Below are 115,343 nucleotides of genomic sequence, written 5' to 3'. Positions count from 1 at the left end.
TCGACCCTGGTTGTTGCATTATTGTCGAGATAGATCGCTCTCATGGGTCAATCTCGGCTGAGGGGACGCGGTGATAATGCATCAGCGTCTTGTACATGCTGTTGTTTGCTGGCCTCGGGCGGCCAGCGCGGGCTGGAGTCGTGCGATGGCGCGTCGCGCGATCTTGTTGGCGTCGATAATGTCGCATCGCCGCCATCAGCAGAAAGGAAGGAACGCTTTGCGCTCGCGCCGTTTCCAATGGCTGGATTCGCCGCGGCGGCTTAACTAGGTGGGTCGTCAGCCTAGCTTGTCGCTGAGAACTGAACTGTTGCAGGCGGCGGCGATTTTTTGACCCTGCCCGACGCGATTGTCGGCTACAACATCGAGTTCGACCCTGCCAACTTCTTAAGGCCTCAGATTTCTGTTGTGGCGGTCTGATGGTCCTCTTCTGCCGGAACGAGGCTTTCGACGACCAGTACTGTATAAACCCCTGACACGTCTTCGACGGCTTAGACGAGTGTCGTCCGGCTACAGCCAGACCTAGCGAAGTGAGCGACTTGGTGATGAAATCGAGCTTCTTGACACGCACGCTTCTTCGCTCACCCTTCATCGGCACGGAACTGTTTGAAGATGGGGCGTCACCTTCGTGATCCTTGCCCGGATGTCCGCCACGAAATTTTGCTGCCTCAGGATAATCCGTGGATGAGCAGACGTTTTTCTCCGGCAGCAAACAGTCTAAAAAGCCTGCTGTCTCCTGACGGACGGTCCGAGGCGCTTTATCAGCGGGCTTTCGGGTTATGAGTTCGGCCAGCGCTGACGAGGAGGCGGTCGCTGGGTTGCCACGCAAGGACGACGGTGTCACCGGAAACGCTTCCACCTTTGGGTCGACTCCGATGATCAATTCAGGCCCTCTACCATCGGCTGCCCCGGTCTCAATGACGGGATTTTCCTGCATGCCGTCGTTCTTCTGATTGAACAAGGAAATCATGACCGTTTCGCTATAATTCCACATGGGCTATCTCCCTTTCCCGGTGATCAGCCGAAAGATTTGCCGCAAGTGCACTTCTGTTGCGCATTGGGATTGTCGAAGACAAAACCGGAGGATTCGGGCGCCGTCACAAAGTCGATCGTCATGCCGTTGATGTGTGCTTGGGAGCCGGCGTCAACGAACACCTTGACCCCATCTGTTTCGATCACCGCGTCGCCCTGGCCCTGGACGCTCTCCAGCCCCACCAGGTATTTGTAGCCGGCGCACCCACCTGCCTCGACCGCGATGCGAAAGCCTTCCGCCTGCTCGGCTCGGGAAAGCGCGACGTTCATGATGGCAGCGGCATTCTCTGTGAGCTTGATCATGGGATGATTCCTTTCTGTTCGATGGCGCATTTCGGATTACCGTGCATGCACCGTGCCAAGCGGTGAGGAGACCAAGAGCTCCACCGGCCCGTGTGTTGTATTCCTGCGTCGTCGAACATCGGGCATCCCGAAAACGCGTCAACTCCAGAACGTCTGCCCGCGTCGCTCCGTTTGTCATTCCGGTTGGGGCTCTCGTTGCCGCCGCACCGAATTCCTAGCGGTTCGGCGAAAAATGAATGGGAGCCGACAACTACTTTCAGATTTGTCGATTGCGCGACATCAAAAATCGGCACGAGCCTCGTGATTAACCGCTTAGCCGCCAAAGCGCTTGAGCTATGGAACAGACATCTAATCTTTTCTAGAACTTCTTAAGCAGCCGGCACAACTTTTGAAGCTCCCCGTGACGAGGCTGCGGTCGCCAGCCCATATCAAATCGATCTATGGAGAAGGACCAAAGCATGATGTCACAGGTGTGTCAGGTTTGCGGATTGTGGGAAGGGCATGACCCATGGTACGAAGGCCATTATCCCTCAGCGGCCGCCAGTACAAACCGTTTCTCCCGCCGGCGTTGCGCGGACGAGGGGATGTTCATCGCCTCGCGATATTTGGCGACTGTGCGGCGAGCAATGTCGACGCCAGTTTCCTTGAGCCTCGCAACGATGCCATCGTCGGACAGCACATCATCGAGCGTTTCTGCGGCAATAATTGCCCTAATCTGATGGCGCACAGCTTCGGCCGAGTGCGCGTCACCGCCTTGTGACGAGGGGATCGCAACTGTGAAAAAATACTTGAGTTCGAACACGCCGCGGGGCGTGAGAATATATTTGTTCGACGTCACCCGACTTACAGTGGACTCGTGCATGTCGATCGCGTCAGCGATGGTCTTAAGATTGAGAGGCCGAAGATGGGCAATGCCATCTTCCAGAAAGACATCCTGGTGGCGCACGATTTCGGTCGCCACCTTGAGGATTGTCGTAGCGCGCTGATCGAGACTCCGAACCAACCAGCTCGCGTTCTGGAAGCATTCGTTGAGGAACGACTGATCTTTCGAACTTTGGGCGGTTAGGCGAGTAACTTGCGCAAAATAGGTTTGGTTGATCAGTACCTTGGGCAGAACCTCCCGATTAAGTTCGACTTGCCATCCGCCTCCCGGCGAGGGCAGGACGAAGACGTCGGGTATGATGGATTCCGACCCTGCGGACTGGAACTGGTTCCCAGGCTTTGGGTCAAGGGCACGGATTTCGTTCAACATATCGAGAAGATCGTCTTCATCGACCCGGCAACGTCGCTTCAGTGCTCGAAAATCGCGTCGCGCAAGCAACTCGAGATTTGCGACCAGAGCTGCCATGGCCGGGTCGAACCGGTCTCGCTGGCGCAGCTGAATCTCGAGGCATTCGGTCAGACTTCGCGCAAAAATGCCCGGTGGGTCAAATAGCTGCAAAGCCTCAAGAACCAGTTTCACTCTAGCCTCAGGGCTATTTAGCCTCTCTGCTAGCTCCAGAAGGTTCACTTGCAGATACCCAGTGTCATCCAGATGATCGGCAAGCGCGCCAGCAATCAGCCGCTCCTGGGGTGTGAAGGCGGTGAGGGCGATCTGATGGGCGACATGTTCGTGCAATGTCTCAGTCGAGGCGGCGAACTCATCCAGAGAAGGCCTTTCCCCCGGCGAAAGGTTGCCTGTGTCGCGGATTGATTTCCAGGGACTCGACAGCTCAGGCATGTCCGTCCTGGCCGGCCCATCAACGTGGTCTTCGCGCGCGCTAATGTTTTGATTATCCGCCACAGTCGGCGATACGTCGCCAGAAGCCCCGCTGTCATTCGACGCCAGGTCGAGAAATGGGTTCTTCTCGATTTCCTGTTCCACGAATTGATTCAGTTCGGTGTGCGCCAGCTGCAGCATGCGAATAGACTCGATGAGCTGGGGTGTAATAACCAGCGATTGCTGCTGACGCTGATGAAGGCTTGTAAAGGACTTCATGGTTCGAGCAAACTCCTATCGTTCGGCGCAGGTGTGCGCGACAAGTGGTAGCTGCTGGTCGTTGGCTTCTCTGCTCATGCGAAGGCTGGGGTCTTGAGGCATTTCAAAATGTTTTGCGGTGAAGAGACGCCATACGGATCGGTTGCGCAGTTGTCGCCAAAGCCTTCCTCCTCGAACCACTCCTCCACGACGCCATTATTGATCACGGCAGCGTAGCGCCAGGAGCGCAGACCGAATCCGAGATTGTCCTTGGCGACGAGCATACCCATTTTGCGAGTGAATTCTCCCGAGCCGTCCGGGATAAGCTTGACATTTTTCAGCCCCTGGGCCTTGCCCCAAGCATTCATGACGAAGGCATCGTTGACGGAGAGACAGTAGATTTCGTCAATGCCCTTCTTCTTAAACTCGACATAAAGACTCTCGAAATCGGGCAGTTGGAAAGTGGAGCAGGTGGGGGTGAAGGCGCCTGGCAGGGAAAAAAGGATTACCCGCTTACCGCTGAAATAGTCGTCGGTTGTCTTGTCTTCCCAGCGGTAGGGGTTGGGACCGGATATAGACTCGTCGCGAACCCGCGTGCGAAAGGTGACAATAGGGACCTGCTTTTCCATGGTCATCAATGAAGCTCCTCTAGGAAGATTTATGTGCGGCCTCTCGGTCACGAAACAAATCCGACCTCGGCCCACACGCCGGGGGAGCAAGCGTCATGCCATTTGACCTGAAGGAACTGGACTTGCGGTCAGCACAGAGCCTTCGTCGCCGTATTCGAGCGCTTGCCTATGCGGGCAAGGTGAATTGTGAAGCCTTTGTCCCGCGCTGGCGGCAGGGCGCTGTGTTGGCTACTTCCGACCGCATCTCGATCAGGGTCTCTGCCGCCTACCAGAACTTTAGCATGCTGCCCGCCGATCCGGTCGCGGCGGGAAACGAAGCCGGCGCGGGTCACGGTGTTTGAGGTTCTGCTCGTGCGTATGTCTACCCGCGCACCTTTTCTTGTCTGAAACTGGACAAGAATGTTTGAGGCCCGACAAAAAGGGGTCGCCAGGCTCGGACCGTGCATCGAAAATGGTGAAACGCAAACGGTGCGCGAATAGGCACGCGACTTGCTCCGATGATTTCGTCACGCAGACGGCGATGGCCAATATCGCAGGGCGCGGCGTGAAGAGCTCGCAGCCGCCAATATCGATCGGCTGATGCCGATCGGCACCCGGGTCGCCGTGGCGCGCGATGTAGTCTTTGGCCTACGAGCATATGTTGCTCGGCTGGCGGCGCCGCGGGGCTGAGATTTTGCTCCTCTCACCGCTCGCTGGCGACGCCGGCCGCCGATGGCGATGCCATCTACCTGCCCGGCGGCTATCCCGAACTGCAAGCCGGCGGCTCCGGGGCTAAAAGTTTTGTGCCGGAATGCTCGATGTTGCGGCGCGCGGCACGTCCGTCTGCATCCCGACAATGCGGCCCAGTGCCTTACACTGGCGCGCCAAGCCGGCCTTGCCAATATGCGGGTGGTAATTACCCGCTGATTTTCTTTGCGAGCGCATCCATGTCGGGCACGGTGATATGCCGGATGTTCTCGATGCGGATGACGCCACTTTTGCGCAGCCGGGTCAACTGGCGGCTGACGGTTTCGATCGTCAGCCCGAGGAAATCGGCGATTTCGGCGCGCGATAGCGACAGGTCGAAGGCGGTGCTCGTCGCCGTCGCCGTCTCGGCGTGGGCGGCAATGAGGTGGAGCAGGCTTGCGACCTTCTCCTCGGCGGTCCGCCGGCCGAGCGTCAGCATCCATTCGCGCGCGGCATCCAGCTCGATCAGCGCCTGAGCGTGCAGGCTACGCTGCAATTCCCTGGTCTCCAATATCATGCGTTCGAGCAAATTGCGGGGGAACACGCAGATCTCCGCGTCGGTCGCGGCCTCGGCCGACAGCGTGCTTTCACGCACGAAGGGCCGGCCGACGAAATCGGGGGCGAATTGCAGGCCAACGATCTGCTGGCGCCCGTCCGGCATCACCTTGCAGAGCTTCACCACGCCGCGCATGATGTTCGAATAGAAAGAGTTTTCCGACCCTTGTGCGATGATCTCGCAGCCCGCATCGACCTTGCGGTGCAGCGAGTGGCGGCCGAGTTCGCTAAGCTGGCCAGCCGACAAGGCGCCGCAAACGACGCCGTGCCGCGCCTGGCAGGAACGGCAAGCGACGGGAGTGCCAATCTCGAGAACCTCACTGCGTGCGACGTCCATGTCCTGATCCCTTCGAAAACCGCATATGCCGGGCATGCCGAGACGACTAGGCGGTCGTTGCGACTTCGGCTATCCCGATTTCTTCCAGCGCGTCTTTGATGCCTATCAATTTCATTGGGATTGCGATTTGATCCAGATCAAGTCTTCATACCTACTCTCTTGCCGTGCGAGGCAGGGCCGTTTGTGGATTTTATTCGGACGGCATCTTCGCCCCGCCGGCTGAGCGGGCTTTCTGCGGCCATCGCCTCACGTTTCGGCTGACGGCAAAGGCCACCATTCCATTGCTGTTGGGCAACACCCAATCGGCAAATTGCCGTCGCGATGTCCTCTCAGGGTGGCGTCGCCGGGGCTGGTAGAACTGACATCCGAGGACAGAGGAGTTGCACGCGTCGAGCTGTTCCCCGGAATCGGCCGCTTAGCTCGATGCCGCAATTCAAAGCTACCACAGCCTCAAGCTATCCCACTGCATCGCTGTACATCAGCGCATCGTTATGCGTCGCGCTGCAGGTCTCTGGCTACCGGCTGTGGTGGCTGGAAAAACGAGTCGCACCTGAATAAATGGCATCCGACACCTGATGTCGGGTTTTGTTAAATACGCGACACGGGCCTGAGCAGCCAATCTTTGTTCTGGCTCAAGCTAAATAGCTGGGAAAGCAATCAAAAAGTTTTTGCCGGCCATATCAATCAAATTGGCACGAACTTTGGAAGTTCTTCTTGAGGGGCGGCAAGAGCTGTCGGCTCCGTGTGGCAACGAAAGATATCAATTTCGAAGGCGCGCCGATCCGTAAGGGGGACTTCGTTTCCTGCGCCACAATGATTGCCAATCGTGATCCGGCGGAATTCGAGCATCCGAACACGATCGATTTGGCACGAGAAGACAATCGCCACACCGCTTTTGCGTACGGTCCCCATCGTTGTCTTGGATCACACTGCCCGGCAGGAGATCGTCATCACCCTGGAGGAGTGGCTGTCCCGCATTCCTGACTTCCTTATCAAGGATGGTACCGCGCCCATCACCTATGGTGGCCACGTGTTTGGAATGGAGAATCTGATCCTGGACTGGTCCTGATAAGTGAGAGGAGGAAAGACATGGAGTACCGCATGCGCATCATAGTACACACTGCCAAATGCCAAGGTCATGCAAGATGTTGGGCCCAAGCGCCCGAAATATTCAATCTTGACGACGAGGGATACATACTCCCCGGTGCAATCGATGTTGAGGAGAAGGACGAATTGTTCGCATCGCGAGGCGCTCGATCCTGCCCCGAACGTGCGCTGGAGATAGATTGCACTTCCGATGCGTTGCTTGATCGCCTTTTGTTCAACCAACATTGTGGGGGTTGAAACGCAACGTAACTGGTGCATGACGGCGCCGTCGCTGTCCAAACACCTTACCCGCAGCTCTCCCAGGGGTGTCTACTTCTAGGGCAGTTGTTTACATGCATGCCTAAGCAGAGAGAGGGTTTTTCCTTACGTCAGCCGAGCAGTTGAAAGCTGGCTGCGTCACTGGTTGGGTAAGCGCCCCCGATATCAGATGTGCGATAAGCGATGAAACACAAAAAGAAAATTACCGAATTGCTCGACCGCGAGGCGATCCGCGACTGCCTCTATCGGTATTGCCGCGGGATAGACCGCGCCGATGAAGGGGCGCTGCGCAGTTCCTACTGGCCCGATGCACGTGACAATCACGGGGCCTATTCCGGTTCGGCCGAGGGTTTCATCGAGTTCGCCCTCGGTGTCTTCAAGACGGGACCGCGCAACATCCATCAAATCACGAACATTCTGATTGAGTTCAGCAGCCCGGAAAAAGCCGCCGTCGAAAGTTACTTCGCCGCACTGCAACGCGCACCCGACAAGGCCGGAACGCTAAGTCAGGCCCTGATCTGCGGCCGCTATTGCGATCTGTTCCTGAAAAAGGGAGGGGATTGGAGAATTGCCGAACGGACGGTGGTCTATGATCTGGTTGAGGAGCAGATCTTGGCCGCGGCATCCGAGACTGAGCAGTTCGGCCGCCGGCAGCCGATCGGAGCATCATGTCCCGATGACCCCGTCTACGCAATTAGGAAGACTGCATTCCTTCAAGAAGATGAAAGTGAGGCTTGATCGATTAGGATTCACAACGTTGGTCAGGGAACTTTTATCTCATGAAACAAGCCGGACGTATCGTCATCATCACAGGCGCTGCAGGCGGGATAGGCCATGCCCTGGTGGACACTCTTGCCGCAGGCGGGGATACTGTCGTCGCCGTGGACCTGCCTGGCAGCGGCGTGCTTGAACTGGCCCGTGGTCTCGGGCCTGCCCATCTTGGGCTAGAGTTCGATGTCTCGCGAGAGGAGGATATCCCTGCGCTTTATGATCGGATCGAACGACAATTCGGGCAAATCGGTGTGCTCGTCAACAACGCGGCCATCGGCCCTACTATGGCTGCGACCGTTAATACGACTATCGACGGCTTCCGACGCATCTTGGCAGTAAATCTGATTGGGCCCATTGCAACGGCCCGCGAAGCAGCGCGACGGATGAGCTCAGGCGCTGTCATCGTCAATGTCGCCTCGCTGGCCGGCGTGCTCGGCAATCCCAAACGCAACGCCTACGCTGCCTCGAAGGCGGGCCTGATCTCGTTCACGAAATCGCTGGCATGGCAGTTTGCGTCGTGCGGCATTCGCGTTACGGCGGTAGCACCCGGGTACGTACGCACGCCGATGGTTTCGGAACTTGAACGCGCGGGCAAGATAGACCTCGCCGCGGTGCGCAGCCGGGTGCCAATGGGTCGCGTGGCGCGTCCAGACGAAATTGCCCGAGCGGTGCGCTTTCTCGCCAGCGCGCAAGCCAGTTACGTCACCGGGTCTGTGCTGACCGTCGACGGTGGCTGGAGATCTTTCAATCAACCGGGCGAGGCGCACCCGCCAGTGCCCGGGACGCCACGAGCCGAACTCTTCCCTCCTGCCGAGGACTCCACCGCGCGAATTGCGCTTGTCATGGGCGGGGCGGACTGCATAGGCGCTGCCGTTGTGCGCCGCTTTGCGGAAAACGGCGACGCGCTTGTAATTGCCGACAAAGATGGCGCTGCAGCGGCAGAGCTTGCCGGTTTCCTCGGTGGCAAGCATATCGCGAGGTCCGTTGACATCGCCGTCGAAAGTGACGTGGTGGCGCTGTTCGAGGAATTGCGAAGGCACTTCGGCCGGCTAGGCGTCCTCGTCAATAATGCGGCCAACAATCATGTGTCAGAGGTCGAACAAATGCCGACAGAGATCAAGCCCGTACTCGATGTGAATCTCACCGGCGCCTTCACCTGCGCGCGAGGCGATCAAGGTAATGCGTCCGGGAAGCCTTATCTTAAATCTGGGACCGAACAACACATTACTGCCCTTTGCACCGCGCCACGCCTACGATGCTTCCGGAGCGGGCGTGGAAATCCTGACGCGATGCATGGCGGCCGAACTTGGTCCGGTTGGCATTCGCACAGCCACCGTCGCTCCGGGCTACATACACACGCCTGCCGTCGCGAACATGCAAAAGCTCGGCCACGTCGATCCGAAAGCAATCAGGCGGCGCATCCCGATGGGAAGGATGGGACGGCCGGAAGACGTCGCTGACGCAGCGTTCTTCCTTGCATCGTCTGACGCATCGTACGTGACCGGCTCTACCCTTTACGTTGACGGCGGGTGGACCTCGGCCGGGGATGCGGCATTTGCCGGCGAACTTCATCATTTAGCGGAGGCTGCACAATGATCGTCGACTATCCACAAACAGCCGGCTGCGGCCCATCGGAGCCGACAATGTCGTAGGAGAGCAACTCCAGTGCACGATGCTCCCAGAGCGCTTCCGATCGAGGCACTGCATTCATCGAGAAGCGAAACAGACGGACGCGTTCGAGCTTTCTGAGTTTGCCGTGTCGGCGAGCGGGGTGAGGAGCGGATAACCGACACGCCACTTCTAGTTGGCGAACCCCGGTCGCAAATCTGCCGCAAAAGGAATCATCATGGAATTTGCAACGTTCCTCCTGGCCGCGCGGCGCGGTTATCATCAATCATCCGGAACTCCATCGAACAGGTAGTTCTTTCAGAGCAAGCTGGCTTCCAAACTGCATGGTTTGCCGAGCATCACTTCAACAATTACAGCCTGGTTCCGTCGCCCTTGATGATGGTGGCGCACTGCGCCGCCCTGACGAGCATCATTCGCCTCGGCACCGCCGTCTGTGTGTTACCGCTCTATCAACCGCTTCGCCTGCTCTCCGAGATTGGATTGGCCGATATCGTTTCCAACGGCCGGCTCGAGCTCGGCGTCGGCTGTGGATACCAGCAGTTCGAGTTCGAGCGCTTCGGCGTCAATGTCGAAGAGGTGCCAGCTGTTTTTTCGGAATGTTTGGACATTCTTGTCAAGGGTCTCAATCAGAGGATCTTCGAGCACGACGGACGGTTCGAAAAGATACCTCCGACAGCGATTTCCGTCCGCTCGGTCCAGAGGCCAATGCTGCCAATCTGGATCGCTACGGCGTCCGGAAACAGCATGGGGCGGGCCTATCGTGAGGGACACAATCTGTTGATCACAGCATTCCACGACGGCTTGGACAGTTTGAGCTCGCTGCGCGAACGCATCGAAGAAGCCGCAATTTCTAAAGGGAAGAATGTTTCGGACGCGAAGATATCACTGCTGCGCTGCTGCTATGCCAGCGATGAGGAAGCGGAGATCAACAGCTATCTCGATAATGCCCGCTTCCAACGGCGGCTTTCCGAAGTATTGCTTCTGCGCCGCCAGCAAAGCCTGGATGGCTATCTGCTGCATGAAACACCGACGCGGCAGGACCTCTCCTTCGAGACGATGCGTGAGAACCTGCCGATTGGTAGCGTCAATCGCGTCATCGATCGGCTACTGGAAGAGATAGATATCGTGAAACCAACCCAGATCGCGATCCAGACCCAAATGGGAGATTTCGACCAGAAGACGATGCTGCGGCAAATCGAGCTCTGGGGAGACAAGATCATCCCGGAGGTCAACAAATCGCTCGGGCCTCGGCCTGACGTGGCAGAGTAACTGCTTTTTCGGCGGTGTGATCTGCGATCAAAATTACGAAGGGATAACCGCAATAGATCCCCCCTCGAAGCTAGATGACCCTGAGATCCTTTGTCTTCGACCCGAAGACATCGACCACAAAGGCCCTTTGCCTGGGCGCCCACCGATCGAAGAAACCTCTGGTCGGTCTTCGTGGGCCGGCCTACCGCTGCACCCGCAACACGCTTGGCACTCACTCTCGGCTGGCAGGTGTCCCGATTACCCGCGGCGGTCGACACGTCCACCGTTTCCGGCGAGATGCGCCAAACAGCAGGGGAACAGGACGACGTTGCCTGCTGCCCAACGGCAGGGCCTAGAGGTCGTTCACGGCTTATTCCCGTTGCGGCAAGCCGAGAAGAGGAAATGTTGGACATCGCGTCAATCGAATCGGAGAAATGCGGAAGTGCCGACCTCCGCTCGCGTGTGGCGGCGGACGCGGTCGCGCATTGCAATTCGTTCCTGTAGGCTGCTCCCCCGCCGACGGTGTCATCTCGAGGCTTGGCCAACGCTATCGTTCTGATGTGAACTGACGTCTAATCGATTTCACGTCACGCGCGGCTGCTCATTGTGAATTTCTCCAATGTTATAGACCAATTGCAACAGCGAGGAGCCAGAACCGCCCGTCCAGCTTGCTCCTGCCTCAAGGTGCGCAAGTACCAGAACACCGCCGGAGCTGCTCGGAGTTTTCTCCCTCGTCTGCGGTTGACTGGCGCATGCGGCGCTGCCGATTTGTTGAAACGCGACGCGATATTGTTCGGGCGCTGTTGACGCAGTCGCATCTTAGGCCCTGAACAAATCGGAAATCTTTTTCTGAGGCTCTTTTCGCAGCTGGCACGATTTTTGGATCTCCCACATGCCGAGGGATTGGAGTTTTGTTTGTCAGCAATTGGTCGCCGAGTCGACCGTAATGGTGAAGTGGGGCTTCATACGACCGTATGGGCCTCCCGAAGCCGCCTTAAGGGATACTCTTGACAAGCTGGAAAATCGCCAGCGATGGGTTGGGCCAATGAAAGGCTCGAAGAGGAGGAAAAGAGCATGAACCGCATTATGTTTCGGACCGTCCACCGCGTTCTGCCATTGGCGAAGAAGTCGCCAAACTGCAACAAGGGCGATGGTGTGTCTGTCCCGGCTGCAAATTCAGTTGCGATGTCGCCCCTCGTACCGAGTGAGGTCCCTCGTGCACTACTTTAAGCCGTTATTAAAGCGTTCTCATCAGGTGTTTGTAGCCGAGGACGGGAGTATCTGGATCGGGAAGGAATCCCGGAAATCAAGAAAGATCATCCAATCTCCTCCGCCTTGGGTCGCCGGTTTGGTTTCGAAACTGGACGGCGAGCATACACTACCAAGGATACTGAGCGAGCTTAAAGCAGAACGGTATGACGTCACCAAATGCGACGTTCACGATTTCGTCTCTGCCCTTGCCAGCTGTGGGCTCATTGAAGAGAGCTGAGCGACTTAAGTTGGAGACTGGGGTCAATCGGGCAATGGTTGCCCCATGTCCGGCCGCGGCGTTGGAACTGGCTAAAAGGGTTTTTTCATCAAGGGTGATCACGCAACGAGCGTTCGACGACATGATACTCGTCCTCGAATGCGGCCGTCGTCGGTCAAGCTGGTGACTCGACCGAGCGCCAGAGTGAGCGTCGCAGATTCCTTAGGGCGAACACCAGATTAAGCGGTTCGCAGTCAGTTGATCGAGTCCCTGTGGCCCGGGCGACCAGGCTTTGTTTGCTTCCAACGATTGCAAAGGAGCTGCCGTCGCTGCGGGCCGTGGTGAGCTTGAGCGGCGGTTTTTATTTGAAGAACTTTTGTCCACGCCGGCTGGGCAGCCGCGCAACACTTCCGCGCCATTCCTGAGCGGTTTGGGGCCGAGCAATATTGCGGAAAGTTTGTCGTTCCCTGGCGGGCTTACCGTTCGTGGGCGACCTGGCAGGGGCGGAAACTGCCCGATGATCAAGTCGCGAGGCGTCTTCCACTCAAGAAAGAAGCTCGGGCGCAGGACGGGCCTATTCGAATACTGTTCGCGATTTGATCGCCCTCGACGTTTTGCGGGATCGAAAGCTTCACCATTTTTCGATTGGGAGCTGGGTGCGATTGTCTCCAGTTTTCGGAGCTTCGTTTGATCCTGCTGATAGTCGCGGTCGCCCTGCCGCGCGGTCGCCCTAGCGGTGCAAGTGATGCCCTTACGACACCGTCTGTCGGCTTTGTCTTGTCGGCGACATTAGGGTTGGTTGGCCAGTTTCCTGTGCTGGCTCGGGCTAACTTCCTGAAACCCAACAAAAAGATCTTTCCTTCGGCTCGATCGGCCCACATGGCACGGGTTTTGAAGATTGCCCTGGGAGGCGGCGCGAGCTGCCGGCCTTTTACTCAGCGATGGATGGAACGAAAGAAGGAAGGCGATATGTCAGATTTGCGTCAAATCGCATTTTACGGCAAAGGGGGGATCGGCAAGTCCACCACCTCCCAAAATACGCTCGCAGCGCTTGTCGACCTCGGGCAGAAGATCCTGATCGTCGGATGCGACCCGAAAGCCGACTCCACCCGGCTGATCCTGAACGCCAAAGCACAGGACACGGTTCTGCATCTGGCAGCACAGGAAGGTTCGGTGGAAGATCTTGAGCTCGAGGACGTGCTCAAGGCCGGCTACAAGGGCATCAAGTGTGTGGAGTCCGGCGGTCCGGAACCGGGCGTCGGCTGCGCCGGGCGCGGCGTCATCACCTCGATCAATTTCCTCGAGGAGAACGGCGCTTATGACGATGTCGACTACGTCTCCTATGACGTGCTCGGCGATGTGGTGTGCGGTGGCTTCGCGATGCCGATCCGTGAGAACAAGGCCCAGGAGATCTACATCGTGATGTCCGGCGAGATGATGGCGCTCTATGCCGCCAACAACATCGCCAAGGGCATCCTGAAATATGCCCATTCCGGCGGCGTGCGGCTCGGCGGCCTGATCTGTAACGAGCGCCAGACGGACCGCGAGCTCGACCTCTCCGAGGCGCTGGCTGCCAGGCTCAATTCCAAGCTCATCCACTTTGTGCCGCGTGACAACATCGTCCAGCACGCCGAGCTCAGGAAGATGACGGTGATCCAGTACGCGCCGGACTCCAAGCAGGCCGGGGAATATCGGGCGCTAGCCGAGAAGATCCATGCCAATTCGGGCCAAGGGACCATTCCGACCCCGATTACCATGGAAGAGCTCGAAGACATGCTGCTCGACTTCGGCATCATGAAGAGCGACGAGCAGATGCTGGCCGAACTACAGGCCAAGGAGTCAGCGGTGGCTGCGGCTCAATAACTGCCGCTGTCGACAGGACGCGCTGGCCCTTGAGCCAGCGCGTCCTTCCACGAAAGACGCTTCGTCGACGACGACATAACCCGAACCTTGAAAGGGGCAGGGGCCCATGAGCCTTGATTACGAGAATGACAGCGTTTTGCATGAAAAGCTCATTGCGGAAGTGTTAGCGCAATATCCAGACAAGGCGGCAAAGCGCCGCAAGAAGCACCTCAGCGTCGCAACGAGCGGCGACGAGCCTGGCGATGAGCCGAAGGCGCTTTCCGAATGCGACGTCAAATCAAACATCAAGTCCATTCCGGGCGTGATGACGATCCGCGGCTGCGCCTATGCCGGCTCCAAAGGCGTGGTATGGGGGCCGGTCAAGGACATGGTCCACATCTCGCACGGGCCGGTCGGTTGCGGTCATTATTCCTGGTCGCAACGCCGCAACTACTACGTCGGCCTGACGGGCATCGACACGTTCGTGACGCTGCAGTTCACCTCAGACTTCCAGGAAAAGGACATCGTGTTCGGCGGCGACAAGAAGCTTGAACAGGTCATCGACGAGATCGAGGCGCTTTTCCCCCTCAACAACGGCATCAGCGTGCAGTCGGAATGCCCGATCGGGCTGATTGGCGACGACATTGAAGCGGTGTCGCGCAAGAAGGCCAAGGAGCACGAAAAGACGATCGTGCCGGTGCGCTGCGAGGGCTTCCGCGGCGTCTCGCAATCGCTCGGCCACCACATCGCCAACGACGCCATCCGTGACTGGGTTTTCGACAAGAACGAAGTCGAGTTCGAGACCGGCCCTTATGACGTCAACGTCGTCGGCGACTACAATATCGGTGGCGACGCGTGGGCTACGCGCATTCTATTGGAGGAGGTGGGGCTGCGCGTGGTCGGCAACTGGTCGGGTGATGCCACGCTCGCTGAGGTCGAGCGCGCGCCAAAGGCCAAGCTCAACCTCATCCACTGCTACCGCTCGATGAACTACATCTGTCGGCACATGGAGGAAAAGTACGGCATCCCGTGGATGGAATACAATTTCTTTGGTCCGTCCCAGATCGAAACCTCCCTGCGCGAAATAGCCAAGCACTTCGGTCCGGAAATCGTCGACAAGACCGAGGCTGTCATCACCAAGTACCGGCCCCTGGTCGATGCTGTCGTCGACAAGTACCGGCCGCGCCTCGAAGGCAAGACGGTGATGCTCTATGTCGGCGGCCTGCGTCCTCGCCACGTCATCACGGCCTATGAGGACCTCGGCATGCGGATCGTCGGCACCGGCTACGAGTTCGCCCACAACGACGACTATCAGCGCACCGGCCATTATGTGAACAAGGGTACGCTGATCTATGACGACGTGACCGGTTACGAGCTGGAAAAGTTCATCGAAGGCATCCGCCCCGACCTTGTTGGGTCCGGCATCAAAGAGAAGTATCCGGTGCAGAAGATGGGCATCCCCTTCCGCCAGATGCACTCCTGGGATTATTCGGGCCCCTATCACGGCTATGACGGCTTTGCCATATTCGCCCGCGACATGGATCTGGCCATCAATAATCCGGTGTGGGATCTCTACGACGTCCCCTGGAAAAAAAAGGCCGCGCCAGCTGAGGCGGTTGCGGCCGAATGAGAGCTTGGCCTGTCTTGGGAAGGGGCAGGCCAGGCCCTTCCATCGGCCTTGATCCGCACTCGTGACAGATGACATCCCATTGCCGCCACCGGTGCGGCGCGATGAAAAGAAAGGTGCTTACTATGCCGCAGTCGGCGGAAAAAGTTCTCGATCATGCTCCCCTGTTCCGCGAGCCGGAATACAGGCAGATGCTCGCCGAGAAGAAAGCCAATTTCGAATGCCCCCACCCGGATCAGGTCGTTGCCGATCAAAACGACTTCACGAAGACCTGGGAGTATCGCGAAAAGAACCTGGGCCGCAAAGCCCTGGTCGTGAACCCGGCCAAAGCCTGCCAGCCGCTCGGTGCCGTCTTCGCAGCCGCAGGCTTTGAGCAAACGATGTCCTTCGTCCACGGCAGCCAGGGCTGCGTCGCCTATTACCGTTCGCATCTGTCGCGTCACTTCAAGGAGCCTTCATCGGCGGTCTCGTCCTCGATGACGGAGGACGCGGCGGTGTTCGGCGGGTTGAAGAACATGGTCGACGGGCTCGCCAATACATACAAGCTCTACGATCCGAAGATGATCGCCGTCTCGACCACCTGCATGGCCGAAGTCATTGGAGACGACCTTCACAGCTTCATCGAAAACGCAAAGAACGAAGGGTCGGTCCCGCACGACTTCGATGTTCCTTTCGCTCACACACCTGCCTTCGTCGGCAGCCACGTCGATGGCTATGACGGCATGATCAAGGGCATTCTGGAGAACTTCTGGAAAGGCAACGAGCGGAAGGAGGTTGCCCAAGCCATCAACATCATTCCCGGCTTCGACGGCTTCTGCGTCGGCAACAACCGCGAACTGAAGCGCCTGCTCGACATGATGGGCGTATCCTACATCTTCATCCAGGATGCCTCCGACCAGTTCGACACGCCGTCTGACGGTACGTACCGCATGTATGACGGCGGCACGAAGATCGAAGACGTGAAAACGGCGTTGAACGCCGAAGCGACCCTGTCGCTGCAGCACTATAGCACGCGCAAAACGCTGGAATATTGCAAGGAGGTCGGTCAGGCTACGGCCTCGTTCCATTATCCGCTGGGTGTCCAGGCGACCGACGAATTCCTGATGAAGGTCTCGGAGATTACCGGCAAGGAAATTCCTCCGGCACTCGGCCTGGAGCGCGGCCGTCTCGTCGACGCTATGGCAGATAGCCAGGCCTGGCTGCACGGGAAGAAATACGCGATCTACGGCGATCCTGACTTCGTCTACGCTGTTGCCCGGTTTGTCTTGGAAACCGGCGGTGAGCCGACCCACTGCCTTGCTACCAACGGCACGTCGGCCTGGGAAGCCGAGATGAAGGCGTTGCTCGCATCCTCGCCCTTCGGCAAGGCTTCCCAGGTCTGGGCGGGCAAGGACCTGTGGGCGTTGCGCTCGCTGCTCTTTACCGAGCCGGTAGATCTTATGATCGGCAATTCCTATGGCAAGTATCTTGAGCGCGACACCGGCACCCCATTGATCCGGCTGAGCTTTCCGATATTCGACCGGCACCATCACCACCGTTTCCCGCTCATGGGCTACCAGGGCGGCCTGCGCGTCGTGACGACGATCCTCGACAAGATCTTCGACAAGCTCGATCGCGAGACGAGCGAGCCGGGTGTGACGGACTATTCTTACGACCTGACCCGCTAGGAGCGGCGGCGGTCGGCCTTGCGAGGCCGGCCGCCTTCATCTGAACTTGGAGACCGCAATGCCCTCGCTCAATGCTAAAGTCCAGGATGTCTTCGACGAGCCTGCCTGCGAGAAGAACCGCAGCAAGGATTCCAAGGCGCGTAAGAACGGCTGCTCGAAGCCGCTGATCCCCGGGGCGGCAGCCGGCGGATGCGCTTTCGATGGCGCCAAGATCGTGCTGCAGCCCGTCACCGACGTCGCGCACCTGATCCACGGGCCTCTCGGCTGTGAGGGCAATTCCTGGGACAACCGAGGATCGGCTTCCTCAGGTCCAACGCTCTGGCGAACGAGCTTCACGACCGACCTCACTGAAACCGAAGTGGTGATGGGGCACGGCGAGCGGAAACTTTATAAAGCAATCCGCGAGATCAAGGAGGCCTATGCTCCACCGGCGGTCTTCGTCTATTCGACCTGTGTGACAGCATTGATCGGCGACGACATCGAGGCCGTCTGCAAGCGGGCCGCGGAAAAATTCGGTCTTCCGGTGGTGCCGGTCAACGCACCGGGCTTTGCCGGCTCCAAGAACCTTGGCAACAAGCTCGCCGGTGAAGCGTTGCTCGATCATGTGATCGGTAGCGTAGAGCCGAACGACGTGACCGCCTACGACATCAATATCATTGGTGAGTTCAACCTATCCGGCGAGTTTTGGCTGGTGAAGCCGCTTCTTGACCGGCTGGGGATCAGAGTAAGGGCCTGCATTCCAGGAGACGCTCGATATCTTGACATTGCTTCTGCGCATCGCGCCAAGGCGTCCATGTTGGTGTGCTCGACAGCACTCATCAACCTCGCCCGCAAAATGGAGGAGCTCTGGGATATCCCATTCTTCGAAGGCTCCTTTTACGGAATTACCGACACCTCGGAAGCACTCAGACAGATCGCCAAGCTGCTCGTGACGCAGGGGGCGGATCCCGAAATCCTCGAGCGCACCGAGGCATTGATCGCGGAGGAGGAGGCGATTGCCTGGATGAAACTCGCAGCATATCGACCAAGGCTTGAAGGCAAGCGCGTGTTGCTCAACACCGGCGGCGTCAAGTCCTGGTCGGTTGTCCATGCGCTGATGGAGGTGGGCATCGAGATCGTCGGCACCTCGGTCAAGAAATCCACGCCTGAAGACAAGGAACGTATCAAGCAACTCCTGAAAGACGAAAACCACCTGTTCGAGTCGATGGCGCCGCGCGAGCTTTATAACATGCTCGCCGACGGTAAAGCCGACATCATGTTGTCTGGCGGGCGCACGCAATTCATCGCGCTGAAGGCCAAGACACCTTGGCTCGATATCAACCAGGAACGCCACCACCCCTATGCCGGCTATGACGGCATGGTGGAGCTCGTTCGCCAGATCGATCTTGCTATTCACAATCCGATCTGGATGGAGGTGCGGGAGCCGGCACCGTGGGAATGCCAGCATGCGGTGGAAGAAGAACTGACGAATACCAAGAGCGAGAACGAGACTGGGTACGCCTTGCAAAACTTTGTCGGCGCGGTCGCCGGCAGCTTCGGCAAGCGTTGAGGAAAGCCGATGGTTCAAGTCTTTCCCCAGACCAAATCAGCTGCGGTCAATCCGCTGAAATCGTCGCAGCCGCTCGGCGCCGCGCTCGCCTTTCTTGGCGTCGAGCGTGCAGTGCCGCTGTTCCACGGCAGCCAGGGCTGCACCAGTCTAGCTCTCGTACTTTTAGTCCGGCACTTCAAGGAAGCCATTCCCTTGCAGACAACGGCATTGGACGCAGTGGCGACGATCCTCGGCGGCGCAGGCAATCTGGAAGAGGCGATACTCAATCTCAAGAGGCGCGCAAAACCAAAGTTGATCGGAATCTGCACGACAGCCCTGGTGGAAACCCGCGGCGAAGATTTTGCAGGCGATCTCACCAACATCAGGCGGGATCGTGCCGATGAGCTTGCGGGTACGGAAATCGTGCTGGCGAGCACACCGGATTTCGAGGGAGCGATCGAAGAGGGATGGGCTAAGGCCGTCACCTCTATGATCGAGCGCATCACAACGCAAGGCGAGCAGAGCCGCGACCAAAAGAAGATTGCGATCCTACCAGGATGGCATGTGACAGTCGCCGACATCGAGCTTCTGCGCGAAACGGCCGAAAGCTTCGGTCTGAAGCCGGTAATCCTGCCGGACATTTCCGGCTCGCTCGACGGCACGGTGCCCGACGATCGTTGGGTGCCGACCACCTATGGCGGTACTCCCGTCGCCGAGATCCAAGAGCTTGGCACGGCGACACAATGTATCGCGATCGGCGAGCATATGCGCCGCCCCGCAGAGTTACTGCGGACCCAGACGGGAGTGCCCTACGTATTGTTCCAGTCGCTGACCGGATTGAAAAGAGCCGACCGGTTCGTCTCGTTGCTTTCAAGGATCTCAAGTGCGCCGGTGCCAGCAAACATTCGCCGTCGCCGAGCACAGCTGCAGGACGCCCTGCTCGACGGGCATTTCCATTTCGGTGGCAAGAAGATCGCAATTGCTGCGGAGCCGGACCAGCTCTACCAATTCGCTACCTTCTTCACCGGCATGGGCGCCAAGATTACGGCGGCAGTCACCACGACCGGCACTTCAAAAATAATCCAGGAAATGCCGGTCGAATCGCTCCAGGTGGGTGATGTTGGCGATCTCGAAGAACTTGCCGTCGACGCTGATCTTCTTGTTACGCATTCGCATGGACGACAAGCGGCGGAGCGCCTTGGCATTCCGCTTATGCGGGTGGGCTTCCCGATTTTCGACCGACTCGGCAGCCAGCATAAGATCACAAGTCTCTATCAGGGAACGCGCGACCTGATCTTCGATGTTTCCAACATCTTCCAGGCCAATCAGCGCGCGCCGTGTCCTGGATCGCTTGATCCCTCGCGCAAAGGAGAACTGGCTAGATGACCGCCGCCCGTCGCCTCTCCATTGTCCCTGACGGGGCTCATTCGGCAGCTCCGAAGCGGAAGGCTGGCGCCTTGCGCGTAGCAATCGCCACCCAAGATATGAAATGTCTTGACGCCCATTTCGGATCGGCCAAGCGCTTCGCGGTCTTTGACGTCAGTCCCGACGATTGGAAACTCGTGGAAGTCCTGTGTTTCGAAGACGTTTCCGATGAGAGCGGAATGCATCGGAACGAGGGCGACGATCGCATCGCCCCCAAGGTGAAGGCATTGGAAGGCTGTCACCTCTTGTTCTGTCTGGCGATTGGCGGGCCTTCGGCAGCAAGGGTCGTTTCGGCCAAAATCCACCCGATCAAAGTACCCGATGCTCAATTGATTGAAGACGTACTGTCCCAAACTCGGGCGATGCTCAGGACGACTCCACCGCCCTGGTTGCGCAAGGTGCTAGCCGAAGCAGGCGCCACCGAAAAGAAGCCTTTCGATGAGGAGGACTAGGACATGGGTACATTGACAGGAAGTACGGATGGCCCTGCTATCAACGAGGATGGGGATCTCGCCACCCCTTTTCTCAGATGCCTCATAAGGCTCATCCGCGCTCAGGATGCCCATGGGGCGTGGGAAGGCAAATCGGACGCTGACCTGCTGGCCGACTTCATCCTCACCAAGGAGCAGCGCCGTAAGATCCCGATCATCGGCGATCCCGATCCGGATGTGCTGTGGAGGCTCCAGAATTTTTACAGTTGCGTGGGGCTTGTGATCGAAGAGTGCACAGGCCTGTTGGCGTCGCCGATCATGACGATCGGCCATGAGGGCTTCGGCCGCGTGCTGTTCACAACCGGACGGTTGGTCGTTCTGTCGAAGACCCTGCGCGATGTCCACCGGTTCGGCTTTGAGACGCTTGGCAAACTCGCCGAGGTGGGCACAAAATTGGTCGACGATGCGATCGCAGTCATCGAAGTCTATCCCAATGTGGCGCGGGCATCATGAAATCAGTTTTCGAGGAGAGAGATCATGTCAGACCTTGAGGAACTGCAGAAGAAAGTCCGCAAGCTACAGTCGCGGGCGGGCAATGCGAAGATGGAATTGCACGACCTAGCCGAGGACCTCCCGGTCAACTGGACCGAGATCAAGGCGCTCGCCGAGCAGACGTTCGGGGTTTTTGCCGAGTTGGAGGCTGCGAAACGAGAGCTCGGCGCATTGGAGAACTCACGATGATGGGCCCAATTTTCGTTACCCGCTATGGCTCCAGATGGATGCCGGAACATCTGACCGCTATCGATGGCACGACCAGCATCGGTTGCGGCCGCTGCTTTAAGGTCTGCTCGCGCGAGGTCATGCACCTTCACGGAATCGATGACACCGGTGAAATCCTCGGCATCTGCGACGGCCAGGACGACGACTTCGATGGCGAGCTCAATCGCATGATGAGGGTCGTCGACCATGCCGGCCGTTGCATTGGCTACGGAGCCTGTGGCCGCGTCTGCCCGAAGAACTGCCAGACTCATGTTGCCGCAGACAAGGTTGCTGCGTGATCTTGCGAACAAATCAGGAGAACAGTGTTGCCCTTCAGAATCTTTTGTCTCCTCGTGCTGCTCGTCGTCGGCGCTAGCGCCCCAACGAGCTACTTCGTCTCGCATTCCATCCGCATCGTAATGGTCACAACGATGGGTGCTTGGCTCCTTCTTCAAGTGGCTTATTTCGCAAGCATGCTCTTTCTCATCTGGCGGTCTAGCCGCGCTCAGAGCGGTCGCCAAAGGGCTAAGCGTTCGATCATTGCCAGGAAGGACGCTATCAGTCGCAAGCGTATCATGAGGGCGACAAATGAATGCTCCGACGCGCTCCAACCGGGTCAAACCCTCCGAGTATCGGCGCTCCCTTGGGTGGCCTTTCACTATTACCTCTCGGCTCAGGATAAGACGCCGTTACCGTGTTTGCGATTGCCTAGAGGGACTCCAGGATGAATGAGACTATTCGCGATTTGCTGGCCAAGTGTGGTGCGCTCCCCGTCACAATGGATCAGATTGCCGACGACGCCGATCTCTATGCGGCGGGGCTGTCTTCCTTTGCGTCGGTGCAACTCATGCTCCGTATCGAAGAGGCTTTCGATATCGAGTTTCCCGACAATCTGCTGAACCGTAAATCCTTTGCCAGCATCGTCGCCATCGAAAAGACGGTTGGCATGATCCTGGATAGCCGAAAGGTCGTCTGATGAACGTCGCGGGCGCTCTGATTGAAGCCAGGGCCGGAGACGCGGCGGCGGTGCGCGCCGCACGCGTCGCGGCGATCGCCGGCAAATATGCTGATGCAGTCGATGCCGAAGGCCGTTTCCCGCGCGAAGCTGTAGATGCGATGCGCGCCGAAAGGCTGCTGTCGATCCAGATTCCCGCCGATCTGGGCGGCAGGGGTGCGTCGATCACCGAGATCGCCGAGCTTTGCTCGATCCTCGGGCAGACATGTGCGGCCAGCGCCATGGTTTTCGCCATGCACCAGATCAAGCTGTCGAGCCTAGTCGAACACGGCGCCGGCAGTGACTGGCACCGCGATCTCATGCGCCGTATCGCCAAGGAACAGCTTCTGCTGGCCTCGGCGACGACGGAAGGCGGGATCGGTGGCAATCTGCGAAACAGCATCTGCGCCATCAAGGTCGTGGACGGCACCTGCTTTCTGGAGAAGGATGCGACCGTCATCTCCTATGGCGCCCATGCCGATGCGGTTCTGATCACCTCGCGCAGCCATGCCGAGGCCGCCTCGTCCGACCAGGTGCTGACGGTTTTCCTCAGGGGTCAATACAGGCTTGAGCGCACGGTCGAGTGGAACACGCTCGGCATGCGCGGCACCTGCTCCGAAGGCTTCCTCTTCAAGGGCGAGGCGCCGGCCGCACAGATCCTGCCGAAGCCATTTGCCGAGATCGCCGCGGAGTCGATGCTGGCAAGCTCGCATCTTCTCTGGAGCGGCGTCTGGTACGGCATAGCCGCCGATGCCGTCGCCCGTGCCCAGGCTTTCGTGCGTGCTGCCGCCCGCAAATCGCCCGGAACGCCGTCGCCCGGCGCGCCGCGTCTGGCGGAGGTTTCCAGCCTGCTGCAGATGGTGAGATCCAATGTCCTCGCCGGGCTGAAAATCTATGAAGAGGCGAAGGCCGATGCCGACCGGCTGTCCTCGATGGACTTTGCCGTCGCCATGAACAACGTCAAGATCGCATCGTCGGAGATGATCCTGCCGATCATCAACCACGCCATGCTGATCTGCGGCATCGCGGGCTACAAGAACGGTACGCCCTTCAGCCTTGGCCGGCATTTGCGCGACGCTCATTCCGCACAGCTCATGATCTCGAATGACCGCATCCTCGGCAACACGTCGAGCATGCTTCTCGTCCACAAGCAGGACACTAGCCTACTGGGGTGACAGTCATGGATATGCAGACCTCGTTTCTAGACCGGCTCTTCGAATCCGGTCTACTGATCGATACCAGCGTCGACGGTCTTTATGGCCGTAGCGGACAGTTCGAAGACGTGATCACCGCCTTCGAGCGCCTGATCGACAAGGTCGGCGGCGCCGACGGTGCGGAGGCCATGCGCTTTCCGCCCGGCATGAACCGCGCCTTCTTCGAAAAGAGCGGCTACATGAAGAGCTTCCCGCAGCTTGCCGGCACGGTGCACAGCTTCTGCGGCAGCGAACTCGACCATGTCAGCCTGCTGCAATGCATGGAAGTCGGCGAGGACTGGACCAAGGGGCAGGAGGCGACCGACATCGTGCTGACGCCGGCTGCCTGCTATCCGCTCTATCCGACGGTCGCCAAGCGCGGCAATCTGCCGAAGACCGGCGGTCTCTTCGACCTGCAATCCTATTGCTTCCGTCATGAGCCGTCGAAGGATCCCGCCCGCCAGCAGCTGTTCCGCATGCGCGAATATGTCTGCATGGGCACCGAAGAGCATGTCACCGATTTCCGCCAGCGCTGGATGGATCGCGGCGTCGAGATGATGAAGCAGCTCGGCCTCGAAGTCGTCATCGACGTCGCCAACGATCCATTTTTCGGCCGAGGCGGCAAGATGATGGTCAACAACCAGCGTGATCAGAACCTGAAGTTCGAGCTGCTGATCCCGATCACGTCGGCCGCCAAGCCGACAGCCTGCATGAGCTTTAACTATCATCAGGACTCCTTCGGCCTGAAGTGGGACCTGAGCCTCGAGGACGGCAGCGTCGCGCACACTGCATGCGTCGGCTTCGGTCTCGAGCGCATCGCGCTTGCGCTTCTCCATCATCATGGGCTCGATACTGTGGAATGGCCCGAGAGCGTGCGCAAGGCACTGTGGGGTTGATCATGGCTTCCGTCTTCAGGGACCTCGATCCCGTTACCCATAAGTCACACGCGCTGCACGCCAGCGAGCGTATGTGGCCGGAAACCAACTGCTATATCGACCTCTGGATCGAAGTGCTGAACACGCTTAGGCTGCCTCCGGAAGCGATGCTCGGCTTCACTGTGACCCTGGATTTCGAGGGCGACCAGTTCCCCTTCTTCAAGGTGCCGCTCGAAGATCTCGAAGCGATCTACGGCATCCGCTGCACGGAGCTGGCGATCTACAACGAGGTCCAGCATCACGTTGCCGAACAGATCGGTCGTGGCCGGCTTTGCCTGGTGGAGATGGATCCCTTTTTTATGCCGGATACGCAGGGCGTCGGCTATCGCTGCGAGCACGGCAAGACGACGATGGCGATCAATCGGCTTGATATCGCGGGCCGTTCGCTCGACTATTTTCACAATGGCGGCTTCTTCAGCCTTTCGGGCGAGGATTTCGACGGACTGTTGCAGTTGCAGCTTACGGAAGAGGATCCCCCGTTCCTGCCCTATACCGAATTTGCTAAATTCCCGGAAAAGGCGCGGGGAGAATCCGCCATTCGGCAAACATCGCGGCAGCTCCTGGATTTCCATTTCTGCCGCCGCCCCACGGCCAACCCCATACGTGCCTTCGCAGCGGTTTTCCCGGCCCAGGCGGAAGCGGTGGCCGAGCGGTCCTTCGGCTTTTTCCATAAATATGCCTTCAATACGCTGCGCCAGCTCGGGGCCAATTTCGAGCTGGCGGGCAGTCATCTCGATTGGCTGTCGGCGGATTTCGCTGAGGCGGCTGGTGAGGCACGGCGGATTTCGGAAGTGGCGAAATCGGTGCAGTTCCAGCTTGCCCGAGCGGTGACGCGCAAGAAATTCGAGCCGTTGCAGATGGCGCTTGAGCCGGCCGTGGATGCATGGGATTCCATGATGGGCCTGCTTCAACAAAAGCTGTAGTTGAACATGATCGCCTCCAAAAGTCGCTGTTCACTTATCGGGATCATGTTTTGAGTTGGGGGATCCAATGCAAGGGCGTTTGGCTGATATCAGCGGCGACGCGCTGCAGAGCGATGGCTGGAATCTGGTTCTGACGGATGCGGGCGCCGGCGCTTCGCCTTCGGACCTATCGCCTTCGGCTGGTCTCATCCCGGCACCTGTGCCGGGCACTGTGGCGGAAGCGCTGGAAAAGGCCGGGCTTTTCGACCGAGAACAACCGCATCCGTTGAACGACCGTGACGCTTGGTATCTCTGCCGGTTGGTCGATGTTAATGCCGGCGATGCCGTATTGCGGCTGGAAGGTCTGGCAACGCTCTGCGAAGTCTTCCTGAACGGCCAGAAAATTCTCGTCTCCGAGAGCATGTTCGAAACCCATGATCTTGCCGTTCACCTTCATGGCGGCGACGAACTGGCATTGTGCTTCCGTGCGCTGGAGCCGGGCCTTGGCGAACCCGGCCCGCGCGCCCGCTGGCGGCCGCAAATGATCACGCCGCAGGGATTGCGGCTGGTGCGCACGACCCTGCTCGGCCATATGCCTGGCTGGTGCCCGGAAAGACAGGCCGTCGGACCCTGGCGGCCGGTATCGCTGCTGCATCCGCATAAGCCCATCGTTCGCGACCTTTCGCTGCGGTCTGATCTGCTTGAGGATGGCGAGGGACTGCTCTATGCCTCGCTTCGATCGAAGGGTATGTCAGCGAGGTCACCCTTCGCTGCGGCGAGATCAAGCAGGCCTTCGAGCGGGATAGCCACGGCCGCTGCACGACGATCCTGAAGATCCCTAGTGTGACGCCATGGTGGCCACGCACGCATGGAAGACCGCACCTCCATGAGGTCACGCTGATCATCGATGATGTCGAGCATCCGCTCGGACGCGCCGGCTTTCGTCGGCTGGCGATCGATCGCGGCCCCGATGGCAGGATTTCGGCCTGATGGTAAACGGCGAACGCATCTTCTGCCGTGGCGCGGTCTGGATCACAGCCGATATCGTGCGCCTACCTGGCGGTCGCGCCGATTACGAACCGTGGCTGCGGCTGGCGGCGGAGGCCAGTATGAACCTGATCCGCATTGGCGGCACTATGGCCTATGAGACGCCGGGGTTCTTCCGCCTCTGCGATGAGTTCGGCCTGCTGGTCTGGCAGGATTTCATGTTCGCCAATTTCGACTATCCGAAAGACGATAAGGCTTTGAACGCCCATGTCGAGGCGGAAGTGGCGCAGTTCCTTTCCGCCACGCCATCACTCGCCGTCGTTTGCGGCGGCAGCGAAATCCACCAGCAGGCGGCGATGCTCGGCCTGCCGGAGCGAATCCGGCCGAGCCCCATCGTCGAGGAGATCATACCGGCGGTTGCCCGATCGCTTCGGCCGGATGTCCCCTATGTCGTCAATTCGCCCTTCGGCGGCGCCATGCCGTTTTCTCCGAATTAAGGGGTGACGCATTAATACGGCGTCGGAGCCTATTGCGCCCTCTCGATGACTCACGCCGCGCTGATGTCCGCTTTGCGGCGGAAAGCTAGGGTTTCGCGCATGTACCACAGGCCCGGACGCTGTCGCGGCATCTGTCGGTTCCTCCAGTCCAAAGCCCGCTATGGAAGGAGCGTGTGCCGCGCGATCGTGGCACCTCCTGGGATTTTGAGGATGTGCGCGATCATTATCTCCGCGAGCTCTATGATTTCGGGTCGGATCGGCTGCGCCGGGAGGATTCCGATCTCTATCTTGCTCTGTCGCAGGCGGTCACCGGCGAAGTCGCGGAAGAGTGTTATGCCGAGTGGCGGCGGCAGGGTTCGGGCTGCAACGGCGCTCTGGTCTGGACGCTGCAGGATTTATTGCCTGGCCCGGCTGGGGCGTATTGATTCGACCCGGGAACCGAAGGCAACGTGGTATGCGCTGCCCCGGGCTTTCGGCCCGTGCAGGTGCTTTTCACCGACGAAGGCAATAACGGTCTCGATGTGCATGTGGTCAACGAGAGCAATGTGACGCTCGACCTCGATCTCGAGGTCCGCTGCCTGCGCGATGGCCGGCAAAAAGTGGTGAGCGGTAAGCTTGGCCTCTCGATCGAAGCCCGCGCCAAGTGCAAGATCGCCTGCACCGATCTCCTCGGCGCCTTCTTCGACACCACCTATGCCTTCCGCTTCGGCCCGCCGTCGCATGACGTCACGGTAGCGCGTCTCATAGCGCCCGACACCGAGGCGCTGATCGCGGAAGCTTTTTATTTCCCCTTGGGCAGGACGAGTGCCTTTCATGAGGCCGAAATCACCGCTTCCGTCGCGCATCAGGACGATCACTGGTTCCTTGATCTGCGCAGCGACCGGCTGGCACAATCGCTACAGATCGATCTTGAGGCCTATCGGGCGGAGGATGATTGGTTCCACCTACCGCCGGGTCCCATGCGGCGGTTGAGGCTTCATCCGAGAACTGGAACGTCGGCGGAAACTGTTCCCACCTGTCAGATCAAAACCCGGGGTAGCCGGCGAATAGTCGAAGTCTGATCAAGGTAAGTCACCGGAGAGAACATGCTGAAAAAAGTTCGAACGATACCCGCTCATCTTTGGACCTACGCCATCGAGAAGCTCGACCGCCTCGGCAAGCATCTAGGGGGAAAGGTGGAAGCAAGCTTCCTAAGCTCGAATACATCATCCCCGTTGCGATCGCGTCGAAAGCCGATAAGATTGTCTCCATCGGAGGCGTGCAGTCCAACCACACGCGGATGGTCGCGGCGGTCGCCGCCAAGATCGGCATGAATGCGTGCTTGTAGAAGAGAGCTGGGTACCACATGAAGATGCCGTTTACGACCGAGTCGGAAATATTTTCTTGAGCCGTATGCAATACCAGCCGGGGCATCCGTTCACACATTGGGTGGTCTCGGTTACGTCGGCTTCGCCGAGGAAGTTCGTGCACAGGAGAAGCAGCTTAGATTTGGCTTCGACTATATTGTGGTTTGCACGGTGACCGGTTCGACGCAAGCCGGCATGGTGGTCGGGTTCGCGAGAGATGGGCGACAGCGCAACGTGATCGGGATCGGGATCGATGCCTCCGCTACCCCCGCCCAAGCCAAGGCGCAAGTGCTAAAAATTGCCCGGCATACTGCAACGCTCGTTGAGCTCGGCGAGGAAATCGACGACGACGACGTGCTTCTGCTCAAGGGATATGCGTATCCCAGTTATGGCATTCCGTCAGAGGAAACGAAGGAGGCCATCCGCCTGTGCGCGCAGCTGGAGGGCATGATCATCGATCCGGTCTACGAGGGCAAATCAATGCAAGGGATGGTCGATCTCGTGCAGAAGGGCTTTTTCCAGAGGGATCGAAGGTCCTCTATGCGCATCTGGGTGGCGCTCCGGCGATCAACGGTTACAGCTATATCTTTCGCAACGGCTGACGTCAGGCGATGTTGCGGCGCACGCACCCGCCAAGTGATCGCACTGCTCCACGAAGGTGCTCTTGTGAGTCTCGGAAATTTAGAACCAACGGCGGCAGTGACAGGGCGCCTGCAACAAATAGCGTATGCTGAAGGTTTTCTGTGTGATGCACAGCGGGTGCATTTTACTCGCCTACCGAACATAGTAGTTTTTAATGATTCCACCATCACATAGAGTGTGGGCGGCAATCGTCCATCATACCCCAGTCGAGGGCCCGATACAGCCTCTATAGGAGCAGCGAACATAGCCACGCGGGCAGCGAGTGCCCGGAAGTGCCCTCTGGAGGTCGAGTATCATGAGAGCCTTAGATATTTCTATCATCGGAGCCACGGGGGCCGTCGGAGCTGAGCTAATCAAGTTGCTGGAATCGAGCCAGCTTCCGGTCTCTCGTTTGCGGTTGCTAGCGTCCCGCACCTCGGTTGGTCGCCGCTTGAGGTTTCGAGATGAAATCTGCATCGTGGAGCCACTCGACGAGATCGACGACACCCAAGCCGATATCGCATTCTTTTCGGCAGGGCGCGCGGTAAGCGCCAAATATGGTCCTCTGTTCGCAGCCCAGGGCGCCCTAGTGATCGACAACTCGAACGCCTTTCGAATGAACCCAGACGTACCGCTCCTCGTACCACAAATTAATCCTAATGCGCTCGCGGCTCGCCCGCGTTCGGGGATAGTGGAAAACCCAAACTGTTCCGCGATTCAGCTGGTCCGAGCTCTTAGACCATTGGTAACAGCCTTTCATGTTCATCAGATCATTTTGACCACTTATCAGGCGGCCTCGGGGGGCGGCCTGAAAGGGATCGACGAGTTATTGGAAGGATCCAGAGCCGCACTGGCTGGACGCGCGCCGCCACGCGCAAAGCATTTCCCTTTTCCCCTTGCGTTCAATGTAATACCGCAAGTTGGTGAGATCACCTCGGAGGGGGTGACTTTAGAAGAACGCAAGCGCCTTCAAGAGTCTCGAAAAATCTTAGGTCTGCCTCATCTGCGGTTAACCTCCACCTGGGTTCGGGTTCCCGTAGTAAATGGCCATCCGGAGGCGGTTTATCTCGAGCTAGAAGAGTCCGTTCATGTCGTACAGGTTCGTGAGCTACTGACATTAGAGCCCGATTTTCGGCTCTATGTCGGCGGACCTCATGTAGGATATCCGACGCCGCGCCATCTCACAGATCCTGCGATTTGTTCACGTCGCGCGCGTGAAAGTAAACCCCGAGAATCCGTACTGCCTCTGGATCGCTGCAGATAATCTTAAGGTGCGGCGCTTAACGCACCTCTCATCTTGAAGCTTGCAATTTCCAACAACGTGATTGGTGGCCAATGAACGCAACGGTTCTGAAATTCGGAGGCTCTAGTTTTCAGCACCCTGAAGACTTCGGTCGAGTCGCTCGGCATTTAGCCGAGCGACTCGCGGCGGGGGAGGACAAAATCGTTGCCGTGGTCAGTGCAATGTCGGGTACGACCGACAACCTCAAATCAGTCATGCTCGGCGTCAATAAGCAAGTAAAACCATCGAACCTCGATGCGGCACTCGCAACTGGAGAGATGCTCAGTGCCTGCCTGCTGGAGGCCGCCGTGAGCCGGCAAGGGATTCCCGTGATGTCTTTAAACGGCTATTCTCTTGGCATATGTACGAATTCAAGCTTTGGTCGCGCTTCAATAGAAAGCGTAGATCCTGATTCAATTATTGCAGCACTAAAGGAGAATGACATTGTCATTGCCACGGGCGGACAGGCAATCAATCAGTCTGGCAGGTTAACGTTTCTCGGCAGAAATAGCTCTGATCTGACAGCTGTCGTGATTGCCTCCATGTTGGGAGAGCGCTCTTGTGAAATATACTCGGACGTTCCGGGCGTCTATACAGCAGACCCCTATCTTGTGCCGGGAGCGAGACTGATACCCAAGATTGGCTATGGGACAATCGCACGAATGTCGAGATATGGCGCAAAAGTACTGCACCACAGGGCGGTGGAGCATGCGGAAAACTACTCGGTCACCATTGCCTGCAAATCACTTACAAGCGACGGAGTAGTTAGTGGCACAATTGTCACAGGGCATGATAATGCCCCCTCAGTGACACTGGCTCGCGACGCAGCGGTGTTATCGTGCGGTAACCTTGCGGAACGCAACAAGCTCCGGGTGCTTCTTGATCAGGAGGACGTCAGCGCAATCTGTACCGAGGACAACCGCGGGGCCGGATTATGCATCTTAAGCGACGTTGATTTTGCCCTTCGGATTGTCGCGCTGGCCGGCAATCGCGCGGTTTCCGTTGGCTCAAGAACTGCAGTGACTGAGCTAGATTCTTCAACGTTGCGCATCTATTTGGAAGACGACTATACGCGGGCGATTTGCCGGGCGCGCGAGATCCATGAAAGAATTTATCCCGGAACAGACGACGAACCAGTAGCGTCGAGAACGGCTAAGCAGCGCTCCGCTCATAGTTCGCTCCTCATCGGTACGAATGACGCGCCAAAAAATTCGCAATGAGGCCGTTCAGGGGTGCCGAAGCGGATGGGGCCGCCGCTTGAGGCAGTCGGTCCCCTCCGCGCGTGGGCAACGCGTAAAAAGCAGGAAAATGAGCAAACATTGAGTTTACTTTCATCCTTTCCCGGCATTTGAATAGTAGTCACTTCAAAGCAGATTCGATGGTGCGCAACGGCCCCAACATCAGTGGAATCGAGGGCGCGGGGGGAGGGCGCAGGTCGACAAAGCTACCGTAGACAAATCACCTGAAATGCCTAGTCGGAAAGTGCGTATCCGATGGACCATACTGTGCGTATGAGTTCCTGTTCGCCCATGCTATTGAGAGCCGTTCGCAAGCGGCCAATGTGGACATCTATGGTGCGGGGGCCAACATGAACAGCGCGCAGCCAAGCCGCGGCCCGCAGTTCATCCCTGGAGTATACCTTATGCGGGTTCTTCATGAGGTGGCGCAACAATCGAAACTGCATCGGAGCAAGATGAATCGCACGTCCATTCCGCCGCACGCGATAGCTGCTGACATCCAGTTCGAGATCGAGAAAGGTCAAGAGTTCTCTTTTGCTGGGGGCGGGATCCCAATTCGCCTCGTGCCAGATCGCGCCAATACTTGTCATGAGTATCTCGGGCGACAATGGTCTGCTCAGAAACTGGTCGGCACCGGACTCAAGCATCTCTTTTCGACTTGCTTCGTCACCTTCGGCCGCAAGCGCGATAATCGACATTGACTGGGTTCGGCGGTCCAGGCGGAGGCGTTCACAGAGTGTCTGCGTCTCCACACCGGGTATACGTGATTCGAGAAGCAGCAGATCCGGCGCCGTTGTCTGGAGGCGCTTCGCAAGTGCTTCGCTATCGCTCACGCCGGCTACAAAGAGGCCCCTGCTCTTTACGGTATATTCCAAGAACGTGCGAAAGCTGTCGTCTGCCGCGGCGATCAGTACCATTGGCGGCGGCAGGAAACCCGTATTAGTAGCGTCGTTCGACATCGTAGACCCCTCAGATTTGCCTTCGACCTGCCGCTCAATTTGTGGTTCTGTCGCGAATTTGAATTCTGGACACGAAGAGCACTCTGCTGCGACTGATAAGGCGACGTTTGATTACATAGTATGGGAGACAGGATTGCCGACGCAATGATTGGCCGCCGACACTATGCTTTCAAGTCAGCATGATCGGACCGGACTTTGATGCGGTTCTTTTTTATCGGCGCGAAGGGAACTCGATGGTGATTAAATTCACTTGTCTCCTTTCTTTAGTGATCGGACGCGGTAGTAAGTTTCCGTCCGAAGTCTTTAGCATTGCCGCGGCGGCAACTATTTTGGCGATATAGGTCAAAGATTGATCAACGCTCTGCTTGACCTCGTCCACAACTGCTGCAGCATCTCTGTTCTCAACGCCAGCAGCTATCCTTTCGCGCCAATCTCCGCGGTTGGTTTGTATCCCAGAAATGTAATGAGGAAAAAGCAAATTTAAGTATGGCCCCGTTTTTAGCCAAAGTGAATTGATGATTGGAATAAGGTTTGGCATCGCGCATGGGGCATAAAGTTGGCGCTGAAACTTATATACCAGCGCAAGGTCCGCACGACGGTCACCGGCGGCACGAGCCGTTTTCAGTTTTGCCGATGTTTCGCGCAACCTTGCCGCAATCTCCGTTGTACCCCTTAGCGCAGCGCGCTCTGCCGCGAAGCACTCGATGTGCAAACGAATGTCCTTGAGTTCCGCAATTTGCTGGGGCGTTAGAAGCGGTATGAAGGCGGATCTGTTCGCTTCACCATGTAAAACACCCTCGGATATCAAGCAATAGAGGACCTCACGGACAGGAGTTGCGCTCATTGCAAAGTCTTTTGCTAGGTTTCGGATGGTGATTTTCTCGCCTGGAGGAAACTGCCCGCCGCCTATCAAAGCACCTAATTCCTCGTAAACATGGTCTCTCAGGACAGCGGATCTTGAGGTGCTCAAATTATCCTCCAGCTTTCAGATCCTCGCAACGGGGGCATTCCAGAAGTCGTGAAACAAACAGTATATGGGTCTAAATGGGGATCACAAATCGGGCATGCAAATGTCAGTCGTTCTCGCCTCATCTCATCGGCCCTCCGCGACCGTGGTCCGCGCACTCCGTGACGACATGCACTGCAGATCGGCTCGAACGCGCAATTTACCCACGGGAATACCCGAAAGACGGGTGTTATTGACGGGCACTAGCTATGTCTCGGATGGACGCACAGAGCTGGGCGACCTCGTCCTGACTGTGGTCCGCCGTCAGGCATACGCGCAAAGCAGCCTTGTCTCGGGGTACCGTTGGATAGAATGCTGCGGCCACATAAAAGCCGCGCCGCAATAGCTCGGCCGCCGTATCCACAGCTGCCCGAGACTCACCAATCGGAATCATCCGGATCGGCATTCCGTCACCTGATGATTGCGTCGGGGTTCTTTCGTCAAAAGCTTGAATAACCCTACTCAGGCGGGCCTGGCGCTCACCCAATTCAGTAGAACGATGAATCTCTGCTGATGCTAAGGCACCCGCAATTGCGGCCAAGTCTGGCCCCATTGAGAATGCGTGCGGGACGGCGTAACGTCTAAGCAGTTTCTCCTGTTCGTCCGTCCCAAGCATGAGAACACCGCCGGTCGCTCCAAAGCCCTTGCTTAAAGAAGCCGCGATAATTGTGTTTTCGCCGAGATCTGCGATTTGGGATTTGGCATATCCTTGGCCATGCCTTCCGCGGATTGAGATGCCATGCGCATCGTCGATGTAGATGAATAGCCCATAACGTTCTTGGAGACGCAATAGCTCACTGATCGGGGCATTTCCGCCCATTGAATACACACCATCGCATATGTAGGCGACGCAAGTGTGTTTCTGACAAATACCCTCCAGTTCCTCAACGTCATTGTGTCTAATTTGCAAAACCTGCGCATCTTCGGCCAAAACGGCCTTATGGTATGCCAAAGTGGCATGTGCAAATTGGTCGAAGACCAGTACCGGCTCACGTCCTCTGGTGAAAGCCCCGCATGCGAGCAACGGGAGCGCGCTCATGTTCGCCGTCAGAACCAACGAGTAAACGACTATCCGAGCATCGAAAAGTTCAGATAAGCTGTTTTCGAGATCTCCAGTTAGCGAAAAATTCAATCTCGTGCGCGCACCGGACCATTGTATTGAGCGATATGACGCTAATGCTGCTATTGCAGCGTCCACGATCAGTGGATGGTTATCAAGCCCGAGATAGCTGCCTCTCGCGAAGTCGATAACCGATCGTCCCGGCCCGATCTCCACATGTCGATGCTCAAGCGACCGAGCATACAGGGTCATTATTCCTGTGGAGTACGCGTAGTCGAAATCTGATCTCGACCTCTCAATCACACTTGCAAGATTACGGAATCTCTGCTTGTTCACGTCACTCTCCATCGACATGACCATAAGATAACTGCGCTTGTTTTATCTTAAGCGGTCAACGTTCAATCCCATCACACCGCGGCTCAAAGTTCATAAACGGCAACGTCGTTAGGCCGTTCTGAGGGAGCCTGCATAACAGCGGGTCTGCACCTCATGTCCCGTAGCACCAAGTCCCAGCCTCAAGCCAATCCTAGTAGCTGGTCAAGGAGTATCAATAGCCGTGCCAACTCCGCCGAGGGAGCGCCAGAACAGAATATCTGCAGATCTTTCAAGGCTAAGTTTCGCACAGCAGGATTTCGTTCCAACGTGATCGTGTCGCATCTTGAACCAAACGACAGCAGTTGTCAGTTTTTCGACATCACCCGAGGCAGTCGGTTATGACACCTTCGCGACGTCCACTATCCGTACCGCTGTCGCAGCCGATATGCCGAACCGCTCCGCTGCGGCGCGAACCGTCCTACCATCATTCAACGCTGTAGCAATGCGCGTTCGCAAATTCAGAGAAAGAGGTCGCACCATCATTGCCGGCCTCCAGCAACGATCTTGGATCACAAAATTAAAGCCAAGGGAATCTCCGCACGATTCCTAGCGCTGACAGACTCTAGCAGGCTGTTGAAGAAGTCTCTCGTTTGGCTTTTAGGATGGCCTCGTCTCCGCTGTCGTATGCGAAAGTGATCTCGATCACGCCATCATCGAGTAACTCGGCATGACCGTCGCCGGAGACTTCGTCCATTTCGTCGCATCCGGCCCATCGGAAGAAGACCATGGACGGGCTGTAGCCGAGATCGAGGCTCGCTTGCATCGCACCGAAGCCGATTTCGCCATGGCCATTGGCCCCGATGGTGATTGTGGCGGGCTCAACCAGGTCGAGATAATCCCGATCCCATAGATCGGCCGCGACGATGCGCCAGCGGCCAATCAGGTGGCAGTTCGCGGCCGCGCTCATGACGACACCGCCATCAGTTTCGGCAACCGCACCAGATTGTAGGCGGCGGCCGTGAAGGTGAAGGCCCATCCGACGCGGTCGCGGCCACGGAACTTCGTCTTGTCCTGCCCCGCGACGGTCTTGATCCAGCCGAACGCCTCCTCGATGCGCTTGCGGATGCGCAGACTGACCCCATAGCCCGAATGGCGCGTCGTGCGCCCATCAATGGCCGAGCGGCGACCATTGATGTTCTGCGCCACATGCGGCGTCACCTTCATCGACCGCAAATCTTTGACGAAGTCCTTGGTGTCATAGGCCTTGTCGGCACCCAGCGTGATCGCTTGTGTCCGCTCAGTGAAGGGCTCGATCATGGTAAGCGCCGCGACCCGTTCGGCATATCCGCTGGCCTCAGTCAGGCAGGCATCGACCAGCAGGCCATGGCGGTTTTCCATCAGCCCATTCCCCATGAAGCACAGCTTGGCCTCCTTGCCCTTTCCTTTCTTATAAAGTCTTGCATCTGGGTCGGTCGTTGAAGCATGCGTCTCGTTGGAGCGCCTTTCGCCATGGAAGTCTGCTTCTGCATTCCGACCACCGCCATCCGATGGTGGTTCGCCATGATCGCCCCTTGGGCCGTCCTTCGGCTTGAAGCTCTTCATCGACGCACAGGCTTCGATCAGCGTGCCATCGACAGAGAAGTGGTCCGTTGACAGCAGCCGCTTTACCTTGGGCTGCGAAAGGATCGCACCCAGGAGCTTCGCGGCGATGTCACCTTCCAGCAACCGGTCGCGGTTCTTCGAAAACACCGAAGGGTCCCAAGCTGGAACGTCAATGCCAATGTCGACGAACCAGCGGAACAGAAGGTCGTATTCCAGCCGCTCCATCAAAAGCCGCTCAGAACGGATCGAATAGAAGGCCTGCAAAAGCATGGCGCGCAGAAGCTTTTCAGGCGCGATCGATGGCCGCCCGATCGGCGAATAGAGCGCTGCAAACTCCCGCTCCAGCGAAACGAGCGCGTCGTTGACGATCTGCCGGATTGCCCGCAGCGGATGGTCACGACGAACACGATCCTCCAGATCGACATAGCTGAAGAGTTGACCCGTCTCACATAGAGCTGGCTCGGTTTGTCTGAACAGTTTGCGGCGTTTTGCTAAGTGGATTTCCGCCTCGATTATGCTGCCATCATCATTGGTGCCAGCGCGTTGAAGTAGGCCTGATCCGGCGTCTGCCGGTCAAGGGATGAATGTGGGCGTCGGCTATTGTAAAAGGTCAAATATCGGCGAATGCCGACGCGGGCCTCGGACACGGTCTTGTAAGCATGGAGGTAGGTGAGTGGCGCGGGGCATTGCAGCCCCACGCTCTCCCAGAACCGGACGTGAACCTCTCGATTCATCCGGCTCCCAATCATCCAGCCGCTCGTCCTATGGTCCAGTGGGCGAACAGTTTGGGGTTGCGTCGCCGAAGCGAGCGTAACCATTCCCAGGCCGCCAACGTGTGCCCCCTGAACCGTTTGCGCAATCCAGCGGATCGCCGTCGAAATCCCAACTCCGAACCGAGCTGCGGCCTGTCGAGCCGACATTCCCGCCGCAGACGCTTTCAAAACCCGTATTCGAAGATCATCGCTCAGTGCTTGTCCCATCATCCACCTCTTCTCCTGTGGATGTTTGAATCAGCTTCGATGGACGCCGTCACATCACAATCGATTCATCGATCGCAGGACTTGCTCTAGCGATTCGACCGATGTTGGGCGATGATCACCTTTTAGCTGGGGGCACTTGTGGTGGTGCGGAGAGGTGGGGGGGCTGTGGTTTTTCCTGTTCGGTCGGAGATGGTGCGATCGACCAACTGATTAAGTCGACCGCGCGCTCAAGTGTTGCCTCGGTCCGGGCAAGGCTGGGTGAGGCTGCAATAACATGTCCAATAGCGTCAAGGTAATCGCCGTTCCTGGCGATCGTCTTCTTAGGTTCAACATAAAATTTGACCTCAGCGACACCTGGTACGGCCGCCGCCCGACTGCCGCCATCGATCCAATCAAGGGTGCCGTCGCGGTCAGGAATAAGGTACCGTGTGGCCGCAACGTCTGAACGGCTTCTGCGCAAATTCCATTCCTCGCCGATGACAACCTTGATGTGCTCGGCAACGAGATCGACACCATAAGCCAGTTGAACCCTTTGAGGGTTGGTCCCACCCGAAAGACGTGGATTGACTTCAATGACAACTGGACCACGCTTCGTCCACCGGAACTCAATGCTCGTTGGGCCCCAATCAAGGCCGAGAGCTTGCAGACAGGCTAGCGAAACATCGGCAATACGCTTATGCGCGTCGTCAGTTAGCGGTGCCGGATAGGTGCACTCACGAAAGATAAAATGGGGCGGGGAGGCAAAATCAGCGGTGCCAATCCCAATGACCTCATTTCCCATTATATCAGCGCCATAGAAAGGACCTTGTGCAAATTCTTCAACTAGTATCCTTGGCAACGACTTCCATGTGTGCTTTCTGCTCAATAGATAAGTTGTGTGTTCCGCTAATTCATTGACACTGCGACACAATCGGACACCGCTGCTGCCCGTACCCGCGGCTGGCTTAACAACCACCGGCAGGCCGATCTCCGCAGCATATTTTTCTACGTCCGTCGCGCTCGCTGCCAAGCGATAATCAGGCATCGGCACACCGGTTTGCGCGAGAAGCTGACGTTGAGCGAATTTGTCGCAGCATCGTTCAATCGATGCAGGGTTGGGTCCCGGGAGATCGAAATGCCTGCAGAGTTTGCCGACTGTCGCATAGAGCGACTCGTCGAGGGTCGTAAAGCCGGTGATGCCAGCTATGTCATGCTTCGCGCGCAGCTGGGAACATTCGCCGATTAGTGCACCGAGATTTTCTGTATCCACTTGGATTACGTCGACTCCTTCCGCTGCAAGATAATCGTACTCGGTTGGATCAGCCGACAGAGTAATTGGATTGAGGCCAAGTCCTCGGGCTTCTTTTAAGTACATTGGACCAATACTTCTGTGGCCTTCAAGCAGGATGAGCGTCCTTCTTGCCATTGGCGATGACCTCCGTTGCACTCTTTGGGCGGTCTGAGGATCAGCAGGCATCAGCCTTTGTTCGTGCCTGGCCCAGATTCGAGGTGAAGGTACCATTGTCCGCGATCTATAATTGCAAAGAATTTGTAAACTTTGTTGAATGATTTTTGAATGTTGATGGTTCGGTTCATTCTCTCAACCTGACCGTTGGTCCATGGATGCTTTACCTTGGTGGTGCGGTGCTCGATATCGTTAGTGGCGCAGGTATATTCGAAGGCATGGGAGAAAGGTTCTCCATTGGCGATTGCTTCTTTGATCAGCGGCACAGCGGAGCCTCCAGCACCGGGCGTGGTGAACTGGATCCCGTTGTCGGTGAGCACGGTGTGGATGTTGTAGGGGACGGCTGCAATCAAGCGCAGGAGGAACTCGCGCGAGACGGCGGTGGTCGCCTTCTCGTGCAGTTCGATGAAGGCAAACTTTGAGGTGCGATCGATGGCAACGAATATATGTAACTTACCCTGTTCGGTGCGCACCTCGGCAATGTCGATGTGGAAGTAGCCGATCGGGTAGCTCTTGAACTTCTTCTTCGCCGGCCTGTCGCCGTCGACATCTGGCAAGCGGCCGATGCCGTGACGCTGCAGGCAACGATGCAGCGAAGACCGCGTAAGATGCGGGATTGTCGGCTGCAGTGCATAGAGGCAGTCATCGAGCGGCAGCAGCGTATACCGGCGAAAGGCAACGATAACAGCCTCCTCCTCGACGGAGAGCACCGTCGATTTCGGCTCTTTCGGGCCGGTCTTGCTGCCGCGCAGCCTGTTCGGTCACGTGGACCAGTCTATCGGCAAGAATACTGCCGCCGGTAACCTGGGCCTGATCCAGCCGACGCGCTACTTCGAGAAAGATTTCGAGAGTTGACGATCGATGGCGTCACGATGGAATTCCAGAACACGCCAGGCACGGAAGCGCCGGCGGAGATGAATACATGGTTTCCGCAGTTCAAGGCTTTCTGGGCGGCAGAGAACATTACCGGGACCATCCACAATATCTACACGTTGCGCGGGGCCCTCGTGCGCGATGCGCTGGCCTGGTCGAAGCATGTCAGCACCGCTCTATACCGTTACGGGACAGAGGCAGAGTTCATGTTTGCCGCCCATAGGTGGCCGCGCTGGGGGAACGAACGCATTCAGGAGGTCATGCGGGCACAACGCGACACCTATGCGCATCTCAACAACAATGTACTGCACCTTGCCAACCAGGGCGTCACGATCAACGAGATCCAAAATGTCTACAAGCTGCCCGCCAGCCTTCAGAAACAGTGGGCAGCGCATAGCTATCACGGGTCTGAGGAGCATAATAGCCGCGCTGTGCTGAATCGCTATCTCGGCTACTGGGATGGCAATCCGGCGACCTTGATCCCGCTATCGCCACGCGAGTCTGCACCCCTGTATGTCGAGATGATGGGCGGCGCGGAAAAAATTATGGCCAAGGGTACACAGCTCTACGGCGCCGGCAAATATCGTGAGGCAATGGAGATCATGAACAAGCTCGTCTATGCCGAGCCCGGCAACCAGACAGCGAAAGATCTTGTGGCGGATATCTTTGAGCAGATCGGCTACCAAAAAGAGAGCCCGAGCGTGCGCAACAGCTTCCTCGCCGCCGCCTACGAACTTCGCCACGGCATGCCGAAAGGTACTGCGCCCAAGAGCAGTGGGGTCGACACGATCCGGGGGATGACCACCGAACTCTGGCTCAATTTCCTCGGAATTCGCCGACAGCAGCAAGATCGAAGGTCTTGAATACGTCATCAACCTCATCACGCCTGACAATGGCGAGGAATATGTGGAACGCCGACAGTCCATCAATTCCACGCCGCATGTCGGTCACTCCGCAGGCAAGATAGACCCGGAAATTCCCGGAAGGCCCGATCATGCCGCCTCCACGCAAGCGATCAACGACCCGAGCATCCTTAGCTCCACGTCAGCCGGAACCCTCAAGCACCGACCGTTTCGTAGCGAGATCTCGATGACCGCTGGCGTCGGTGGCGTGTCAGGTGCCTGGGTAGCGCTCACCTCCTCGGTGATTTCCACCGGAAGGAACATCGCTGGTCGACCGACATAGCTGAAGGACTGCCGCCACAAACGGATCTGGCCAGGATGAATGTCATGCCGGCGAGCCACATCACCAATGCGAACACCAGGTTGATCCGCTTCTGTCAATATCCTCAGTTTCGCCTCATCCGACCAGCGCCGCCTACGCTCAGTGCCGGACATGATCTCCATGCGAGCCATGCAACCTCTTCGATCTGGTATTAATGCCAGAACATCGCCCGATTTGCCCGATCAGCAAAATCCGCTCGTTGGGCGCTTACGATATATTGACGAGGTACCCAACTATTAAAATATTACTTTAATGCCTCGTGGGTATTGCCCCGGAAGGATGGCCTTGCTCGGTCTTCAAGCAAGAGTTCCGCACGAGCGTAATGGAAACTAAAAGCAATCGACTTGGTTACGCACTGATGTCCGCTTCTATGATAGCGGCGCGCGAGAACCGAATACCGGGTAACCCGGCTCGGTCGGATTCTAGACTGATGATCATTGACGCTTGCCTCGCCGCCTCGCCGCCGTCTCGTCGCCGTAGCATTCTGCTATAGCTCTTCCGTTCTAAAACGGGTATGGCCGCGCATGATTACACCTGGTACAATGACGGCACTCTGTTGGAAGGATCCAGTTCTTCACTATAGCCCGCTCCACCGCGGTACTACTTCCCGACATGACAATAAACCTTCGTTCATGGATTCTGATTGGCGGCGCGCACGGCAGCAATCCGACTATCCCTCCTTAGCTTCAATGCTTTAAGACCTGACTGAGAAACAGTTTTGTTCTTGGGTGCTGCGGATTCGCGAAGAAGTCATTTGGAGCACCCTCCTCGACGATCTGACCTGCGTCCATGAAGATGACGCGGTCGGCAACAGATCGTGCGAAACCCATCTCATGCGTTACGCACACCATCGTCATGCCATCCTGGGCGAGGCTTGTCATCGTTTCGAGAACTTCTGACACCATCTCCGGATCAAGCGCCGAAGTTGGCTCGTCGAACAGCATCACGGCTGGTTCCATGCAAAGGGAACGGGCGATGGCAACGCGCTGCTGCTGTCCCCCGGACAGCTGAACAGGGTATTTGTTCGCCTGTTCGGGAATGCGCACACGCTCCAGGAATTTCATCGCAGTCTTTCTGGCCTCGGCTTCCGGAACACCCTTAATCCACATCGGACCCGCCATGCAGTTCATCAGCACGGTCATGTGTGGAAAGAGATTGAAGTTCTGGAATACCATGCCAACGCTTTTGCGAACCTCAGTCACGTTGCGCATCTTGTTGTGCAATCTGACGCCATTGACGGTGATCTCACCCTCTTGATGTGCCTCGAGCCGATTGAAACAGCGGATCAGCGTTGACTTTCCCGATCCGGAGGGCCCGCAGATAACAACGCGTTCACCCTTACGGACACTGAGGTTGACGTTCGTCAATACTCTGAAGCTGCCATACCACTTAGAAACGTTTTTGGCTGTAATGACATCCTCACAAAATTGATCCGAATTTAACTTATGCGCTACATCTTGGGCGGTGGCACAAGTTTTGCTACCTTCTAGGTCCATTTGAACTGCTTTGGTGATCATCGCATCTTGCTCCTGTGGTAATAGCGTTCAATCCTTGATTGAATCAGTTCGAGACAACAGGATAAAACCCAGTAAATCAACGAAGCCGCTACAAGCATCTCCATATTGTGAAAGGTGGGCTGGCCAATCGTGCGAGCCAGGAACGTCAGTTCCCATACGCCAAGGACGGACACGAGCGAGCTATCTTTCAGCATCGAGATGAAGGTGTTCCCCATCGGTGGAACGATAACGGGAAGCGCCTGCGGAAGTATAATCCTTCGCATTGTCAGACCGAAGCCGAAGCCCATGGACCTGGATGCTTCCCATTGCCCGCGGTCGATGCTCTGAATTCCAGAGCGGAAGATTTCCGTCATATAGGCGCCGATACAGACTGAAAGGGCCAATATTCCTGAAGGCACCGCGTTCAGAACGATACCGAACTGAGGCAAACCGAGGTAGATGAGGTAAATCTGCATCAGCAGGGGGAGACCGCGGAAGAACGACGTGTAGAAACTTGCGATCCCGTAAGCGAAGCCGTTACTCGAAAGCTTCGCAACAGCGGCGATGATTGCGATGAGCGACGCAAAAAGCAGCGAAATTGCCGACACATACAACGTCGTAAACACACCCTGCGTTATCAGAAAGGGAAGGTTCTCCCGGATGAAAGGCAGACTGAGCTCAAACGACTTGAAGAATGCTAGAATGAGCAGGAGCAACTCAAGCCAAACCAAGATGATTTGGGCTTTTATCGGCGCGAACCCGATGAGCACGAGATTAAGACTGAACGCAACCGCAATAACAAAAGCGATCGCAAAGCGGCCGTAGAGGCCGCTTTGCGACGGATCGCCGATGACGGGGCGCATAAGCTCGCCCATAGTTGTGCCAGTCAGGTTATACATCAGAAACAGAGCGAGCACGACAGCGAAGGTAGAGGCCACAAACCACGGCTTGTGAACCAAGACCTCGGAGTCAATTGTATCCTGATAAAGCATTATGGCGTCCTTCGATAAGGTTGTTCAAACAAAGGTTTACAACCTATTCAGCGGTGCTATCGATACCGTACCACTTAATCGAAAGCTTAGAGAGTGTGCCATCATCCTTCATGCTTTTGATGGCGGCAGCTATCTTATCAGAGAACTCCTTGTCCCCTTTCAAAATTGCGATGGCTCCTGGGGTCGGGAACAATGCATCGCCGAGCACTCTCAGGGGGTAACCGGCCTTGATCACACCTTGCGCACTCACTTCATCGGTGATGATTGCATCGAGACGAACGCCATCACCTAGTCGGAGGTCATCTGCCTGCAACCCGGTATTCTCGTAGTTTCTCATTTCGCCCGGTGTAAACTTGTATTCTAGCGGCTTTTCGTCCGCCCAATCCAACGTCAGGTTATGACGGGCATATGCGATTGCCGCATCATCACCTGTTACGAGGCCGATCACCTTTCCATCCAGGTCGGAAAGTTTGGTTGCTTTACTGTCTTTGTGAATGACAGCAACGTTCCTCGTGTAAAAGTAAATGGCAGGAAAATCGAACTTTTCCGCGCGTGCCTTGGTCGGAACCATCTGGCCCATCGCCATATCCCAACGGCCTGCCCATTTGCCTGCAACTATGACGTCCCAGCCCGGCGTTACGAACTTGACGGAGACCCCAAGGTGTTTCGCCACTCCCTTGGCAACCTCGATCTCAAAACCATCGAGTTCCTGTTTGTCATTCAGGAACGAACTGTTAGGCCAACCGCTAGAAGTCGCTACTGTGAGCGTCTTTGCCGCCTGGACTTGATCGAGAACGGCGCCAGCGTTCGCTGGCAAAGCTGTCGACACAACCGCAATCAACGCCGCAGCTGCAGCTGAAATTAAAGATTTGCTCATGTGATGTTCCTTTTGTGTTCCCCTCGGCCGGTGATGCGACCGTGTTCATCTACCCAGTTCAAACCAGACGTGAGGCTCTAAGCCGCAGTCTGAAGCGATCGCCTTGCAGTCAACGGAGCATCCCGTCGTCCGAAGGTCGAAAGCGCCCGCCGATATTCACTCTCGCTGCGACGCGTTTTCGATCATTCTGTTTCACCAAAGGCTTCCGCCTTTCTGTGATCTCAAAGGTGGCGATCTGAGATATACTATTGCATGGTTTGAGACCTGTCAACGGCGGCGCGAGGGCCAACACGAAGGATGCGATATCACGCAGAGCAAGTCATGTTTGGGCTTGCCTCGATTCACGAAGGGATCTTTCCTTCCATCTTCACGTCAGGCGCGGCCGCCACGACGACATCGGTTCGGCACAGGCGGCTTCCGCATTCGGCTGGCCAAGAAGGTGTGGTCAAGACAGACCTCGGCGTGGCTCGCTGGCAGCGGGTGTGCAGCGAGGCAGTCAGTCGGGCCCGATGGCGAGGCGCCTACTTAAATTGCTCCAAACAGACCAGAAAGAGCCAAAAAGGCCCTCTAAGGACGGTTCATCCGGCTTCGCGTCGCCTAGCCGGCGATGGCAATCGGTGGCGCGGCGTTGATGGTCTATACCTGTCATAGACACGCAGCCGGCCTCTCTATGCGGCCGTTGGAAAAGCCGAGAGGCTTCTATTCGCCGCTAGTATCATGGGCATGACGATGCCGCCCCAGTCTTATCGTGCAGGTTAAATTTGCAGACGACGCCAAACTTCCCGTCTCGCGCTGTGCGGTATTGAAATTGAAGTAGAATGGTATAGGCTTCTCGTAAGTTTGTGATGCCAAATGGCGCAGACGTGCATTTCGTCGAGCGGGTCCGCAAGTGCGGCCTCGATGCGATCGTGTTGGGAGAATGACCGAAAACTCAGTTGCGCGAGACAGCGTTGCATCTCGTAAAAATGACCGCCGGGACCCCAGTCCAAAACAGATGCCCGCGGGCCACAAGGATGGACTCTGCAGGCGGAGCGCTCGGAACCCACCAGCTTTCTGAGCTAACAGTAAACACGTAGGAGACCTTAATGAATGCGCTACCTGCCGTCTTGCACCACATCGATACCGAATGCGAAGCTGCGGTGTCGCGCCTTTTCAGCCTTTTGCGCATAAAGTCGATCTCCACTGATCCGGCCTACAAAGCGGATTGCCAAAGGGCTGCGGAGTGGCTTGTGGATGATCTAGCCTCGATCGGCTTCGAAGCCAGCATACGCGATACTCCAGGTCACCCAATGGTCGTCGCTCACCATGACGGACCCCCCGGTGCTCCGCATGTCCTCTTCTACGGACATTATGATGTTCAGCCGGTTGATCCCCTCGAGTTGTGGACCCGCGACCCGTTTGACCCCGCCGTGCGCGAGAGCGAGGATGGCTACCAGGTCATTGCCGGACGTGGCGCTTCGGATGACAAAGGTCAACTAATGACGTTCGTGGAAGCGTGTCGTGCTTACAAGGCGGTGGGTGGGGTATTGCCCTGTAAGGTTACAATCCTTTTTGAGGGTGAGGAGGAGTCTGGCTCTCCCTCGATGCGCGCGTTTCTTGCGGCCAATGCGGACGAATTGAAAGCCGACTTCGCGCTAGTCTGCGACACGAGCCAACGCGACGCGATGACTCCTGCCATCTGCGTTGGCATGCGTGGACTGGTGGAAGAAGAGATGACGATCCATGCCGCCAGCCGCGACCTTCACTCAGGCATCTACGGCGGCGCGGCGGCGAACCCTATCCGAGTGCTTGCGAAGATCCTTGGGGAGATCCACGACAACGATGGCCGCGTGACAATTCACGGCTTCTATGACGGCGTCGAGGAGACCCCGAGCCAAGTCTTGGCCTCGTGGGAGGCCCTCGGGGAGACGGCCGAAAGTTTCCTCGGACCAATCGGCCTGTCGGTTCCATCGGGTGAAAAGGGGCGCTCGATACTCGAGCTGGTTTGGGCGCGCCCCACGGCCGAATTCAACGGGTTTTCCGGTGGCTACACGGGTAAGGGTTTCAAGACAGTCATTCCGGCTGAAGCGTCTGCCAAGGTTTCGTTTCGTCTCGTACACAAGCAGGACCCAGCCAACGTTAGGGCCTCGTTCCGCAAATTTGTCGAGGAGCGCCTCCCGGCAGACTGTAGGGTGGAATTTCAATCGCACGACTGCTCGCCGGCGCATCAGCTTCCATACGACGCCCCATATTTGGCTGCCGCCAAGTCAGCACTGGCCGACGAATGGACAAAAGCGCCGATCATGAGGGTAGTGGGTGGTTCGATACCTGTTGTCGGCGAGTTTCAGGCATATCTGGGGCTGGACTCACTCTTGGTGGGCTTCGCGCTCCCTAACGATCGCATCCATTCGCCCAACGAGAAGTATAATCTGACATCCTTTCATAAGGGTCAGCGATCCTGGGCGCGGATACTCAACGCGCTGACGAGGAACTAACACACAACGCGAGGCAAACCGGGAAGGAAGAGAGGCCGCTTTTTTTGAATATAGTCGTTGACCGGCACCGTATTACTTCGCCCGGTCAACGAAAATACGGGGCATCGCAGTGGGGACGTCGGAACGATGCAAATCCTGCCTATCGATGGACCTTCGAGAAGCAAAAGAGCTCAAGGGGAGAACTTCTATTCATCACTGCCTCACGTACACGATCCAGGACTGCCTCTGAAGGCCTTTTTACTCCGAGTGCGCGCACCTCGACATGGTCAACGAGAAAATAGGCAAATCTGCTCTAAGCCCGTTGGCGCCCTCCAAAGACGGTGCCAGTGGCTAGCTAAGGTGAATAGGATGATTTTGAGTCTGCAGCGTCTTGTTACAGATGCGTCGTCGATTTAAATGATTGATCAAAATAAGGAAGCCAGAGGTGGGAATTTGATCACGCCGACAACCGCCGTTTTGAGAGACCAGGTTTATGACCGATTAGGAGCGCTGATCCGCGGTGGCCATTTCTCTCCGGGCGAGAAAATCACTATTAGAGACCTTGCCAAGAACCTGTCTATGAGCCCGACACCTGTTCGTGAGGCCCTCTATCGCTTGATATCCGAGGGGGTCCTACAGGGTGAAGTGAACAGGTCCGCGGTTGTCCCCCTTTTGATGCCCGAGCAAATCGCCGAACTTAAGGATATCCGTCTGCACATTGAGTGCTTTGCCGCAGAGCGCGCTGCACTTAAGGGCACGCCAGAGATTGCAGACGCGTTACGCAAGACGTCGGAAAAACTGAAAACGGCTCGCGCTGCTGGCGATCGGCGTACCGACATTGCGCTGGTCTATAAATTTCAGTTTGAGCTCTATGCTGCGTGCAGCATGCCCGACCTTATCCGGATCATCAATTCCCTTTGGCTGAAGACGGGACCATATCTGAATTTGCTGTACCCCCACTATATTGCCTCGATATCAGCCGGGCGCGGCGACTGGCGGGAAAGGATCGCGAGCGGGGTCGAGAAAAGAGATGCCGCAGCCGTTGCCGAAGAGATACGGCTGGATATCGACCAGGCGCTGACCTACATCTCCAGTATCATCACGGCTGCGGCATTGTTGAATCAGACACGCGGCTAGCGTTGTAATTCACTCGGGGAGTAGCTGCCGCGGGTCCAGGTTACTCAACGTTCAATCCTCATTTGGTCCCGTAGGTTCCAATGAGGGAACGATCAAAGGATTTTTCGCCCGCGTTGAGCTGAGCAATAACGTCCCGAAGGTCCGTTAAATAGGCCTCCACCACTTCCCCAAAAGCGAGACTGAGAATACCCAAATTGATCGCGGGTGGATTGAGAGACGGTGCAACAGTATGCCAGCCCTTGGCAGCGAGACCTGCCGCAATATCGGCCGCGTCCAGCGACTTTGAACCGTAACTCATCACCGTAAGTTCGGGATCACCGTAAACAAACAAGTCCTCGATTGTCGGGATCTCGCGCATAAGCGTTTCACGTATCGTCCAGATTTGTTCTGCGATTTTGCAATAGCCTTCATTACCCAAGAACCGCATCACGGCCCAGGAAGCAGCAATGTTGGCGCCAGAACGGGTGCCGGCGAATGTGGATGTCACGTACCTTCCACGCGACCAGTTGTTGAAGTCAAACACCTGGTACTGCTGATACTCGGCATCTGAAAAGGCGACAATCGAAGCCCCCTTTGGAGCAAAGCCATATTTGTGCAAATCTGCAGAAATCGACTTTACGCCCTTTACTCGAAAGTCCCAAAGCGGGATCTGGTGTCCATTCTGCTCGGCGAATGGAGACAAAAAGCCGCCGACACAAGCGTCAGTGTGAAACCAGATATTTCGCTCCGATGCGAGGGCAGCAAGTTCCTCAATCTGATCGAAAACTCCCATGGTAAACTGCGGCGCCGATCCTGCCATTATGATCGTTTGTTCATCTAGAGCTGCCTTCAGCGCGGCGATGTCCGTTTTGAAGTCGTCACGCGGCATAATTCTCACGACTTCCAGGCCCAGGTACTTTGCTGCCTTGTCGAAGGCCGGGTGCGCACTGTGGGAAATGAGCATTTTCGGCTTGGTGACCTCGGGGCGAGTAACCTTGGCCCACTCCCGCGCAGTCTTCATAGCGATGAAAATACTTTCGGTTCCCCCCGACGTGATGCTCGCCACACCGCCAACCCCGTGAAAAAGGGAGAGGGCCCATTCGGCAACTTCCGACTCGAATTTCTTGATCGATGGAAATGCGCTGAGTCCCAACGCGTTTGTCGCGTGGAATTTTTCCAGAGCGATTTTACCGATGCGATCAACATCATCATTGGCGAAATGAACGTAAAAGCCCGGCAAACGTCCCGCTCTCCAGTCCACGTCGCCCTGCCTCGCGCACTCCATCGCCTGCCAAATTGCCGCTTCTTCCAGGCCTTTTTGCGGGAAAGTCATCTTTTTCGTCATCAGCTCCGTCTCCAGTGGTATGCCAAAGCTATAATAACGATATTACAACTTCAATGAAAATATATATCTTTTCTCCGCTGGGACAACGCACACGCAGCACGCTTGAGGGCAAACCTGGTCACCTGGCGACAGGGCTATAAGTGGTGGCGGCGGTAGCGGTTATATGTGAACCGGAGCTCCCTGCCGCCAATTTACAGGCTTCTCGGCGGCAAAAGGCGCATCGGCGCCAAAGATGGGAAGCGCACAGGACAGCGAGAAAGCCAGTCCACGCCGCCGGCGGCGCATCTCCATAGCGTGAATGCTGTGACCTGTTTCGAGATCGGCTAGTCAATTGTTCGGGCAGGCATTGCCGTTGACATGCTTCGAAACGAGGAATATTGTATCTCATAAGAACAAGTTTGTGATCACAGAAGGCGGGGAGCAGCGATCGAGCGGATCTTGGGAAGGCGCTATCGTCACGAGTCGAATATGGTTGAGCGCTTGCGACCTGTCGGCCACGGCTGAGCTGGGTTTGCGCTTCACCTTCGACCGGGTGCCGTCCTTTGTCCGAACACGAGACCTGACAAAGCCTGGAGGTATCAAAGCCATGATCAGCACCGCGGCGCGCGACATCTCTCGTGCCGCGGAGATGGCTGAAAGTGGTATCTGCGCGAGAGGCCTGCCGAAATGCGTACACGAGACAACTTTAGGGGAAAGTACTTCATGACTTCACGAACGACACGGTCTCTCGGAATTCTAACCCTCGAACGAGGGGTACCGCCGGGGGGCAAGCCGCCGACGCCCGCGCCCGGCTCGATACTCAATCCGTCTTCGTTTGAATTCCCAGCGATCCAGGAGATCGTAGCGGGAGCTTGGGTTGAAAATGTCGTTTCTGGTGATCCGGCACTCGAGCCAGCCTATATAGCGGCCGCCAACCGCTTGGTCGAACGAGGTGCTGTCGCGATAAGCTCAACTTGCGGCTTCTCAATCCGACATCAATCGGCGGTGGCGGCCGCTGTCAAAGTGCCTGTTGTTATGTCAAGCCTGATCCTGTTGCCAGCACTGCTACGGCAAGTGCCGTCGCCGGGCAAAATCGCTGTCTTGACCTATGACTCGAAGCATCTGAGCGAAGACTTGCTTGGGGTTGCTGACCCAGCCGAGCGGGCGCGGGTCGTGATTGGAGGCATTGAAGGCGGTAAGTATTGGCATGACGAGCTAAAGCGTCCAGCGCCACCAATGGACATCAAAGCGATCGAGTCAGATGTTGCCGACTGCATCGCACGGCTCCGGGGCGCGCATCCCGAGATAGCAGTTATTCTGTTCGAATGCGCGGGATTTCCGACGGTCGCGTCCGCGATCCGGCGAACCGCGAACCTGCCCGTTTACGACATCACCGATCTTTGCCGGATGACAATGGCATCCATAGCCTGAGTTGCGCAGAAAAAGGTCGGGCTGGGTTTCCGAAATCAGTTCACAATGACGCAGTGAGAGCTTGTGCGTTCAACTGCAATAAGAAAGGAAGTTACCTCATGACAATGCCAAAAGGACCGCAAGCGTTTCCACGGGCCGAGTATCTGCGAAGGCTGGCCCTTGTTAAGGCTAAAATGGAACAACGCGAGGTCACTTCGTTACTGATCACCTCCCCTGCAGACATCACTTATCTATGTGGTTACACAGCCAAGTCGGCGTACATTCCACAAGGCCTCGTCATCTCCTTGAAAGATGAAGAGCCAACTTTCTTGACGCGTCGTATGGATGCGCCGGCGGCGGTGCATCAAACGTTTATGGAAAGGGACCGGGTAATTGGTTACCCCGAAGCTCTGATCGCTGACCCTGACAAGGACGGCTTCGACGCTCTAATTAATTTCCTGCGAGACGACGGCCTCGGTGGTGGGAGATTAGCGCTTGAAAACAACTTACTCTCGGCGAAGTTGATCGACAGGTTCCAGGCCGGGGCTCCGGGGACAAAATTAGCAGACTTCAGCAACGAAGTGCCCTGGATCCGACTGGTCAAGTCAGATCTTGAAATCGAGATGATGCTAGAAGCCGCCGCGATTACGGACGCAGGAATGCTGACAGGGAAAGAAGTAATGCGTCCGGGCGTAAGAGAGGCGGATGCTGCTGCAGAAATCATCGCGACGCTGGTTCGCGGCGTCAATGGCAAAGTCGGCACAGATTTGAGGCGAGTTTTCATTTGTGCCTCGCCGCGTTCGGGCACTGCGCACATTATCTGGACCGAAGATGTTTTCCGCCAGGGATCGCAAATTAACCTTGAGATGGGCGGTGTACGTCACGGTTATGTCTCGGCCCTGATGCGGACCTACTCGATCGGTAAGCCGTCAGATCGCCTTCGCCGGGTCCACGACGCCGAGGTTGCTGGCATGGAGGCCGCACTTTCTGCCGTCAAACCGGGCGCCACCTGTGGCGATGTCGCCGTCGCTTTCAACACCACGCTAAAGAAGCATGGACTAGAGAAAGAATCGCGATGCGGCTATGCGATCGGGATTGACTGGACCGAACCTACGGCCAGCCTGAGGGAGGATGACCATACGGTGCTTCAGCCGAACATGACGTTCCACCTGATGCTAGGGAATTGGATTGACGAAGACTTCGGCTACGTGATCAGCGAAACATTTCGTGTTACCGAAAGCGGTGCCGAGACCTTCTCCGCACTTCCGCGGGAGATTTTCGAAATCTAGACCGCTTCCATTTTCAGCTGAATCGGTAGGAATTTCGATTTTTAGCTATCTGTGATTCAAGATGCTGGCTAGAGTGGAAGCCAGCATCCTATGACTCGACTTCATTTCAAATGATCTTCATAATCGTGTTGTTGATGCAACTGAAGCCGGCGAAATCTGCCGGTCGGTGGTGGCGCGGTTCGGTATTGCGGTGTCTTCAGCGATGAAGTGACTTAACGTTACCGTCCCAGGGGATCTGTCGCGCCTGGGAAGATGGGCGGTCACCGCAAGCGTGTTCCTGAGTCGTACCGGGCGTTTATCGCCGAAGGTATCCCACGACACCGTATGGCAATTCCCGCGGCGCGAGGGGCTGCGGTTAAGAGGCTGCCCCAAAAAGATTTGAGTGATTTCAGCCAGTTGTGATTCCTTCGGATTTGCGAAGATTCGATGGAATGCACAATGGCCTGGACTGAAACCACCCGACAGGAATATGTCCGTCGGACGAGCCGATATGCAAGCGATGTTACCGATCGCGAATGGGAATTTATTGCGCCGTTCATGCCCGCGCCACGACGTCTGGGCCGGCCACGCAAGACCGATCTGCGCGAGGTTTTAAACGTAAGCGCGTAGGCCACCCCACGTATCTTTCGGACTGCTGATCGGCGATTTTCTGCGTGAGTCATGCGGAGAGTCCTATGAGTGATAGTGTGAATCAGCCTCGAACCTTTGAGGTTTTGACGGCAGAACCCGTCCGGCGTCGCCGCAAGCCGCGTGACTGGTCGGATGACGAAAAAGCGCGGATCGTCGCCGCGACGCTGCAGCCTGGGGCCAATGTCTCGGCGGTTGCCCGGTCTGAAGGCCTGGATCCGTCGCAGCTTTATGGATGGCGTCGCAAGGCACTGGCATCGGGCGTTGTTGCGCCCCTGACGGCGGGAACGGGCAAGCAGATCAAGTTCGCGCGGGTTGAAACGGTAAGCAACGGTTCGGTCGATATTGTCATTGCGGATATGGTCGTGCGCGTCGGCGGCGATTTTGACCCCGATCACCTGGTGAAGGTTCTGCGGGCGGTTCGCAAGGCATGATCGCTTCGGGTGTGGTGGTCTATGTGTCGTGCCAGCCGGTCGACTTCCGCAAGGGAGCCGCCTCTTTGATGGCGCTGGTGCGGGATGGCGGTCTCGATCCCTTCAATGGCGCGCTTTACGTCTTCCGGTCGAAACGGGCCGATCGTATTCGCATTGTCTGGTGGGATGGCAGTGGGGTCTGCCTCTATTCGAAAACCCTGGAAGATCAGGGCTTCTGCTGGCCGGGCATATCGGCGGCACGGATCCGTCTGGACCATTCTCAGCTGATGGCGTTGCTGGCCGGAATGGATTGGAAAAAGATCCGCCCGACCAAGGTCAGGCGCCCCTTGTTGACGGGCTGACAGCGCCTGCGGCAAGATGAATCATGCCGCTGTAATGGTTGGGAAAACGGCTGTTTTTGTGCTCTACTTATTGCCATGGATTTGCCCCCTCACGACCTGCCGGACGACGTTGACGCACTGAAGGCGATGGTCCTCGCGATGGCGCGCGAGCAGGCTGCGAAAGAAGCCCGACTGAAGGCCGCTGAAGCTGAGATCGCCCGGCTGGAGGCGGTGGAGAAGAGCGCCAACGAGCGGATTGCCAACCTCACATCGATCTTGAAGGTTCTGCAGCGCACCCAACATGGCACCCGTTCCGAGCGACTGCGCCTTGGCGTCAACGACGAACAGGTGTCCTTTGCCTTCGAGGAAGTCGAGACCGGCCTTTCGGCAATCCAGAGCGAGCTTGATCACGCGGCCAAGGACAAGCCGAAACGGGCAGCACGTCCGCGCAAGGGTTTTGCCGCTCATCTCGAACGCATCGAGGAAGTGATCGAGCCGGAGATCCCTGCTGAATACGTGGGCTTGGAAAAGGTCCTGATCGGTGAGGATCGCTCCGAACGGCTGGATGTCGTGCCGCCGAAGTTCCGGGTCATCGTGACGCGCCGCCCCAAATACACCTTCCGCGGCCACGATGGCGTGCTCCAGGCTTTGGCACCGGCGCACATCATCGAAAGCGGCCTGCCGACGGAGCGGCTGCTCGCCTATATCGCCGTCTCCAAATACGCCGACGGCCTTCCGCTTTACCGGCAGGAGGCAATCTATCTACGCGACGGTGTCGAGATCAGCCGATCGTTGATGGCCCAGTGGATGGGGCATCTGGGCTTCGAACTTCAGATTTGCGCCGATTACATCCTTGAGCGCGTCAAGGAGGGTGAAAGGATCTTCGCCGACGAAACGACCTTACCCACTCTTGCGCCCGGCTCGGGGAAAACGACGAAGGCCTGGCTTTGGGCTTATGCTCGCGATGATAGACCCTATGGTGGAACCAGCCCGCCGATGGTGGCCTATCGGTTTGAGGACAGTAGGGGCGCTGACTGCGTGGTGCGTCATCTCGCCGGATTCAGCGGCATCCTGCAAGTTGACGGCTACTCGGCCTATACCAGTCTCGCCAAGACGCGTGCCAAAGACGGCAGCAATGAAACGATCCGGCTCGCAGGATGCTGGGCGCATCTTCGCCGCAAGTTTTACGACCTTCACATCAGTGGTGTCTCAAAGGCTGCAACGGACACGATCATCGCGATGACCGAGCTGTGGCGCATCGAGGATGAGGTCCGCGGTCGGGATGCCGACAGCCGTTCCATGCTGCGTCAGGAAAAATCTGCAACCATCGTCTCCGAACTCTTTGATCTTTGGGAGAAGGAGCTGGGCAAGGTCTCTGGCAAGTCCAAGACCGCCGAAGCAATCCGTTACGCGCTCACCCGGCGCGAAGCACTGGAGCGCTTCCTGACGGACGGCCGGATCGAAATTGACTCCAATATCGTCGAGCGCGCGATCAGGCCCCAAACAATTACGAGAAAGAACAGTCTATTCGCCGGCAGCGAGGGTGGTGGACGCACATGGGCGACCGTCGCCACCCTCTTGCAGACAGCCAAGATGAACAACGTCGATCCGCTCGACTGGCTCTCCCAGACATTGACCCGCATCGCTCAAGGCTGGCCGGTATCCGAGCTCGAGGCGCTTATGCCGTGGAACTTCAGGCCTGACGCCATCAGCTAACCGCTTACTTTTAAACGCCCTTCTCTATATCGCTTCGACAGGCTGCCAGTGGCGGATGCTGCCCAAGGACTTCCGCCCTGTCCAACGGTGCAGCGGTATTTCTATGAATGGGGGCAATGGGTCTTTGGCCACGGATCAACCATCACCTCGTCATGGAGGCGCGGGAGCTGGATGGGAAAGAAGCTTCACCGACGGCTGGTGCCATTGACAGCCAAAGCGTCAAGACTACTGAAAGCGGCGGTATTCGGGGCTTTGATGCGGGCAAGACCGCGACAAACTGCGTTTGCGCTGAGATTAATGGCCGCAAGCGTCATATCATCGTGGATACGCTCGGGCTGATGGTTGGTCTCATGGTGCACAGCGCTGATATCCAGGACCGCGACGGGGCTCCCGATCTTCTGAAGTCCATCCGCAACCGATGGCCGTGGCTCCTTCATGTCTTCGCCGATGGCGGCTATGCAGGCGACAAGCTGAAAAAGCGGCTGCAGAAAATAGGAAAGTGGACACTCGAAATCATCAAGCGTACCGACAAGGCCAAGGGTTTCGAAATCCTGCCGCGTCGCTGGGTCGTCGAACGGACGTTTGCGTGGTTGGGTCGATGCCGCAGGCTGGCCAAGGACTTCGAGACATCCATCGCTTCAGCAGAAGCCTGGATAACCATCGCTCACATCCGAATGCTCACCAGGCGGCTGGCAAGATACGGATATCGTTGAAACCTTTTCGAGTCCACTCTTAGTCCTTCCACGCTCTTTTAGACGAGGTGAAATCGCTCGCAAGTGGGGCTCAATGCCGACAAAGTGGGGGCATGCTCACTTGGTTGTCATAGCTCAGCACTGCTTCATCTTCGGAAAAACATGCGAGGGCTCAGTGATGCAACAATCAGATTAAACTTTGATCGGCAGAGCAAAACTCGCTTTTACGCGATCCATGACAACCATCGTCTTAAAACCCTTGATATCATGATTCTCGTAAAAGAAACGACGGGTGAATTGTTCATACTCTTCCAAATCCCTCGCAGTGACGATCAGCAAGAAGTCGGCATCTCCCGTGACGTAATATCCGATCATAACTTCGCTTGTATTGCGTATAGCTGCTTTGAATCGATCGACGATATCCGCTCTTTCGCGCTCGAGCGAAACAAGCACAATCATAGTGACCTGTCTACCCACAGCCCTTGGTGACAGAATCGAGACGTCTGCCTCAATCACGCCCTTTGCCCGAAGTCGCTTTAAGCGACGCTGACATGCTGTTGGGGAAAGATTGACCAAACCCGCCAGCTCTTCTGATGTAAGACGGTTGTTACTCTGAACTGCTTGTAAAAGCGAGAGGTCTGCACGATCAAGGACAGTCATTCGAAAACCTGCGTAAAAAAAACAAAAAATGCAGGAATCCTGCATAAATCCAATTTAAACAACCGTCAAAGACTTTGTGCAGGGTTTAAGTTAACTTTACAAAATTTGGACGGTGCGGATGCGCCTAGATCGCGAGCCAAGAGGATCAACAGTGGCCATCAATATCAAAGACATCGCTGACAAGGATCGCAATACGGTCCTGCATCCTTTCACGCAACTCAGGGATTTTGCGACCGGGAAACTTGGCGAGCCGACGATCGTCGAGACGGGAAAAGGAATCCGCATCCAGGATGCGCACGGCAATCAGTTGATCGACGGTTTTGCGGGTCTTTACTGCGTCAATGTCGGCTATGGCCGCACCGAGGTCGCCGAGGCCATCTCCCGCCAAGCCTATCGTCTGGCCTATTACCACTCCTACGCCGCCCATACGACCGACGAGCTTGCGATCCTCTCCGATCGCCTGGTGAAGATGGCACCCGGCAAGATGAGCAAGGTCTTCTACGGCATGTCCGGTTCGGACGCCAACGAGACCCAGGCCAAGCTCGTCTGGTACTACAACAACCTCCGCGGCAAACCGACGAAGAAGAAGATCATCTCGCGCGAACGCGGCTATCACGGCTGCAGCGTCGTCTCAGGCTCGATGACCGGGATGAGCTTCTATCACGATCATATGGATCTGCCGTTGCCGCAGATCGATCACACCGGTGTTCCCCACCATTACTGGAGCGCCAACCCGGGCGAGACCGAACGTGAATTTTCGGCCCGCCGTGCGGCCGAGCTCGACGAGATGATCGAGACGCTCGGACCGGACAATGTCGGTGCTTTCATTGCTGAGCCGGTGCTTGGTACTGGTGGAATCACGCCGCCGCCGGAAGGCTATTGGGAGGCGATCCAGGCGGTGCTCAAAAAGCACGACGTGCTTTTGATCGCCGACGAAGTCATCACCGGCTTCGGCCGCACCGGCTCGATGTTCGGCTCGCAGCATTACTGCATCGAACCCGACCTGATCACCGTCGCCAAGGGCCTCACTTCGGCCTATTTCCCGCTTTCGGCCTCGATCGTCGGTGAGAAGGTCTACAAAGTCATGGAAGAGGGGGCTGACAAGGTCGGCGCCTTCTCGCACGGCTACACCTATTCCGGCCACCCCATCGGCGCGGCGGCCGCAAACGCGGTGCTCGATATCGTCGAGAGGGAAAACCTGCCCGGCAATGCCCGCGAGGTTGGCGCCTATTTCCAGGCCCAGCTCAAGGAGAAGTTCGCACAGCTGCCGATCGTCGGTGAAGTGCGTGGCGTTGGCCTGATGGGAGCCATCGAGTTTGTTGGCGATCGCGAGAACAAGAAGCGCTTCGATCCATCGCTGAAGGTCGGTGCCCGCGTCTCCAAGGCTGCTCGCGATCGTGGCCTCATTGCACGCGCCATGCCGCATGGCGACATCCTGGGCTTCGCGCCGCCGCTCGTCACCACCAAGGCAGAGATCGACGAGATCGTCTCCATTGCCGAAAAGGCCGTGCGCTCGGTGATGGACGATCTCGTCCGCGACGGTCAGAAGATCTGACGGACAAGCGGTCGGCGGATTCCGACCGCAGCCATCGCATCCATTGAATTGAGAGCAGGGCAGGCATTCTCCGTGCCCTGGCTGAGAAACTCTGCCCGTCGCACAGATGGTGCATCATCACGCAAGAGGAAGCCCGCCTATGACCGCTGCCAAACTTCATATAACCACCAGCTTGGCGCCGATCACTGTTCACAGCCCCTATGACGGGTCTGTGCTGGGAACGGTTGACGCCACTGCTGCAAGCGAAATTGGCGAACTCCTGGCCCGCGCTCGTCGCGGGGCTGAGCTTTGCAGCAAGCTGCCGAGACACAAGCGCGCCAGCATCCTGGAAGGGACCGCGCAGATCATCGAGAGCCGCCGCGAGGCGTTTGCCGAAACCATCGTGCGCGAAGCCGGCAAGACGATTGTTCAGGCGCGCAAGGAAGTGCTTCGTTGTGTCAACACGCTGAAGCTGTCTGCTGAAGAGGCAAAGCGCAATGCCGGTGAGATCGTGCCGTTTGATGCCTACGTCGGATCGGAACAGCGGCAGGGTTGGTTCACCCGCGAGCCGCTCGGCATCATCACCGCGATTACACCCTACAATGATCCACTGAACCTGGTCGCGCACAAGCTTGGCCCTGCGATCGCCGGCGGCAACGCAGTGCTGCTGAAGCCATCGAACCTGACGCCGTTTTCCTCGATCAATCTTGTCGCTGTGCTGAACGAAGCTGGCTTGCCGCCGGAGATCATTACCGTCGTTCACGGCGATCGCGAAATCGTCACAGCTCTCATCTCTGCACGGGACGTCCGCATGGTTTCCTTCACCGGTGGGTTTGCCACGGGAGAGGCAATCAGCCGTAAAGCGGGCCTCAAGAAGCTCGCAATGGAGCTTGGCGGCAATGCGCCAGTCATCGTCATGAATGACTGCGAGTTTGACAAGGCCGTCGAAGGATGCGTGTCCGGCGCCTTCTGGGCAGCCGGCCAAAACTGCATCGGTGCCCAACGTGTTTTGGTGCAGACAGAGATTTATGAACGTTTCCGGGACGCTTTCGTGGCCGCGACGAACAAGCTCAAGGCGGGCGATCCGCTGAAGGAGGACACAGATGTCGGTCCGATGATCTCCAAGGAGGTGGCCCAACGCACCGAAGCCGCTGTCAATGACGCCATCGCCGCCGGCGCGAAACTGCTCTGCGGTCACGAGCGAGAAGGATCGCTCTATCACCCGACGGTGCTGGAAGGCACGCCTATCACCTGCCGCCTGTGGCACGAGGAAGTGTTTGCGCCTGTGGTCATGCTTGCGCCTTTTGCGACGCTCGATGAAGCGATCGAGCTGGCCAATGAACCCGAATACAGCCTGCACGCCGGCATCTTCACCAGCAACCTCACTGTCGCACTTGAAGCCGCAGGCAGAGTCGAGGCTGGCGGAGTGATGATCAACGACTCCTCAGACTATCGCTTCGATGCCATGCCTTTCGGCGGCTCCAAATACGGCAGCATGGGCAGGGAGGGCGTGCGCTTCGCCTATGAAGATATGACCCAGCCGAAGGTGGTTTGCATCAATCGTGGGTGAACGAGACCTCGCCGCTGTTTGATACCGCTGCCGGTCTTCCGAAACTAAGGGAATGAATTCAGGCGGCGCCTAGGCGCCCCAATAGTTGAACCTGACGAGAAGAAGTATGAACAAAATCCTCGACAATCCGACGTCGGCGCTTGAGGGCTTGCTATTCGACGGCATTTTCATCGCCGCAGGCGGTTTCGGCCTTTGCGGCATTCCGGAACTGCTGATTGACGCGATCCGCGAGGCGGGTACCAAGGACCTGACGATCGCCTCGAACAATTGCGGCGTCGACGACTTCGGCCTCGGCCTGCTGCTGAAGACCAAGCAGATCAAGAGGATGATCTCGTCTTATGTCGGTGGGAACGCAGAGTTCATGCGGCAATATCTCAGCGGCGAACTTGAGCTCGAGTTCAATCCGCAGGGAACGCTTGCCGAGCGGATGCGGGCCGGCGGCGCCGGCATTGCCGGCTTCTATACCAAGACCGGTGTTGGCACCGTCGTTTCCAAAGGAAAAGAACTCAAGGTCTTTGATGGAGACGTCTTCGTTCTCGAAACCGGCATCGTCGCCGACCTGTCGATCGTCAAGGCCTGAAGGCTGACACATCGGGCAATCTCATCTTCCGCAAGACCGCGCGCAACTTTAACCCGCCGGCTGCCACCTGCGGCAGGATCTGTGTCGCCGAAGTCGAGGAGATCGTGCCGGTCGGCAACCTCGATCCCGATCACATCCATGTGCCGGGCATCTACGTGCATCGCCTGATCCAGGGTCAGCACGAGAAACGTATCGAACAGCGCACGACACGCCCGGCGGCTTGAAGGGCAGGGGACGAGACATGGCCTGGGACAGAAACCAGATGGCGGCGCGTGCTGCCCGCGAACTCGAAGATGGCACCTACGTCAATCTCGGCATCGGCATTCCGACGCTGGTCGCCAACTACATCCCTGAAGGCGTCCATGTGACGCTGCAGTCGGAGAATGGCTTGCTCGGCATCGGTCCCTTTCCAACCGAAGGTCAGATTGACGCGGATCTCATCAATGCCGGCAAGCAGACGGTGACGGCATTGCCGCATTCGGCTTTCTTCGATTCGGCGCAGAGCAAGATCGCCATGGCAATCCTCGGCGCCATGGAAGTCGCTGAGAACGTCGACCTCGCTAACTGGATGATACCCTGGAAGCTCGTCAAGGGCATGGGTGGCGCGATGGATCTGGTCGCTGGTGTGAAGCGGGTGGTGGTCGTCATGGATCACACCAACAAGGCCGGCGAATCCAAGGTGCTGAAGGCGTGCACCCTGCCGCTGACCGGACAAAGCGTCGTCGATCGGATCATCACCAATCTTGGTGTGCTCGACGCCGTCGATGGCGGACTGAAGCTGGTCGAGCTTGCCGAGGGCGTCACCGACGGCGAGATCCGCAGCGCCACCGAGGCGACTATTGTCAACTAGGCCTGTGGCTAATGCCGAAACGTGGAGCCGGCCGCTGCCGGCTTCGCAAGACCATTGGGCGCCTGGCATTGCATGTTGCTGTTGATCAGGGCGGGCATGTTGTCAGTCACTACCTGTCGCTCACGCCCTTTCGCCGCTTGCTGAAAGACTACACCCGCATCTGCGAGAGTTACTATGACGCTGTTCGCCACTCTGGGCCTGAGCGCCTTGAGGCAATCGATATGGGCCGGCGTGGCGTTCATAATGAGGCCGCCGAATTGCTGAAAAGCCGGCTGTCAGCGAAACTGAAGATCGACAACGACACCGCCCGACGCCTGTTCACGCTGATCTACGCCCTGCTCGTTCGCAATGCCGACCGATGAATTTTGTGCAGCTGAAACAGCCGCGGCCGAGACTTTCCCAGCTAGGAGGAACGCCAAGTGAACGCAATACCACAACGCGATGTACAGCTCGGAGAGACCAGCTCTGCGGGCTTCCTGGATAGCGTTGATCAGAACTTCCGTCATGAGATGACCTTCCTCGATCTGCCGGAAGGCCTGTCGGAGCGGATCATGCAGTGCAACTCGACCTATACTGTCCGGTTCGGCGTTCGCCTGCGCGGCCGCATGTACAGCTTCGTCGGGTGGCGATCGGTCCACAGCGACTGTGAGCCGGTGAAGGGTGGCATCCGCTACGCGTCGAACGCCGACGCTGAAGAGGTCGAAGCGCTGGCAGCGCTGATGACGCTTAAATGCTCGCTGGTTGATGTGCCGTTCGGCGGCTCGAAGGGCGCGCTGAAGATCGATCCGCGCGAATGGACGCCGCAGGAGCTCGAGCGCATCACCCGCCGCTTCACGCAGGAACTCAACAAACGCGGCCTGATCGGCCCCGGCGTCAACGTCCCAGCTCCCGACATTGGTACGGGCGAGCGGGAGATGGCCTGGATGATGGACGAGTTTCGCCGCGCCAATCCGACTGATGTGATCAATGCCCGCGCCTGCGTGACCGGCAAGCCGCTGTCGAAGGGGGTATCGCCGGTCGCACCGAAGCAACCGGTCGAGGTGTCCAATTCGCCATCCAGAGCTATCTCCAGGATCCGCGCACCGCCGGATTGAGCGGCAAGCGTGATCTGAAGGGTGCGGCCGTCATCGTTCAGGGCTTCGGCAATGTCGGCTACCATGCGGCAAGGTTCCTCTCCGAAGAGAATGGTGCTCGGATAACCGTCGTCGCTGAACGGGACGGCTATGTCGCCAATGCCGACGGCCTGCCAATCGAGGCGCTGAAGCAACATCAGAACAAAACTGGCAGCATCCTCGGTTTCGAGGGCGCCACCTCATTTCCCGGCGATATGAAGGGCATCGAGCAGCCATGCGACATCCTCATCCCGGCGGCGATGGAAAATGCGATCCATGCGGGCAACGCGGAGTGCATCAAGGCGCGTCTCGTGGTCGAAGCGGCCAACGGACCGGTATCTTTCGAGGCCGACAGAGCACTGCGCACCCGCGGGATCATTATTCTACCCGATCTTTACGTGAATGCCGGCGGCGTCGTTGTCAGCTACTTCGAGTGGGTGAAGAACCTGACGCATATTCCCTTCGGCCGGATGGAACGGCGCCGGCGCGAGCGGCGTAACCAGACGATTGCCGCGACGCTGGAACGCAGGGCCGGCAGGACAGACCAAATTGAAGACGCAGTCGGGTGTGTAGGTATGACGGTCGGCCACCGTTGTACAGCGAGCCGCGCGAAACCCGCACTCTGCTTGGCAGCACCGTAACATGGCTCTCATCCTTTTAGGCATCTCAAAGATTTCGCAACGGGCAACTTGGTGAGCCGACGATCGTGGAGCGGGTAAGCATCGAGGACGCCCGCGGCAACCAGCTGATCGACGACTTCGCTGGTCTCTACTGCTTCAACGTTGGCTACGGGCGCATCGAGGTCGCGGAAGCGATTGCGCGTCGGGCCTAATCGCCTGGCCTACAGAATCCGTCATCGCCGGCTTTTGAATAAGGTAGCGAACCGGCGCAAAGCGTGGATTTGCTGCGATTATTCTATTCAGGTCTTGTTGCCTTACCTCGAAGCAGCGCGTCAGTTGGTCGCCAAACCACCTGTCACCGATCTGCCGGAATCCCATCTTTCCAACTGAACGCAAGGAACGCTGGTTCTCAGGCCGAACAAAGCACAGGACTCGCGGTGCTGCCAGGGTCGTGAAGGCAAAATCAAGGATGGCACATCCCGCTTCTGGAGCATATTCATTGCCGGATGCGGCCTGGTGAAAGCATGCGCTGAGCTAGGTGGCGTTGTCCAAGGAAGCGGCCTTCCTGGCTGGCGCCGTCGCGTTCGAATACTGCAAAGAGACCGATTCCATACCTATCCCAATCGGCACGGGACTTCTTGAACTCGGCACATGTGTCTGCAAAGGACGGAGGCTTGCCGTCATATATGGCATTCGCAACGAAAGGATCGGCATGAAGTGCATGAAATCGCAGCAGGTCCCATGGTGTGGTTAGCGGGCGCAAATATAGTCGCGCGGTTTCCAGAGTCACCTGCATTGCACGTGCCCTACCGCGCGGGGCAGACTGCCAGCGCGCTGTTGTGCCTCTCGGACCAGGACCACCCAACCCAATGTGACGATGTCCTCTGTGAGCTTGAGCACGAGACTCTTTCTCCTGAAGGTGACGCAGACGTATCAGCGGATGTCAATGCATGTACCGTGCCAACGGAAACCACCAACCATGGCTCTGAAACCGCGATGTCGAATGCCTCTCTTCGAACGACGCTGAAACGACTGAACAGCCCGTGGAATCAGCTTCCCCCAGCAGCGTCAGGTCCGGTTGTTTCCTCTGAAAGAGCCAATCAACGAACTGTCGAGTTTCTCGAGGCCGAGACGCGACGATGTCCTCTATGATACCGCGCACGCTCTTAATCTATTGAATGATTGAAGATAATTGTTTGTTTCTTTCCGGCCAACTTGCGGTGGTCCAAAAGCGCCGAGAGCCATCGCTTGATACTTTAGATTGGTTCCACACATTGGCTGCAAGGTCACGCCAGAGCGAAGAATTCACGGAGCCGCCATAGGTCTGGAAGCCAGTTGGGCGCCTTACGGTTCTGCGACGATATTTGCTGACCCTCTGCGCAATGTTCTAAATCAATGCTAGGCCGACTACTTTTGGTCCAACAAGGAAAGGGTGAAGCGAATGGAGGTTATTCCAAGCTATCGACCCGATCATTTTGCTGGTTATGATCTGTTCAAACGCGAGATGGGTCAGCTGGCTCAATGTACACCTAGTGCCGTGGTTCCGGGTCAGGATCCAGTGAGGGTTCCGTTGGGCCGAGCGCCGGCGTTGAAGCGGGACAAAACTCGAGCGGCGTTCGACGTTCGGACGCTCTTGTCAAGGCGGTCCAGCCCTTCACTCCACGACTGCAATGCTCATTTCCGGTGCCCTTATCCTCCTGTTGATCGCTTGACGCGTGAGGCGTTCGCTAAGTCGAACAAGCAGTACGCACGCAGAAGTGTTCCATAATAACCCTTACGCAACAATTGTTTGTAGGAGCTATTTAGTAATGCGACAGTTGGGCCAGTTAGAGATGCGACAGTCTCGCCTTTCGACGTGCTGGTCAATGCCAACGTTGGGAGCAAGGATGACGACTTTCAGCCTGGTCGAGACCATGAGCGGTCGGAGTCGTCATGTCCTTTATGATCACCATGTCGCAGAAAGAATTGCATCGCCTCGAAGTTGTTCAGAAGATCCGTGATCGACGCCTGAGCGTCGTCCAGGCGACTGAGGTGCTCGATCTCAGCCGAAGTCAGGTTCATAGGCTGCTGCAGGCTTATGATCGTTCCGGTGAAGCCGGTCTTGTTTCGAAGAAGCGATCACGGCCGAGCAATCGGCGCCACAGCGAGGATTTTCGCAATGCGGCGCTGGATCTGATCCGCGAACGCTATCCGGATTTCGGTCCGACGTTAGCACGCGAGAAACTGATCGAACTGCATCAGATTTCGGTCGCCAAGGAGACGTTACGCCAATGGATGACCGAGGCCGGCATCTGGATCTCGCGACGCGAACGCAAGAAGCGGATTTTTCAGCCGCGCGGCCGGCGGGATTGTCTCGGCGAGCTCGTCCAGATCGACGGTTCGCATCACTGGTGGTTTGAGAACCGCGGTCCCAAATGCGCCCTGCTCGTCTACATCGATGATGCTACCGGCAAGCTCTTGCATCTGCGGTTCGCCGGATCGGAGAACACCTTCGACTACCTGCATGCGACGAAGGCCTATCTGCAGCAATGGGGCAAACCTCTGGCATTCTATAGCGACAAGCACGGTGTCTTCCGCCCGGTCCATGCATCGGAGAAAGACCGGACGAGCGGCCTGACGCAGTTCGGTCGTGCCCTTTATGAGCTCAACATCGATATCATCTGCGCCAACACCCCGCAGGCCAAAGGTCGCGTGGAACGCGCCAATCAGACGCTGCAGGATCGATTGGTCAAGGAACTGCGGCTGCGCGGCATCGACACGATCGAGGCTGCAAACCTCTATGCACCGGCGTTCATTGCGGATTTCAATGCTCGTTTCGGCAAGCCGCCGCGCAATCCGAAGGACATGCATCGGCCGCTGGCCGCACATGAGAACCTCGATGCCGCCATGTGCCGGAAGGAGGTCCGCACGCTGTCGCAGTCCCTGACGCTACGCTACGACAAGGTCCTGTTCATCCTCGATCCGACGGAACAGGCCAAGGCGCTGGCGGGTAAGAAGGTCGTCGTCTGCGACTATCCGGATGGTCGCCTCGAGATCATGCACGAGAGTTTTGCCCTGCCCTACAGAACCTTCGATAAGTTGCGATCGATACATAGACCCGAAGTCGTCGACAACAAGCGTTTGGACGACATGCTTTCGATCGTCGCTGAGCTGCAGGCTGGACGTGAACTGCAGCGCAGTAAGAGCGGCCCGCGCCGCACCGGTCAGACGGATCATATGTTTGGGATACCGGATGGTAGCCAGGGCAACGGTTATCAAAAGCGTGGTCGCAAGCCCGGCCCGCGGACGGACTTCATGAACGATCCGGAAGTCATTGCCAAACGGCAGAAGGCGCTGGCGCGGATGGAGGCTGCCGAATGAATGGTGTCGCCATAGTCTCAAAGCTAAAGCCGAAGGGTGCCTCTCACCCGCCCCCTCCCTACCCTTGCAACCCGGACCAGCCGGTTCGGTCGGGGGCTGATCGCCAGTGCCAGTGTCGCGTTTCTAACTGGCTGACGACGTCGCGCCTCTAATCAGCTTTGACATTGTTTGTAGCCGCAAAGTTGAAGTGTCCTGTTTCTGCAAAGTTGGAATGTCACACTCTCCCCGTTTTGACGAACGCCGATCGATTTCCAGGATGTTGGATCAGAAGTTTAGCCAGTCTGAGATCGCCAGACGCCTCGGCCGGGACCGTGCGACCATCTCCCGGGAGATCAAACGCAACTACTGGCACGATCAGGAATTCCCCGATGCCGAGGGCTACTGGGCGATGACCGCCAACGACATGGCGCGCGACAGGCGCCGGCGGATCGGCAAGCTCTTTCGTCGCGAGGATTTGCGGAACGAAGTGATCGGAAAGTTGGAATCCGGCTGGTCGCCGGAACAGATTGCTGGACGACTGAAAATCGAACCAGCGGCCAAGGCAAGCGTCTGTCACGAGACGATCTACCGGTATGTCTATTCACCAGAAGGACGACGGCAGCAACTCGCGCGGCTTCTCCCGGAACGGCGGAGAAAGCGCCGGCCGCGATATGCTCGCAAGCCGCAGAATCCAGTCTTTCCAGATGAGCGTTCGATCAAACATCGGCCGGAAGCCATCAACGATCGCAAGGAATTCGGTCACTGGGAAGCCGATCTCATGATCTTCGAAAGGGTTCAGTGCAATGCCAATGTGGCAACGGTTGTTGAGCGGACGAGCCGGTTCACCATGCTGTTCAAAAACAACGACCGGCAGTCCAAGCCGATCATGGAGCGGCTCATCGACGTGCTCAGCCCCCTGCCCAGGCATGCCCGGCAAAGTTTGACGTTTGATCGCGGATTTGAATTCGTCTCCTGGCGGCGACTGAAGCAGGGAAGGGGAACCGATGCATGGTTCTGCGATCCGTCTGCGCCCTGGCAAAAAGGCTCCGTTGAGAACATGAATCGGCGGATTCGGCGTTACCTGCCGAGGGATACTGCTGTCCTGTCAGTTCCTGATGAATCGATACGATCACTGATCGATCGGTTGAACAGTACGCCGAGAAAATGCCTTGGTTTCCGCACCCCAGCTGAAGTGTTCAGGCGTGAAGTGAACAAATGACGGCAAGCCGGGGCGAAGGACGGATTTTATGAATGATCCTGCGGTGATTGCGCGGCGAGAGAAAGCGTTATTAGGCAGCCAGCGGCAGAATAGAGATCGTCAATGCACGCCGATATCGCTTTGCGTATCCGATTCCAACTGCAGGCAAGCTGCCCAAAGTAGCGTCTTGTGGAAGGATCCATCCTGCAGAAGAGTGAGCCCATCTCGTGCCTCGTAGAGCAAGCCGAGCCAGCATAAGCGTTGGAAGACGCCATACTGAAGATCGGATTTCAACTCCCAGCCTTCTATGGTCATTTCGGTGTCCGACAAAGGCGCCAGCTCTGGATAGAGAACCTTCACAACGTCCATTGGCGTGCAACCTTCTCTGGCCTTAATATTGAGAAGATTGAGGAACATGCGCCACCAGCGTAAACGCGCTCGGACCTCCTCTTCCCGCTCGGTGGCGTGGACATAGGAATAGAGATAATCCGTGGCGACCAGATCGAAGAAGGCTTGCGGGTTCACCAAAAACTCCCGGCCGCGTCTGGTTGGCAGCAGCACATCCTTTTTCCGGCGAAGAAGCTTCAGATGACGGGCCATGTCGCGCACGACCCAAAGCGGCGGCATGTCGCTTTCATTGAGCACCTTGTTCATGCTGTAGAGGTCCTCGGCTGTGAATCCTGGCCAGAGAAAGTGCACAGCGGCCCAATGCACGAACTTGCGGTTCATGGCGCCGGTCGCCGTCAATCCTATGCCACCCTCACCGTCAGCATAGGCAACGGACAGAAGCATGCCGCGAAGAAGTGGTGACAGCGCGGCGATGTCGGCGTCACCTTGCAGGTTGATTTCCGGAAGCATCGTGCGGCTTTGATCCCCAACTGCGCCATGCAAGTCCCAGCGAGTATCGAGCGGTAAAAGAACAATTGCTAGTGAGAAAGCTAAAGCCGAAGGGGTGCGTCATCACCCGCCCCCGCTCCGCCCTTTCAACCCGGCCCAGCCGGTCGGATCGGGGGCTGATCTCCCTGCCCTGTAGTAGCCTTTAAGCCCTTGTTGCATTTACATTAGAAGTCACATTCCAAGGAGCGGCGGCGCCGGCTGAGAAAGCTGCGGCGTCACCCGAATTTGCGCACAGAGATCATCAACCAGTTGGAGGCTCGCTGGTCTCCAGAACAGATTGCCGGACGCCTACTGTCGGAGGGGCTAAGTCTTGTTCGCGTCTGCAAAGAGACAATCTATCGCTTCATCTACAGCAAGGAAGGTTATGGGCTAGGCCTCTATCGCTATCTGCCCGAAGCGCGCCGCAATCGTCGCCCACTGCGCTCCAGGAAGCCGCGGGACGGTGCGTTTCCAGCCACTCACCGCATATCCCAACGGCCTGATTTTATTGGAGATAGATCGCAGTTTGGGCATTGGGAGGGCGACCTCCTCATCTTCGAACGTCCACTCGGCCATGCCAATGTCACTTCCTTCGTGGAGCGCAAGAGCCGCTATACCGTTCCCATCAAGAATCCGAGCCGGCATTCGCGCCCGATCATGGACAAGATCATCAAAGCGTTTTCTCCTTTACCGGCCTTCGCGCGTCAAAGCTTCACATTTGATCGCGGTACCGAGTTCGCCGGGTTCAGGGCTTTGGAAGAAGGGATCGGTGCGTGCAGTTGGTTTTGCGACCCAAGTGCGCCTTGGCAAAAAGGGACCGTCGAGAACACCAACAAGCGCATTCGACGCTTCCTGCCAGGCACCACAGATCTGGCAGTTGTGTCGCCACGCGACCTTCTCCACCTCACGCGCCATATCAACGATCAACCGCGCAAGTGCCTCGGATACAGGACACCGACCGAGGTGTTTATCGCGCATTTGCACGAAGACAGGTGATCCCCTATCCTGCAAAACTGGCATGATGCACTTGGGTTAGCTTCTCCACGGCTATTTAGTAATGCGACAGTTGGGCCAGTTAGAGATGCGACAGTCTCGCCTCTCGATGCGCTGGTCAACGTCAACGTTGGGAGCAAGGATGCCGACTTCAGCCTGGCGGAGACCAGGAGCGTTCGGAGGCGTGATGTCCTGTTTGATCACCATGTCGCAGAAAGAATTGCATCGCCTCGAAGTCATTCAAAAATTACTGGCGCGACTGTTTCGGTGAACTCATCCAGATCGACGGCTTGCACCGCTGGTGGTTAAGAACCGCTCGTCTGCATCTGCGGTTCGCCGGATCGGCAGGATCGTCAAGGAACTGCGGCTGCGCGGCATCGACACGATCGACGGGGCTAAAGCCTATGCGCCGGCGTTCATGGCGGACTTCGATGCTCGGTTCATTCGGCTGTCGTTCAACCTGCTTCGACGACGGCCCGCTCTCATTGATTTCGATTCGCGGTCTTGCCGCGTTGCGTCGACGCGAAGTTGGCCGACTTCTTGCGTGCGGCTTCTCCAACGCTGGCGGTAACGCGCATGACGGACGCCCACCACCATGACCAAACGCCGTTCGGTCTCACCGAAGCCGACCCGCCCGAAAGAGACTGATCGACATGGACGCGATTGAAGAGCGAGCATCCTCGGGGCTGTTAGCGCCACTGAAGAATTCAACGTTTCGTTCGATTTTCTTCGCGTCGCAGCTCTCCAGCCTGGGTTGGCTGATGCAGACGGTGGCCCTCAGCTGGCTGATGGCCACCGTTTCCACTTCGGATGTGATGGTCGCCCTCGTCCAGGCATCGTCTACCCTGCCTGCCTTTTTTCTTGCGATTTTCGTTGGCGCGATTGCCGACAACTACAGCCGGCGCATGGTCATGATCGTCGGCCGAAGCCTGATGATGGCGGCCTCGGCGATGCTGACGATCCTGATGGCTTTCGGCATCACCGATCCATGGATGATCCTGGCGTTCAGTTTCCTTGACGGCTGCGGTATCGCACTCAGCGATCCCGCGTGGCGCGCTTCGCTTGGCGACATGCTGGAGCGCCGCCATCTGCCGTCGGCCGTCACCCTTCTCAATGTCGGATTCAACACGGTCCGTAGCGTCGGTCCCGCGCTTGGCGGCATCATCGTCGCGATTTTTGGGCCGCTCGTCACTTTCGCGCTCACCACGCTTGGCTTCGTCGCGCCCCTCACCGCTCTGTGGCGAAACAAGTGGACCGTGAAAGCGTCGACCCTCCCTCGCGAAGCGCTCATGACGGCGATCTATGATGGACTGCGGTTCACGGCGATATCCTCGGAAATCAAGGCAGCTATTGTCCGCGGTACGCTGTTTGGGCTGACCGGAACCTCGATGCTGGCGCTCCTGCCGCTCGTCGCAAGAGACCTCTTGAAGGGCGGCCCAATCGACTACGGTATTCTCATGGGTGGCTTCGGCGCCGGCGCGCTGATCGCGGGGCTCGTGAACCCGCCACTCAGGCGCGCGGTCACGCAGGAACTGCTGATTGTTCTGGCATGTGTCGCGTGCGCGGTATGTGCGATCTCACTTGCGCTGACGTCTTCCCTGATCATCGCAACAGTCTGCCTCGCCTTCGGCGGCGCCGGCTGGGTAACCGGATGGTCGGGGTTCGGCGTCAACGTGCAGTTGGCAAGCCCGCGCTGGGTGGTCGGTCGCACGATTTCCATCTACAGCGCTTTTACTTATGGGGGGATCGCCGCTGGCAGTTGGCTCTGGGGAATTATCGCCGAAAACCATTCCCTCTCCCTATCCTTGGCATGTTCTGCTGCCGGCTCGTTGCTGGTCGCCGCACTTGGGCTCAAGCTGCCGATCAGCAACCGCTTGGAGTCTGAACTCGAAGCCTCCGGCGCCTTCGATGCGCCAGTACCTGCACTCGATCTGAAGCCGAGAAGCGGCCCAATTCTGGTGACGACGGAATATGCTATTGCCGAAGAGAACGCCGCTGTCTTTCTGGAGATCATGCGCAGACGGCGGCATGTTCAAAGCCGAGCCGGCGCACGCCATTGGACCCTCACGCGCGACGTTCAGCAGCCTTCGCGATGGCTCGAGACCTTTCGGACGCCGACTCGGGTTGATTTTCATCGCCTTAATCACCGCCTCACGGCAGCGGACAAGCGCTTGGACGATGAGCTGAAGGGGTTGAGCGCAGCATGCAACCTGCCACGGACGACCATTTTGGTGGAGCGCCCGCCAGTTGCGCGCAATTCCCCGCCAGATCCCTACGTATCGCAGAAATGAGCAATTGCGTCTCAAGTGGTTCATTCGGAACAAGGCTCGCACAAGGCAGAACTCTTGTTGAGGTCTCAGGATCGACGGTGGTCTCCGGAAAAGACTCCATCTCGGTCGGCGAGGATAATGACCGCGTATTCGGTAGCGTGGGCAATGATCACGTCTTTGGCGACGAGGGCAACGACTACTTCTACGGCGACATGGGTCGCGTTAAGCCTTGCATCCTGGATGCGGCCCTCCTTGGTGGGGACAACGACAAGCTTTATGGCCGCGATGAGGCGACCTCACTCGCTCGCGTGGTCCACGGGTTCCCCCGTGACGCACGTTCCCGTGAAGACGCATTCGTCGCAGTAAGCCGGCCGAAGGCATCGCACAGGCGGCTGTCACGGTGACTTAGATTTCATCTCGGCCTATGCGTGCAAATAAGGCAATAGGGTTGGACGGCTGACTAACATTCCGCTTCTAAACAAGCGGACGTCTCCTTTGCCGCGGACAGGTCTGTGGGTTGTGCGCGTGTCATAGTGGCGCCCCCATTGGCACGCGCACCCCCGCGGGCTGACTTGCTTCTAAAGCAAGGACTGAATCTCTACAGTTCGTCATAAACACTTGCAAAGCCTGGGTAACGCTCGAGGTCTCGTAGCGTCTTGACAAGACTCTGGCTTACCCTTGAGCTGAGCCCCTTAATTTTCTTCCTTACATTTCCCGGTGCGGGTACCTGCCTAATATAGCGGATAAGTGATTGGGCTGCGCCAGGAGTGATATCGTGACGCTTCTGCGCTAACTCCTCAATCAGCAAAAATATATGCTCAACATCCTGCCCCATCCACGAAACGAGGCGGTGCAAGGGACGTTCTGCCCAACAACTGCCCTCCGAAGCATCGATTCGAGCTGTCGCCGCAATCCACCATCCTTCGAAATGATTAACGATAGAGTCCCGAAGACATAAAAGGCTTTTCGCGACTTGACGTTGCCAGAGAAGTTGCCCTCGCGAAATGGCATTGTCCGCGCTTGCTCCAGAACTCACTAAGGGCTCGCGGATTATTTGATGATGCGTCAATCATCTTCCCGCAGATACGTTCAGCTTCCGGAAGGTTATATATGAATTCCATATTGTACCATCGACGCATCATGAAAATGTCGTGGTATCCGATACCTTCGGCCTGACGAAAAGGGGATCGCATCCTCCTCGATGCGAAAGCCGGCTTTCGACTGGCTGGCGATTTCGTCCAGGGTAGCGGCGATGCCGCCGCGCGTTGGATCCGCATCAACCGGATATGCCTCCCGCCGCCGCGACCATCACGGCTACAAGCTGGTGCAGCGCTGCGCTGCGGAGACGATATCTCTATCGAATTCCAGGTTCTCGCGCTTCGACATCACGGCGACACCGTGGTCACAGATGGAGTCTGGGATGATCACAGCATCGCCCAGCCGGGCCGCATCGGGACGAAAATCGAGCCCGTCGGGAACCATGCCGACACCCGCCGTCGAGATGAAAACGCAGGAGGACCGAATGAACATTCACAAGAATGCCCGTTTGACACCGCGGCGTCGAGAGGAGATGGCGCGCGCCGTTATTGAGGGCGCTTGTCCCAAAGCCGAGGCTGCGCGGAGTGCCGTCGAAGGTGGTCGCTCGTTGGAAGGCGCGATTTCTGGCGGATGGCGCCGCCGGCATGGCGGACCGGTCGTCGCGGCCGAGGACAAGTCCGAGACGCACCGCGGCCAACATTGCCGGCGAGATTGCAGTGTTGCGCCGACAGCGGCTGACGGGCAAGCACATCGCCAAGCAGACGGGCGTGTCGGCGGCAACGGTGAGCCGGGTTCTCAAGCGCGCCGGTCTTTCCCGGCTGAAGGATATCGAGCCGGCCGAACCGGTGTGACGCTATGAGCGCGAGGGGCCTGGCGAAATGATCCATATCAACATCAAGAAACTTGGCCGCTTCATCCAGGTTGGCCACCGCATCACGGGTGATCGAACCCGCCAAAGTTCGCGCAGGGGCAAAGGCTGGGGCGCCGGCTGGGAGTACGTTCACGTGGCCATTGATGACGCCTCGCGCATTGCCTTCTCGCAGATATGGCCAGACGAAAAGAAGGACAGCGCGGTCGCCTTTCTCAAGGCGGCACTGACCTACTATAATAACCTCGGCATTACCGTCGAGCGCGTCATGACCGATAACGGTCCCTGCGACATTAGATAGAGACAGCCCCGGACGAACATACGGAAATGCGGTACCCAGCTCGCGCATAAGAGTATGTCAGCCGTCGTCAAAATGCCCTGTCTCCCTCGTTTGCTCAATAGTTTCACGCTGTGCTTCCGTCGTCAAAGCCGGAAGGAAAAAGCATGACAAAGAGCTTGCATACGACATAAGAGAGATGCGACAGCCGTCGCCTCTTGGGATGCTGGCCAAACGTCAACGTTTTGAAGGAAGACTGGCGACGTGCACATTCGATGTCGCCCCGGCACTGGGGATCGTCTCATCTGGGTTGGCGCGCTGCACGTGGCCGCGTAAAAACGGATTCTCCCTCAACGGTTTGGTACTTTTCAAGAACGACTGGCATCTATTGCTCGATCCATCTCCACCCTATTGCATGAAAAGGTAAATGTCGCTCTGCATGCCTGATGGCCCCAGAGTGGCCGTGTAGGGCACACCATGGATACTGAAGTTGGTGGGTTTGTCCGCGCTCGGCAGCAAGTCATACAAGTACATTGCAGGCAGAAGGTCATCTGGTACCGGTTGATTGCCGTGTTGCCAGCTCGGAGGGACAGCTTCTCCCAAGTCGTCCACAGGCAGCATGTACTGTGGGGTGCCGAAGATCGATGCCCCCAAGCTTTGCTCCCATGGTGCGTCTGGCGGATTGACGCTTTGCACCGGTGAATAGGCGGCTGATGGCAAATCCTGCCGGAAGGTCGCTGTATTCCAGCTATCGGGAAGCTGGCCGGGTTGACCCACTCCATGCCAAAACTCTGCGGGATCGGCGATCTGTGTGGAGGACTCCGGTCCAGCCGCCGCAGCCCCCGCTCGAGCACCGTTGGGCGCGGTGCTCAGACGTCGTTGGAGTTGCTCCCGATCGGCGACGAGGTTGTCGAGGAAAAGGTAAATGTCGCTCTGCATGCCTGATGGCCCCAGAGTGGCCGTGTAGGGCACACCATGGATACTGAAGTTGGTGGATTTGTCCGCGCTCGGCAGCAAGTCATACAAGTACATTGCAGGCAGAAGGTCATCTGGTACCGGTTGATTGCCGTGTTGCCAGCTCGCAGGGACAAATCCTCCTAAGTCTTCCACAGGCAGCATGTACTGTGGGGTGCCGAAGATCGATGCCCCCAAGCTTTGCTCCCATGGTGCGTCTGGCGGATTGACGCTTTGCACCGGTGAATAGGCGGCTGACGGCAAATCCTGCCGGAAGGTTGCTGTATTCCAGCTATCGGGAAGCTGGCCGGGTTGACCCACTCCATGCCAAAACTCTGCGGGATCGGCGATCTGTGTGGAGGACTCCGGTCCAGCCGCCGCAGCCCCCGCTCGATCACCGTTGGGCGCGGGGCTCAGACGTCGTTGGAGTTGCTCCCGATCGGCGACGAGGTTGTCGAGGTGCAGCACGGCTGGCCGGTCTCTTCGCGCCAGACGTCTAACGAGCGCCCGCGTGCCGTCAACCACGAAGACTCCGCAATCATAGTCGTTGCGCTGTTGGGTCATGCGGACGGGCTCCAGACGGGTACCCAACCTTTGTGCGAGCATTGCTGCAAACTCGTCGTTCTGTCCCCGGAAGGAGTCATAGTGATAGGCAGCCGGCCCCTCGCGGTTGCGACGGTCAACGAGTAGCAGCGACCAATGGGTGCCGCGGCGATCAGGATCCGAAGCACTGGCATCGCTCACTGGAAGGAACAGGAAGTCGGCTGTATCTCTTCCATTCTGATCATTAACGATGCGCTGGAAAGCGCTCAGCGCGGTGCTCTCGTCGCCCAGGCGCAGATGATAATGGGCTATCAGGGGATCGATAAGCCGCGTCCTGGCGGCGAGATCCGGATCGTTTCGCTGCAAGTCCTGCATTAGCAGCTCATAATCCGTCTGGATATGCTGGTCGCCCAGCCATTCGGTATGGTCGAGCGACAATCCGCTGCGGCCTTCGATCGATGGATCAACCTGCTGCAGCGGCCAGGTTGATCTGAACTCGGCACGTGGATCCGAACGGCCGTCCAGACCGGCCGGTTCCCGGCCACTTGCCTGCTCAGGGGACAACCCCGACGCTGCGTTCGCCTCAACGGCTTGCTGGTACTGCCGAAGCCGCTTGAAAGACATAGTATATCTTCCCATGGCTTCGGTGAAGTCTTGGTAATCTTTTTTCAACGACTGTCGCTGCTCATCAGTACCGGTGAGTCGGCTGACTATGCTCTCCCTGCCCTCCCTTTGGAGCCAATCGCTAAACTTTCGTAGGTTACTGGCATTTTTCCGAGAAGTCGAGTCCGATCCGCGCTTACTCCGCTCTTCCTTGGCGAAGCTATCAATCATGAGGGCGTCGTCGGGATAAGGATGATGCTGTTTCAACTGCGACTCGGCGCCTAGATACTGCCGCAGCCGATCGAGACTCACGTTTATTTTTTTTCCCATGGCTTCGGTGAAGTCTTGGTAATCTTTTTTCAACGACTGTTGCTGCTCATCACTGCCAGTCAGGCGACTGCCTATGCTCCCCCGACCATTCTTTTGGAGCCAACTACTAAACCTCCGTTGATTGCTGGCCAGATTCAAGACGCCTTTCCTCTTGGAAGTCGAGTCCGGTCCGAGCTTGCTCAGCTCTTCATTGGCGAAGCCATCAATCATGCGGGTGTCGTCGGGATAAGGATCATGCTGTTTCAACTGCGACTCGGCGCCTAGATACTGTCGCAGCCGATCAAAACCCACGCCGCTCATTTTTCCTTCATCCTTGGTAAAGTCCCTAAAATCGTCCTTCAACGACCGTTGCTGCTCATCACTGCCAGTCAGGCGACTGCTTATGCTCTCCCTGCCCTCCCTTTTGAGCCAAGCGCTAAACTTTCGTTGATTTATCGCCATATTCTGGACAACTTTCCTCTTGGAAGTCGAGTCCGGTCCGAGCTTGCTCAGCTCTTCGTTGGCCAAGCCATCAATGATGAGGGCGTCGTCGGGATAAGGATCATGCTGTTTCAACTGCGACTCGGCGCCTAGATACTGCCGCAGCCGATCGAAACCCACGACCACTTTTTTTCCTTCAGCCTTGGTAAAGGCCCTAAAATCCTCCTGCAACGACCGTTTCTGCTCATCACTACCGGTGAGTCGGCTGACTATGCTCTCCTTGCCCTCCCTTTTGAGCCAAGCGCTAAACCTTCGTTGGTTACTGGCATTTTTCTGAGAATTCGGGACCGGTCCAAGCTTGCTCAGCTCTTCCTTGGCCAAGGCATCAATGACGCGGGCGTCGTCGGGATAAGGATCATGAATTCGGCGCCCCATCAGGCGCGGCCCAGGTCCAACGGCTTGGAGTTCTTGCCCCTCAGGCGCGAGCCTCCTGAAATGAGACAGTGCTGAGCTAAGACGGTTCTGATCGTCCTCACCGCTTGCCCAATAATCCGCGATATCAACGGCTAGTGAATCTGGATCGTTTAAAAACCGAGAAGCCATCGAATCTCTGTTCTCTGCTCGGAGCCAACGAGCGAACCCCCTAAGAATCCATAAATTGTTCACGACGGTAGCCTCGGGAACCCTTCCGTCCCCTCGGCCGATGCTACCGTCGGGTAGAATTTCGTAGTCTCGGACTGCTTCCGCGAACTGGTTGATGCGAGACGCGTCATCGGGATGCATGTCCCGGTCGGCGGGGCGACCACGCTTGGCGCCGACGCGAACCTTGGTTGAGACCTCCGTTGCGGCATCAACGTCTTGCTGCCCCGAACCCCTCTCCGGCGCCAGCGACTGCGGCGTCACTCGCATCGAACCGCCCACGGATCTGCGACGCGGCACACGGTCGCCGGCGTCACTATCGTGCGAACCGAGGCGCAAGTCGCTCGGATCCTGTTCCATCTCTCGGCTCTCTGAATAGTAGTCCTGGATCCAGGCGTCCGCCTCGAAAGCTCCGGTCACGCCTTCGATCCACCCACTTACTTCGCGAGAATCGTCATCGCGCGGCTGGTTCCGTCTTGGGTACATCGATGCCGGTCCTCCGGAAATCAAATTTGGAACCTCGATCCTAATGCCTGCCGACCGCCGCCAAGCATGCAAAAGCCAGATCCAATCATGCCCTCAAGGCATCGCCGAACACCATATGGCGACGGCTTGCCGACAATCGTCTGCACCCGACCATCAGGCCGGCACAGAGGCTCGCCAGCTTGCCGCTTGCCATGCGGAGCCCGCTAGAATTGGCCTTCTTTTAAGCAGTTTCGAGTGATGTGTGGGACATGCAGCGTGAAGGGCGCCGTTAGGATTTCCGATTCCAACCAATCCATCCGCCGGCCTTTCTGATTTCGCCGCATCAGGCAACGGAACCATATGCGGTGTAGCTGCTGACAGAACCCGTCGAGCGCCTGATAGTTATGCGACCTGCCGCCGTAGCCCGTTTTCATTAATTTCGATTCGCGGTCTTACCGCGTTGCGTCGGGGCGAAGTTGGCCGACTTCTTGCAAGCGGCTTCTCCAATGCTGGTGGTAACGTGAGCATGACGGGCGCCTACCACCATGACCAAACGCTGTTCGGTCTAACCGAAGCCGAGCCGCCCGAAAGAGACTGATCGACATGGACGCGATTGAAGAGCGAGCATCCGTAGCCTATTGGCGCCACTGAAGAATTCGACGTTCCGTTCGATTTTCTTCGGGTCTCAGCTCTCCAGCCTGGGTTGGCTGATGCAGACGGTGGCTCTCAGCTGGCTGATGGCCACCGTTTCCACCCTATTGCTCGATCCATCACCACCCTTGCAGGAAAAGGTAAATGTCGTTCTCCCTGCCTGATGGCCCCAGAGTGGCCGTGTAGGGCACACCATGGATACTGATGCTGGTCTGGGGTTTGTCCGCGCTCGGCAGCAACTCATACCAGGACATTGCAGGCAGAAGGTCATCTGGTACCGGTTGATTGCCGTGTTGCCAGCTCGCAGGGACAGCTCCTCCCAAGTCTTCCACAGGCAGCATGAACTGTGGGGTGCCGAAGATCGATGCCCCCAAGCTTTGCTCCCATGGTGCGTCTGGCGGATTGACGCTTTGCACCGGTGAATAGGCGGCTGACGGCAAATCCTGCTGGAAGGTTGCTGTATTCCAGCTATCGGGAAGCTGGCCGGGTTGACCCACTCCATGCCAAAACTCTGCGGGATCGGCGATCTGTGTGGAGGACTCCGGTCCAGCCGCCGCAGCCCCCGCTCGAGCACTGTTGGGCGCGGGGCTCAGACGTCGTTGGAGTTGCTCCCGATCGGCGACGAGGTTGTCGAGGTGCAGCACGGCTGGCCGGTCTCTTCGCGCCAGACGTCTAACGAGCGCCCGCGTGCCGTCAACCACGAAGACTCCGCAATCATAGTCGTTGCGCTGTTGGGTCATGCGGACGGGCTCCAGACGGGTACCCAACCTTTGTGCGAGCATTGCTGCAAACTCGTCGTTCTGTCCCCGGAAGGAGTCATAGTGATAGGCAGCCGGCCCCTCGCGGTTGCGACGGTCAACGAGTAGCAGCGACCAATGGGTGCCGCGGCGATCAGGATCCGAAGCACTGGCATCGCTCACTGGAAGGAACAGGAAGTCGGCTGTATCTCTTCCATTCTGATCATTAACGATGCGCTGGAAAGCGCTCAGCGCGGTGCTCTCATCGCCCAGGCGCAGATGATAATGGGCTATCAGGGGATCGATAAGCCGCGTCCTGGCGGCGAGATCCGGATCGTTTCGCTGCAAGTCCTGCATTAGCAGCTCATAATCCGTCTGGATATGCTGGTCGCCCAGCCATTCGGTATGGTCGAGCGACAATCCGCTGCGGCCTTCGATCGATGGATCAACCTGCTGCAGCGGCGAAGTTGATCTAAACTCGGCACGTGGATCCGAACGGCCGTCCAGACCGGCCGGTTCCCGGCCACTTGCCTGCTCAGGGGACAACCCCGACGCTGCGTTCGCCTCAACGACTTGCTGGTACTGCCGAAGCCGCTTGAAAGACACGTTGCAACTTCCCACGGCTTCCGTGAAGTCTTGGTAATCAATTTTCAACGACCATTTCTGCATCTCGCTGCCGTTGAGCCGGCTCGCTATGCTCTCCCGACCCGTGGTTTGCAGCCAATCACTAAACCTCCGTTGATTGCTGGCCAGCTTCAAGACGACTCTCCTCTGCGAAGTCGAGTCCGGTCCGAGCTTGCTCAGCTCTTCCTTGGCGAAGCCATCAATCATGAGGGCGTCGTCGGGATAAGGATGATGCTGTTTCAACTGCGACGCGGCGCCTAGATACTGCCGCAGCCGATCGAGACTCACGTTTATTCTTTTTCCTTCATCCTTGATAAACTCCCTCAAATCGTCCTTCAACGACCGTTGCTGCTCATCACTACCGGTGAGTCGGCTCGCTATGCTCTCCCTGCCCGTCCTTCGGAGCCAATCACTAAACCTCCGTTTATTGCTGGCCAGATTCAAGACGACTTTCCTCCTCTTGGAAGTCGAGTCCGATCCGAGCTTGCTCAGCTCTTCGTTGGTGAAGCTATCAATCATGAGGGCGTCGTCGGGATAAGGAACATGCTGTTTCAACTGCGACTCGGCGCCTAGATACTGCCGCAGCCGATCTAAACTCACGACCACTTTTTTTCCTTCATCCTTGATAAAGGCCCTAAAATCCTCCTGCAACGACCGTCGCTGCTCATCACTACCGGTGAGTCGGCTGACTATGCTCTCCCTGCCCGTCCTTCGGAGCCAAGCGCTAAATTTTCGTTGGTTACTGGCATTTTTCCGGGAAGTCGAGACCGGTCCGAGCTTACTCAGCTCTTCCTTGGCCAAGCTATCAATGATGAGGGCGTCGTCGGGATAGGGATCATGCTGTTTCAACTGGGACTCGGCGCCCAGATACTGCCGCAGCCGATCGAAACTCACGCTTATTTTTTTTCCTTCATCCTTGATAAACTCCCTAAAATCCTCCTGCAACGACCGTTGCTGCTCATCACTGCCAGTCAGGCGACTGCCTATGCTCCCCCGACCCTTCTTTTGGAGCCAATGACTAAACCTCCGTTGATTGCTGGCTATATTCTGAACAACATTCCTCTTGGAAGTCGAGTCCGGTCCGAGCTTGCTCAGCTCTTCGTTGGCCAAGCCATCAATGATGAGGGCGTCGTCGGGATAGGGATCATGAATTCGGCGCCCCGTCATGCGGGACGCGCCATCCGGATGCATGCCCCGGTCGGCGGGGCGACCACGCTTGGCGCCGACGCGAACCTCGGTTGAGACCTCCGTTGCGGCATCAACCTCTTGCTGCCCGCGCAAGTCGCTCGGATCCTGTTCCATGTCTCGGCTCTCTGAATAGCAGTCCTCAATCGAGGCGTCCGTATCGAAAGCTCCGGTCACGCCTTCGATCCACCCACTTACTTCGCGAGAATCGTCATCGCGCGGCTGGTTCCGTCTTGGGTACATCGATGCCGGTCCTCCGGAAATCAAATTTGGAACCTCGATCCTAATGCCTGCCGACCGCCGCCCAGCATGCTAAAGCCAGATCCAATCATGCCCTCAAGGCATGGCCGAACACCATATGGCGACGGCTTGCCGACAATCGTCTGCACTCGACCATCAGGCCGGCACATGGCTTGAGAGGCTCGCCAGCTTGCCGCTTGCCATACGGAGCCCGCCAGAATTGGCCTTCATTTAAGCAGTTTCGAGTGATGTGTGGGACATGCAGCGTGAAGGGTGCCGTCAGGATTTCCGGTTCCAACCAATCCATCCGCCGGCCTTTCTGATTTCGCCGCCTCAGGCAACGGAACCATATGCGGTGTAGCTGCTGACAGAACCCGTTGCGCGCTTGATAGTTATGCGACCTATGGCGCGGCGATCAGGATGAGACGCGCGCGACAATCTGGATGAGATTCTTATGTCGCGGTCGGGATGAAGTTATCATGTTGATTGTCGCTGGCAAGAGCTTCATCGTGGTCTGATTGCCGCTCCGCGACAAACTGTGCGGTGCCTTTGATTGTCGCGAATGAGGCTGGCCTGCCGCGCTGGCGTTTGGCCTCCATGGCGGAACGTCGTCGATAGCTTTCGACGTTCATTTCGAAGATCGTTGCGTGATGAACAAGTCGGTCCACCGCGGCACCCGCCCGCAGGCATAGTTTGATAGTTGCAGGATACGGGGTCGGCATCGAGTACCCAACTCACACGTTGGCTCATGATCGCTGTATGAAATGCATCCGGCGCCATGGGCGGGTTTCGTCCTGGCCTGAAGCCATAGTAGAACCCGCAAAGGGTAGGCCGTCATAGACGGCACTAAGCACTTCAGCGACCGCGCCAGCCTCCTTCGCCCCCGAGGCTCTTCCCGCATCCGTATCTGTCTACACTTCAGATGCGACAGCCGTCGCCTCTTGGGATGCTGGCCAAACGTCAACGTTTTGAAGGAAGACTGGCGACGTGCACATTCGATGTCGCCCCCGGCACTGGGGATCGTCGCATCTGGGTTGGCGCGCTGCACGTGGCCGCGTAAAAACGGATTCTCCCTCAACGATTTGGTGCTTTTTCAAGAACGACTGGCATCTATTGCTCGATCCATCTCCACCCTATTGCCGGAAAAGGTAAATGTCGTTCTCCCTGCCTGATGGCCCCAGAGTGGCCGTGTAGGGCACACCATGGATAGTGATGCTGGTCTGGGGTTTGTCCGCGCTCGGCAGCAACTCATAATAGGACATTGCAAGCCGAAGGCCAGCCGGTGCCGGTTGATTGCCGTGTTGCCAGCTCGGAGGGACAGCTCCTCCCAAGTCGTCCACAGGCAGCGTGTACTGTGGGGTGCCGAAGATCGATGCCCCCAAGCTTTGCTCCCATGGTGCGTCTGGCGGATTGACGCTTTGCACCGGTGAATAGGCGGCTGATGGCAAATCCTGCCGGAAGGTCGCTGTATTCCAGCTATCGGGAAGCTGGCCGGGTTGAGCCACTCCATGCCAAAACTCTGCGGGATCGGCGATCTGTGTGGAGGACTCCGGTCCAGCCGCCGCAGCCCCCGCTCGAGCACTGTTGGGCGCGGTGCTCAGACGTCGTTGGAGTTGCTCCCGATCGGCGACGAGGTTGTCGAGGTGCAGCACGGCTGGCCGGCCTCTTCGCGCCAGTCGTCTAACGAGCGCCCGCGTGCCGTCAACCACGAAGACTCCGCAATCATAGTCGTTGCGCTGTTGGGTCATGCGGACGGGCTCCAGACGGGTACCCAACCTTTGTGCGAGCATTGCTGCAAACTCGTTGTTCTGTCCCCGGAAGGAGTCATAGTGATAGGCAGCCGGCCCCTCGCGGTTGCGACGGTCAACGAGTAGCAGCGACCAATGGGTGCCGCGGCGATCAGGATCCGAAGCACTGGCATCGCTCACTGGAAGGAACAGGAAGTCGGCTGTATCTCTTCCATTCTGATCATTAACGATGCGCTGGAAAGCGCTCAGCGCGGTGCTCTCATCGCCCAGGCGCAGATGATAATGGGCTATCAGGGGATCGATAAGCCGCGTCCTGGCGGCGAGATCCGGATCGTTTCGCTGCAAGTCCTGCATTAGCAGCTCATAATCCGTCTGGATATGCTGGTCGCCCAGCCATTCGGTATGGTCGAGCGACAATCCGCTGCGGCCTTCGATCGATGGATCAACCTGCTGCAGCGGCGAAGTTGATCTAAACTCGGCACGTGGATCCGAACGGCCGTCCAGACCGGCCGGTTCCCGGCCACTTGCCTGCTCAGGGGACAACCCCGACGCTGCGTTCGCCTCAACGGCTTGCTGGTACTGCCGAAGCCGCTTGAAAGACGTAGTGTGCCTTCCCATGGCTTCGGTGAAGTCTTGGTAATCTTTTTGCAACGACTGTTGCTGCTCATCAGTACCGGTGAGTCGGCTGACTATGCTCTCCCTGCCCTCCCTTTGGAGCCAATCGCTAAACTTTCGTAGGTTACTGGCATTTTTCCGAGAAGTCGAGTCCGATCCGCGCTTACTCCGCTCTTCCTTGGCGAAGCCATCAATCATGAGGGCGTCGTCGGGATAAGGATGATGCTGTTTCAACTGCGACGCGGCGCCTAGATACTGCCGCAGCCGATCGAAACTCACGCCGCCCATTTTTTTTCCTTCATCCTTGGTAAAGTGCTTGTAATCGTCCTTCAACGACTGTTGCTGCTGATCAGTACCCGTGAGTCGGCTGACTATGCTCTCCCTGCCCGTCCTTCGGAGCCAATCACTAAACCTCCGTTGATGTATGGCCGTAATCCGGACAGACTTCCTCTTGGAAGTCGAGTCCGATCCGAGCTTGCTCAGCGCTTCCTTGGCCAAGCTATCAATGACGAGGGCGTCGTCGGGATAAGGAACATGCGGTTTCAACTGCGACTCGGCGCCTAGATACTGCCGCAGCCGATCGAAACTCACGACCACTTTTTTCCTTCAGCCTTGATAAACTCCCTAAAATCCTCCTGCAACGACCGTCGCTGCTCATCACTACCGGTGAGTCGGCTGACTATGCTCTCCCTGCCCTCCCTTTTGAGCCAAGCGCTAAACTTTCGTTGCCCACTGGCATTTTTCCGGGAAGTCGAGACCGGTCCGAGCTTACTCAGCTCTTCGTTGACCAAGCTATCAATGATGAGGGCGTCGTCGGGATAGGGATCATGAATTCGGCGCCCCCCAGGTCCAACGGCTTGGAGTTCTTGCCCCTCAGGCGCGAGCATCCTGAAATGAGACAGTGCTGACTGAAGAAGGTTCTCATCGTCCCCACCGCTTCCCCAATAATCCGCGATATCAACGGCTAGTGAATCTGGATCGTTTAAAAGCCGAGAAGCCATCGAATCTCTGTTCTCTGCTCGGAGCCAACGAGCGAACCCCCTAAGAACACTTGAATTTTTCCTCCCGGTAGTCTCGGGAACCCTTCCGTCCCCTCGGCCGATGCTACCGTCGGGTAGAATTTCGTAGTTTCGGACTGCTTCCGCGAACTGGTTGATGCGGGACTCGTCATCGGGATGCATGTCCCGGTCGGCGGGGCGACCACGCTTGGCGCCGACGCGAACCTTGGTTGAGACCACGTGAGTCTCCGTTGCGGCATCGACGTCTTGCTGCCCCGAACCCCTCTCCGGCGCCAGCGACTGCGGCGCCACTCGCATCGAACCGCCCACGGATCTGCGACGCGGCACACGGTCGCCGGCGTCACTGTCGTGCGAACCGAGGCGCAAGTCGCTCGGATCCTGTTCCATGTCTCGGCTCTCTGAATAGTCGTCCTGGATCCAGGCGTCCGTATCGAAAGCTCCGGTCACGCCTTCGATCCACCCACTTACTTCGCGAGAATCGTCATCGCGCGGCTGGTTCCGTCTTGGGTACATCGATGCCGGTCCTCCGGAAATCAAATTTGGAACCTCGATCCTAATGCCTGCCGACCGCCGCCCAGCATGCTAAAGCCAGATCCAATCATGCCCTCAAGGCATGGCCGAACACCATATGGCGACGGCTTGCCGACAATCGTCTGCACTCGACCATCAGGCCGGCACATGTCAAAGCCGGAAGGAAAAAGGCATGACTAAAGAGCTTGCATACGACATAAGAGAGATGCGACAGCCGTCGCCTCTTGGGATGCTGGCCAAACGTCAACGTTTTGAAGGAAGACTGGCGACGTGCACATTCGATGTCGCCCCCGGCACTGGGGATCGTCTCATCTGGGTTGGCGCGCTGCACGTGGCCGCGTAAAAACGGATTCTCCCTCAACGATTTGGTGCTTTTTCAAGAACGACTGGCATCTATTGCTCGATCCATCTTGACCTGCCCCAGCGAATTTCCTCCAGAATTGATTAGAGTCCGGCCCATCATGAACCGCTCCCAAACGTTGGACCACCGGACGCTAGAGTTTTCCGGCTTTACTCAGGGAGGCGGGCTGGTTGCGCACCCTGAATTCACCAACGAGTGGCACCTTGTTGCCGATCGCACCATGAGGTCTTTCCTCATTATAGTATCTACGCCAATCCTCCATCTTTTCGCGGGCATCCGCAAGGGTCAGGAACCAATGCTGGTTCAGGCATTCTGCACGGAAGCGGCCATTGAACGCTTCGATGAAGGCATTGTCCGTCGGCTTGCCGGGGCGTGAGAAGTCCAACGTCACGCCCTTGGAATAGGCCCACAGGTCCAAGTCGCGCGACACGAACTCGGTCCCTTGGTCGACACGGATCGTTTTCGGATAGCCGGCTTTTTGGCACACCCGTTCAAGGGTTTGCACAACGTCTTCGCCTCTATAGCTATGACGTGGATCAAGCACCGGCACGTAGCGCGAGAAGGTGTCGACCACCGTCAGCACGCGCAGTTTCTTACCCGTTGCGAGTTGGTCGTGAACGAAGTCCATCGCCCAGACGTCGTTGGGTCCGACGGCCATGTGCCGATCCTCGCGAAGCTTGGCTTTTACCCTCCGCTTCGGTGTCTTGTTCCGCAACTGTAGCCCCAAGTCCCTGTAAATGCGGTAAGTTCGCTTGATGTTGGTGCCCCAACCTTCGCGTTCCAACAGCACATGCACGCGGCGATAGCCGTACCGCACACGGATCTCGCAGATCTCGCGAATACGACGTTCCAGACCGGCCTGATCAGCACGGCGAGAGGTATAGTGGTGAGTTGATCGATCGAAGTTCAACGCTCCACAAGCACGCCGGATCGAGATCGCCCAATCGCAGCACATGCCTTTCACCATCTCCCGCTTCCGAGCAGGCCTTAGAGCTTTCGGCGGATGACATCCTGCAACATCTCGCGGTCCAGCGTCAGATCCGCGACGATCTTCTTCAGGCGCGAATTCTCGTCCTCGAGCTGTTTCAGCCTCTTCATCTCCGGTGGCAGCATGCCCGCATATTTTTTCTTCCAGTTGAAATAAGTCGCCTGGCTGATCCCCGCCTTCCTGCAGATTTCAGCAACCGACACGCCTTCATCACCTTGCTTCAGAATGAACGCCTTCTGAGCGTCCGAAAACTGCGATGCTTTCATCGTCTTCTGGTCCCTTTCCCAGCCAGGAAAATGCACCGGAAAACTCTAACCAAAATTGGTCCAGTTTGAAGGGTTCAGATCACTTCAGATCACAGGAAAAGGTAAATGTCGTTCTCCCTGCCTGATGGCCCCAGAGTGGCCGTGTAGGGCACACCATGGATAGTGATGCTGGTCTGGGGTTTGTCCGCGCTCGGCAGCAACTCATAATAGGACATTGCAAGCCGAAGGCCAGCCGGTGCCGGTTGATTGCGGTGTTGCCAGCTCGGAGGGACAGCTCCTCCCAAGTCGTCCACAGGCAGCATGTACTGTGGGGTGCCGAAGATCGATGCCCCCAAGCTTTGCTCCCATGGTGCGTCTGGCGGATTGACGCTTTGCACCGGTGAATAGGCGGCTGACGGCAAATCCTGCCGGAAGGTCGCTGTATTCCAGCTATCGGGAAGCTGGCCGGGTTGACCCACTCCATGCCAAAACTCTGCGGGATCGGCGATCTGTGTGGAGGACTCCGGTCCAGCCGCCGCAGCCCCCGCTCGAGCACCGTTGGGCGCGGTGCTCAGACGTCGTTGGAGTTGCTCCCGATCGGCGACGAGGTTGTCGAGGTGCAGCACGGCTGGCCGGCCTCTTCGCGCCAGTCGTCTAACGAGCGCCCGCGTGCCGTCAACCACGAAGACTCCGCAATCATAGTCGTTGCGCTGTTGGGTCATGCGGACGGGCTCCAGACGGGTACCCAACCTTTGTGCGAGCATTGCTGCAAACTCGTTGTTCTGTCCCCGGAAGGAGTCATAGTGATAGGCAGCCGGCCCCTCGCGGTTGCGACGGTCAACGAGTAGCAGCGACCAATGGGTGCCGCGGCGATCAGGATCCGAAGCACTGGCATCGCTCACTGGAAGGAACAGGAAGTCGGCTGTATCTCTTCCATTCTGATCATTAACGATGCGCTGGAAAGCGCTCAGCGCGGTGCTCTCATCGCCCAGGCGCAGATGATAATGGGCTATCAGGGGATCGATAAGCCGCGTCCTGGCGGCGAGATCCGGATCGTTTCGCTGCAAGTCCTGCATTAGCAGCTCATAATCCGTCTGGATATGCTGGTCGCCCAGCCATTCGGTATGGTCGAGCGACAATCCGCTGCGGCCTTCGATCGATGGATCAACCTGCTGCAGCGGCGAAGTTGATCTAAACTCGGCACGTGGATCCGAACGGCCGTCCAGACCGGCCGGTTCCCGGATACCTGCCTGCTCAGGGGACAACCCCGACGCTGCGTTCGCCTCAACGACTTGCTGGTACTGCCGAAGCCGCTTGAAAGACATAGTGAGTTTTTTTCCCATGGCTTCGCTGAAGTCTTGGTAATCTATTTTCAACGACCATTGCTGCTGATCACTGCCGTTGAGCCGGCTCGCTATGCTCTCCCTACCCCTGGTTTGCAGCCAAGCACTAAACTTTCGTTGATTGCTGGCCACATTCCGGGCAACTTGCCTCTTGGAAGTCGAGTCCGATCCGAGCTTGCTCAGCTCTTCCTTGGCGAAGCCATCAATCATGAGGGCGTCGTCGGGATAAGGATGATGCTGTTTCAACTGCGACTCGGCGCCTAGATACTGCCGCAGCCGATCGAGACCCACGCCGCCAATATTTTTTCCTTCATCCTTGGTAAAGGCCCTAAAATCGTCCTTCAACGACTGTTGCTGCTGATCAGTACCCGTGAGTCGGCTGGCTATGCTCTCCCTGCCCGTCCTTTGGAGCCAAGCACTAAACCTTCGTTGGTTACTGGTATTTTTCTGAGAATTCGGGACCGGTCCGAACTTACTCAGCTCTTCCTTGGCCAAGCTATCAATGATGAGGGCGTCGTCGGGATAAGGATCATGTATCTGGCGCCCCATCAGGCGCGGCCCAGGTCCAACGGCTTGGAGTTCTTGCCCCTCAGGCCCGAGCCTCCTGAAATGAGACAGTGCTGACTTAAGACGGTCCTGACCATCCCCACCGCTTGCCCAATAATCCGCGATATCAACGGCTAGTGAATCTGGATCGTTTAAAAGCCGAGAAGCCATCGAATCTCTGTTCTCTGCTTTGAGCCAACGAGCGAACCTCCTAAGAATCTTTAAATTGTTCGTGAGGGTACCCTCGGGAACCCTTCCGTCCCCTCGGCCGATGCTACCGTCGGGTAGAATTTCGTAGTTTCGGACTGCTTCCGCGAACTGGTTGATGCGGGACTCGTCATCGGGATGCATGTCCCGGTCGGCGGGGCGACCACGCTTGGCGTAATCGACGCGAACCGTGGTTGAGACCACGTGAGTCTCCGTTGCGGCATCGACGTCTTGCTGCCCCGAACCCCGCGACGACGTCTTGCTGCTCCATCCGAACGCCTTCTTGAACCCTGACGCCATGCGCGACTTAAATCCGCGGCTTTTGCCCTGCGGCGCCGCGGCGACTTCGCCCGCCTCCGCCATATTGCTCGATGTCTTGCCCCCCGAGCCGCCGAATCGCAAGCTGCTGGAGCCCGCCCGAGAGACGTCTATGCTGTGGCGGGCGCCGCTCAACGAGTTCTCCGGCGCCCGCGACTGCGGCGTCACTCGCATCGAACCGCCCACGGATCTGCGACGCGGCACACGATCGCCGGCGTCACTGTCGTGCGACCCGAGGCGCAAGTCGCTCAGATCCTGTTCCATGTCTCGTCTCTGTGAATTGTAGTCCTGGATCCAGGCGTCCGTATCGAAAGCTCCGGTCACGCCTTCGATCCACTCACTTACTTCGCGAGAATCGTCATCGCGCGGCTGGTTCCGTCTTGGGTACATCGATGCCGTCCTCCGGAAATCAAATTTGGAACCTCGATCCTAATGCCTGCCGACCGCCGCCAAGCATGCTAAAGCCAGATCCAATCATGCCCTCAAGGCATGGCCGAACACCATATGGCGACGGCTTGCCGACAATCGTCTGCACTCGACCATCAGGCCGTCACAGAGGCTCGCCAGCTTGCTGCTTGCCATGCGGAGCCCGCCATTCGATGCCGCCCCCGGCACTGGGGATCGTCTCATCTGGGTTGGCGCGCTGCACGTGGCCGCGTAAAAACGGATTCTCTCTCAACGGTTTGGTGCTTTTTCAAGAACAACTGGCATCTATTGCTCGATCCATCTCCACCCTATTGCAGGAAAAGGTAAATGTCGTTCTCCCTGCCTGATGGCCCCAGAGTGGCCGTGTAGGGCACACCATGGATAGTGATGCTGGTCTGGGGTTTGTCCGCGCTCGGCAGCAACTCATAATAGGACATTGCAAGCCGAAGGCCAGCCGGTGCCGGTTGATTGCGGTGTTGCCAGCTCGGAGGGACAGCTTCTCCCAAGTCGTCCACAGGCAGCATGTACTGTGGGGTGCCGAAGATCGATGCCCCCAAGCTTTGCTCCCATGGTGCGTCTGGCGGATTGACGCTTTGCACCGGTGAATAGGCGGCTGATGGCAAATCCTGCCGGAAGGTCGCTGTATTCCAGCTATCGGGAAGCTGGCCGGGTTGACCCACTCCATGCCAAAACTCTGCGGGATCGGCGATCTGTGTGGAGGACTCCGGTCCAGCCGCCGCAGCCCCCGCTCGAGCACCGTTGGGCGCGGTGCTCAGACGTCGTTGGAGTTGCTCCCGATCGGCGACGAGGTTGTCGAGGTGCAGCACGGCTGGCCGGCCTCTTCGCGCCAGTCGTCTAACGAGCGCCCGCGTGCCGTCAACCACGAAGACTCCGCAATCATAGTCGTTGCGCTGTTGGGTCATGCGGACGGGCTCCAGACGGGTACCCAACCTTTGTGCGAGCATTGCTGCAAACTCGTTGTTCTGTCCCCGGAAGGAGTCATAGTGATAGGCAGCCGGCCCCTCGCGGTTGCGACGGTCAACGAGTAGCAGCGACCAATGGGTGCCGCGGCGATCAGGATCCGAAGCACTGGCATCGCTCACTGGAAGGAACAGGAAGTCGGCTGTATCTCTTCCATTCTGATCATTAACGATGCGCTGGAAAGCGCTCAGCGCGGTGCTCTCATCGCCCAGGCGCAGATGATAATGGGCTATCAGGGGATCGATAAGCCGCGTCCTGGCGGCGAGATCCGGATCGTTTCGCTGCAAGTCCTGCATTAGCAGCTCATAATCCGTCTGGATATGCTGGTCGCCCAGCCATTCGGTATGGTCGAGCGACAATCCGCTGCGGCCTTCGATCGATGGATCAACCTGCTGCAGCGGCGAACTTGATCTGAACTCGGCACGTGGATCCGAACGGCCGTCCAGACCGGCCGGTTCCCGGCCACTTGCCTGCTCAGGGGACAACCCCGACGCTGCGTTCGCCTCAACGACTTGCTGGTACTGCCGAAGCCGCTTGAAAGATATGGTGAGGTTTTTTCCCATGGCTTCGGTGAAGTCTTGGTAATCTTTTTTCAACGACTGTCGCTGCTCATCAGTACCGGTGAGTCGGCTGACTATGCTCTCCCTGCCCTCCCTTTGGAGCCAATCGCTAAACTTTCGTCGATTGCTGGCCAGACTCCAGACAACATTCCTCTTGGAAGTCGAGTCCGATCCGAGCTTGCTCAGCTCTTCCTTGGCTAGGTCATCAATGATGCGGGCGTCGTCGGGATAAGGATGATGCTGTTTCAACTGCGACTCGGCGCCTAGATACTGCCGCAGCCGATCGAAACCCACGACCACTTTTTTTCCTTCCTCCTTGGTAAAGGCCCTAAAATCCTCCTTCAACGACCGTCGCTGCTCATCACTGCCGTTGAGCCGGCTGACTATGCTCTCCCTGCCCTCCCTTTTGAGCCAAGCGCTAAACTTTCGTTGCCCACTGGCATTTTTCCGAGAATTCGGGACCTCTTCCTTGGCCAAGCTATCAATGATGAGGGCGTCGTCGGGATAAGGATCATGTATCTGGCGCCCCATCAGGCGCGGCCCAGGTCCAACGGCTTGGAGTTCTTGCCCCTCAGGCCCGAGCCTCCTGAAATGAGACAGTGCTGACTTAAGACGGTCCTGACCATCCCCACCGCTTGCCCAATAATCCGCGATATCAACGGCTAGTGAATCTGGATCGTTTAAAAGCCGAGAAGCCATCGAATCTCTGTTCTCTGCTCGGAGCCAACGAGCGAACCCCCTAAGAATCCCTAAATTGTTCTCGACGGTACGCTCGGGAACCCTTCCGTCCCCTCGGCCGATGCTACCGTCGGGTAGAATTTCGTAGTCTCGGACTGCTTCCGCGAACTGGTTGATGCGGGACTCGTCATCGGGATGCATGTCCCGGTCGGCGGGGCGACCACGCTTGGCGTAATCGACGCGAACCTTGGTTGAGACCACGTGAGTCTCCGTTGCGGCATCGACGTCTTGCTGCCCCGAACCCCGCGACGACGTCTTGCCGCTGCTCAATCCGAACGCCTTCTTGAACCCTGACGCCATGCGCGACTTAAATCCGCGGCTTTTGCCCTGCGGCGGCGCGGCGACTTCGCCCGCCTCCGCCATATTGCTCGATGTCTTGCTCCCCGAGCCGCCGAATCGCAAGCTGCTGGAGCCCGCCCGAGAGACGTCTATGCTGTGGCGGGCGCCGCTCAACGAGTTCTCCGGCGCCCGCGACTGCGGCGTCACTCGCATCGAACCGCCCACGGATCTGCGACGCGGCACACGATCGCCGGCGTCACTGTCGTGCGAACCGAGGCGCAAGTCGCTCAGATCCTGTTCCATGTCTCGTCTCAGTGAATTGTAGTCCCGGATCCAGGCGTCCGTATCGAAAGCTCCGGTCACGCCTTCGATCCACTCACTTACTTCGCGAGAATCGTCATCGCGCGGCTGGTTTCGTCTTGGGTACATCGATGCCGGTCCTCCGGAAATCAAATTTGGAACCTCGATCCTAATGCCTGCCGACCGCCGCCCAGCATGCTAAAGCCAGATCCAATCATGCCCTCAAGGCATGGCCGAACGCTATATGCGACGGCTTGCCGACAATCGTCTGCACTCGACCATCAGGCCGGCACATGGCTTGAGAGGCTCGCCAGCTTGCCGCTTGCCATGCGGAGCCCGCTAAAATTGGCCTTCATTTAAGCAGTTTCGGGTGATGTGTGGAACATGCAGCGTGAAGGGTGCCGTCAGGATTTCCAATTCCAACCAATCCATCCGCCGGCCTTTCTGATTTCACCGCCTCAGTGCGCGGCGGCAAACAAGGTGAGACTCAGCCAGATTGTCGCTCTACAGAACCCACTCGGCCTTCCGTGATCATTCAACTTTCGAGGCTCATTCCCGCACCCGTATCTGTCTACACTTCAGCCCCCCGCTACCGCGACGCCCGCAAGACTCGCCCCGGCTTCGCCGCTGTGACCTTGGCCGGATGGGACTTTGGCCGGATGGGACTTGCGCCGCCAAGCAGCTATCAGCTTGGCATGACGTATTCCCGAGCGGAGGTCCATCATCTCATTGGTCATCAGTGGCCTTCTATCGGGCTGTGCTTGAACCACCCGACCCTGCCGAAAAACCACTGATGCCCACCTACTCCTCAGAGCCTTCACCACCTAAGGGGACTCCGTGGATCCGCTTTTCCAAAGCATTTTGGAATATCGATTTTGCATGGTGGCGGCCAGTCCGGTTGCGCTAGCATATGCGTAATCTGCAATTGGAGACCAACAGCGGTGAACACAGAACAGGCCCGCGGGGCGGTAAATCCTCCGAGGACACCTCTAACATTCAAGCTAATCTTAGCCCTGCCGCGGCGCAGACACCTCCGACGGACTTCGACGATGGTTTGGCGAAGGGACCACGCTTTCACGAATCCTCGATGCTTGGGCTGAGGAAAGGAATCAGGAGGAGACGAGGAGCGGCTGGAGGCGGTAAGACGAACTATAACGTGGATGGACGCTGGCGATGTTAATGCAACTACAATCACTGCGGCTGGCCAAGGCGCCGGCACTGTTCCGCCAGAGCTCCAGAAGCTCGCGGACGACAACCGGCTGTGAGCAGCTTCCCGAGCGGGTCCGGACGACGCTGGCAGAACCAGTGATCGCATCGGGCTATATGGGCCCCGCAGGTCGTCTTTCCGCCCAGTTCACGGAAGTTTAGTCCCCTCTAGGCGAGACCAGGAGCCGCGCATGCAACGCGTACCCCCCGCTTCATCGAAGCTTAGCAGTCACGTATCCGCTTTATAGGCCGGACAGTGAGCGCACCGTTCCCACATGTGAAGCGACTGAAAAGGATGCGCTTCATCACACCTTTCACTCTCAGGAGAGACCGCCATGGATAACTCAGAACGATCGCTGCGCTACAACATTTCCGAGGAAGATGATCGCACCCGGGCCATGGCGGGGTGGATCGAGAATATGACCGGGGCACAAACACTTACGGGCATGCCGTCCCGATCAACGCCAGATCCCAATGCTCGTTCGCCTTCGTCGCCAACGCGGCCATACTCGCTCTCTTCCGAACCTCCAATTAAGGTGCTCGACAGATCTACATTTGCCAGAAAAGTGAGGGAATTTTACGGTGATGATATCAAGCACATTTCCGTCAATCCACAAGAGTACTCGCCCTTCGTGTCCTCTAAAGCCCTGCGTGCGGCTACCATCGCTCGACTCTACGGCGGCACCGACGATGATACGCCCAGCGCGCGATATTTCAGCTATGATCTGGGAGAACGAAGCGTTGGGCTTTTAAGAACAGAGGATGGATTTAGCATCGAAAACGAGCCGTGGCGGGAACTATTTCCCGGTCGAAAAAGAATCACGTCGATTGTAGACCTTCGCGTTACTCATCCGCTTGTCGAGAACGCTGGCGATATTCTGCTCGAACATCAACTTCAACTCGACGGCGAACAGCCGTTGATCATGTCACGTCCCGCTTCGCCAGAGATGGGAACCCGTCTTGAGCAGATGGGTTTCGTTGACGTGGGTGAAAATCGCTGGGTGCTCGACCCTACGCAACATCCCGACAAGTGGATAAAGAATAGCAAGGGTGGATGGCAGCGCGCAGACAAACCTTGGAGTTATCTCTCTAAAACCGTGGGCTATCTTAGCGACGATGAAGCAGGTGTCGAGGGGCATTCGAGTGAAGCCAGTGTCGAGACAGATTCTTCCGATGATGACCCGTCTTGGTACTTCGAACAACTCAATTTGAACCGCGGATAAAAGTTTGCCGTCATCGTGATGACTTTTTGCGCCGCCGGCCGAGTTGATACGCCCCTCTATTAGGAGGACGCAGGCGAAGATTAGAGACTGCAATCTTGCTGCGACTGTCTGCGACGGCCCGCCTCATGCTGCACTGTGAAGTAGCTCTGACAGCTGCTTCAGTCGGGCTGATAAACTCAATCAGAACTTTCGTGATCTGGGGATGTTGGGCGGTTCGGTCTTGAAGACACCAAGCGCGAACTCAGTGAAGCCTCGGCGGAGCCCGTATACGCTCCGTGATTGTCCTGCGCGAGCCAGAAGGAGCTGCGCAGCGCCGCCTCGTCCGCCCGTCTATCCCGCGGCAATACCGATAGAGACAGTCGCGGATCGTTTCGCGATCATGCAATTCGACCATTTTCTCGTGGTCCATGGCCCGTCGCAAGTCTAGTCTTGAGTTGAAAGTGGCGTTCGGTGCATCTGCGAACGGACATTCGCGCCGTCGGCGCTTGACCTGGCCTCGCAAAGCCGCTTCCCAGGGAACGTCTGTGAACTTGAAACCGCGTGCGTAAGACAGCAACTCTCGCGCAATCAAGGACCATTGCTCCGTTGGATTTTGCCTGCAAGAACAGCCAGTGCCTCTCTGCGCTTGTGTGGAAGGGAGCTAACGGTCCATTCGGCAACAATGCGATTGACGAGTTCGCCAGAAAGAGCCGAATGTCGACTGGATCCCCGTTTGCGGCCGCCGGGCGCGCCGGCGCCTGCCTCGGCGAAGCCTCCTCCAAAGCCTGTGATCCGAATGATCCTGCCTGGCTCGCAATCGGTGCGCGTCTGACCGAGCGGGAACGGCTGATCGACGCGATGGAGAAATCTGGGTGGGTTCAGGCCAGGCGGCTCGCCTCTCGGCTTAACTCCACCTTAGGTTGGTTATGCCATCCGCGGGCATCAAATCGGGGTGAAAGAAAGTTCTAAGCCTGGTGTGGTCGAACGGCCCGACCTGCCCTCCTCAACTCATGCACTCGAGGCGAGCTGCCATTTTACCGGTGTCTGTCTATTGTCAAATGCCTGACAACTCTATGTCGGGTCGCAAATGGAGGGAACCGGACAAAAAACGCTAACATATTGAAAAAATAGTGATTTGCATTGGCATGACCCTTGCTTCTTGAACCGCGACGTTAAGCAGCAACGGAGCCTTCAATGTCCCCACCAATGATTCCGCACAAGAGCCTGACCAGCACGACAGCCATGAACCGGCTGCTGGCCACAGCGAAGTCCACTGCTTGCGCCGCGTCATTGTGCGGTTCGTCCGCAAAGCCGCACGACGTGGAGCCGGCTGTCTGGGAGAAGATCAAGGAGCTTTCCTGCTATTCAGAAGAAGCGCACTACTATTTCATGCGCATGCACGTCGCGGTCGCACCAGCCTGCAATATCCAGTGCAACTACTGCAATCGTAAATATGACTGCGCCAACGAAAGCCGGCCTAGGGTCGTCTCGGAAAAGCTGACGCCTGACCAGGCGCTGCGAAAGGTCGTTGCGGTCGCCAATGAAGTCCCTCAGCTTCCCGTGCTCTTTATCGCCGGAACAGGCGATGCCTGTTATGACCGGAAGAATACAAAGGCGACATTTGAACGCGGAGCCACAGAGAACCCCGATATCAAGCTGTGTCTTTCAACCAACGGTCTGGCACTGCCGGACCGTCTCGGAGAGCTTGCTGACATGAATGCTGATCACTTGACGATCACCATCAACATGGTCGATCCGAGAGTCGGGTCGAAGATATCCGCGCCACTGCCGGGCCGTGCCGCAGCTCAGCAGAAGCCCGGACACAAGCAGGCCCCGCGAGCACATAGGCAGCCAAGTCTCGATATTCGTCCAACATGCCTGGCACTCTCGGTCGCAGCAGCGCTGGGGCCTTGGTCACCTCCCCGCGCAAAATGCCCGGTTGCTCTCTTTGACGCTTCAGGAGCATCCCGATCACCCGCTTCTTGTGTCAGTCCGCTCCCGTCTCCAACGCGGCGGCGACCTCCTTGCGCAGCCATTTATGCTGCGGGTCGTGATGGCACCGCTCGTGCCAGATGAGCATGACCTTATACGGTGCCGGCTCGAGGGGTGGATCAACAACCCTAAGCGGCAGCATCGCGGAAACTTGGGTCGCAACGCGGCGCGGGACGAGCAATACCAAATCCGTTGCCGAAGCTACCACCGCTGCCGTGAGAACGCTGGAAAACAGTATGGGACTACGATCCGCTCGCAGGTTGGGCAAGTGGTCGTAGATCGGGCCGAAGTGGTCGGGGGAGTCCGTACTGATGGCAGCGTGACGCAAGGTCGCGAAGTTGTCGATCGTCCATTCCTGCGCCAGCGCTGGATGGTCGTGGCGCAACAAACACGCGAAGCGGTCTGTATAAAGACTGCGCTGAAAATAGCCAGGCAGTTGCACGTCGATATGCCCAACGGCCAAATCAATATCACCTTGCTCAAGCCCCCGCACGGCACGATCAAACGGCAAACAGGCGAGTGTGTCGAGATGAGGGGCACGCTCGCGTAACCACGGCAGGAGGCGCGGTAGTACAGCCAAAGCTTGATGATCGGGGATCGCCAGCGTTGCCCCCCTCCCCCATTCTTTTGAGATTACGCTGCGGCTTGTCACCATCTCTCGGATCGTACGCAGTGCCGACGGCAGCCTTTGAGCCAAATGTTCGCCTTGCGGCGTTGGGATCAAACCCGTTGAAGACCGCACCAGGAGATCATCATTGAACAAGCCGCGCAGCCTTCCCAGTGCCCGGCTCATCGCCGGTTGACTCCGCCCGATGTGCTGGCCCGCGTGCGTCACGTTCCGGTATTCGAGCAGAGCCTCGAGCGCCACCAGGAGGTTGAGGTCTATTGATGCTAGGTTTATCTGGTGTCCAGTGAGGCGCTCTCCTCTCCAATCTTGCAACATCTTTCGCCTATAAGCGAGTTGATCCGTCACCTCTTTTTCTACATTGCGTTTCATGAAGTTCATTCCTCAACAATCAATTCCGGGTCCAACGTTTTCGAGTTCATCTCGGCGGTGGAGCGCGGGTGACAACCTCCATGGCATTGTGCCATCACGCGTCCAATGGGCGGACAGATCTGTGTGACGATGGCGATCACATGGAACATCGGGGTGTCCCACAGGAATATAGAGCCCGTGTCGACCTCCCCGAGCCCGTTGCAACAGCCTCGCATCCGGTATTGGGGTGCTTGGGTGAGAGAGGCGCACGCGCTCGAGCACAGCGTTGCAATAGGCCTCAGTCGCATAATGCGCGATGCGGTCGATGTGATTAAGGTGAACACCTGCAGATGCGAGGCAATATCGAACCGAACGCGTTGGTAGCTTGTTGGAGTGCTTGATTCGGTTAGGCCGTTCCTCTTCGACCGCCGCTATCACTCGGCCGTCGCGAACGAGAATTGCAGCCCCATCGTGCATAAAGCTGTTCGGTAGATCGAACGGCTTTTCGTAGACTCTGCTTAGACGCCCACTCAGCCCTAGACACAGCATGTTGCTCTCCAGTCCGTTTCGAAAGGAAGGTCGCTCTGGCCCGACCGCCGGCTTTCGTAAGTTCAAAGCTTGTGTTTGACGTGTCAGATAGAGCTCACAGGCGAAGCCGATACTAATAGCGACCGGCTCGGCGACATTGCCGACAATCGATGCTGCCCAACCTTCTTGATGCTATAGTTGCGACGCCGCACGGAAACCCTGACCGAAGCATTTGCAGCAGAACTGCCACGTAACCTATCCACATTACTCAGTCCTTCATATTTCGGCCCGACAGCCGCAAGAAAACATCACGAGGTTTGGTGTTCCTGCAAAAGGCGCAGATCATGTCCTTGCGGCTGCGAGCGCGCCTGCTCTGGCTTCTAGTCATTGTGAGGGATGCACTCAAAGATTTAGTCGACCAGGCAACAGTGCTTCTTGTGAGAGCCCATTAGCACTGAAACGGCAGAAGCAACGGCCAAGATTTGGCCGATCACGTCCAACGTGATAACAATCGAGGCCAGGCAACTGACAGAGTGCTCCAACTCGTTTTCCAGCACAGTCTCTACCGAACCTGAGGACCAATTTTTAGAACTCCACACAATCGTTCTGCACAGCGCTCTTCAGCGTTTTTTCTAAGGGCAATTGTTTTGACCAGTAAAATTGTTTGTTTGGATGGAATGCGTGCAAAAAAGGGATGGGTGGATTGATAGGAAGGCGAGCGGCACTACCATCCTTCCTTTCAAATGGCGGCTGTGATGATCAACGTTTACGGCAAATCCGCCTCCGACGTCGGTGTCGACCGACCGACCGACCGACCGACCGACCGACGAAATCCTCGTGTATCGTCGCATCCGCAATACTCCTTCTCTACTCTAGTTTTCAGCCGACAAGCCGAGCCGCAGCTTCGCCAGTCGGCACGTCGATAAGCGTGATCGGGCTTGCTGCAAAGAAACGGCGTTCGTTGTTGGTCAGCGCTGCCGCATCCAGCACCGCCAAACATGGGGCGTTGGATCGCTTCGTGATCTGTCGGGCGTAGGTGCGCAGCATCTGGTCGTTGAAGCGGCAGCCGATGAAGAAGAAGCCTCTGTTGGTGCGCCGCTCCTTCACCGCTTCGCTGATCCACCTGAGCGGCGAACTCCTTCCGTCGCTGATGCAGCCGTTGATGGCGTGCTCGGCCGGCCTTCCGGTGGGCCGACCAGCATCGAGGCAGGCGATCACTACGCGGCGGGCGCGGCGTGCGAGGTTTCGATGCGCTTCAGTCCATCGGTGATGGCGGCGAGCCCTTCCCGCAGCGTCTGCCCTATAGTGCCCGGACCGATGTCGATTGGAGGATTGTCAAGCATGGCTACAATGTCGCTGCCGTTGAGATAGTCGAGCTTCTGCTGGACTGTGGTTCTGACACGCTCGGTCGCGCTCGACATTGCCTCACCGTTGCGTTCGGTGATGGCGGAGAGCTGATCCGAAAGCTCTCCACCGAACTGCAGGAAGATGTCGTCGACATACCTCCACGTTCCGCCGCGGGCTTCCACATCGACCATCTGGTTGATCTTGCTCTTTACCTCATCCCTCAGCGTCAAGGCAGTGTCGAGATGAGCCTGCCATGCAGCTATGATACTTTCGACGGAGTTTTCGACGGACTTGGTCCTTTCGGGCTGGTCTGCGATGCCAAGAAGGACCAGAAGTTGATCATCGTTATCGAGCCGCGGGACCACCGCTGCGATCAGACGCTCCAAAACCGCGCGCCTACGGGCTGCATCGCCTAGTTCCTTCGGCCATTGCGACGACACTATCTTCGCAATCCTTTCAGAATTCGCGTTCTCTAGCGGATAAGAAAGCTGTCGCTCCTGAGCCTTTGCCTTGATCAGACGGAACAAGGACTCTACTACCTCGTCTTGATCGAGAGCACCCGTTGGGACTCTGTTCAGATCGATCCCATTCACCACGACCTCTTCGCGGCGGTCGCCGTTTGTCTCGCCCTGCCCCGCCCCATCGGGCATGTCATCCACATATTGAAGATTTCGCAGATTCTCAGGATAGGCCAGCATCAACAGAAGCCGGCCGGCGAAGTTGTGCAGCGTTGCCTCCTGCTCTTCCGGAGGCGTCGCAGCCAGCACACGTTGCAGCCAATCCGCGATCTTCGTGGTCAGATGGGACAACTCTGCGGTCTGTCCCGCGCCAATTTGCGCGCTGAGACTTACTGCGTGATTGGAAATGGTCGCTGCCGCGGCGGCAATGCCCTCCTTCACTTCCGGGAGAAGCTGCTCCAGGAGCTCAGCCCCGCCTTCACGCTTGCTTCTCTCTTCAGTTTCCTCAACACTCCCTGCGGAGTTCCCTTCCGCGCTATCGAGTGCCGCCATCGGCCGATTTAATTCTTCAGAGTCGTCGGGTGGAAGAAATTGAGAGTTCTCCTCGGCGTTCATCTCAAACTGCTGAATGTCTTCTTCAGTTAAAATTCCTGCTTCCTGCATGTCAGGCAGCCTCATGCGGAAGTTCACGAAATACTTCTTCATCACCTTTTGGACTTGCGGGAACCCGGCCTTTCCACCATCAGCCAACTTGACGAGGATAACGCCGTTTTCGTTCATCCTGCCCGTGCCTCTCCGCAGAAGCGAAAAGGTCTCCTTACCACTATCCTCATCATCTTCAAAAGGCATGCTTTTCAAAGTTTGTGCCAATCCATTGAGCTTTTTCTTACTCACCAGGACAGCAGGCTTCCGCAGATCGCCAACCGTGCCAACCGCAAAGCAGAACTCCAAATCCGCACTGTTCCTCGTCTGGTCGATCAACTGCATAAACTTCTTTGCTCTTGTCCTATTGTGCTTCATTCCGGCCATTATATCTCTCCAGTTTCCTGTTCTAGATCAGTGTACGTCGGTTGATAGGATGGGACAGGATCTGATCACCCAACTTCCCGAAGATCTGCCTGATGGAGGTGACCGCGCTCTCCAGCGGTCTAGTCGAGCGGGAAAGCGGCGCGCCGAGATCAAGCAACGATCGCCGCCAGTCGCAGCCGTGACCGCCTCCGATCCGGCCGGCAACCGAAATGCCGACCTCTCCCGCCGCAGACCTGCGTGGGCGTCTCGTGATCCCATAGGGCCTTCCCAGCGCAAGTCGGATGCTATCCCGGCGGTCATAAGAAATCTGGACATCGGAATTCTGACAGCAGATTGCGGGACAACGGGCTCATCACGCTGTCAGGCTGGAGGTTAAAAACCGCCCAATGGTCACCGGACACCAGTCGTACCTGAATAAGGTCCCCTCCTCCCAAGGGCCGCTTGTCCGCCTCATTTAAGAGGCGAAATAGCGCCCAATGGCCGCTCTTGGAGAGAATGGCGCCTTGAAAACCGATGAAAGCGACGGAAGCGCCGCCGACGCCGCTGGCCGTGGGCCAATGGAAATGCATGGCCGCGGCGGCCGTTCCTCGTCGATGTTCGAGGCGCTGGCCGTCGATGTCCACCACCACCTGGTCTGTCAACGGATCGGTCTCGGCGATGGTGAGCAGGAATCCAACTGACAACTGGCCGGTATCCTCGAACATGGTGTCGCGGATTGTGGCTGCCCGTTGGAACTGGGCCAAGGTATTGCGGCCGATAGGGAAATCGACACCGCTCGTTGGCCGAAACTGCCACGAACCTGTGGATTTGTCGACGAATGGGGAAAGGTTCTCGGCGAAGAAAGTGTCGATCTCCGCCTTGCGGCCGAACAGTCGGGCGAAATCGCTCAAAGGGACATCCCGGCGGGATCCGCGTGCGAAGGGATACCGTCCTTCCGTTGCCCGCCGGCACAAATCGCCGGGGCCGCCCGCCCAACCGCTCGCCAACTCGCGCCTCACGCCGCTGACGGTTAGGTCCGAGCTGTGGCGGCTGAGGCCGAGGATCCATTGCCGGATGGGTTCGGGCAGATTGGTCGCTCCCGCCTCGATCTGGTGGATGGCGACGCCCGCCTGCCCGTTGTGTTCCAAGATGTTCGAACCCGCCAGCCCCTGCGCCTGGCTGAGGGAGCGATACAGTTCGCCCAGATCGCGGAGAGCACTGTCGATCGGCGCCTGCGCGCCCGCTTGGCTGTTCGACGGCACTTCGACCAACTGGTGCAGCCACTGGAAATGATCGCCCATATAGAGCCGGACGTGAGCTTCAGGCGTGTCCGCGGCCGGTTGAGAGCGGAACAGTGCCTCGAGCTCGCTTGGCAACACCTCGCCCTGGGGGACTCTGTCACCTTTCGTCAAGCCGTCCTCGGGAGCCGGTGGTTGCTTGAGCTTTAGCTCCTGCGCCGCCGCGAAAAGGAACAGGCGCATTGGTGACGTCGGCGCGGACAGCGTGTTCAAGGTGCGCAGCGCGTCATCGATGCCCCCAAACGGGTGGATAGACATATCGCCAATGAGCTGGTCCCAGCGCAACGCGAACTCCTGAGCGTAGAGATCCGCCGCCGAACGCCGCAGCTTCTGGCTCACATCATCGGCTGCGGTCGGCGCGACTACCTGTGCATCGAGAACCCAACCTTCTGCAGCGACAGCGTCAGCCACCTGCGGCAGCAATCGCAGAAAAGTTCCGTAAAACCCCGCCCTCGTGTAGATGCCAGGAACCCCCTCGCTGAGCGGCTGTCCCGATTTGCGAGCCAGGATGCCCTGCGCCAGCGGCCCGGCATGGTCGGCCAGACGCCAGGTTGGCGCCCGCGAGGCTTCGGGACTGGTCGCGATGATGTCGAGGACGCGGCGCGCCATCGAGATGGCCTGGAGCTTCGCGCGGCTCCTCTCTATCAGTTCGCCATTAAGCTCGCTATGGGGCAGCGGCCCTTCCATGAGGGCATCCAGGTGATCAGCGAGCGCGCGGCGCAGGCCGGCATCGGCTTCGGCCGGAAACATCACTCCCCAGTCGGCAGCCATCCAGTTCTTGACGACCGCGCGCTGGAGCGGACCCTGCTGACCCAGCATCAGGTAAACCTTTAACGCCTGGTAGACGAACTGATCATCGTCGTGCCGCTCGGCCAGTAAGGTTTCCAATCGGAAGATCAGCCGCGGCAGCAGGACGGTGTTCAAAGCGCGGCGGTACGCCGCGAGCGTTTGAACCTTGATTTTCTTACTCTGGTCGAGACCCGAACTTGATAGGCGGTCGCCCGCGCTGTCGCCGTTAGAATCACGCAGCCGCTGAAGCAGTGGCAGGATGGGTCGAAGATCGGCACTCTCAACCCGGTCGAGCTTCAGCTTTTCGGCCCCTCTGGCATAGCTGCCAGCCATTAGGCGAACGCTCTCGATCCGCTCAACATTCCGAATATAGCTGAACGTCCACAAGACGCCGGCGCTAACGATGACCGCCGCTATTATCGTGTAGGCGCTATATCGGATCCGCCGCTGGCGCCGATCGAAGCGGTGATTGGCACCGACGAGCCCAGCTTCGGCGAAAACGACTTCGCGCAGCAGCCGGCTGATGAAATAACCACGCCCCGGGCCACGAAGCGCTGTACAGGGCGGCTGAGCGATCTCGAAGGTCTGAGATCTGGCGTTCGCAACTCGATCGAGGGGCATGCCAATTTGCGTGCCGCTTAAGAAGTAGACGCCGCGGAGCATAAGCGGTTCCTGGAACGAATTCCCGCCAAAGGCTTCCTTCAAGAACTGTTGCGTCAGGTGCTTGAGGCTAGCGACCTGCTGTGGGAAGCCGAACATGAGCGCGCGACGCTGGAGGTTGCTTTCATGCTGCATTCGTTCAAGCAGCCTTTCGTTTAGGCGGCCAACCAGCGCATCGTATGCTGCCGCAAACGCCATGGGATCGCCTTCGTCCTCCGAAGCCTCTTGCGCAAAGGTGAATCCCCACACCGCCTCCCGCCCCTCGCGACCCAGATCGTCGAAGAATTCAACAAATCCCGCCAGCAGATCGCTCTTAGTGAAAAGCACATAAATCGGCAGTTGCAGGCGAAGCTCCCTGTAAACTTCGAGGAGCCGCTCACGGATACAGCGCGCGCGGTCGGCGAGCACTTCCTCGGATGTCGAGTTCAGCTCGCTGATCCCGATCGTGACTAAGACCCCGTTCAGCGGCTGCCGCGGCCGGGAGCGTCTGAGCATACGAAGCAAGCCACGCCAAACCGCTTTGTCCCGGTCTGCATCACCCTCCTGTATCGTGTAGCGCCCAGCAGTGTCGACGAACACCGCGTCATCGGTGATCCACCAGTCGCAGTTTTCCGTACCCGCGACCCCACCGGCGGCTCTCAGACCGGACCTTGCCGCCAGCGGAAAGCTGAGCCCGGAATTGACTATTGCTGTGGTCTTCCCCGAGTCGGGCGGACCGATCATCACATACCATGGCCGCTGATAGAGCCACCGCCTGCTGATACCTCCTGCGTAGCGGCGCCCCTTGAGTGTGGTAAGGGCCTCGCGGAAACGATGACGAATCGCCTCAAGCTCTCTTTCAGCAAGCGTGCTGGCTTGGCCCAGACTTCGGTCGGAAGGCCTTGGGTCTCCCTTCTTCTGCTCGGCCCCAACCTCGTCCAGCGCTCCCGACACTCGTGATTGGACGAGGTCTTCAAAATAGGCCTGAACCTTGTAAAGCTGGGACTGGATCAAGTAGATCACGGTGTATCCGACCGGAATCAGCATCGATGCCGCGATCTGGCTGCGAAGGCTGTCAAGCGGCGCAAATCCTCCGACCGAGATGTGTGGTCCGAGCGTGAAGATTAAGGCACACACGACCCCTGCCCCGCCGACACGGAGCCATTGCCACCTAAGCGCTTTTTTGATTGACTGCATGGCCTGCCTTCATCGTGTCTTTGTGATGATGATTTCAATCCGACGGTTCCGCGCGCGGCCCTCGGGCGTATGGTTCGAAGCGACCGGTTCACCGCTCCCTCTGCCCTCTTCTCGCACGCGGCCTGGGTCATCCATGATGGATTTGATAATCTCGGCAGCTGTCCTCGCACGCGCGAGCGAAAGGGAATCGTTTGAAGGGAAGGCGAGCGATTGCACCGGCATAGCGTCGGTGTGCCCGGTCAGGAGGATTGCTCCCGACTCATCGTTCAGAGAACGACCAATTCGTAAAAGAAGCGGCAGGAACATTTTCTTCACTTCCGGACTAGCAGAATCGAACATCCCGGAGGCGCGAATGGTAACGACGATCTGCTGTGGGTCCTCGGACACAGTGACAAGCCCTTCGCGGATTTCGGGCTCGAGGAAGTTACGCAGTCGGCCGCTGCTCATCACAACCTTTGGCGGCAATACGATTCTCACCGATCTGACAGCGCCGTTTGGCGGCAATGTCGCGAGATCGTTGAAGACAGCATCGGCGCGGGCATTTAATGCATGCAGAAGTCCGGTATAGATCGAGAGGAGTAACCCTGCCCCAAACGCTACGACAGCCCAGATTGGAACGATTGTGCGGCGTGGCTTCGGATTATTAGAGTTCCTCCGCCAGTGCGGGGATAGTTCGCGCTCGAAGTCACCACGGGCTGCTCGGATCAGGCGGTAGACGTCTTCGCACAGCACACTGAGCTCTGCGGCTCCTCCCGCAATGACGCGGTATCGGCCTTCGAAGCCCAACCTCATGCAGTAGTAGAGCAGCTCCAGCAGTTCTATATTGATGGCCGGTTCATTTTTCAATTGCGTCAGCAGATCGAAGAAACGCTCGCCGCCCCAGGTATCGCTGAACAGCGATCCCACCAAGCTGCGCGTCGTCCAGACGCTGTTGCTGCCCCAGGCTGTGTTCAGAACGATGTCATCGATGGTCGCGCAGAGGGCGTATTTGCAGACCTTGATCGCTCGCGATGGCAATCCGAGCGGCGTGATCCGACGCTCAAAAGCATCGATCTCCTGCAGCACTCTAAGGCGCAGTGCTTCAACGTCGATATGGCTAGCACTGCTCTTGAGCTGAGCGCTGAGACCCAGCAGCGCCGCCGCGGCGGCGACCAGTGGATTAAGTCGGTCGAGCGCAAGCATCTCCCAGGTAAGTTCGTCCGGCACTGGCGATGACGGCGAAGGGACAGCCAACTGCTCCTCGGCGTGGAGGAGGACGAGTGGCTGGGATTTTGGCATCGTTTCCTCAATCACCATCATCAACCCGCCCACTTCCCTTCGGAGCGGACGCTCTCATCGTGGGATCGGCGGGCGGGTCGGCGACGCTCTCGCACTGGGCGCCCGAAGTCGGCGCCGAAGCTCCGGAGCAAATCAGTTTCGATGTTCGATACGACGTCATTGAAGACACGCACGTACGCACTCCGGTTTTGCGCCTTATGGTTGCGGTGCAAAAGGGAACGGGTCCGCCCCATCGCCTTCTCGATCCCTGCTAGGGACAAGCGTGCACGGACGCTGGACAGAGCCTTCTGCACAGCCGCGAATAACACGTCATGCGTCCCACGGTCGGCGAAGGCATGCTCAATGGCCAGGTCTCCGCGGAGGAACCCCCTGACATCCGGAACGAACCTCAGGGGTTTTTCGTCGGAACTCTTATTTCTGAATGATTGTTCGCCAGCTCTCGCTCGGAGTGAATGTTGTGCAGCGCGGCGGAATACAGAAGCATTTTCCCTGCACGATCCAGCACGCTTACGATGCCGGCATTCCGGACATCTGCCAATGATAAGCCGCAGGCGGCAAGAAAAGCCGTGACGGCCGCCCGATGATTCTTGTCGAGATGATTGATCTACCTTGGGTTGCGCCAAGATGGGGGCCCGATCCGGCACACTGTCTGCGTAGATATCCAACGGATTTCTCATCATGCCCGCCAGCGCGTCAAACGGAGTGTCTAAGACTGGCAATGGTGGGAACTCGCCGTTCCTCAGGTCCAGCAGCGCTTCTTCACCCCGGGTGCAATTGCCCGCCAGGAGCGACGAGGCCATTTCGAGGGGGCCAAGAAAACTCAACTCCTCACTTGTCGCTGCAAGTTGTCCCTCCGGTTCGGCGGCACTCTCCGCAATGGATATCGAAGGCGACACGACGACATCGATCCTATAGGCGCCGATCTGAATAACATCGCTGGTTTTCCGGGCGACCGGCGCCTCTGACGGAAGCGGCACAGCCTCGCCACTCAGACATGTGTTGCCGCGGCCTCGGTCGATCAGTCCGTATCGCCGTGCCATGCATTCGATTGAGCAGTGGTATTTCGAGACCATCTGCTGATCATCCGGCAGAACGAGGCTGTTGCCTGCTCGGCTGGTAGTCAGCCCACCAGCCGCGTCGCCCGGCACGAGATGTTCCGGAAAACTGCATCTATTGCTGTGTACACGTAGCGTGAGGGGCATTGGTGGGCTAACTCAAATTTGGGTTCTGTCCGGCTCGGATGGCCCAAAGAGCCATTTCGAGATTTGGGAAGTCGCCAGCAACGTGCAGCGCCAAGCCAGCGGATTGGGGCATATCCTTCCAGAAGCGGCTATTTTGATCGATCTCGAAATAGCTGAATCCAACATGGAACGGGATCTGACGCGGCGCGACCGGTAGGGGATTGATGATAATGCCGGGCAGCGCGACATTGACGAGTTCCGTGATTTTCTCCGCCGGGCCGATCTTAATCTGAGACGGGAACTCGCGCCGGAGGCGCTCGACCTCAATATCAGCCCGAGCAGCCAGCACGAAGCTCGAGGTCGTAAAGAGAGAGCGGTCGGCCACCTCAGCCACATGGATACCGTATTTTTGCCGCTGCAGCGGTACGGAGACCGCAGTCTGCTCAATCACTGCACCCAGCGAAGCCCGGATCGACTGGATCACTGGCAAAAACGCCTCCGCGAGAGAGTCGTGCTTGTAAACACCAAGGGTCGGGGCACGTTTATCGAGGCAGGCGAACGTGGCTAGTTCACCCGCCAGCTGGAGCATGAGAACATACAGCGATTCCGGATTTACAACGGCGGCCTTGGACAGGTGGCAGAAGTACGGCTCGTACCGATTGATCGCCTGCAGCAGAAGGAAGTCCGCGAGCTCTGCAACCCGGTTCGTGCCCGACTGGGAGACCCGAGTAGCCAGAGCTTCACCGCGATGGTGAAGCAGGCCGGTGATCTCAGTGATGTAGTTCGAGAGGACCCGGGAGCTGGCGCAGTCGGGGGTTGGCGGCACGTGCGTCTCGTCCAGAATGATCTGTCGGTCGGCCCGGACCTCTATGATACGGGCGATTGGGATGCAAGTGTAGCCAGACCGGTCTGCCGCGTCCGGCAGCAGTCGAAAATCCAGCCGCGCTACGTCGATGGAGGCGCTGCCCCGCTCGCCAGCGTTGGTGTCGACAACATCCTCAGTGGAGACTGCGAAGCGGATAGGTACGTCAATTCCCGCTTGCGCGTCGGTTTCAAGAGCGCCGGGTTGATAAAACGGTACCGCCAAGTGAATAAGCGAATCTCGAAAATCCCGCGGAACGTCGTAGGGAGTTGGCTGGTTGGCTTCGTCAGGAATACTGAAGGGCATGCCGTCCTCCAAGACGCCGCGAGCCGCTTCGATGGCGATCTTGCCGAGACCAAGTAGCTCTCGATTGAGCCGCAGCTCGCTGATACCCCACCCGTACCCATGCAAAACCGCCGTCCTGCTACGCACCAGCTGTTCGACGTGACGATCGGCCTGCTGAAAATGCTGCGGGCGGAGGAATAAGCCCTCCGACCAGACGACCCTATTATTCCACGACATTCAAGACTCGCCTCGCGTCCACCTGACAGAACGGCTTTCTCCGTAAAAAGTAGCAGAGCTTCACTGCCCCCTTGCATGCACATCTGATATCCAACAATGCGCTGGTAGAAGAGCATCGCGTGTCGAGACAGCTCAGATATGCAAGTGCCGAAGCTCATCAGGATTGGTCATGAGCCCCCTTGCAGCGCGACAAGCAAGGGATCTCATCTAGGCTGTCGCTCAGTAGCCCGTTGCCCTCAGAGCCGTATTGGTCGTTCATGTTCACACTGACCTACTACGCGCCAATTCGGCCTGTCCTGTCGCTCGTACGGGATGAATCTTGCAAATGACCGCCCGGAAGCCTTGAGAGCCGGCGCCGCAAGTACGGGGCCAAAAGTGCAGCGCAACAGGCAAGGTGACACGTGATGCGCATTGCCTCGTCAAAAATGTTCCTGAATACGCCGAAGGCATGTGCCGCCGCCAACATCGTCTTCACGCGCCGCCGCCCCTAAAGCACCTTGACGACTAGTTTAGCGATTAGACAACCACCTCCTGGACACGATGCACGAACCGGTTGCAGTCCCGGTTCGCGCCAGGTGCGGGATAGCAGCCCTGGCGGCATGGATCGTTCACGCGGCGAAGATAGGCATTTGCACATTTGGTGATGCCCAATAGCTAGCGAATGGGATATGCGCAGCGCCTCATGTTGGCGCGCGAGCACATGCTCGATGGCACGGTGGAGATCGACCGTTTTCATCTCGGTGAGCGACCGAGAAAGAATCCGGACGGTCTACCGCCTGGACGGGGCCGAAAAGGCCTTTCGATATGTGTAGGGCGCGCGACGGCGAAAAGGGATCGAACCGCATGCCTGCTTGATGGGCGGTGAGGCGTTCATGGCGATTGGCAAGAGCTTCGCTACGCATGAGAACGTAAAGCATTCGAGCCGCGAATTCGTTCGAGACACCGCCCACGTCAACTCGGTGGGAGGTTTCAAGTCCCGAGTCCGCCGCACCATTGCCGGCGTCTTTCATCAGCCCGCAGCATGCCTTGTCTTTCCACGAGATCGGCTTCCGCTGGTCACAGCGCATTGTTACGGGCCAGGCAGTGCGGATACTGGTCACGGTGCCGCCGGCGCTGCGATTGCTGCAAGTCTTTCGCGCTATTACCGGCCGGCAATACGCAGAAGTCCGGATGCCGGGATTATCGTTAAATCTCCCAGTCTTTTTGTGATAAGGCCGCGTTGTCTAGCGGAAGCCAGCAAAGAGTTCGAAGACGAAGGGCCGACCTCACTGGCGCCGCAATTGGCGACAGTTGCCACTACCCTGGTATCGGTGGGCCAATCAATCCCACCATAGAAGAGATCATGTCGATGTTCGCGTCGTAACCGGCTTGCGCGGCACCGGCGGCCGTCAGCGTTGATAGCAATCCGTGCCGATCGCCACATCAAGCAAGGACCTCCGGTCTGGAGAACGGGTCGTCGCTGCATCTCTCGAAGGATCGCCGCTGTCGTTATGGGTTCACGCAGGAGCTGCGCCATAGCCGCTCACTAACTGGATGCGAGCATATCACCTGTGCATGCAATCCAATACCGGGATTGCGCTAGTTTGAATCGCGGGCTCTTCTCCGTGGTTTTCGAGGTTCTGCTGCAATGATGCGTTCACGCCACCAGCTATCAACGGCCTGGCCATGTCTTCGGGATCTGCCGGCCTCCCGTCACCTGAGCTCGATTCCGCAGAGCCGCCCCATGCCACAACAGCAGAAAACGGGACCCACGGTGATTGAGCGGCGTCCGAACGAGGCTCGGCAACCTGGAGCGGTCGATGGTTGCAGTCGCGTCCCTTGCGATCTGGTTAAGTCGCTTGAGCCCCTGATAAATTCTGACCTTCCGTCAGCAGTCGGTGCTCGACAGCTGACCCCTTGTTTCCTGAAGGCCATATCCCAGGGGGGTGAGCATGGTTGACAGGGACCCTCGGACTAAAGGGCAGGGCTCTGCGCGCGCGAAGGAGGGCCGGCACCCAGCGGATCAAAGAGCGCAGTCTTCAGTGGCGCGTGTCGATCACGTGGCCGACAACTTCAATTCGGACGACATCTGGCAAGAGAATCCGATGTTGCGTTACGTGGAAAGGCTAACGGGGCTTACCCGAGTAGCCGTCGCCCCGGCAGAGACCGCGTTCAACCTCGCGAGCGCGACAGCGGCGGGAGCCAGCCCTCGGCAGCCAACGGATCAAAGCACGCAGCCTTTAGTGGCGTCTGCCGATCAAGAGGAGCTTTGGCAGGCGGTGGACCAAGCCGGTCCGCCGTCGGCCGCCAGCTTCAATTCACAGGACTTCTGGCTGGAGCCTTCTGAGTGGGCCTCTTGGGCTGCGTTAAGCGTCGACCAGCCAAGCCCGCCGACCGAGCTTCAAAGCCCTGAAGAACTAACCCCGCAAATGATGGCTGACATGACGGAACTGATGAGAGTTCCGGTCGCCCCGGCAGAGACCGCGTTCAACCTCGCGAGCGCGACAGCGGCGGGAGCCAGCCCTCGGCAGCCAACGGATCAAAGCACGCAGCCTTTAGTGGCGTCTGCCGATCAAGAGGAGCTTTGGCAGGCGGCGGATCAAGCCGGTCCGCTGTCAGCCGGCAGCTTCAATTCGCAGGACTTCTGGCTGGAGCCTTCTGAAACGGCCTCTTGGGCTGCGTTAAGCGTCGAGCCAAGCCCGCCGACCGAGCTTCAAAGCCCTGAAGAACTAACCCCGCAAATGATGGCTGACATGACGGAACTGATGAGAGTTCCGGTCGTCCCGGCAGAGACCGCGTTCAACCTCACGAGGACAACAGATGAATACAATAATGCCGATCGCATTATTCACCTCGTCGAGGGACAGCCGCTGGAGACTGGCCCTCAGCGCAGGGGGCTGCATGGCCTTGGGAATTTAGAAGCCTCGGCGGTTGCCAGGCCGACCGAGGTGCCGGGTGAAAGAGAGGAGCATTCGGCCATGTCCGAGGTGCCCGCGGAGCCCAGCGATCCGACCGGTGGCGGGCGCAAGAGGCAGACTACTGAGAAGGGCGCAGATCCCAGGCCCAGCCGCAAGCAAAAGTTTTATAATTTTGAAGCTTCGGCGGTTGCCAGGCCGACCGAGGTGACAGGTGAAAGAGAGGAGCATTCGGCCATGTCCGAGGTGCCCGCGGAGCCCGGCGATCCGACCGGTGGCGGGCGCAAGAGGCAGACTACTGAGAAGGGCGCAGATCCCAGGCCCAGCCGCAAGCAGAGGTTATATGCTCAAAGGCCGCTGGCGTTGGCGCCTGATCTCAGCGCCGCGAATGCCAGCATAATCGTGGGGGCCTCAACGGGCGATCTCGTCGATCGAGCGGCGTTCCAGACGGTGTCGGCCCAGGATCAGGCGAGGCTGGACGAAGTCGCCAGGCAGACACCGCGGCAGTCGAGGCAGAGCAAGGGGGCGTGGGCGGACGCGCTGAAGGCGGCCCATCCCGATCTCAGCGCCGCCGATGCCGCCGCCATCGTGGGCGTCGTAAAGCGGGTTATCGCCAGGAGGGCGGCGTTCCGGACGGTGTCGGCCCAGGACCGGGCGAGGCTAGACGAGATCAAGGCGGCGACACCGCAGCTGCCGGGGCAGAGCAAGGGGGCGTGGGCCGACGCGCTGAAGGCGGCCCATCCCGATCTCAGTGCCGCCGATGCCGCCATAATCGTGGGCACTTTTAAGGACGATATTGCCAGGAGGACGGCGTTCCGGACGGTGTCGGCCCAGGACCAGGCGAGGCTGGACGAAATCGCCAGGCAGACACCGCGGCAGTCGAGGCAGAGCAAGGGGGCGTGGGCGGACGCGCTGAAGGCGGCTCATCCCGATCTCAGCGCCGCCGATGCCGCCATAATCGTGGGCGCCGTAAAGCAGGATATTGCCAAAAGGGCGGCGTTCCGGACGGTGTCGGCCCAGGACCAGGCGAGGCTGGACGAAATCGCGGCGGCGACACCGCGGCAGGGGCGGAGCAATGCGGCCTGGGCGGACGCGCTGAAGGCGACCCATCCCGATCTCAGCGCCGCCGATGCCGCAACCATCGTGGGTGCCCTGAAGCAGGATATTGCTAAAAGGACAACGTTCCAAACGGTATCGGCCCAGGACCAGGCGAGGCTGGACGAGATCGCCAGGCAGACACCGCGGCAGTCGAGGCAGAGCAAGGGGGCCTGGGCGGACGCACTGAAGGCGGCCCATCCCGATCTCAGCGCCGCCGATGCCGCCGCCATCGTGGGCGCCGTAAAGCGGGCTATCGCCAGGAGGGCGGCTTTCCAGACGGTGTCGGCCCAGGATCAGGCGAGGCTGGACGAAATCACCAGGCAGACACCGCAGCTGCCGGGGCAGAGCAAGGGGGCGTGGGCGGACGCGCTGAAGGCGGCCCATCCCGATCTCAGCGCTGCCGATACTGCCACCATCGTGGGTTCCGTAAAGCATAATATTGCTAAAAGGGCGGCGTTCCAGACGGTGTCGGCCCAGGATCAGGCGAGGCTGGACGAAATCGCCAGGCAGACACCGCGGCAGTCGAGGCAGAGCAAGGGGGCGTGGGCGGACGCGCTGAAGGCGGCCCATCCCGATCTCAGCGCCGCCGATGCCGCCATAATTGTGGGCGCCTTAAAGGACGATATCGCCGTGAGGGCGGCGTTCCGGACGGTGTCGGCCCAGGATCAGGCGAGGCTGGACGAAATCGCCAGGCAGACACCGCGGCAGTCGAGGCAGAGCAATGCGGCCTGGGCGGACGCGCTGAAGGCGGCCCATCCCGATCTCAGCGCCGCCGATTCCGCCACCATCGTGGGCGCCGCAAAGGACGAAATCGCCAGGAGGGCGGCGTTCCGGACGGTGTCGGCCCAGGACCAGGCGAGGCTGGACGAAATCGCGCGGCAGACACCGCAGCTGCCGGGGCAGAGCAATGCGGCCTGGGCGGACGCGCTGAAGGCGGCCCATCCCGATCTCAGCGCTGCCGATGCCGCCATAATCGTGGGTGCCGTAAAGCAGGATATTGCCAAAAGGGCGGCGTTCCGGACGGTGTCGGCCCAGGACCAGGCGAGGCTGGACGAAATCGCGGCGGCGACACCGCGGCAGGGGCGGAGCAATGCGGCCTGGGCGGACGCGCTGAAGGCGGCCCGTCCCGATCTCAGCGCCGCCGATGCCGCCATAATCGTGGGCACCTTTAAGGACGATATCGCCAGGAGGGCGGCGTTCCGGACGGTGTCGGCCCAGGATCAGGCGAGGCTGGACGAGATCAAGGCGGCGATACCGCAGCTGCCGGGGCAGAGCAAGGGGGCGTGGGCGGACGCGCTGAAGGCGGCCCATCCCGATCTTAGCGCTGCCGATGCCGCCATAATCGTGGGTGCCGTAAGGCGCGATATCGCCGTGAGGACGGCGTTCCAGACGGTGTCGGCGCAGGACCAGGCGAGGCTGGACGAAATCGCTAGGCAGACACCGCAGCTGCCGGGGCAGAGCAATGCGGCCTGGGCGGACGCGCTGAAGGCGGCCCATCCCGATCTCAGCGCCGCCGATGCCGCCATAATTGTGGGTGCCTCAAAGAAACGAATAGCCAGGAGGGCAGCGTTCAAGGTGATATAGGACGGCTCATGACTCATCACCACATTCCCTAGGAACTGCACCATCATGTGCGTTGGTCGTCCACCACGGGATTGCATGAGCATGTGAGAGCGCCGAATTTTTCTTCAGCCTGGAGGCCAATACCTGGCTCGAGATCGAGATTTAGGGGCACGACGGCCGGCGCATTCCGGCTGACTAACACGCCGAGAGCGACCTCGTCTTCGACGGCGCGGATCGCAGAATGTCGGCTCGCATGCCGCTGCGACCATCGGCCTGCTCCTCGCAAGATTGGCGCCAAGGCCGCCGTCGAACGATGCCGAGGAGGCAAGTTTCCCCAAACTTTCTTTAGCATAGAGGTAGAAGGATCGGTACAGCGGGGTTGCAGTGCCCGGGCGGCTAGGGTGACTAAGTGCGTGCACTCCACGACCGTCTAACGGGTTCGGTGTCCGTCAATTCGAAATCGCAGGGATCTGCACGAGAGACCGCGTGGTTGCCCTGCACGATTAATGGAAGCAGGGTCGACAGTCACGTTGGGGTCCGGTAGGTGCGCGGTAGAACGAGAGATTGGCGGCGGGATTCGATTCCTTTTAGAAGATCACGCAAAGCCGCATCACACCCATTGTCAATAGAATACCGCGACGATGGTTATTAGACTTCGACTTCCGTCGAAAACGGCAATGGCGCTCGCGAAGGAGGCCGGCCGCTGCGAAACCCCGCCATCTCCGCACCCCACTCCTTCGCTCCAACTGGGAGCGAAATGAATGAGGCAACGTGCGAATCTCGGGGAGCATCGTTACATGCGGTCAATACGGATCTCATCTAGATTGTCGCCCTATAAGCCTCGTGCGGCGGTCCGGCGGAGCGCAGGAGATTACATGCCGTTGAAGTGCTCGAGCCGTTCTACCACTGACGCCGGGTCGCTGCACGCGCGATGGACCCGCCGGCTGGCCGCTCGTTCGATGTGGGTCCGCGCCCCGACACCCCCAAGACCGATCGCCGACGAGGCCATCCACCTTATGCAGCACCCATTGCACCCTCTGCGCTTCGAATCCTCCACTAGGCAGAGCGGCAGACGGCCGAATGGTTGCAGCTCCGAGGCTTTCTCGCGCTAGCAAGCTGAAGCGTTTGACCGGGTGCCGTGGACCTCGCACGTCGGCAATCTCTTATACCTCATCAGGTCAATTCGAGGCCAGCTGGCGTTGAGCTTCACATGTATCACACCACGCCCGTCGCCTTGGTGCGGACCCTGGTGCTGGCGCGGAGGCGGCCGCGCGAAGACTCCGTAGTTGGAGGCCTTCCGGCTCACGTTTGCAACGGTACTCCGCAGGTTGCCCTTTGCACAGACTGCCCCCCCCCCCCGCGCTATCGGTGAGTTGATCCGACACGAAGTCCAGCGACCAACGATCATTGGCAGCCAGCGGGAT

Annotated in this window: 67 protein-coding genes and 32 pseudogenes (2 of these 99 running past the window's edge); 57 read left to right on the top strand and 42 right to left on the bottom strand. The window is 58.0% G+C overall.

What is annotated here, in order from left to right; genetic code table 11:
• The 5 genes from nifS to CO657_RS25080 all read right to left on the bottom strand — a co-directional run.
• Nucleotides 1-44, bottom strand: partial view of a cysteine desulfurase NifS gene (nifS, locus tag CO657_RS25105; RefSeq protein WP_054186102.1) — the 5' portion only. 1,153 nt of this gene lie to the left of the window's left edge; 44 of the gene's 1,197 nt are visible here — the first part of the coding sequence; its start codon is at nt 42-44; the stop codon falls past the left edge of the window.
• A complete protein-coding gene (locus CO657_RS25100) occupies nt 41-991 on the bottom strand; it encodes a nitrogen fixation protein (RefSeq protein WP_082366402.1) in 951 nt (316 codons plus the stop codon). The genes nifS and CO657_RS25100 overlap by 4 nt, the downstream gene beginning before the upstream one ends.
• A 23-nt stretch (nt 992-1,014) precedes the next feature.
• Complete coding sequence (locus CO657_RS25095; RefSeq protein ID WP_054186103.1) at nt 1,015-1,332, bottom strand: HesB/IscA family protein; 318 nt, start codon at nt 1,330-1,332, stop codon at nt 1,015-1,017.
• 523 nt (nt 1,333-1,855) lie between these two features.
• Nucleotides 1,856-3,310: an RNA polymerase factor sigma-54 gene (rpoN, locus tag CO657_RS25085; RefSeq protein ID WP_054186104.1), complete on the bottom strand. Its 1,455-nt coding sequence runs from the start codon at nt 3,308-3,310 to the stop codon at nt 1,856-1,858.
• Nucleotides 3,311-3,384: 74 nt separating this feature from the next.
• Nucleotides 3,385-3,924: a peroxiredoxin gene (locus CO657_RS25080; protein WP_037080445.1), complete on the bottom strand. Its 540-nt coding sequence runs from the start codon at nt 3,922-3,924 to the stop codon at nt 3,385-3,387.
• Nucleotides 3,925-4,013: 89 nt separating this feature from the next.
• Between CO657_RS25080 and CO657_RS25075 the strand changes: the two genes are divergently transcribed.
• The 3 genes and pseudogenes from CO657_RS25075 to CO657_RS25065 all read left to right on the top strand — a co-directional run.
• Nucleotides 4,014-4,259, top strand: a complete 246-nt coding sequence (locus CO657_RS25075) for a hypothetical protein (protein WP_054186105.1) — start codon at nt 4,014-4,016, stop codon at nt 4,257-4,259.
• Nucleotides 4,260-4,473: 214 nt separating this feature from the next.
• Nucleotides 4,474-4,741: pseudogene (locus tag CO657_RS37545) on the top strand (cobyrinate a,c-diamide synthase); the annotation flags it as partial.
• Nucleotides 4,735-4,824, top strand: a pseudogene (locus CO657_RS25065) (L,D-transpeptidase); the annotation flags it as partial. The pseudogenes CO657_RS37545 and CO657_RS25065, both read left to right, overlap by 7 nt.
• On the opposite strand, the gene CO657_RS25060 reads toward CO657_RS25065, so the two are convergent.
• Nucleotides 4,814-5,536, bottom strand: coding sequence for a Crp/Fnr family transcriptional regulator (locus CO657_RS25060; RefSeq protein ID WP_054186106.1), 723 nt, complete (start codon nt 5,534-5,536; stop codon nt 4,814-4,816). The pseudogene CO657_RS25065 and the gene CO657_RS25060 sit on opposite strands and share 11 nt — an antisense overlap.
• Nucleotides 5,537-6,274: 738 nt before the next feature.
• On the opposite strand from CO657_RS25060, the pseudogene CO657_RS25055 reads away from it, so the two are divergent.
• The 24 genes and pseudogenes from CO657_RS25055 to CO657_RS24940 form a co-directional block, all read left to right on the top strand.
• A pseudogene (locus CO657_RS25055) lies at nt 6,275-6,605 on the top strand (cytochrome P450); the annotation flags it as partial.
• Between the two features lie 20 nt (nt 6,606-6,625).
• A complete protein-coding gene (locus CO657_RS25050) occupies nt 6,626-6,880 on the top strand; it encodes a ferredoxin (RefSeq protein ID WP_007636857.1) in 255 nt (84 codons plus the stop codon).
• A 204-nt stretch (nt 6,881-7,084) separates the two neighbouring features.
• Nucleotides 7,085-7,639: a nuclear transport factor 2 family protein gene (locus CO657_RS25045; protein WP_054186107.1), complete on the top strand. Its 555-nt coding sequence runs from the start codon at nt 7,085-7,087 to the stop codon at nt 7,637-7,639.
• Nucleotides 7,640-7,680: 41 nt separating this feature from the next.
• A pseudogene (locus CO657_RS25040) lies at nt 7,681-9,268 on the top strand (SDR family oxidoreductase).
• 250 nt (nt 9,269-9,518) lie between these two features.
• A pseudogene (locus CO657_RS25035) lies at nt 9,519-10,570 on the top strand (LLM class flavin-dependent oxidoreductase).
• A gap of 1,129 nt (nt 10,571-11,699) precedes the next feature.
• Entirely contained in the window at nt 11,700-12,038 is a 339-nt protein-coding gene (locus CO657_RS38110) for a hypothetical protein (RefSeq protein WP_342585741.1), read from the top strand.
• A 948-nt stretch (nt 12,039-12,986) separates the two neighbouring features.
• Complete coding sequence (nifH, locus tag CO657_RS25025) at nt 12,987-13,880, top strand: nitrogenase iron protein (protein WP_054186393.1); 894 nt, start codon at nt 12,987-12,989, stop codon at nt 13,878-13,880.
• 106 nt (nt 13,881-13,986) lie between these two features.
• Nucleotides 13,987-15,489 (top strand): nitrogenase molybdenum-iron protein alpha chain, encoded by a 1,503-nt coding sequence (gene nifD, locus CO657_RS25020; protein ID WP_007636846.1) that lies wholly within the window; start codon nt 13,987-13,989, stop codon nt 15,487-15,489.
• 122 nt (nt 15,490-15,611) lie between these two features.
• Nucleotides 15,612-17,153 carry a nitrogenase molybdenum-iron protein subunit beta gene (nifK, locus tag CO657_RS25015; RefSeq protein ID WP_054186339.1) on the top strand — a complete coding sequence of 514 codons (1,542 nt, stop codon included), beginning with the start codon at nt 15,612-15,614 and terminating at the stop codon, nt 17,151-17,153.
• A 58-nt stretch (nt 17,154-17,211) separates the two neighbouring features.
• On the top strand, nt 17,212-18,702 hold the full coding sequence (nifE, locus tag CO657_RS25010; protein ID WP_116275249.1) for a nitrogenase iron-molybdenum cofactor biosynthesis protein NifE: 1,491 nt from the start codon (nt 17,212-17,214) through the stop codon (nt 18,700-18,702).
• A 9-nt stretch (nt 18,703-18,711) separates the two neighbouring features.
• Nucleotides 18,712-20,067: a nitrogenase iron-molybdenum cofactor biosynthesis protein NifN gene (gene nifN / locus CO657_RS25005; RefSeq protein WP_054186336.1), complete on the top strand. Its 1,356-nt coding sequence runs from the start codon at nt 18,712-18,714 to the stop codon at nt 20,065-20,067.
• On the top strand, nt 20,064-20,558 hold the full coding sequence (gene nifX / locus CO657_RS25000) for a nitrogen fixation protein NifX (protein WP_054186335.1): 495 nt from the start codon (nt 20,064-20,066) through the stop codon (nt 20,556-20,558). The genes nifN and nifX overlap by 4 nt, the downstream gene beginning before the upstream one ends.
• Nucleotides 20,559-20,561: 3 nt before the next feature.
• The gene (locus CO657_RS24995) at nt 20,562-21,050 is read left to right on the top strand and encodes a NifX-associated nitrogen fixation protein (RefSeq protein ID WP_116275248.1); all 489 of its coding nucleotides are present in this window, start codon (nt 20,562-20,564) and stop codon (nt 21,048-21,050) included.
• Nucleotides 21,051-21,074: 24 nt separating this feature from the next.
• Nucleotides 21,075-21,278: a CCE_0567 family metalloprotein gene (locus tag CO657_RS24990; protein ID WP_054186046.1), complete on the top strand. Its 204-nt coding sequence runs from the start codon at nt 21,075-21,077 to the stop codon at nt 21,276-21,278.
• Nucleotides 21,275-21,595, top strand: a complete 321-nt coding sequence (fdxB, locus tag CO657_RS24985) for a ferredoxin III, nif-specific (RefSeq protein WP_425349970.1) — start codon at nt 21,275-21,277, stop codon at nt 21,593-21,595. The genes CO657_RS24990 and fdxB overlap by 4 nt, the downstream gene beginning before the upstream one ends.
• 120 nt (nt 21,596-21,715) lie before the next feature.
• Nucleotides 21,716-22,024 carry an exopolysaccharide production repressor protein gene (locus CO657_RS37540; RefSeq protein WP_342585740.1) on the top strand — a complete coding sequence of 103 codons (309 nt, stop codon included), beginning with the start codon at nt 21,716-21,718 and terminating at the stop codon, nt 22,022-22,024.
• Complete coding sequence (locus CO657_RS24975) at nt 22,021-22,272, top strand: acyl carrier protein (protein WP_054186045.1); 252 nt, start codon at nt 22,021-22,023, stop codon at nt 22,270-22,272. The genes CO657_RS37540 and CO657_RS24975 overlap by 4 nt, the downstream gene beginning before the upstream one ends.
• Nucleotides 22,272-23,465 carry an acyl-CoA dehydrogenase family protein gene (locus CO657_RS24970; protein ID WP_054186044.1) on the top strand — a complete coding sequence of 398 codons (1,194 nt, stop codon included), beginning with the start codon at nt 22,272-22,274 and terminating at the stop codon, nt 23,463-23,465. Before CO657_RS24975 ends, CO657_RS24970 begins: the two co-directional genes overlap by 1 nt.
• Nucleotides 23,466-23,470: 5 nt before the next feature.
• Nucleotides 23,471-24,379: an amino acid--[acyl-carrier-protein] ligase gene (locus CO657_RS24965; RefSeq protein ID WP_054186043.1), complete on the top strand. Its 909-nt coding sequence runs from the start codon at nt 23,471-23,473 to the stop codon at nt 24,377-24,379.
• 2 nt (nt 24,380-24,381) lie between these two features.
• A complete protein-coding gene (locus tag CO657_RS24960) occupies nt 24,382-25,341 on the top strand; it encodes a DUF1839 family protein (protein ID WP_082366397.1) in 960 nt (319 codons plus the stop codon).
• Between the two features lie 67 nt (nt 25,342-25,408).
• Nucleotides 25,409-27,865 (top strand): annotated as a pseudogene (locus CO657_RS24955) (glycosyl hydrolase 2 galactose-binding domain-containing protein).
• Between the two features lie 55 nt (nt 27,866-27,920).
• Nucleotides 27,921-28,752: pseudogene (locus CO657_RS24950) on the top strand (pyridoxal-phosphate dependent enzyme).
• 335 nt (nt 28,753-29,087) lie between these two features.
• Nucleotides 29,088-30,110, top strand: a pseudogene (locus CO657_RS24945) (aspartate-semialdehyde dehydrogenase).
• Nucleotides 30,107-31,273, top strand: coding sequence for an amino acid kinase family protein (locus tag CO657_RS24940; RefSeq protein ID WP_054186041.1), 1,167 nt, complete (start codon nt 30,107-30,109; stop codon nt 31,271-31,273). The pseudogene CO657_RS24945 and the gene CO657_RS24940 overlap by 4 nt, the downstream one beginning before the upstream one ends.
• Nucleotides 31,274-31,524: 251 nt before the next feature.
• Here CO657_RS24940 and CO657_RS24935 read toward each other — a convergent pair whose 3' ends face one another.
• The 9 genes and pseudogenes from CO657_RS24935 to CO657_RS24885 form a co-directional block, all read right to left on the bottom strand.
• Nucleotides 31,525-32,250, bottom strand: coding sequence for a response regulator transcription factor (locus tag CO657_RS24935; protein ID WP_054186040.1), 726 nt, complete (start codon nt 32,248-32,250; stop codon nt 31,525-31,527).
• Nucleotides 32,251-32,461: 211 nt separating this feature from the next.
• Nucleotides 32,462-33,220, bottom strand: coding sequence for a GntR family transcriptional regulator (locus tag CO657_RS24930; protein ID WP_054186039.1), 759 nt, complete (start codon nt 33,218-33,220; stop codon nt 32,462-32,464).
• Between the two features lie 226 nt (nt 33,221-33,446).
• Nucleotides 33,447-34,652 carry an aminotransferase class I/II-fold pyridoxal phosphate-dependent enzyme gene (locus CO657_RS24925; protein ID WP_342585739.1) on the bottom strand — a complete coding sequence of 402 codons (1,206 nt, stop codon included), beginning with the start codon at nt 34,650-34,652 and terminating at the stop codon, nt 33,447-33,449.
• Between the two features lie 601 nt (nt 34,653-35,253).
• On the bottom strand, nt 35,254-35,598 hold the full coding sequence (locus CO657_RS24920; protein WP_054186037.1) for a hypothetical protein: 345 nt from the start codon (nt 35,596-35,598) through the stop codon (nt 35,254-35,256).
• Nucleotides 35,595-36,710 (bottom strand): IS5 family transposase, encoded by a 1,116-nt coding sequence (locus tag CO657_RS24915; protein WP_054186036.1) that lies wholly within the window; start codon nt 36,708-36,710, stop codon nt 35,595-35,597. Before CO657_RS24915 ends, CO657_RS24920 begins: the two co-directional genes overlap by 4 nt.
• 35 nt (nt 36,711-36,745) lie before the next feature.
• A pseudogene (locus CO657_RS24905) lies at nt 36,746-36,904 on the bottom strand (integrase core domain-containing protein); the annotation flags it as partial.
• 168 nt (nt 36,905-37,072) lie between these two features.
• A pseudogene (locus tag CO657_RS24895) lies at nt 37,073-37,213 on the bottom strand (helix-turn-helix domain-containing protein); the annotation flags it as partial.
• Nucleotides 37,214-37,328: 115 nt separating this feature from the next.
• Nucleotides 37,329-38,618 carry an ATP-grasp domain-containing protein gene (locus tag CO657_RS24890; RefSeq protein WP_054186035.1) on the bottom strand — a complete coding sequence of 430 codons (1,290 nt, stop codon included), beginning with the start codon at nt 38,616-38,618 and terminating at the stop codon, nt 37,329-37,331.
• A gap of 155 nt (nt 38,619-38,773) precedes the next feature.
• A pseudogene (locus CO657_RS24885) lies at nt 38,774-39,394 on the bottom strand (DDE-type integrase/transposase/recombinase); the annotation flags it as partial.
• Here CO657_RS24885 and CO657_RS24880 point away from each other — a divergent pair.
• Nucleotides 39,393-40,499: pseudogene (locus CO657_RS24880) on the top strand (alkyl/aryl-sulfatase); the annotation flags it as partial. The pseudogenes CO657_RS24885 and CO657_RS24880 sit on opposite strands and share 2 nt — an antisense overlap.
• Nucleotides 40,500-40,522: 23 nt before the next feature.
• On the opposite strand, the gene tnpA reads toward CO657_RS24880, so the two are convergent.
• The 4 genes from tnpA to CO657_RS24855 form a co-directional block, all read right to left on the bottom strand.
• A complete protein-coding gene (tnpA, locus tag CO657_RS37535; RefSeq protein ID WP_054186034.1) occupies nt 40,523-40,885 on the bottom strand; it encodes an IS66-like element accessory protein TnpA in 363 nt (120 codons plus the stop codon).
• A gap of 555 nt (nt 40,886-41,440) precedes the next feature.
• Nucleotides 41,441-42,271, bottom strand: a complete 831-nt coding sequence (locus CO657_RS24865) for an amino acid ABC transporter ATP-binding protein (RefSeq protein ID WP_245293082.1) — start codon at nt 42,269-42,271, stop codon at nt 41,441-41,443.
• A complete protein-coding gene (locus CO657_RS24860; protein ID WP_007636744.1) occupies nt 42,268-43,242 on the bottom strand; it encodes an amino acid ABC transporter permease in 975 nt (324 codons plus the stop codon). Before CO657_RS24860 ends, CO657_RS24865 begins: the two co-directional genes overlap by 4 nt.
• Nucleotides 43,243-43,285: 43 nt before the next feature.
• A complete protein-coding gene (locus CO657_RS24855; RefSeq protein WP_054186033.1) occupies nt 43,286-44,119 on the bottom strand; it encodes a transporter substrate-binding domain-containing protein in 834 nt (277 codons plus the stop codon).
• A 1,085-nt stretch (nt 44,120-45,204) separates the two neighbouring features.
• On the opposite strand from CO657_RS24855, the gene CO657_RS24850 reads away from it, so the two are divergent.
• Both CO657_RS24850 and CO657_RS24845 read left to right on the top strand, forming a co-directional pair.
• Nucleotides 45,205-46,593, top strand: coding sequence for a M20/M25/M40 family metallo-hydrolase (locus CO657_RS24850; RefSeq protein WP_054186032.1), 1,389 nt, complete (start codon nt 45,205-45,207; stop codon nt 46,591-46,593).
• 396 nt (nt 46,594-46,989) lie between these two features.
• Nucleotides 46,990-47,709, top strand: a complete 720-nt coding sequence (locus tag CO657_RS24845; protein ID WP_018328978.1) for a GntR family transcriptional regulator — start codon at nt 46,990-46,992, stop codon at nt 47,707-47,709.
• Nucleotides 47,710-47,767: 58 nt separating this feature from the next.
• Here CO657_RS24845 and CO657_RS24840 read toward each other — a convergent pair whose 3' ends face one another.
• Nucleotides 47,768-49,033 carry a pyridoxal phosphate-dependent decarboxylase family protein gene (locus CO657_RS24840; RefSeq protein WP_054186031.1) on the bottom strand — a complete coding sequence of 422 codons (1,266 nt, stop codon included), beginning with the start codon at nt 49,031-49,033 and terminating at the stop codon, nt 47,768-47,770.
• Between the two features lie 702 nt (nt 49,034-49,735).
• Here CO657_RS24840 and CO657_RS37530 point away from each other — a divergent pair.
• From CO657_RS37530 to CO657_RS24800, 8 genes and pseudogenes are all read left to right on the top strand, one after another.
• On the top strand, nt 49,736-50,443 hold the full coding sequence (locus CO657_RS37530; RefSeq protein ID WP_245293081.1) for an aspartate/glutamate racemase family protein: 708 nt from the start codon (nt 49,736-49,738) through the stop codon (nt 50,441-50,443).
• A gap of 98 nt (nt 50,444-50,541) precedes the next feature.
• Nucleotides 50,542-51,711, top strand: a complete 1,170-nt coding sequence (locus CO657_RS24830; RefSeq protein ID WP_054186030.1) for a M24 family metallopeptidase — start codon at nt 50,542-50,544, stop codon at nt 51,709-51,711.
• A gap of 103 nt (nt 51,712-51,814) precedes the next feature.
• Nucleotides 51,815-52,072 (top strand): annotated as a pseudogene (locus CO657_RS37165) (IS630 family transposase); the annotation flags it as partial.
• Nucleotides 52,073-52,149: 77 nt separating this feature from the next.
• Nucleotides 52,150-52,308, top strand: a pseudogene (locus CO657_RS24820) (IS5/IS1182 family transposase); the annotation flags it as partial.
• Nucleotides 52,309-52,385: 77 nt separating this feature from the next.
• Nucleotides 52,386-52,772: a transposase gene (locus tag CO657_RS24815; protein WP_054186396.1), complete on the top strand. Its 387-nt coding sequence runs from the start codon at nt 52,386-52,388 to the stop codon at nt 52,770-52,772.
• A complete protein-coding gene (tnpB, locus tag CO657_RS24810) occupies nt 52,769-53,113 on the top strand; it encodes an IS66 family insertion sequence element accessory protein TnpB (protein WP_003495066.1) in 345 nt (114 codons plus the stop codon). The genes CO657_RS24815 and tnpB overlap by 4 nt, the downstream gene beginning before the upstream one ends.
• Nucleotides 53,114-53,188: 75 nt before the next feature.
• A complete protein-coding gene (gene tnpC / locus CO657_RS24805) occupies nt 53,189-54,808 on the top strand; it encodes an IS66 family transposase (protein ID WP_128715578.1) in 1,620 nt (539 codons plus the stop codon).
• 1 nt (nt 54,809) lies between these two features.
• A pseudogene (locus CO657_RS24800) lies at nt 54,810-55,521 on the top strand (IS5 family transposase); the annotation flags it as partial.
• 171 nt (nt 55,522-55,692) lie between these two features.
• Here the strand turns inward: CO657_RS24800 and CO657_RS24795 are convergent.
• Nucleotides 55,693-56,160 carry an Lrp/AsnC family transcriptional regulator gene (locus CO657_RS24795; RefSeq protein ID WP_054186315.1) on the bottom strand — a complete coding sequence of 156 codons (468 nt, stop codon included), beginning with the start codon at nt 56,158-56,160 and terminating at the stop codon, nt 55,693-55,695.
• 151 nt (nt 56,161-56,311) lie between these two features.
• On the opposite strand from CO657_RS24795, the gene CO657_RS24790 reads away from it, so the two are divergent.
• The 7 genes and pseudogenes from CO657_RS24790 to CO657_RS24760 all read left to right on the top strand — a co-directional run.
• The gene (locus CO657_RS24790; protein ID WP_054186314.1) at nt 56,312-57,715 is read left to right on the top strand and encodes an aspartate aminotransferase family protein; all 1,404 of its coding nucleotides are present in this window, start codon (nt 56,312-56,314) and stop codon (nt 57,713-57,715) included.
• A 139-nt stretch (nt 57,716-57,854) separates the two neighbouring features.
• Nucleotides 57,855-59,264, top strand: coding sequence for an aldehyde dehydrogenase family protein (locus tag CO657_RS24785; RefSeq protein ID WP_054186313.1), 1,410 nt, complete (start codon nt 57,855-57,857; stop codon nt 59,262-59,264).
• Nucleotides 59,265-59,370: 106 nt separating this feature from the next.
• Nucleotides 59,371-60,068, top strand: a pseudogene (locus CO657_RS24780) (CoA transferase subunit A).
• 17 nt (nt 60,069-60,085) lie between these two features.
• A complete protein-coding gene (locus tag CO657_RS24775) occupies nt 60,086-60,694 on the top strand; it encodes a 3-oxoacid CoA-transferase subunit B (protein WP_054186312.1) in 609 nt (202 codons plus the stop codon).
• A gap of 23 nt (nt 60,695-60,717) precedes the next feature.
• Nucleotides 60,718-61,056 (top strand): annotated as a pseudogene (locus tag CO657_RS24770) (UPF0262 family protein); the annotation flags it as partial.
• 147 nt (nt 61,057-61,203) lie between these two features.
• Nucleotides 61,204-62,345: pseudogene (locus CO657_RS24765) on the top strand (Glu/Leu/Phe/Val family dehydrogenase); the annotation flags it as partial.
• Between the two features lie 111 nt (nt 62,346-62,456).
• Nucleotides 62,457-62,635, top strand: a pseudogene (locus CO657_RS24760) (aspartate aminotransferase family protein); the annotation flags it as partial.
• Here CO657_RS24760 and CO657_RS38290 read toward each other — a convergent pair.
• A complete protein-coding gene (locus CO657_RS38290; protein ID WP_425349974.1) occupies nt 62,583-62,897 on the bottom strand; it encodes a GNAT family N-acetyltransferase in 315 nt (104 codons plus the stop codon). The pseudogene CO657_RS24760 and the gene CO657_RS38290 overlap by 53 nt on opposite strands.
• A 1,461-nt stretch (nt 62,898-64,358) precedes the next feature.
• On the opposite strand from CO657_RS38290, the gene CO657_RS24745 reads away from it, so the two are divergent.
• Together CO657_RS24745 and CO657_RS24740 are read left to right on the top strand one after the other, a co-directional pair.
• Complete coding sequence (locus CO657_RS24745; protein WP_054186386.1) at nt 64,359-65,786, top strand: ISNCY family transposase; 1,428 nt, start codon at nt 64,359-64,361, stop codon at nt 65,784-65,786.
• Nucleotides 65,787-65,997: 211 nt separating this feature from the next.
• Nucleotides 65,998-66,984, top strand: a complete 987-nt coding sequence (locus CO657_RS24740; protein WP_054186365.1) for an IS30 family transposase — start codon at nt 65,998-66,000, stop codon at nt 66,982-66,984.
• 99 nt (nt 66,985-67,083) lie between these two features.
• Here CO657_RS24740 and CO657_RS24735 read toward each other — a convergent pair whose 3' ends face one another.
• Entirely contained in the window at nt 67,084-67,821 is a 738-nt protein-coding gene (locus tag CO657_RS24735; RefSeq protein WP_054186364.1) for a hypothetical protein, read from the bottom strand.
• Between the two features lie 216 nt (nt 67,822-68,037).
• Between CO657_RS24735 and CO657_RS24730 the strand changes: the two are divergent.
• The 4 genes and pseudogenes from CO657_RS24730 to CO657_RS24715 all read left to right on the top strand — a co-directional run.
• A pseudogene (locus tag CO657_RS24730) lies at nt 68,038-68,835 on the top strand (IS30 family transposase); the annotation flags it as partial.
• 343 nt (nt 68,836-69,178) lie between these two features.
• A pseudogene (locus tag CO657_RS37525) lies at nt 69,179-69,274 on the top strand (integrase catalytic subunit); the annotation flags it as partial.
• Between the two features lie 211 nt (nt 69,275-69,485).
• Nucleotides 69,486-71,123 (top strand): MFS transporter, encoded by a 1,638-nt coding sequence (locus CO657_RS24720; RefSeq protein ID WP_128715604.1) that lies wholly within the window; start codon nt 69,486-69,488, stop codon nt 71,121-71,123.
• Between the two features lie 77 nt (nt 71,124-71,200).
• The gene (locus tag CO657_RS24715; RefSeq protein WP_054186370.1) at nt 71,201-71,506 is read left to right on the top strand and encodes a hypothetical protein; all 306 of its coding nucleotides are present in this window, start codon (nt 71,201-71,203) and stop codon (nt 71,504-71,506) included.
• A 778-nt stretch (nt 71,507-72,284) separates the two neighbouring features.
• On the opposite strand, the pseudogene CO657_RS24710 reads toward CO657_RS24715, so the two are convergent.
• Nucleotides 72,285-72,611 (bottom strand): annotated as a pseudogene (locus CO657_RS24710) (AIR synthase-related protein); the annotation flags it as partial.
• 13 nt (nt 72,612-72,624) lie between these two features.
• Here CO657_RS24710 and CO657_RS24705 point away from each other — a divergent pair.
• A pseudogene (locus CO657_RS24705) lies at nt 72,625-73,297 on the top strand (leucine zipper domain-containing protein); the annotation flags it as partial.
• Nucleotides 73,298-73,693: 396 nt separating this feature from the next.
• Here the strand turns inward: CO657_RS24705 and CO657_RS24700 are convergent.
• Nucleotides 73,694-77,260 carry a Ulp1 family isopeptidase gene (locus CO657_RS24700; protein WP_425375995.1) on the bottom strand — a complete coding sequence of 1,189 codons (3,567 nt, stop codon included), beginning with the start codon at nt 77,258-77,260 and terminating at the stop codon, nt 73,694-73,696.
• 617 nt (nt 77,261-77,877) lie between these two features.
• Between CO657_RS24700 and CO657_RS38285 the strand changes: the two are divergent.
• Nucleotides 77,878-77,994 (top strand): annotated as a pseudogene (locus CO657_RS38285) (MFS transporter); the annotation flags it as partial.
• A 15-nt stretch (nt 77,995-78,009) separates the two neighbouring features.
• Here the strand turns inward: CO657_RS38285 and CO657_RS24685 are convergent.
• The 7 genes and pseudogenes from CO657_RS24685 to CO657_RS24645 form a co-directional block, all read right to left on the bottom strand.
• Nucleotides 78,010-80,553: a Ulp1 family isopeptidase gene (locus tag CO657_RS24685; protein WP_245487163.1), complete on the bottom strand. Its 2,544-nt coding sequence runs from the start codon at nt 80,551-80,553 to the stop codon at nt 78,010-78,012.
• 575 nt (nt 80,554-81,128) lie between these two features.
• A pseudogene (locus CO657_RS24675) lies at nt 81,129-81,350 on the bottom strand (hypothetical protein); the annotation flags it as partial.
• Between the two features lie 459 nt (nt 81,351-81,809).
• On the bottom strand, nt 81,810-83,372 hold the full coding sequence (locus CO657_RS37520) for a Ulp1 family isopeptidase (protein ID WP_245487162.1): 1,563 nt from the start codon (nt 83,370-83,372) through the stop codon (nt 81,810-81,812).
• A gap of 254 nt (nt 83,373-83,626) precedes the next feature.
• Entirely contained in the window at nt 83,627-84,505 is an 879-nt protein-coding gene (locus tag CO657_RS37515) for a hypothetical protein (protein ID WP_245487161.1), read from the bottom strand.
• Between the two features lie 601 nt (nt 84,506-85,106).
• Nucleotides 85,107-86,204, bottom strand: a pseudogene (locus CO657_RS24660) (IS3-like element ISRel21 family transposase); the annotation flags it as partial.
• Nucleotides 86,205-86,293: 89 nt separating this feature from the next.
• Nucleotides 86,294-88,861 carry a Ulp1 family isopeptidase gene (locus tag CO657_RS24655; RefSeq protein WP_425375994.1) on the bottom strand — a complete coding sequence of 856 codons (2,568 nt, stop codon included), beginning with the start codon at nt 88,859-88,861 and terminating at the stop codon, nt 86,294-86,296.
• Nucleotides 88,862-89,331: 470 nt separating this feature from the next.
• Nucleotides 89,332-92,010, bottom strand: a complete 2,679-nt coding sequence (locus CO657_RS24645) for a Ulp1 family isopeptidase (protein WP_128715601.1) — start codon at nt 92,008-92,010, stop codon at nt 89,332-89,334.
• A gap of 1,412 nt (nt 92,011-93,422) precedes the next feature.
• Here CO657_RS24645 and CO657_RS24640 point away from each other — a divergent pair.
• Nucleotides 93,423-94,310 (top strand): hypothetical protein, encoded by an 888-nt coding sequence (locus CO657_RS24640; protein WP_054185906.1) that lies wholly within the window; start codon nt 93,423-93,425, stop codon nt 94,308-94,310.
• A 142-nt stretch (nt 94,311-94,452) separates the two neighbouring features.
• On the opposite strand, the pseudogene CO657_RS37510 reads toward CO657_RS24640, so the two are convergent.
• Nucleotides 94,453-94,719 (bottom strand): annotated as a pseudogene (locus CO657_RS37510) (nuclear transport factor 2 family protein); the annotation flags it as partial.
• 764 nt (nt 94,720-95,483) lie between these two features.
• Between CO657_RS37510 and CO657_RS24625 the strand changes: the two are divergent.
• Nucleotides 95,484-96,065: pseudogene (locus tag CO657_RS24625) on the top strand (radical SAM protein); the annotation flags it as partial.
• A 211-nt stretch (nt 96,066-96,276) separates the two neighbouring features.
• Here CO657_RS24625 and CO657_RS24620 read toward each other — a convergent pair.
• The 8 genes and pseudogenes from CO657_RS24620 to tssK all read right to left on the bottom strand — a co-directional run bounded on the left by CO657_RS24620 (nt 96,277) and on the right by tssK (nt 108,364).
• Nucleotides 96,277-97,287, bottom strand: coding sequence for a LysR family transcriptional regulator (locus CO657_RS24620; protein WP_054185907.1), 1,011 nt, complete (start codon nt 97,285-97,287; stop codon nt 96,277-96,279).
• Nucleotides 97,288-97,479: 192 nt separating this feature from the next.
• Nucleotides 97,480-97,806, bottom strand: a pseudogene (locus tag CO657_RS24615) (carbamoyltransferase N-terminal domain-containing protein); the annotation flags it as partial.
• A gap of 858 nt (nt 97,807-98,664) precedes the next feature.
• Nucleotides 98,665-98,904, bottom strand: a pseudogene (locus CO657_RS24610) (SIR2 family protein); the annotation flags it as partial.
• A gap of 98 nt (nt 98,905-99,002) precedes the next feature.
• Nucleotides 99,003-100,619, bottom strand: a complete 1,617-nt coding sequence (locus CO657_RS24605; RefSeq protein ID WP_054185908.1) for a hypothetical protein — start codon at nt 100,617-100,619, stop codon at nt 99,003-99,005.
• Nucleotides 100,620-100,915: 296 nt separating this feature from the next.
• Complete coding sequence (gene tssM, locus CO657_RS24595) at nt 100,916-104,521, bottom strand: type VI secretion system membrane subunit TssM (protein WP_054185909.1); 3,606 nt, start codon at nt 104,519-104,521, stop codon at nt 100,916-100,918.
• A gap of 9 nt (nt 104,522-104,530) precedes the next feature.
• A complete protein-coding gene (icmH, locus tag CO657_RS24590; protein WP_054185910.1) occupies nt 104,531-105,820 on the bottom strand; it encodes a type IVB secretion system protein IcmH/DotU in 1,290 nt (429 codons plus the stop codon).
• On the bottom strand, nt 105,820-107,001 hold the full coding sequence (locus CO657_RS24585) for a type VI secretion system-associated FHA domain protein (protein WP_280950511.1): 1,182 nt from the start codon (nt 106,999-107,001) through the stop codon (nt 105,820-105,822). The genes icmH and CO657_RS24585 overlap by 1 nt, the downstream gene beginning before the upstream one ends.
• Nucleotides 107,002-107,008: 7 nt before the next feature.
• Nucleotides 107,009-108,364, bottom strand: coding sequence for a type VI secretion system baseplate subunit TssK (gene tssK, locus CO657_RS24580; protein ID WP_054185912.1), 1,356 nt, complete (start codon nt 108,362-108,364; stop codon nt 107,009-107,011).
• A gap of 658 nt (nt 108,365-109,022) precedes the next feature.
• Here tssK and CO657_RS24575 point away from each other — a divergent pair.
• Nucleotides 109,023-109,698 (top strand): annotated as a pseudogene (locus CO657_RS24575) (transposase); the annotation flags it as partial.
• Nucleotides 109,699-111,495: 1,797 nt separating this feature from the next.
• Nucleotides 111,496-113,940 carry a hypothetical protein gene (locus CO657_RS24565; RefSeq protein WP_245293069.1) on the top strand — a complete coding sequence of 815 codons (2,445 nt, stop codon included), beginning with the start codon at nt 111,496-111,498 and terminating at the stop codon, nt 113,938-113,940.
• 1,343 nt (nt 113,941-115,283) lie between these two features.
• On the opposite strand, the pseudogene CO657_RS24555 reads toward CO657_RS24565, so the two are convergent.
• Nucleotides 115,284-115,343: pseudogene (locus CO657_RS24555) on the bottom strand (IS3 family transposase) (its annotated part continues 167 nt past the right edge of the window); the annotation flags it as partial.

The sequence above is a fragment of the Rhizobium acidisoli genome (assembly GCF_002531755.2).
Lineage (GTDB): Bacteria > Pseudomonadota > Alphaproteobacteria > Rhizobiales > Rhizobiaceae > Rhizobium > Rhizobium acidisoli.
The sequence above is the reverse complement of the archived record's forward strand: the minus strand, read 5'-3'. Positions and strand labels throughout refer to the sequence as shown.

What these genes read in the sequence shown, in the direction of transcription:
- CO657_RS25100 (WP_082366402.1), bottom strand. Translation starts at nt 991, where the DNA reads ATGTGGAATTATAGCGAAACGGTCATGATTTCCTTGTTCAATCAGAAG.
- CO657_RS25095 (WP_054186103.1), bottom strand. Translation starts at nt 1,332, where the DNA reads ATGATCAAGCTCACAGAGAATGCCGCTGCCATCATGAACGTCGCGCTT.
- rpoN (WP_054186104.1), bottom strand. Translation starts at nt 3,310, where the DNA reads ATGAAGTCCTTTACAAGCCTTCATCAGCGTCAGCAGCAATCGCTGGTT.
- CO657_RS25080 (WP_037080445.1), bottom strand. Translation starts at nt 3,924, where the DNA reads ATGACCATGGAAAAGCAGGTCCCTATTGTCACCTTTCGCACGCGGGTT.
- CO657_RS25075 (WP_054186105.1), top strand. Translation starts at nt 4,014, where the DNA reads ATGCCATTTGACCTGAAGGAACTGGACTTGCGGTCAGCACAGAGCCTT.
- CO657_RS25060 (WP_054186106.1), bottom strand. Translation starts at nt 5,536, where the DNA reads ATGGACGTCGCACGCAGTGAGGTTCTCGAGATTGGCACTCCCGTCGCT.
- CO657_RS25050 (WP_007636857.1), top strand. Translation starts at nt 6,626, where the DNA reads ATGGAGTACCGCATGCGCATCATAGTACACACTGCCAAATGCCAAGGT.
- CO657_RS25045 (WP_054186107.1), top strand. Translation starts at nt 7,085, where the DNA reads ATGAAACACAAAAAGAAAATTACCGAATTGCTCGACCGCGAGGCGATC.
- CO657_RS38110 (WP_342585741.1), top strand. Translation starts at nt 11,700, where the DNA reads ATGGTGTGTCTGTCCCGGCTGCAAATTCAGTTGCGATGTCGCCCCTCG.
- nifH (WP_054186393.1), top strand. Translation starts at nt 12,987, where the DNA reads ATGTCAGATTTGCGTCAAATCGCATTTTACGGCAAAGGGGGGATCGGC.
- nifD (WP_007636846.1), top strand. Translation starts at nt 13,987, where the DNA reads ATGAGCCTTGATTACGAGAATGACAGCGTTTTGCATGAAAAGCTCATT.
- nifK (WP_054186339.1), top strand. Translation starts at nt 15,612, where the DNA reads ATGCCGCAGTCGGCGGAAAAAGTTCTCGATCATGCTCCCCTGTTCCGC.
- nifE (WP_116275249.1), top strand. Translation starts at nt 17,212, where the DNA reads ATGCCCTCGCTCAATGCTAAAGTCCAGGATGTCTTCGACGAGCCTGCC.
- nifN (WP_054186336.1), top strand. Translation starts at nt 18,712, where the DNA reads ATGGTTCAAGTCTTTCCCCAGACCAAATCAGCTGCGGTCAATCCGCTG.
- nifX (WP_054186335.1), top strand. Translation starts at nt 20,064, where the DNA reads ATGACCGCCGCCCGTCGCCTCTCCATTGTCCCTGACGGGGCTCATTCG.
- CO657_RS24995 (WP_116275248.1), top strand. Translation starts at nt 20,562, where the DNA reads ATGGGTACATTGACAGGAAGTACGGATGGCCCTGCTATCAACGAGGAT.
- CO657_RS24990 (WP_054186046.1), top strand. Translation starts at nt 21,075, where the DNA reads ATGTCAGACCTTGAGGAACTGCAGAAGAAAGTCCGCAAGCTACAGTCG.
- fdxB (WP_425349970.1), top strand. Translation starts at nt 21,275, where the DNA reads ATGATGGGCCCAATTTTCGTTACCCGCTATGGCTCCAGATGGATGCCG.
- CO657_RS37540 (WP_342585740.1), top strand. Translation starts at nt 21,716, where the DNA reads ATGGTCACAACGATGGGTGCTTGGCTCCTTCTTCAAGTGGCTTATTTC.
- CO657_RS24975 (WP_054186045.1), top strand. Translation starts at nt 22,021, where the DNA reads ATGAATGAGACTATTCGCGATTTGCTGGCCAAGTGTGGTGCGCTCCCC.
- CO657_RS24970 (WP_054186044.1), top strand. Translation starts at nt 22,272, where the DNA reads ATGAACGTCGCGGGCGCTCTGATTGAAGCCAGGGCCGGAGACGCGGCG.
- CO657_RS24965 (WP_054186043.1), top strand. Translation starts at nt 23,471, where the DNA reads ATGGATATGCAGACCTCGTTTCTAGACCGGCTCTTCGAATCCGGTCTA.
- CO657_RS24960 (WP_082366397.1), top strand. Translation starts at nt 24,382, where the DNA reads ATGGCTTCCGTCTTCAGGGACCTCGATCCCGTTACCCATAAGTCACAC.
- CO657_RS24940 (WP_054186041.1), top strand. Translation starts at nt 30,107, where the DNA reads ATGAACGCAACGGTTCTGAAATTCGGAGGCTCTAGTTTTCAGCACCCT.
- CO657_RS24935 (WP_054186040.1), bottom strand. Translation starts at nt 32,250, where the DNA reads ATGTCGAACGACGCTACTAATACGGGTTTCCTGCCGCCGCCAATGGTA.
- CO657_RS24920 (WP_054186037.1), bottom strand. Translation starts at nt 35,598, where the DNA reads ATGAGCGCGGCCGCGAACTGCCACCTGATTGGCCGCTGGCGCATCGTC.
- CO657_RS24890 (WP_054186035.1), bottom strand. Translation starts at nt 38,618, where the DNA reads ATGGCAAGAAGGACGCTCATCCTGCTTGAAGGCCACAGAAGTATTGGT.
- tnpA (WP_054186034.1), bottom strand. Translation starts at nt 40,885, where the DNA reads ATGGCTCGCATGGAGATCATGTCCGGCACTGAGCGTAGGCGGCGCTGG.
- CO657_RS24865 (WP_245293082.1), bottom strand. Translation starts at nt 42,271, where the DNA reads ATGATCACCAAAGCAGTTCAAATGGACCTAGAAGGTAGCAAAACTTGT.
- CO657_RS24860 (WP_007636744.1), bottom strand. Translation starts at nt 43,242, where the DNA reads ATGCTTTATCAGGATACAATTGACTCCGAGGTCTTGGTTCACAAGCCG.
- CO657_RS24855 (WP_054186033.1), bottom strand. Translation starts at nt 44,119, where the DNA reads ATGAGCAAATCTTTAATTTCAGCTGCAGCTGCGGCGTTGATTGCGGTT.
- CO657_RS24850 (WP_054186032.1), top strand. Translation starts at nt 45,205, where the DNA reads ATGAATGCGCTACCTGCCGTCTTGCACCACATCGATACCGAATGCGAA.
- CO657_RS24845 (WP_018328978.1), top strand. Translation starts at nt 46,990, where the DNA reads ATGATTGATCAAAATAAGGAAGCCAGAGGTGGGAATTTGATCACGCCG.
- CO657_RS24840 (WP_054186031.1), bottom strand. Translation starts at nt 49,033, where the DNA reads ATGACGAAAAAGATGACTTTCCCGCAAAAAGGCCTGGAAGAAGCGGCA.
- CO657_RS37530 (WP_245293081.1), top strand. Translation starts at nt 49,736, where the DNA reads ATGACTTCACGAACGACACGGTCTCTCGGAATTCTAACCCTCGAACGA.
- CO657_RS24830 (WP_054186030.1), top strand. Translation starts at nt 50,542, where the DNA reads ATGACAATGCCAAAAGGACCGCAAGCGTTTCCACGGGCCGAGTATCTG.
- CO657_RS24815 (WP_054186396.1), top strand. Translation starts at nt 52,386, where the DNA reads ATGAGTGATAGTGTGAATCAGCCTCGAACCTTTGAGGTTTTGACGGCA.
- tnpB (WP_003495066.1), top strand. Translation starts at nt 52,769, where the DNA reads ATGATCGCTTCGGGTGTGGTGGTCTATGTGTCGTGCCAGCCGGTCGAC.
- tnpC (WP_128715578.1), top strand. Translation starts at nt 53,189, where the DNA reads ATGGATTTGCCCCCTCACGACCTGCCGGACGACGTTGACGCACTGAAG.
- CO657_RS24795 (WP_054186315.1), bottom strand. Translation starts at nt 56,160, where the DNA reads ATGACTGTCCTTGATCGTGCAGACCTCTCGCTTTTACAAGCAGTTCAG.
- CO657_RS24785 (WP_054186313.1), top strand. Translation starts at nt 57,855, where the DNA reads ATGACCGCTGCCAAACTTCATATAACCACCAGCTTGGCGCCGATCACT.
- CO657_RS24775 (WP_054186312.1), top strand. Translation starts at nt 60,086, where the DNA reads ATGGCCTGGGACAGAAACCAGATGGCGGCGCGTGCTGCCCGCGAACTC.
- CO657_RS24745 (WP_054186386.1), top strand. Translation starts at nt 64,359, where the DNA reads ATGTCCTTTATGATCACCATGTCGCAGAAAGAATTGCATCGCCTCGAA.
- CO657_RS24740 (WP_054186365.1), top strand. Translation starts at nt 65,998, where the DNA reads ATGTCACACTCTCCCCGTTTTGACGAACGCCGATCGATTTCCAGGATG.
- CO657_RS24735 (WP_054186364.1), bottom strand. Translation starts at nt 67,821, where the DNA reads ATGCTTCCGGAAATCAACCTGCAAGGTGACGCCGACATCGCCGCGCTG.
- CO657_RS24720 (WP_128715604.1), top strand. Translation starts at nt 69,486, where the DNA reads ATGGACGCGATTGAAGAGCGAGCATCCTCGGGGCTGTTAGCGCCACTG.
- CO657_RS24700 (WP_425375995.1), bottom strand. Translation starts at nt 77,260, where the DNA reads ATGTACCCAAGACGGAACCAGCCGCGCGATGACGATTCTCGCGAAGTA.
- CO657_RS24685 (WP_245487163.1), bottom strand. Translation starts at nt 80,553, where the DNA reads ATGGAACAGGATCCGAGCGACTTGCGCGGGCAGCAAGAGGTTGATGCC.
- CO657_RS24655 (WP_425375994.1), bottom strand. Translation starts at nt 88,861, where the DNA reads ATGGAACAGGATCTGAGCGACTTGCGCCTCGGGTCGCACGACAGTGAC.
- CO657_RS24645 (WP_128715601.1), bottom strand. Translation starts at nt 92,010, where the DNA reads ATGTACCCAAGACGAAACCAGCCGCGCGATGACGATTCTCGCGAAGTA.
- CO657_RS24640 (WP_054185906.1), top strand. Translation starts at nt 93,423, where the DNA reads ATGGATAACTCAGAACGATCGCTGCGCTACAACATTTCCGAGGAAGAT.
- CO657_RS24620 (WP_054185907.1), bottom strand. Translation starts at nt 97,287, where the DNA reads ATGAACTTCATGAAACGCAATGTAGAAAAAGAGGTGACGGATCAACTC.
- CO657_RS24605 (WP_054185908.1), bottom strand. Translation starts at nt 100,619, where the DNA reads ATGGCCGGAATGAAGCACAATAGGACAAGAGCAAAGAAGTTTATGCAG.
- tssM (WP_054185909.1), bottom strand. Translation starts at nt 104,521, where the DNA reads ATGCAGTCAATCAAAAAAGCGCTTAGGTGGCAATGGCTCCGTGTCGGC.
- icmH (WP_054185910.1), bottom strand. Translation starts at nt 105,820, where the DNA reads ATGATGGTGATTGAGGAAACGATGCCAAAATCCCAGCCACTCGTCCTC.
- CO657_RS24585 (WP_280950511.1), bottom strand. Translation starts at nt 107,001, where the DNA reads ATGCCCCTCACGCTACGTGTACACAGCAATAGATGCAGTTTTCCGGAA.
- tssK (WP_054185912.1), bottom strand. Translation starts at nt 108,364, where the DNA reads ATGTCGTGGAATAATAGGGTCGTCTGGTCGGAGGGCTTATTCCTCCGC.
- CO657_RS24565 (WP_245293069.1), top strand. Translation starts at nt 111,496, where the DNA reads ATGTCCGAGGTGCCCGCGGAGCCCGGCGATCCGACCGGTGGCGGGCGC.